Genomic DNA, 115,343 nt, shown 5'->3' with positions numbered 1-115,343 from the left:
GGGCTACGACCGTCGAGGCTTACTAAATGAAGTTCTGCAGGTTGTAAACGAGACTAAAACGAATATTTCAGCCGTTTCAGGAAAATCGGACCGAAACAAAATGGCTACGATTCATATGTCAATTTCTATTCATAACATCAGTCATCTTCATAAAGTGGTCGAGCGCATTAAGCAGCTTCGAGACATTTATTCAGTTCGCCGAATTATGCATTAAGAAAGGTCGTTATACATGAGAGTAGTCGTACAAAGAGCAAAGAATGCAAAAGTAACTGTTGCAGGGGAGACGGTCGGCGAGATTGAGCACGGATATATGCTTTTAGTCGGTATTACCCACGAGGATACTGAAGCCGATGCAGAGTATGTAGCAGACAAAATTGTAAATTTGCGAGTGTTTGAAGATGAGTCTGGCAAAATGAATTTGTCGCTTCTAGATGTAGAAGGAGAAATTTTATCGGTATCTCAATTTACGCTTTACGGAGATTGCCGAAAAGGCAGAAGACCAAACTTTATGGAAGCTGCTAGGCCAGATCATGCTGTAACGATTTACAACTATTTTAATAAAGTATTATCAGGAAAAAATATTCGAGTAGAAACCGGCGCATTTGGCGAAATGATGGACGTATCATTTACGAATGACGGACCGGTCACACTTATTGTAGAAAGCAAAGAAAAAACGCAGGCTCACAGATGAGTCTGCGTTTTTTCTTTGTTTTGAAAGTAGTGATTTAATCCTTCAGCGATAGCGGATGTAATCATTTGCTGATAACTGATGGAATTAATATACGTTTCTTCCCGTTCGTTGCTTAAAAAGCCCAGTTCAATTAATGTACTCGGACGTGTATTTTCGCGAAGAACATAATAGTTTCCAAATCGTTCTCCTTTGTCTTTCAATTTTGCATGTTCAATGAGTGACTGATGAATAGAATGTGTGAGTGGACTGTCCTGATGCTGATGATAATAATACGTCATAAGGCCAGTTAGCTGTGAGCTGTTCGTACTGTTGTAGTGAACGCTTATAAAAGCATCTGCTTTAGTCGATTGCAGCGTGCGCTGTGAAAGTAGAACGTACTCATCACGGGTGCGGGTTAAAATGACGTGTGCGCCTTCTTTTTGAAGTTTGTTTTGTAAAATCAGCGCTGTTCGGAGAGTGAGATCTTTTTCATATGTGCCCTGTGTGCCGATGGCTCCTTTGTCTTTTCCTCCATGGCCTGCATCAATAATAATGGTTTTGCCCTTTAGGTGCTGCAAGCTTTTACTCAGCGTATAAACAGGCTGGCGCTGCGCTACCTGCATGCTAGGCTGAACGCTACGGAGCGCTACGGTTTTCGTGAATTTTTTAAACACCCAGCCTTGAATACCCGAGCTTTCTACATAATACCAATCTCCTTGACGGTCTGAAACGGATAGTCTTGTATTCTTCGTCAATTTATTTGTAATTGAAAATGAACGTCCTGGACCGCTGCGTACATGAAGAGAGTCAGCTGTTACAACAATGGGTTGATGCACCGGTACATTTGGGCGCTCAAATGAGGAAGAGCACAGTAACAAAAGGATACTTGCAGCCAAAACAGATACAGACTTCATGTTAAGATGGCGAATAGATAGACCTCCTTTTTATAACAAAATAGAGTATTCGATGAAAAGAAAAAAAATCCTTTCTCTTATGTAAAAACATCTTTTTTGGGCAATGCTAATAAAAGGATAAGTAAGTGTAGGCAGGGAGGAAGAAACGATGAAGTTTAGTGAAAAAGGTGAACAATCATTTCAGCAGGTAAATCCGGTATTTGGCATTCATTTTCATGATTTTATTGATAGAGAAAGTGAAGCTTCATCCCTTGAATTGGCTTCTGAATTTGGTTTAACGCTTCGAGATATTCAGAAACTAAGAAAACAATTAGACCGCTCTTAACATGAAAGGTGCTTGACAACTGCTCATTTCATTCGTAATATAGAAAGCAATTGCTAAATTAAAATGAATGTATAACATTTTTATATTGATAAGCCAAAGATCGAGAAAAGTAGTAAAGATGACACATGGCTAGAGAGGAAATGTCTTAGGCTGAAAGCATTTCTACATGATGACTTTATGAAAGAACACTCAGGAGGCTTCACTCTGAAAAGGGAAACTTAGTAGGAGATGAACGTGTTCGTGCGTTAACGAAATGAGTGGAAACATGTCATATGTTTCAATTAGGGTGGTACCACGTGAGATTAACTCTCGTCCCTACTATGGAAAAATAGTAGAGGCGAGAGTTTTTTTGTATTGTAAATTTTAAATATAGGAGGCATATCACGTTATGTCAGTTCAAATACCTAGAGGCACACAAGATATTTTACCGGGCAAAGTAGAATATTGGCAGTTTGTTGAACAGCGAGCAAGAGAAATCTGCCGTGCGTTCAACTACCAAGAAATTCGTACACCAATGTTTGAACACACTGAATTATTTTTGCGCGGAGTGGGAGAAACAACGGATATCGTGCAAAAAGAAATGTACACATTTAAGGATCGAGGCGACCGCAGCTTAACACTTCGTCCAGAAGGAACAGCTGCAGTTGGACGATCATTTGTTTCAAATAAAATGTTTGGAAATCCAACGCAGCCAACAAAGCTGTTTTATATCGGTCCTATGTTTCGTTATGAACGACCTCAAGCGGGACGTTTCCGTCAATTCGTTCAGTTTGGCGTAGAAGCATTAGGGGTAAATGATCCAGCTATCGACGCTGAAGTTCTTGCCCTGTTAATGAGCTTTTACCAATCGCTTGGATTAAAAAAATTAAAGCTGGTTGTTAACAGTTTAGGAGATACAGAAAGTCGTCAAGCTCACCGTCAAGCACTTATCGATCACTTTGCACCTCGCATCGGAGAGTTTTGCAGCGACTGTCAAAGCCGATTGGAGAAAAATCCTCTTCGTATTTTAGATTGTAAAAAAGATCGTGACCACGAACTGATGGCTACAGCGCCGTCTATTCTTGATTATTTAAACGACTATTCAAAAGAATATTTTGAAAAAGTACAGCAGTACTTAACCGATTTAGACATTGACTATGTTGTAGATCCGACGCTAGTACGCGGGTTAGATTATTATAATCACACAGCATTTGAACTAATGAGTGAAGCAGAAGGATTTGGCGCCATTACAACTCTTTGCGGCGGAGGCCGTTATAATGGGCTGATTCAAGAAATCGGCGGACCTGAAACACCAGGTATCGGATTCGCTTTAAGCATTGAACGCTTATTATCTGCATTGGAAGCAGAAGGAATTGAGCTTCCGGTAGAAACTGGCGTAGATTGCTATGTAGTGACAATGGGCGATGAGGCGAAAGAAAAATCTGTTTCAATTGTAAATACGCTTCGACGTGCAGGTTTTGTAGCAGATAAAGATTATCAAGATAAAAAAATGAAAGCTCAGTTCAAAGCAGCCGATCGTGTACAAGCAAAATTTGTTGTTGTTCTAGGTGAAGATGAGCTAGCAAAACAAGTTGTAAACGTAAAGAATATGGAATCTGGCGAACAGCAAGAAGTATCAATTGATCAATTGGTTAGCTATTTGCAGGAACAAGTATAAGGGGGAACCATGATGACAAAACGTTCATACTACTGTGGAGATGTAACAGAACAAGCAACTGGCGAAACAGTTCTATTAAAAGGATGGGTTCAAAAGCGCCGTGATTTAGGCGGATTAATTTTTATTGATTTACGCGACCGCGGCGGAGTTGTGCAAGTTGTATTTAATCCTGAAAAATCTGCTGAAGCGCTAAAAATTGCTGAAGATGTACGTAATGAATTCGTACTGGAAGTGCAGGGAACTGTTGTAGCTCGTGAAGAGGGAACCGTTAACCCGAACTTAAAAACAGGTAAAATTGAAGTTCACGCTGAGCAAATTACGGTGTTGAATAAAGCCAAAACACCTCCTTTTGCCATTGCGGATCAAACCGAAGTATCAGAAGATGTTCGATTAAAATATCGTTATTTAGATCTTCGACGTTCTGAAATGTTTAACACGCTTAAAATGCGCAATGACATTACAAAAACAATTCGCGACTTCTTAGATCAAAATGACTTTTTAGATGTTGAAACACCTATTTTAACAAAAAGCACGCCAGAAGGTGCACGCGATTATCTTGTGCCGAGCCGCGTACACGAAGGTGAGTTTTATGCTCTTCCTCAATCACCGCAAATCTTTAAGCAGCTGTTAATGGTAAGCGGAGTTGAGCGTTATTATCAAATTGCTCGCTGCTTCCGCGATGAGGACTTGCGTGCAGATCGTCAGCCTGAATTTACTCAAATCGATATTGAAACATCATTTTTATCTCAAGAGGACATCATGACAATGACGGAAGAAATGATGTCTAAAGTAATGAAGCGCGTAAAAGATTTAGATGTAACGACGCCTTTCCCGCGCATGTCATATGATGAAGCGATGAGCCGCTATGGCTCAGATAAGCCGGATACACGTTTTGAAATGGAGCTAGTCAACTTATCAGAGCTTGTGAAAGACTGCGGGTTTAAAGTATTTAGCGCAGCAGTTGAAAACGGCGGAGAAGTAAAAGCGATTAACGTAAAAGGTGCCGCTTCTAGCTATTCACGTAAAGATATCGATGCTTTAACAGAGTTCGTGAAAATTTACGGTGCTAAAGGGTTAGCATGGCTGAAAGTTGAAGCAGACGGCTTAAAAGGACCGATTGCAAAATTCTTCAACGAAGATGAGCAAAAGCAATTTGCTGAAGCTCTTCAAACGGAAGAAGGAGATTTACTTTTATTTGTAGCTGATAAAAAGTCAGTTGTAGCAGATGCACTTGGCGCTCTTCGTCTAAAGCTTGCAAAAGAACAAGGGATTATTGATGAAACGAAATTTAACTTCCTATGGGTAACAGATTGGCCTCTTCTTGAGCATGACGAAGAAGACAACCGTTACTACGCGGCTCATCATCCATTCACAATGCCAGTTCGTGAAGATTTACCAATGTTAGAAAGCGATCCTGGACAAGTCCGTGCACAAGCATATGACTTAGTGTTGAATGGTTACGAACTTGGCGGAGGATCTTTACGTATTTATGAGCGTGATATTCAAGAAAAAATGTTTAAAACGCTTGGATTTACATTAGAAGAAGCATATGAGCAGTTCGGTTTCTTACTTGAAGCATTTGAATACGGTACTCCTCCTCACGGCGGAATTGCGTTAGGTCTTGACCGTTTGGTTATGCTTTTAGCAGGACGCACAAACTTGCGCGATACAATTGCCTTCCCTAAAACAGCAAGTGCAAGCTGTCTATTAACAAACGCACCTGGTGAAGTAAGTGAAGCGCAATTAGACGAGCTGCATTTGCAGGTAAAAAAGCAAAAAACAGAAGCGTAATCGATTAAACCATCTGTTAAATCGAGCCTGTCACTGGAGCACGACAGGCTCGATTTTTTTTGTTTTACTTATTAATTGCAAAGTGATTTTTTCTGTGATAAGATACTTTCAAGAACTAAATAGTCCTGATGTGTTCGTCCTTAATCCAGTTTTGACCGAACAATTTTTTGCTTGGGAGCTCGGAGTTTTTAACGAGCGTACATGCCTCATCTCGAGGACTTACAATGGTTAAAGCAGAGCACCCACCTGCCGAGAGCGGGTTCAAAACGAAGGCACTCGAGACGGCACGATCGGGACTAGCATACATATAAGAAATCCTCTATGTAATGATTTGCATAGAGTTTTTTTATGGAGAAATAACGAATGCTCATGTTCGTTTTGCTAAAAATATGGTATAGTCAATTTCGTTGTTTATTTGAATTAATCATACACGTTGGTGTATTTAATAGAGGAGTGTTTTAATATGTTGCATCAGTTTTCGCGTAATGAACTGGCGATAGGAAAAGAAGGGTTAGCTACTTTAAAAGGCAGCACGGTTGCTATTTTAGGGATAGGAGGAGTAGGGTCGTTTTCTGCTGAGGCTTTGGCTCGGTCAGGAGTAGGTCGTTTAATTCTTGTAGATAAAGACGATGTTGATATTACAAACGTAAATCGTCAAATTCATGCGCTGCTTTCGACGGTAGGTCAGCCCAAGACAGAATTAATGAAACAGCGTATTTTGGATATTAACCCAGACTGTGACGTCGTTTCTCTTCAAATGTTTTATACGGAAGAAACGTATGAAGAGTTCTTTAGTTACAAACCGGACTTTGTAGTGGATGCATCCGATACGATTTCGTATAAAATTCATTTAATGAAAGAATGTTTAAAACGTGATATTCCGATTATTTCAAGTATGGGTGCTGCGAATAAAATGGATCCAACACGTTTTAAAATTGCAGACATTTCAAAGACGCATACAGATCCGATTGCAAAAGTGGTTCGTACTCGTCTGCGTAAAGAAGGAATTCGCAAAGGAATTAACGTCGTTTTTTCTGATGAACGTCCAATCGTTATTCGCGAAGAAGTTCGCAAAGAAGTAGGAAACGATCAAGCGCAAATTCGAAAAGCGAAAATGCCCCCATCTTCTAATGCTTTTGTTCCATCTGTAGCGGGATTAATTATGGGCGGTCATGTTATCAATGAATTATTAAGTAATATTAAGATTCGCCGCGTAGGTGATCAATAAAAAGAAGGCTATCGCAGCCTTCTTTTTTTATGGAAATATCTGTTCTATTTATGCTTTGGATGGAATCTTCTGTTTGATATGTATAAAAAGTACTAATAAATTGAAAAATATGGCTTGATGGTGAATTTACACTGTAGTAAAAAAAGAGATTTATGTAAATTTATTTAACGCTTTATTTACATAAAATTTACGTTTTGGCTTTCTTTCTGTTGTATCTTCTACAGTAATATTCAGAAAGTCTTATATATCAAGGGTTTTGATAGAAATAAGAAAAAATAAACCCCAAATAAGTAAGTTTACAGTAACTTAAAATTCACTTCATATAAAGACAACAATCTACTCGTATAATGTGTCTTGTACCTGTTGTTCGAGTACAAAGGACTAGTACTAATTACACATATATTTATTGGAGGGTAATGTAATGAAAACAAAGGGTTTTAAAGTAACATTAGCAGCTTTTTTAATGGTAGGAGCACTAGCAGCATGTGGTAAAGACGGAGCAAGCAACGACAGTGGTTCGGGCAGCAAAGAAGAAGTGTCAGGTACGTTAACAGCGGCGGGATCTACAGCTTTACAACCACTTGCAGAAGAAGCAGCGAATGGAATTACGGAAAAATATCCAAACCTTTCAGTAACGGTACAAGGTGGAGGTAGTGGAACTGGTGTTAACCAAGTAGCATCAGGAGCAGTTGACATTGGAAACTCTGACGTTCCAGCAGCCGATAAAATCGAAGATAAATCAAAAGCAGATAAACTTGTCGATACGAAAGTAGCGGGCATTGGGTTCGCACTTGTTGTAAATAAAGATGTAAAAGTAGAATCGTTAACAAAAGAGCAAATTCAAAAGATTTTCTCTGGTGAAATTAAAAACTGGAAAGAAGTTGGCGGAAACGACGAAAAAATTAACGTAATCAACCGTCCAGCATCATCTGGTACACGTGCTACATTTGAGAAAACATTAATGGGTGACGCAAAAGTAAATGACAGCGTTGGTACAGCTCAAGATTCAAACGGAGCGGTTGAGCAATCAGTAAACTCAACTCCAGGAGCAGTAAGTTACCTTGCTATGTCGTATTTAATTGGCGATAAAAAAGAAAGTTTAAAAATGCTTAATATTGATGGTGTGGAGCCAACAACAGAAAATATTGTTTCTAAAAAATATCCGTTCTGGTCTTATGAGTACATGATTACAAACGGTGAGCCAAAAGATGGTGCAAAAGAGTACATTGATTATGTATCTGGTAAAGACTTTGCTAAGCAAGTAGAAGATATGGGCTATATCCCAATGACTGAATTCAAAAAATAAAAGTGTTTTTAAAAAGAATAGGGCTGACTAACACAGTCAGTCTTATTCTATTTGAATGTTAATAAAGTATATAGCAAATAAAAAGAAAAGCGAATATATACTGAATATGTAAGGAGACAGAGCGATGAAGGGGAAAAAATCCATTAATTATGTAAAAAGCGAATACATTGGCCGTACGCTTTCTACATTTTGCGGTATTTTAATTGTACTTGTTACGTTAGCTATTATCGTATTTATTTGTGAAAAAGGCATACAGTCATTTTTACAAAGCAATATATCAATCGGTGAAATGTTGACTTCAACAAAATGGAGCCCAAACAATAAAGAATACGGGGCACTTGTGTTTATTCTGGGTTCCATGCTTGTATCAATCGGAGCCGTTATTATAAGTGCTCCAATTGGAATTGCTATTGCCATTTTTAACAACTATATTTCGCCTAAATTTGGGTCAACGGTTTTACGACCGGTTTTAGAGCTTTTAGTCGGAGTTCCTTCAGTGGTATACGGCCTTTTAGGGGTTACCATTTTAGTGCCGCTTCTTCGCGATAACTTCGGCGGAGTGGGCTTTAGTTTGATTGCCGGAATTATTGTCTTAAGCGTCATGATTCTTCCGACAATTGCAAGTATTGCTGACGATGCAATTCGAAGCGTAGCACCTGAATATTTAGAAGCTTCTTATGGACTAGGTTCAACAAGATGGCAGGCAATTAGCCGAGTTATTATTCCATCTGCTAAAACAGGTATTTTAACAGGTATCGTGTTAGGGCTTGCCCGTGCATTCGGAGAAGCGCTAGCTGTGCAAATGGTTATCGGAAATACGGTTAAGCTTCCTGAAAGCTTATACAGCCCAACGGCAACATTAACAGGTATTTTAACAATGGATATGTCTAATACGTTAAACGGAACGGCATGGAATAACGCATTGTGGACGTTAGCCATGATTTTACTGCTTATTTCTTTCGTGTTCATTTTAATTATCCGAGCAATTGGGAAACGAGGTGCTCATCAATGAGAAACAAAAATGCACGCACAGTAAATAATATATGGACAGGTATTTTTTATGGCATTGCCGCTCTAGTTGTGGCGCTATTAGTGTATTTAGTTGTTGAAATTATCGCCAAGGGCTGGGGATTTTGGGATCCGAACTTTTTATTTGGAAAGCCAAGCAATACGATGGCAGGTGGCGGTATCGGACCGCAGCTGTTTAACTCGTTTTACATGCTTGTTTTAACGCTGATCATTTCTATTCCTCTTGGTTTAGGAGCCGGAATTTACTTAGCGGAGTACGCGAAGCAAGGTCGTTTCCTAAATTTCGTCCGCTTATGTATTGAGACAATGGCGTCATTACCGTCCATTGTAGTTGGTTTATTTGGATTATTAATTTTCGTCACATTTTCAGGCTGGGGCTATACGCTTATCGGCGGAGCACTTGTGATTACAATTTTAAATTTACCGGGTTTAACGCGCGTATGTGAAAGTGCGATTGCATCTGTTCCTGCGAGTGTAAAAGAAGCGAGTTTAGGCTTGGGTGCGACTAAATGGCAAACAATTGTCAAAGTAGTGATTCCATCAGCGATTCAACAAATTATCACGGGCGTTATTTTAACAGCGGGACGAATCTTTGGAGAGGCAGCTGCGCTGATTTATACAGCTGGCTTAACGACGCCGATGTTAAATTCAAATGCCGACTTAACGAGTCCTGTAAACCCGTTTAATATTTTTCGGCCAGCGGAGACGCTTGCCGTCCACATTTGGAAATTAAACTCTGAAGGAATTGTACCTGATGCGAGATTGATTGCAACAAAGTCAGCTGCTATTCTAATCATTATGGTTCTGTTGTTTAATATCATCGCTCGTTTAGTAGCAAAACTTTTAGACAGCTACTTTAAAGGTTCAACAAAAACGAAAAAACGAAAAGACGTTAAAAGTGCAGCTTAATAGATAAAGACAAAAAAGAAAATGGCTTTGAAACTGAGCAACAGTTTCAGCCATTTTCTTTTTTTAATGTCTCTAAACGATTGAAAACTTTTGAAAAGTATTTTTCTTGTCCATTTTGTTTAGGATGAAAATATTGTTTGTTTTTGATGCGATCCGGTAAATACTGTTGAAGGACCCATCCGTTATCAAAATCATGCGGGTATTGATATTCAACGCCTCGTCCAAGGTTCTCTGCTCCTTTGTAATGAGCATCCTTCAAATGAATGGGAACGTCGCCGGACAACCCTTTTTTAATATCACTTATCGCTTCATCTAATGCTTTGTAAGCAGCGTTGGACTTCGGTGATAGGCAAAGCTCAATAACGGCGTTTGCAAGCGGGATGCGTGCTTCTGGAAGTCCTAATCGCTCAGTTGCTTGAATAGCTGCTAGTGTCCTCATGCCGGCATCCGGATCAGCTAGTCCAATGTCTTCATAGGCAATGACTAAAAGGCGACGATTGATGCTGATCAAGTCTCCTGCTTCAATTAGCCGTCCCAAATAATGAAGAGCGGCATTTACGTCGCTGCCGCGAATCGATTTTTGAAAAGCCGATAATACATCATAGTGAGCGTCACCATTTTTATCATGTGAAAAATACTTTTGCTGCAGACATTCTTCTGCCGTTTGTAAGGTAATAACGATTTTACCATCGCTTTCACTTGTTGATAAAACAGCTAGTTCCAGAGCATTCAAAGCCGAGCGCACGTCACCGTTACAGCTGTTGGCAAAGTGGTTCATGGCGTCATCTTCTACGGCAATTTTTCTATCCCCAAATCCATTGGATGAGTCGTTGAGTGCTCTTGTTAGCGCCATTTTGATATCGTCTGGCGTAAGAGATTTTAATTCGAAGATTTGGCATCTGCTTCGAATAGCAGGATTAATCGCGTGATAAGGATTGCTTGTTGTCGCTCCGATTAGAATGATCATGCCGTTTTCTAAATAAGGAAGCAAAAAGTCTTGCTTGGCTTTGTCAAGGCGATGAACTTCATCTAGCAGAAGAATTACTTTGCCTGACATTTTGGCCTCTTCGGCGACAATTTCCATATCTTTTTTATTGTTTACAACGGCATTTAACTGACGAAACGCCGTGTTGGTTGTTTTTGCAATAGCTGTGGCAATTGTTGTTTTCCCGACGCCTGGAGGCCCATATAAAATCATCGAGCTTAAGTGATTTGCTTTTACCATTCGATAAATCATTTTATCTTTGCCAACTAAATGCTGCTGCCCGATAACGTCATCTAAATGAGTCGGACGCATTCGAAATGCGAGAGGTTTTGTAGACATGTTTTTCTCCTTTCTTTTCTTTCACTGTATCACAAGAGGTGAATAGGTGGTGGAAATTTATCTTATAGGCATAGTATGTTATAATATCAACAGTTACATTTGCAAGAAACGCGTATAGAGAAGTTCATATAGCTTAGTAAAAAACGACTCATCACAGCATTCAGTGACAACGTGAGGGTCTTATTTTTTTCATAAATAAAAAAAGTGTATTGAAGGAGTGTATCGTATGAAAATTTCAACAAAAGGACGCTACGGTTTAACGATTATGATTGAGCTTGCGAAGCGCTTTGGAGAAGGTCCTATCTCGCTTAAAACTATTGCTCAAACGCATGATTTATCTGAACATTATTTAGAGCAGCTTATTTCACCGCTGCGTAACGCTGGGCTTGTAAAAAGCGTGCGCGGAGCTTATGGAGGTTACATCTTGGCACATGAACCTGCTAACATTACTTCTGGCGATATTATTTCCGTTTTAGAAGGTCCTATTAGTCCTGTAGAAGGAATTGAAGATGAAGAGCCTGCAAAACGCGAGCTGTGGATTCGTATTCGAGATGCAGTTAAAGAAGTGCTAGATAGTACAACGCTTGAAGATTTAGCAAATCATTCTGATGATGATCAAGCGTCTTATATGTTTTATATTTAATAATGAGATAGGAGGCGTTTATTTTGGAACGTATTTATGTTGATCATGCAGCAACGTCTCCAATACACCCAGCAGTCGTTGAGAAAATGACGACTTTTATGCATGAGTACTTTGGAAATCCGTCTAGTATTCATCACTACGGGCGGGAAAGTCGACGCTATTTAGACGAAGCTCGCCAAACGATTGCAGCAAGTATTGGAGCACACGAAAATGAACTGATTTTTACAAGTGGTGGGACAGAAGCAGATAATATGGCACTGATCGGAGTCGCTCTTGCAAACCGCCATAAAGGAAATCATATTATTACCACGCAAATTGAACACCACGCTGTGCTTCATACGTGTGAATATTTAGAAACACAGGGCTTTGAAGTGACTTACCTACCAGTTAATGAGTACGGACAAGTATCTGTGGATGAAATAAAATCAGCCCTAACGGATCAAACAATTCTTGTGTCGGTGATGTTTGGAAATAATGAAGTAGGTGCTATTCAGCCAATTGGAGAAATTGGAGTTCTATTAAAAGAGCATGGAGCATATTTCCACACGGATGCAGTGCAAGCTTATGGATTAATTCCGTTAAATGTGCAACAATTAGGTGTCGATCTTTTATCCGTTTCGGCTCATAAAATTAACGGACCAAAAGGGATGGGCTTTTTATATGCAGCTGCTCACGTTTCACTGTCTCCTTTGCTATTTGGAGGAGAACAAGAGCGCAAACGACGAGCTGGAACTGAGAACATGACAAGTATCGTCGGGTTTGAAGAAGCTGTGAAAATTTCGCGACAAACGCTGCAAACACGTGCAGATGAATATAGAAGATACAAAGAAATAATGGTAGCTGTGTTGAAAGAAGAAGGTATTTCATTTGAAATTAACGGACATCTTGAAAATGCTCTGCCACATGTGTTAAATTTATCATTTCCAAAAACAAATGTTGAATCGATGCTCGTAAATTTAGACTTAGCAGGAATTGCGGCATCGAGCGGTTCAGCTTGCACAGCGGGAGCAATCGATCCTTCTCATGTGCTTGTTGCTATGTTTGGAAAAGGGTCTGAACGTTTAACAACTTCTATTCGATTTAGCTTTGGCCTAGGAAACTCTGCTGAGCAAATTGAAAAAACCGCACGTCAAACAGCAAACATCGTTAAGCGACTAACGATGTAAATAGCAGCCATCAGTAGGGTCTTCATCCCTCACTGATGGTTTGTGTCGTTTCTTTCGCTTTTTAGCGAACAATTTAATTAAAATGAAGAAAACGGAGGTGGCGAAGTTGACAAAATCACCTAAAGATACACGTGTAGTAGTCGGAATGAGCGGAGGCGTTGATTCATCTGTAGCAGCTCTTTTATTAAAACAACAAGGATACGATGTGATCGGAATCTTTATGAAAAACTGGGACGATACGGATGAAAACGGCGTTTGTACTGCGACTGAAGATTATAACGATGTTATTCGCGTATGTAATCAAATTGGTATTCCCTACTATGCAGTCAACTTTGAGAAACAATATTGGGATAAAGTATTTACCTACTTTTTAGATGAATATAAAGCAGGTCGTACACCGAATCCTGATGTAATGTGTAATAAAGAAATTAAATTCAAAGCCTTTTTGGAGCATGCAATGACGCTAGGAGCAGACTATCTAGCGACAGGACATTATGCACGCGTTGCGTATCGTGACGGGGAGTATAAAATGCTTCGAGGCGTAGATGGAAATAAAGATCAAACGTATTTCTTAAATCAATTAGGACAAGATCAGCTTTCAAAAGTAATGTTCCCAATTGGAGAAATTGAGAAATCAAAAGTGCGTGAAATTGCAAAAGAAGCAGGCCTTGCTACAGCAACGAAAAAAGACAGCACAGGTATTTGCTTTATTGGCGAACGCAACTTCAAGGAATTTTTAAGTCAGTATCTTCCTGCTCAGCCAGGTGTGATGCAAACGCTTGACGGCGAAGTGAAAGGCAAGCATGACGGCCTTATGTACTACACGATTGGTCAACGCCATGGTTTGGGTATCGGAGGCAGCGGCGAACCTTGGTTTGTAGTTGGAAAAGATTTAGAAAAAAACGTTTTATACGTCGATCAAGGCTTTCACAATGAGCTGCTTTATTCTACATCTCTTACAGCAACAAATGTCAGCTGGGTAAGCGACCGTGACTGGTCGTCACCAATGACGTGCACAGCAAAATTCCGCTATCGTCAAACCGATTCAGCAGTAACCGTTGAGAAAGTCGATGATGATACAATTAAAGTTATTTTTGCTGAACCCGTGCGGGCAATTACGCCAGGTCAAGCAGTTGTGTTTTACAAAGATGACGAATGTCTTGGCGGAGCAACTATTGACAAAGTATTTCAAGAAGAAGAGCAAATTTGGTACGTATAATTTATATAAGCAAGAACGAAAAACCTCAGCTGTATATAGCTGAGGTTTTTCTATGATATACTTTACTTATTGGGTAAACTAATAACTTACATATTCTAGATTTTCATGATGTGAAAATCTTTTAAATCATAACTAAAACAGTGGAGTGAACGAAAAAATGACAGATAAAAATCAGCTAGGAATTCAGTATATGCAGGAAGGGAAATTTGAAGAGGCTGCTAAAACATTTTCAGAAGCAATTGAAGATAATCCAAAAGATCCAATTGTGTATGTGAATTTTGGCAATTTGTTAGCGGCTGTTAGTGAGATGGATCGTGCTTTGAAATTTTATGAACGTGCGATTGAATTAGATGAAGAAACGGCAACAGCGTATTACGGAGCAGGAAATATTTATTTTAATGCAGAGCAGCTTGAGCAGGCAAAGCACTACTTTGATTTAGCAATCAAAAAAGGCTTAGATTCATCCGATGCCTACTTTATGCTTGGTTTAACGCTGTTTCATATGGAAGAAATTCGTTTTGCGATGCCTTATCTGCAGCGAGCGGTAGAACTAAACGAACATGATGTAGAAGCAAAATTTCAGTACGGTCTTTGTTTAGCACAGCTCGAAATGGTAGATGAAGCGATTGCTGAATTTCTTAAGGTAGTAAATCAAGAGCCAGAACATGCCGATGCTTTCTATAATTTGGGCGTAGCGTATGCCATGAAAGATGATAAGGACAAAGCAATTGAGATGTTAGATGAAGCTTTAAACGTGCAGCCAGATCACGTAATGGCAGCAAATGCTAAACAAGTTCTGTCTACATTAGAACATTAAGAAAGCGGGTAAAGGAAGGATAACATGAACGAAGAACTAGTGAACCCTTCACAGCCAGAACGTCATTATATAAGCGGCACGTCAATTGTAACGGTTTTTCATAACGAAGAAAACTTATATAACGTTACGCGGATACGGATCAAAAAAACAAATTTAGAGATTGAAGATAAAGAAACGGTCGTTACAGGCTATTTTCCTAAGCTTAATGAAGATGAAGTATACACATTTTACGGGGACTTCAAAGAGCATCCAAAGTTTGGTCTGCAATTTCATGTTGAGCAGTTTAAAAAAGAACTTCCGCAATCAAGGCAAGGGGTTGTTCAGTACCTATCAAGCGATTTATTTCACGGAATCGGTAAAAAAACCGCTGAAAATATTGTGGACGCCCTAGGAGAACGCGCTATTTTTCGTATTTTGCAAAATGAGTCCGTGCTAAAAGAGGTTCCGAGGCTTTCAGCCGACAAGGCAGAGGCTTTAGTAACGCAGCTTCGTGAACATCAAGGGTTAGAAGAAGTAATGGTAAAGCTGACAGACCTCGGGTTTGGACCGCAGCTTTCGATGAAGATTTTCCAAGCGTACAAACAAGAAGCGCTTGAAATTGTTCAAAATAATCCTTATCAGCTCGTAGAAGATATTCAAGGTATTGGTTTTAGCAGGGCCGATGAACTTGGAAAGAGGCTTGGTATGGCAACCAACCATCCTGATCGTTTGCGTGCAGGTATTTTATACGTCATTGAGCAAGAATGTAATCAAATGGGACATGTATACGTCACGGCAGATCAGCTGTATGGAAAAACAGCAGAGCTTCTTCGAAAAAGCAGGCATGAGAATCTGTCTGAAATGGATCTTACAAGAGAAGTGGACGCATTAAAAGCAGACAAAAAGCTTATCATTCAAGACGAAAAAATTTATTTTCCTCCCCTTTTCTATGCTGAAAAAGGGCTGGTTAAAGCTATTCAAAAAATTATGGCCCAAACGCAATACGAAGAGCAGTTTCCAGAATCAGAATTTTTACTAGCTTTAGGTGAACTAGAAGAGCGATTAGACGTGCAATATGCACCGTCTCAGCGCAAGGGCATACAAACTGCTTTAATGTCTCCAATGCTTCTTTTAACAGGTGGACCAGGTACAGGGAAAACAACGGTTATTAAAGGAATAGTCGAACTCTATGCAGAACTTCACGGATGTTCGTTAAATCCAGGGGATTATAAAAAAGATGAAGCTTTTCCTGTTTTACTTGTGGCACCTACTGGACGCGCTGCTAAACGAATGAGCGAAGCGACCGGACTTCCGGCAGTTACGATTCACAGATTATTAAAATGGAACGGACAAGAAGGATTTGACCATAATGAGGAGAATCCAATTGACGGAAAATTATTGATTGTGGATGAAGTATCGATGGTAGATTTGTGGCTTGCTCATCAGCTGTTTAAGTCTCTTCCTGCTAATTTACAGGTTATTTTAGTTGGAGACGAAGACCAGCTTCCTTCAGTAGGTCCGGGACAGGTGTTAAAAGATTTACTGAGTTCAGAAGTAGTTCCTACCGTCCGTCTGACAGATGTATACCGGCAAGCGGAAGGGTCGTCGATTATTGATTTGGCTCATGAAATAAAAAAAGGAAAGCTTCCGGAAGACTTATCGAGGCAGCAAGGAGATCGTTCCTTTATTCGCTGTCAAGGACAGCACATCACGAATGTCGTGCAACAAGTTTGCGGGAATGCGTTAAAAAAAGGCTATACGGCTAAAGATATTCAAGTTCTAGCTCCTATGTATAAAGGTCCTGCAGGGATTGATAAACTGAATGAAGTTCTTCAGGAATTATTTAACCCGGCTTCTGAGCAAAGAAGAGAGCTTAAGCACGGAGATATTACGTACCGAGTCGGAGATAAAGTGCTGCAGCTTGTAAATCAACCGGATAGCAACGTATTTAACGGAGATATGGGAGAAATCGTCTCAGTTTTCTTTGCCAAAGAAAATACGGAAAAACAGGATATGCTGGTTATTTCATATGAAGGAAACGAAGTAACTTATACAAAGCAAGACTTTAATCAAATAACTCATGCATACTGCTGTTCCATTCATAAATCGCAGGGAAGTGAATTTCCCATTGTTGTGCTTCCAATTGTCAAAAGCTATTACCGAATGCTGCGACGCAATTTACTTTATACCGCCGTTACGCGAAGTAAACAGTTTTTAATTTTATGCGGCGAAGACGAAGCGTTTCAGCTTGGAGTCAGCCGGAATGAAGACAGCATTCGACAAACGAATTTACAGCCCCTGCTTCGAGAAAGCTTGGATAACGACATAGAAGATCCCGAAATTCCATTTATGAAAGATGCAAATATTGGGATGGAAAACGTTACGCCGTATGATTTCATGTAACCTTTCGCATGCTAACAAAGAGTTAAATAAACTCCTTTGTTGCCATCCTTCTTTGCTAATTGTCAGAAAATAAAGTATGGGCGTGAAAAAAAGTGGATATAATGCGTTTATATAAGTAGAACGTATAAAGAGGTGTCGACTTTGTTTAAATGTCCAAACTGTAAAAGTATTGACGTTGGCAAAATTGGTGTAAATCAGTATTACTGCTGGAATTGTTTTATTGAAATGACTATTTCAAAAGGACAAATTAATACTCACCAAGTAGAAGAAGATGGAACATTGAGCTCGCTTGATGATTTGTTCTCAGATGACGAGCGCACAATCAATTTCTAATTCTTTTTTACCGGGAGGAAGAGCAATGGGCAGAATCATTCCGTCAGTAGTCGCTTTCGGTCTTGGAGCTTATGCATTTAAAATGGCAGATGATCGAGAGATGTTTACAAAAAGAAATATGAAAAAAATGCGTAAACGTATGATGAAAGCTATTCACTAATAAAAAAGCACTATTGCACTGAGCTGCAATAGTGCTTTTTTGCAGGCAGAAGATACAACTGCATGTATAAACTCCTTTCTTTATCAAAAAATAGAAAAGAGGAGGAGTTTACGTTGAAAGATAGTTCATTCAAATGGTTCTATAGATTCGGACTGCTGTTATTAGCACTGCTGTGCGTATTAGTCTTTTTTAAAGTCCAGTTTTTATGGCTTCCTGTTATTTACATGTTTTTAAAAGCACTGCTGCCTTTTTTTATTGCAGCATTCATTACATATTTACTTCATCCGCTTATTGAAAAAACGCATGATAAAGGCGTGCCTCGTCCTCTAGCTATTTTACTGATCTACATTATCTTTTTTGGAGGAATCGGGTTCGGAGCCTATAAGTCGTATCCTATTTTTGTGGAACAAGTAAAAGATTTAAATGAACAGCTGCCTCATTTTACGAATACATATAGACATTGGGTAGAATCGATTCATGATCGTACAACTTCACTTCCAAACGGTGTACATGAGAAAATTGAAGGCAGCATTGATGATGTAGAGGCTACGCTCAACGTGTGGCTTACAAAAGTGGCGGAAGGATTAAAATCATTGATTACCTCTTTTTTGATTTTAATCATTATTCCATTTATTGTTTTTTATATGCTGAAGGATTTTTCCTCTATTAAGAAAGCAACAGCTTATGTCACACCTAAAAAGTGGCACAAACCAGGCGAACGTTTTTTATCGGATGTGAATGAATCGCTTGGCAATTATATTAGAGGACAATTTTTTGTTTGTCTCATTATTGGTGTGATTGCCACAGCAGCACTTTGGTTCTTTCATGTACCTTATGCACTTCTTTTAGGCTTTATTATTGGCGTAACGAATATCATTCCGTATTTTGGCCCGATTATTGGTGCGGTTCCAGCAGCTATTATTGCAGCAACTATCTCGATAAAGTTGGTTATTACCATTGTCATTATTATCTTTGTGCTGCAGTTTCTAGAAGGAAATGTGCTGTCTCCGCTTATCGTAGGAAAGAGCCTTCATATTCATCCTTTGTTTATCATGCTTGCGCTCCTTTTAGGAGGAGAGTTTGGAGGAGTATTGGGTCTCATTTTGGCTGTGCCAATTTTAGCAGTCGTTAAAATATCTATTTTGCATATTCGCTCTTATACGCTCAAACATTGACAAAGAGCGGTTAATTTGTCATAATATCGCCATAAGAAAACGCTACATATTTTGAACACAATGATGGATCGAGTACGTTGCACACTGGTTTTTAGAGAAGGGCTTCCTTGGCTGAAAGAAGCGCTAAACAAAGAGCAGCTGAACGCTAGTCCAGAGTGCAGGCTAAAACCTGCCGTGTCAGCAACGTTAACGCTATGAAGGTGATAAATGCTTTTGGCATTTATAATCAGGGTGGTACCGCGAGTTCAACTCTCGTCCCTGCTACAGGGATGAGAGTTTTTTTGTGTGCAAATAACTAGCAATTACTTTTGGACACAGGGAAAATAGATGCTTTTATGTCATCATTTTTTTGTCTATAAATAAGAAGAGTATTAAAGGAGGACCAATCATGAAAAAACTGACGTCAGCACAAGTTCGTCAAATGTATTTAGATTTCTTTAAAGAAAAAGGCCATGATGTAGAACCAAGCGCATCTTTAGTTCCGCATGAAGATCCATCTTTATTATGGATTAACAGTGGAGTAGCTACATTAAAAAAATATTTTGATGGTCGTGTTATTCCTCAAAATCCGCGTATTTGTAACGCACAAAAATCTATTCGTACAAACGATATCGAAAACGTAGGTAAAACGGCTCGCCATCATACGTTTTTTGAAATGCTTGGTAACTTCTCTATCGGTGATTATTTCAAAGAAGAAGCAATCCAATGGGCATGGGAATTCTTAACGAGCGATAAATGGATTGGATTCGACGCAGATAAGCTATCTGTAACAGTTCACCCTGAAGATGAAGAAGCATTTAAGATCTGGAATGAAAAAATGGGCGTGCCTAAAGAGCGTATCATTCGTTTAGAAGGTAACTTCTGGGATATTGGAGAAGGTCCGAGTGGTCCAAATACAGAGATCTTTTATGATCGCGGAGAAGCATATGGAAATGACCTAACTGATCCCGAATTATATCCAGGTGGAGAAAATGAGCGTTATTTAGAAATTTGGAACCTTGTATTTTCTCAGTTTAATCATAATCCTGATAATACGTACACGCCGCTTCCAAAGAAAAATATTGATACAGGAATGGGCTTAGAGCGTATGGTTTCTGTTATTCAAGATGTGCAAACAAACTTTGATACAGATTTGTTTATGCCAATTATTGAAGCAACAGAAAATATTTCAGGCGCTAAATATCGTACAAATGATGAGCAAGATACGGCATTTAAAGTCATTGCTGACCACATTCGTACGGTAACATTTGCTGTAGGTGATGGTGCTCTTCCTTCAAATGAAGGCCGCGGGTATGTGCTGCGTCGTTTGTTACGCCGTGCAGTTCGCTATGCTAAAAAGTTAAACATTAATCGTCCGTTCATGTACGACCTAGTGCCGGTAGTAGGTGAAATCATGGTTGATTTCTATCCGGAAGTAAAGGAAAAAACGGATTTTATCCAGCGCGTAGTCAAAAATGAAGAAGAGCGTTTTCACGAAACGTTAAATGACGGACTAGCTATCTTGGCAACTGTTATTAAAAAAGAAAAAGCGCAAAACAGTGATACGGTACAAGGCGAAGATGTTTTCCGTCTATATGATACGTATGGCTTCCCTGTTGAATTAACGGAAGAATACGCAGAAGATGAGAACATGAAAATCGATCATGCGGGTTTTGAACGTGAAATGGAAGCACAGCGTGAGCGTGCGCGTGCTGCTCGTCAAGATTCTAGTTCTATGCAAGTTCAAGGCGGCGTACTTGGTGAAGTAACGGTTGCAAGTGAGTTTGTGGGCTATGATAAAAATGAAGTAGAAACAGTTGTTGAAGCAATTATTGTAGACGGTGAGCTTGTTGACCGTGCTGAAGCTGGAACAGAAGCGCAAGTTATTTTAAGCCACACGCCATTCTACGCAGAAAGCGGCGGTCAAATTGCGGACCAAGGTACGATCCAAAGTGCTTCAGGAAAAGCGGAAGTAAAAGACGTTCAAAAAGCGCCAAATGGTCAAAATGTCCAAACGGTATCTGTAACAAGCGGTGAGCTTGTAAAAGGTGAAACATACATGGCAACGCTTGATGAAGAAAACCGCAGTGCGATTGTGAAAAACCATACGGCAACGCATTTATTGCATCAAGCATTAAAAGATACGTTAGGAACGCATGTTAATCAAGCGGGTTCTTTAGTAACAGCGGATCGCTTGCGCTTTGACTTCTCTCACTTTGGTCAAGTGACACAAGAAGAGATTGAGAAAATTGAACAAATCGTTAATGAAAAGATTTGGGACAGCATCTCTGTACAAATTGAAAACAAAGCAATTGACGAAGCAAAAGCGATGGGTGCAATGGCGCTATTTGGTGAGAAATACGGAGATATCGTGCGCGTAGTACAAGTAGGCGACTACAGCTTAGAATTATGTGGTGGATGTCACGTACCAAATACATCTGTTATCGGTTTATTTAAAATTGTATCAGAATCTGGAATCGGTGCAGGTACTCGACGTATTGAAGCTGTAACTGGAAAAGCTGCCTATCAGTTAATGAATGATCAAGTAGGTTTACTAAAAGAAGCTGCGGCAAAAGTAAAATCCAACCCGCGCGATTTAGTAGGGCGCGTTGAAGGATTACTAGAAGAAATTCGTAATCTTCAGCGTGAAAATGATTCACTATCTACAAAGCTTGGCAATATTGAAGCTGGCAATCTTGTTGACCGCGTACAAAACATTAATGGTGTAAATGTCCTAGCAGCAAAAGTGAATGCAACGGATATGAATAACCTTCGTGCAATGGTTGATGATTTAAAACAAAAATTAGAATCTGCTGTGATCGTATTAGCTTCTCCACAAGGTGAAAAGGTAAATATTATTGCAGGTGTAACAAAAGATTTAATTGCTAAAGGCCATCATGCTGGCAAACTTGTTAAAGAAGTAGCAACGATTTGCGGCGGAGGCGGAGGCGGACGCCCTGACATGGCGCAAGCTGGAGGAAAAGACGCTAGCCAAATTGAAAAAGCACTTGGCACTGTAGAAGAATGGGTTAAATCCGTTTAATTCTCCTCTTTCTTGGTGTACAATATAAATAAGACTTAGCATAGTGCACAATGTGTTCACAAATTAAGAGAGTGAGGTGGGACCGTGAGTTCATTTGATAAAACCATGCAATTTAATTTTCAAGATGAGCCAGCTGAAACAAACGTACATGAAGTATTGTTTACGGTTTATGACGCACTGCAAGAAAAAGGCTACAACCCGATTAACCAAATCGTTGGGTATTTGTTATCAGGAGACCCTGCTTACATTCCTCGTCATAACGATGCGAGAAACACAATTCGCCAGTTAGAGCGAGACGAGCTCATTGAAGAACTTGTTAAATCTTATTTACAACAGCATCGAAAGGATTCATAAATGCGCGTATTAGGATTAGATGTAGGAACCAAAACAATTGGTGTGGCAGTTAGTGATGAAATGGGATGGACAGCGCAAGGAATTGAAACAATTAAAATTGCAGATGAGCAGATGGAGCAATCATATCCTCGTTTACAGCAGTTGATTGACGAATATTCCGTAGAGAAAATCGTAGTGGGTCTTCCTAAAAATATGAATGGTACGATTGGCCCTCGAGGCGAAGCGTGCATCGAGTTTGCTGACAGCGTCAAAGAAAAACTTAACATTGAAACGATGATGTGGGACGAGCGCTTGTCAACGATGGCAGCAGAGCGAGTACTGCTGTCTGCCGACGTAAGCCGCAAGAAACGCAAAAAAGTAATCGATAAAATGGCAGCTGTTATGATTCTTCAAGGATACTTAGACAGCAAGCAATAAGAAAAGCAGCAGGCTTTGCTTAAGCTGACAAGTTATGACTTTCCCTTTTACATATTCTTTTGTACGTAAAAGGGAAGTGAAATAACTGAACAGCTTGCTTTTCGCTGAAGAAAAAGTTAAGCTAAGAGCTTACAATATAAAATGAGGTGCAAACATGAGCGTAGAAGAAAATAAAATTACAATCGTCGATGAGAATGGAAATGAGCAGCTATGCGAAATTTTATTCACATTTGATTCTGATCAATATAACAAATCATATGTAATTTACTATCCAATCGGAGCAGACCAAGATGATGAAGAAGAAATTGAAATTCATGCATCTGCTTTCACACCAAGTGAAGACGGTCAAGACGGCGAGCTTCAACCGATTGAAACAGAAGAAGAGTGGGACATGGTTGAGGAAATGGTTAACACATTCCTTGACGAAGAAGGCGAATAATTATAGTGAAAAAGCTGATGACAATCGTTATCAGCTTTTTTTTACATAGCGGCCGTTCTTTTTAGATATAAAAAGGTTTTTCCTTGCATTCTTAGGGGAGATTGTATGATAATGACGAAAAATGAGATAAATTGTAGTATAATAATTCCTGCGTGTGAGAGTGCATTTTAATAAAAGAATTCATTGTTTGAACGGATGAAACTAGACTTTGGGCAGACAATAACATAAATCATGGAAAAAATTTAGGAGAGGCGATAGTTTAAGGAAGCGATACCATCTCACACCTATAGGAGATACGAATGAATCGCAATCTCATGTATCCTCTCTGTTCATACTTACAAAAAATCAAGAAGAAAAGAGGTGAAACTGGTTGTATCTTCTTTTACAGAAGTAGATTTAACCAGGAAGCTGCTTGTCGCAACAAACATTTTTACCACCTAATCGTTCAAGGAAAAAACGAGTTATTTTTATTACAATTATCGTACTTCTTTTACTTGTTGGCGGTGCATTTTTCTATGCTCAATCCCGCTTAACACCCGTGGATCGAAACAGCAATAAAAAAGTAAATGTGACCATTCCACAAGGTTCTTCCGTTCAATCGATTGGTACGGTATTGAAAAAAGAAGATTTAATTAAAAGTAAAAGTGCCTTTCGCTATTACGTAAAATTAACTCATGTATCTGGATTTCAAGCTGGAACGTATTTATTTTCTCCTTCCATGAGCTTAGGGGAAATGGTTGAAAAAATGGAAAAAGGCGAGGTTTCAAAACAACCTGATATTCGTGTCACCATTCCAGAAGGACGCCAGCTTGTCGAAATTGCTGATATCATTGCTAAAAATACAAAGTTTACAAAAGACGAAGTCATGAAAAAGCTAGACGATAAGGCATTCATCAATAAAATGAAAGAAAAGTATCCAGATTTAGTAACGGATGAAGTGATGCAAAAAGATATTAAGCATCCGCTAGAAGGTTATTTATATCCCGTTACGTATGATTTTTATGATAAAAATGTGTCGTTAGATGAAATATTGGATAAAATGGTAGGGAAAACAAATAATGTATTAGGTCAGTACAGTGGGCAAATGGAAAAGAAAAAATTCAGTGCACATAAATTGTTAACCATGTCTTCTCTAATTGAAGAGGAAGCGACTGCGAAAGTCGACCGAGAAAAAATTGCCAGCGTCTTTTATAATCGCCTTGAAAAAAACATGCCTCTTCAAACGGATCCAACCGTATTATATGCCTTAGGAGAGCATAAAGACCGGGTGTTCTATAAGCATTTAGAAGTGGACTCTCCTTACAATACGTATAAAGTAAAGGGGTTGCCTCCAGGACCAATTGCCAGCTCTGGATTGATGTCAATCAAAGCTGCGTTACATCCAGCCAATACAGATTATTTATACTTCTTGGCTACACCTGAAGGAAAAGTTATTTTTACCAAAACGTTAGAAGAACATAACAAAGAAAAAGCCAAGCATATTACAGGTAAAGAAAAGCAAAATACCGAAAAATAATTGGAAATTTAAAATTGGGGAATCGCGATACTTCGCATTCCCCATCTTTTATGTTAAAATATATCGGGTTTACGTAAAAACGAAAAAAACTTATAATAGACTAGTTGTCTTACTATTTTGCAGTAATGAAACGTTATGAAAACATAATGTAAAATGTACTTCTGAGAACGGAGGAAGTGTTTTGCTTTTACAAAACGTAGAGCAGTATGTGGAAAAGCTTATTCCTAAGCGCCAGGAGCTTATTGAAGAAATGGAAGCTTATGCAGAAGAACATCACGTTCCGATTATGGAATTGATTGGTGTTGAAACGCTATTGCAAATTCTTCGTCTTCATCAGCCAAAACATATATTAGAAATTGGAACAGCGATTGCATATTCGTCTATTCGAATCACCCATGCGCTTCCAGAGGCACGAGTGGTTACGGTAGAACGAAATGAAGAGCGTTACCAAAAAGCGCAAGAGTTTATTGAACGGGCGGGAAAACAAGATAAAATTGTGTCGTTGTTTGGAGATGCACTTGAGCTTAGAGATGAAATTGAACGTCATGGTCCTTATGATGCAGTCTTTATCGATGCAGCTAAAGGTCAGTATCAGCGTTTTTTCGAACATTATGAGCCGATGCTATCTTCTAAAGGAATGATTATTTCGGATAACGTACTATTTAAAGGTCACGTAGCGACCGATTTGGCGGAAGTAGAAACACGTCGACGCCGCAGCTTAATTAAAAAAATTCAGGCATACAATACGTGGCTGATGAATCATCCCGATTATTATACAACTATTCTCCCTATTGGAGACGGAATCGCGATTAGTATTAAAAGAGGTGACCAAGAATGAAAAAACCAGAACTATTAGTGACACCAACTGCAGTTTCGGAAATCGAATCATTACTACAAGCTGGAGCAACAGCTATTATGGTTGGTGAACAGCGCTACGGTTTGCGTTTAGCAGGTGAATTCAAACGTGAAGATATCGTAGAAGCTGTAAATATTGCTCATCAGCATGATGCAAAAGTCTACGTAGCGATGAACGGATTATTTCACAATGATAAAATCGCCGAATTAAATGAATATATTTTATTCTTAAAAGAAGCAAGCGTGGATGCGATTGTATTTGGAGATCCGGCTGTATTAATGGCAGTGCGTGAAACAGCTCCAGAAATGGAGATGCACTGGAGTACTGAAACAACGGGAACAAACTGGTATTCATGTAACTACTGGGGCCGCAAAGGAGCTAAGCGTGCAGTTCTTGCTCGTGAGCTAAGCATGGATAGCATCATTGATATCAAAGAAAAAGCCGAAGTAGAAATTGAAGTTCAGGTGCATGGCATGACGTGTATGTTCCAATCGAAACGTTCACTTCTTGGCAACTACTTTGAGTATCAAGGAAAAGTCATGGAAATTGAAAATCGTAAAGTAGAAAAAGATATGTTTTTACTTGATAATGAGCGAAACAATAAGTATCCAATTTTCGAAGATGAAAATGGAACGCACATTATGAGTCCAAATGATATGTGCATTATCGATGAGCTTTCCGAAATGATTGACGCTGAAGTAGATGTATTTAAAATTGACGGCGTATTAAAGTCACCGCAATATATTTTAGAAGTAACAAAAAAATATCGTCAAGCGATTGATTTATGTGTAGATGACCGTGAAGAATACGAAAACGTTAAAGACGATTTGTTAGAAGAAATTGAAAGCTTGCAGCCAATTAACCGCCCGTTAGACACAGGGTTTTTCTTTAAAGAAACGGTATATTAAAAAGCATGCAAAGAAAGATAAACAAAGGAGGTACAAACGATGGCTGTTCAAATCGATACTGTAGTAGAAGGTAAACGAGTTATTACTAAAAAGCCTGAGTTGTTAGCTCCAGCCGGTAACCTTGAAAAATTAAAAGTTGCCGTACACTATGGAGCAGATGCTGTGTTTATCGGAGGAAAAGAGTTTGGCCTTCGTTCAAATGCAGATAACTTTACATTTGAAGAAATGGCAGAAGGTGTTCAGTTTGCAAACAAATACGGCGCACGTATTTATGTTACAACAAACATTTTTGCTCACAATGAAAATATGGACGGACTTGAAGATTATTTAATGGGATTAGAGCGCGCTGGCGTTTCTGGAATCATCGTAGCTGATCCGTTAATTATCGAAACCTGTCGAGGCGTTGCACCTAAGCTTGAAGTACACTTAAGTACGCAGCAATCACTTTCAAACTGGAAAGCCGTTCAATTCTGGAAAGAAGAAGGATTAGAACGTGTTGTACTTGCTCGTGAAACGGGTGCTGAAGAAATGCGCGAAATGAAAGAAAAAGTGGATATTGAAATTGAAGCTTTTATTCACGGAGCGATGTGTATTGCTTATTCAGGCCGCTGCGTGCTAAGTAACCACATGACAGCGCGTGATTCAAACCGTGGAGGCTGCTGTCAATCATGCCGTTGGGACTATGATTTATTTAAAGTAGAAGACGGTAAAACGGAAACGCCTTTATTTGATGAGCAAGACGATCCGTTTGCAATGAGTCCAAAAGATTTAAATTTAATTCAATCTATCCCTCAAATGATTGAGCTGGGTATTGATAGCTTGAAAATTGAAGGACGTATGAAGTCGATCCACTATATTGCAACAGTGGTGAGCGTATATCGCAAAGTGATTGACGCATACTGTGCAGATCCTGAGAATTTTGTGATTCAAAAAGAATGGCTTGATGAGCTAGACAAATGTGCGAACCGCGATACGGCTCCCGCCTTTTTTGAAGGGGTTCCTGGAGTGGATGAACAAATGTTTGGCGTACACGGCAAGAAAACAAAATTTGATTTTGCTGGTTTAGTATTGAATTATGATGAAGAAACAAGCATCGTGACATTGCAACAGCGTAACTATTTTAAACCGGGAGAAGAAGTGGAATTTTTTGGTCCGGAAATTAAAAACTTTACGCAAAAAATAGATAAAATTTGGGACGAAGATGGCAATGAACTAGATGCTGCGCGTCATCCGCTGCAAATTGTGAAATTTAAAGTGGACCAACCTCTATTTTCATATAACATGATGCGAAAGGGGATTTAAATATAAAATGGGGAAAAAGCCCGTTGTAATCGGTATCGCTGGTGGATCCGGTTCTGGTAAAACAACTGTAACCAAAGCTATTTATGAGTATTTTAAAGGGCATTCTATTATGCTTCTTGAGCAAGACTATTATTATAAAGATCAAAGCGATGTACCGTTTGAACAGCGTTTGCAAACAAATTACGATCATCCTCTAGCATTTGATAATGATTTGCTGATTGAACACTTGCAAAACTTATTAAATTATGAGAGCATTGACAAACCGGTATATGATTACGCAATTCATACGCGCTCTGAGAAGGTAATTAAAGAAGAACCAAAAGATGTTATTATCTTAGAAGGTATTCTTGTACTAGAAGATCAGCGCTTGCGTAATTTAATGGATATCAAGCTATACGTAGATACAGATGCGGATCTTCGTATCATTCGTCGTATGCTTCGTGATATTAAAGAACGAGAGCGTACGCTTGAGTCAGTTGTTGATCAATACGTATCTGTCGTTCGCCCGATGCATAATCAGTTTGTTGAACCAACAAAACGCTATGCAGATATTATCATTCCTGAAGGCGGTCAAAACCACGTAGCGATTGACTTGATGGTCACTAAAATTCAAACAATTCTTGAACAAAATGCCATTTTATAATAACATAGCATAGATGCAGGAATTTTTTTGAAGACAATGCAGACATATTCTGCTAACTAAACACAAACATTATAAAGAATAGAGAAACGAGCAGCTTCTATTTTGAAGCTGTCATTTCTCTATTAACTGATTTTTCCACACAGTGGAAAATTTTTTGTACATACAGAAATCGACTGTATACACTAGAGATTTTGAGTTCAAGAAGGAGTGAAGGGATTATGGCACAAGAAAAAGTATTTCCAATGACAGAAGAAGGAAAGCTAAAGCTAGAGCAAGAGCTAGAATATTTAAAAACAGTAAAACGTAAAGAAGTTGTAGAGCGTATCAAGATCGCCCGCAGTTTTGGAGATTTATCGGAGAACTCTGAGTACGATTCTGCAAAAGACGAGCAGGCTTTCGTGGAAGGACGTATTACAACGCTTGAGAATATGATTCGCAATGCGAAAATTATTGAAGAAGATGTAGAAAATTCTTCTATCGTATCATTAGGTAAATCTGTAACATTTGTAGAGTTGCCAGATGGTGACGAAGAAACGTATACAATTGTAGGTAGTGCAGAAGCAGATCCATTTGAAGGGAAAATTTCAAATGATTCACCAATTGCTAAAAGTCTAATGGGCAAACAAATTGGAGATCAAGTAACTGTTCAAACTCCTGGTGGAGATATGTCAGTGAAAATTGTATCTGTTAAGTAAAACATATGGTTGGAAGCGTTCTACTGAATGCTCGTAAGTAAAAAAGCTGACACGCGTCAGCTTTTTTTATATGATTTAAAAAAACGGAGAGAATAGAAAAGATATGTAGGAAAGGAAAGATGAAGATGAAAGATGTCGATTTTACTAAAACAGCGCTTGTTTTAATTGATTTACAAAAAGGGATTGTTCCAATTGGAGGAGACGAAATCGTAGAAAAATCTGTTCAGCTTGTGAATCGTTTCCGCGAACAAAATGGATTTATTAGCTTTGTACGAGTAGATTTTCAAGATGGAAAAGATGCGTTGACGCCAGAAACGGATCAAAAGCCATCTGCTCCTCAAGAAAGACCTGCAGACTGGGCAGAATTCGATCCAAGACTTAATGTTCAAGAGACTGATTACATTGTGACAAAACGTCAGTGGGGAGCCTTTTTTGGGACAGATTTAGACCTTCAGCTTCGCCGAAGAGGAATTGATACAATTGTCCTTTGCGGAATTGCAACAAATATTGGTGTGGAAAGCACAGCTCGTGAAGCATTTCAGTATGGATATAACCAAATTTTTATCACGGATGCCATGGCGACATTTACAAAAGAAGAGCATGAAGCCACTCTTTCTTACATCTTTCCGAAAATAGGAAAGCTACGAACAACTCAACAATTTTTAACGGAAAATGAATAATAAAAACTTGCTGAATCAGCAAGTTTTTTTATGGAATGAAAAAAAGAATGAATATTTCTTAAGATAATGGTTTTAAAAGTAATGGCAACGTCGACACTTGTAAAGAGTGAGGTGTAGTCATGAAAATAATTCACAAGCGAATTTATATTACTCTTATTTTTATTTTATTATTAATTAGTGGACTGGGAGCACGGCTTGTTCAACTCCAGCTTGTCAGCACAGAATCTTTTACTGATAAAAATATTAACTTAATTGAAGGAAGCGTAAAACAGCGTACGCAGGAAATGGTGGTAGACGACGGACGAGGGAAATTCGAAGATAAAAATGGACAGTCTTTAACATCTATCACGCATAATCGCTTAGTCCTGTTTCCATTTTTAGAAAAAATGAAGTGGCCCGTTCAGCAAGTAAGCGAAATTGTGGGAATGCAACCACAGGAATTAACGAACAGACTAGCGAATGCTAAAACACCGGTTGTTATTACAAAAGAATTATCCCATGCACAAGTCGAAAAAATAAATGCATTAAAGGTACCTGGCGTGTTTGGAATTCCTCTAAAAGATGAGCGTCCAGTTCCTCTTGCTGAACATTTAATCGGACTAGAAGCACAAAGCAAACAAATAATTGAAGAGAAGTACAGTGATAAATTGAAAAATGGAGCTATTAAATCAACTACGCCTGTAGGTATCTCAGGGATGCAGAGGGCTTTTGACGAGTTTTTGCTGCCTGAACAAGAGTCTAAGCTCCTTTATCATGTTGATCGACTAGGTGGGCCTATGTTTGGCATCGATGTAAAATATACGGGCACAGCTAACCCTTATTATCCAGTCAGTGTGCGTACGACGCTTGATTTGTCTGCTCAGGAGCTAGTGGAGAATACATTGAATCATTATAAGTTAAAAGACGGAGGAGCCGTCTTAATTGATATAAAAAACAATAAAGTAATTGCGATGGCCAGCAGGCCTTCAATTAATAAGAAAGATCCATTTAAAAAGCAAAACGGTTCAGACAGCGTAGAAAATCGTTTGCTGACGCCGCAAACTCCTGGATCTATATTTAAAACCGTAACAGCAGCTGCAGCGCTTGAACAAAATAAAATTCAGCCTTCTTTTACCTATAACTGCGATAAAAGTATTTATGGCAATAATGTAGAAGAAGATCATCAAAAAGGGCAGCTGACGTTTGAAGAAAGCTTTGCGCAAAGTTGTAATGCAACGTTTGCCCAGCTAGCAAAAGAAATGATAATATCTAATCCGGATATCATTGAACAATATGCTGATAAGTTAGGGCTTCTTCAGCCTGTAGGATGGACGGGTGATGTGTTTCACTTTGAACATTTTAAGCAGTTTTTAGGAGAAAAATCGGGAAGAGTTTGGACAAATGATAGAGAAAAAAAAGTACCAAATGCTGTAGCGCAAACAGCAATTGGACAGCTTGACGTAAAAGTGACTCCGCTTGCAGTAGCAAATATGATGGCGACAATTGCACGCGGAGGAGAAAAGAAGCAGGTAAAAGGGGTAGATGCGCTGGACTATAAAAACAACACGTCACTGTATACGTTTAAAGAGCATGAGCTAAAAGGAGATACGATTAATGAAGCCACAGCTGCTTCTATGCAGCAGCTTTTAAAAGGCGTTGTACAGAGCGAAAAAGGAACAGGAAGAAGATTTCAAACGCTTCCTTATGAAGTGGCAGGAAAATCAGGAACTGCTGAAATCAATGTGAAAGCCGATATCGTCAATAAATGGTTCGCCGGTTACTTTCCTGCAGATGATCCAAAATATGCAATGGTAGTGGTGGATTTAAATACAAAAAGTGCGATATCTCCCACAAACAGCGTATTTTATGATATTGTTAAAGGGATGTATGACTTAAATACACGTTAAAACAAGAAGAATTTGTAAAAAATATTACAAATATACTTCAAATAAATTTTGATGCTTCATGTATAAGAAAACACATGTTAGAATAAAGCATTATAAAAGTTGGAGGAAATTGTAGCAATGAATAACAATCGTTCTTCAAGACACGAAAACAAAGAAAAAAAAGTAAACCGATTATATAATCTGTTAATTGCTGTCGTAGCAGTTTTAATTGTATTTGTCGGTGGTACGATGATTCTTGGAAACAAGGATAAATCGGATAACCAAGCGGAAACAACTCAAAACAATCCGCAAACAAATGACCAAAAAACGGACAAGACGGCTAAAAAAGACGATGATTCTTCGAAAGATGATCAAGCAACAGATGATCAAGCAACGGACGATCAAAGTTCTGAAGATGACCAAAGCTCTGAAGATGATCAAGCAACAGATGAAGAATCAAATGACTCAGATTCACAGGCTGAAGTAGAGAAAAATCCAGAGCCTGGCGTGGCAGAACGCAAGGTAGATCCTTCATGGGATTCAGTAGGTACGTCACAAGATGCACCTGCAGCAACTTATAAAAAAGGATCAACGGATTGGAACGAAATGCTAAAAGCTGTAGGCGAAGGATCAGGCATTAGCCCAAGCAATATGACCGTATGGCGTTTAGGGAATAACGGTGGCGTAGGTAAAGCCGTAGCTACGGTTAGTCCTAAAGGCAACTCATCAACAAAATACCGCGTTCAAATTGAATGGGTAGATGGAGAAGGCTGGAAGCCCGCAGTAGTGGATAAGCTTCAATAAGAAAAGCAGCGCGCTAGCGCTGCTTTTTTAATTTGAAATGAACAACTGCAGAGTACAGTTTTTTACCTTGTTCATAGTCCACAGACATTTGATGAGATACGCTGTGCACCTCAAGCAAAATCGCTTTATTTTGATCAATTTTTTCCGCAATTTGTTTCTCAAGCATTTTAACATCAGGCGCTTCAAAAAATTCTATTTTATCTTCAATCATTTCAAATTCAAAATTCATCTTACGACCTCCTTACCTCATTACTATAGTATAGCAAATAGAAAGTTAAAAGCTTAAAATATTTGTAAATGAAGAACAAACGATAGCTAAAAACATACTATATCCATAAGAATTATTAGTTATAAGGAGGCGTTTTTTATGGGTCTAGAGTTTTTAGATATCTTTGAAAAGTGGGCGAATGAGTATGATGCATCGGTAAGCGGGAAAGATGAACAGTATAAAGAAGTGTTTCGCAATTATAATGAAATCTTAGAGTATGTAGCAAATCGTTCAATAGGGCATGTGATCGAATTTGGAACAGGGACTGGAAACTTAACAAAAAAACTTTTAGAAAAAGAACTTACGGTAGTAGGAATTGAGCCGTCAGTGCCAATGAGACAATTGGCACACCAGAAATTAGGAGCAGATGTTTTAGTCACACCGGGAGACTTTTTACAGTTTGATACATCGTTGTTTCCAGCAGAGAGCTTAGTTAGTACGTATGCATTTCATCATTTAACAGATAAAGAAAAAGAAGAAGCTGTGATAAACTATGGAAAGTTACTTCAAACCGGTGGTAAAATAGTGTTTGCCGATACAATGTTTGAAACAGCGGATTCATTTGCTGATACCATTGTTCAGGCAAAACAAAAAGGGTATACGCAACTAGCAGAAGATCTAGAGAGGGAATACTATACAACGATCCCTGTCTTAAAGCAAATCTTTGAAAGCAATGGTTTTCACATAACCTTTACACAATTTAATCACTTTGTGTGGGTATTGGAGGCAACGAAACAATAGTAGAAAGAGGTTTTAAAATGAAAGTAGCAATCATTGGAGCAATGGAAGAAGAAGTGACGATTTTACGCGATAAAATTGAGAATCGTCAAGAAACAGTAATCGCAGGATGTGAATACTCAACAGGAACAATCAGCGGCGTGGAGGTTGTATTATTAAAATCAGGTATTGGAAAAGTAAATGCGGCGTTATCTACAGCCATCTTACTAGAGAAGTTCAAACCTGATTACGTTATTAACACAGGATCAGCAGGCGGTTTCCATCCAGAGTTAAACGTAGGGGATGCGGTTATTTCAACAGAAGTTCGTCATCATGATGTAGATGTAACGGTATTCAACTATGAATACGGTCAAGTGCCAAACTTGCCTGCAGCTTTTAAAGCAGATGAAAAACTAGTTCGTCTTGCTGAAGAAAGCGCTCTTGAAGTAACGGATATGAAAATTGTAAAAGGATTAATTGCTACAGGAGATTCGTTCATGAACGATCCTGTGCGCGTAGAGTTTGTTCGCTCTAAGTTTCCAGACCTTTATGCAGCTGAAATGGAAGCAGCGGCTGTTGCTCAAGTATGCTATCAATTTGGCGTACCGTTTGTTATTCTTCGTGCTCTTTCTGACATCGCCGGCAAAGAATCAAATGTTTCTTTTGAGCAATTTTTAGAAAAAGCAGCTGTTAATTCAACAAAATTAGTATTGAATTTTATTACAAAATTAAAATAAGCTGTTCATAAAATATAGAGTTTGTTTTCGTCTACACTCTGCATCGTTTGTCATAACATGGGGTGTAGACTATATTTTCATCTTAATTCCTACTTTATTTATAGGTTAAGTTATATTATTTCGATAGGGAGGTGTTCAAGATTATGAAGGTAGTCAAAAACGTTCATGAATTGATTGGAAACACACCTATGATTGAGATTACACAATTTGATTTACCTAGGGAAATCAGGATATTTGCCAAGCTGGAATATGTTAATCCAGGAGGAAGTGTAAAAGATCGTTTAGGAAAAGAACTGCTGCAAGAAGCTCTTGGCTCTGGAAGACTGAAGCGAGGCGGAACGCTGGTTGAGCCTACTGCTGGGAATACGGGGATCGGGCTGGCTTTAGCTGCTCTTCAGTACGAAATAAACGTCATACTATGTGTTCCAGAAAAATTCAGTATTGAAAAACAGCAGCTTATGAAGGCTTTGGGGGCAACGGTGGTTCAAACGCCTACTGAAGCAGGTATGAAAGGTGCTATAAACAAAGCTCAAGAGCTGCTGCGTGAAATCCCTGGTTCTTATTGTCCTCAACAGTTTGCTAATCCGGCCAACCCTATGACTTATTATAAAACCTTAGGGCCAGAAATATATGAACAGCTTGATGGAAAAGTTGACGTGTTTGTAGCTGGAGCAGGTACAGGGGGGACATTTATGGGTACAGCGAAATTTTTGAAAGAAAAAAATCCTTCTCTAAAAACAGTCATCGTGGAGCCAGAAGGTTCAATTTTAAACGGGGGGAAATCCGGTCCTCACTTAACTGAAGGAATTGGAATGGAGTTCATCCCTGATTATATGGAGCGATCTTATTTTAATGCTATTCATACTGTTGAAGATGTTTATGCTTTTCAAAGAGTGAAAGAGCTGGCTTTAAAAGAGGGGTTACTAGTAGGTAGCTCTTCAGGAGCAGCCTTTGAAGCAGCCCTGATCGAAGCAAAAAATGCAGAAAAAGGGGCTCATATCGTCACGATTTTTCCGGATAGCAGTGAACGGTACTTAAGTAAAAATATTTACAGTGGAGGAAGATAAGATGAAACGTAAAACACAGTTGATTCATGGTGGAATTGTTGGCGATGAACAGACGGGTGCTGTCTCTGTTCCTATTTATCAAGTGAGTACTTATAAACAAGAGGGAGCGGGAAAACATACGGGATATGAGTATTCGAGAACCGGTAACCCTACACGTCATGCCCTAGAAGAACTTATCAAAGAAATTGAAGGAGGATATGCTGGGTTTGCGTTTGGATCTGGTATGGCCGCTACTACTGCCGTGTTCATGCTGTTTAACAGCGGAGATCATGTGTTAATTACAGATGACGTATACGGAGGAACGTATCGAGTGATCACAAAGGTACTAAGCCGTATCGGCATTGAGGCTACTTTTATTGATACAAGCGATATCCAAAATATCGAGAAAGAAATTCGCCCTAACACAAAAGCCATTTTTATTGAAACTCCAACGAATCCTCTTCTAAAAATTACTGACTTGCAGCATGCTTCTTCAGTAGCTAAACAACACCATTTACTTACCATCGTTGACAACACATTCAGTACGCCGTATTGGCAAAATCCTATCGAAAAAGGCGCAGATATTGTTCTGCACAGTGCAACTAAGTATTTAGGGGGACACAGTGACGTTGTAGCAGGGCTAGCAGTGGTGAATTCGCCTAAATTAGCTGAAGACCTTCATTTTATTCAAAATGCGACTGGAGGCATTTTAGGACCTCAGGATTCTTGGCTTTTAATGAGAGGGATTAAAACATTAGGAATACGAATGGAAGAACATGAATTCAACACGGGGAAAATAGTAGAATTTTTACTTGCCCATCCTGCTGTGGCAAAAGTATATTATCCAGGATTAAAAACCCACCCAAACCACCTCATTGCTAAAAAGCAAGCAAGAGGTTTTGGGGGAATGGTTTCGTTTGATGTGGGAAGCGAAGAGAAAGCGGAAGAAGTACTGAGCAAAGTGAAGTATTTTACATTAGCAGAAAGTTTAGGAGCCATCGAAAGCCTCATTTCCATTCCTTCTAAAATGACTCATGCTTCTATACCGAGCGACCGACGTAAAGAGCTAGGAATTACAGATGGATTAATTCGTATTTCTGTAGGTCTTGAAGATGTAGAAGATTTAATTGAAGACTTAGAAAGAGCATTGGAATAAAGGTGGTAAAAATAGGATTTTTATAGACCTATAGATCTATGATAGAGTAGAGTTATAACATTCTACTGAGAAGGTGATTGTATGAAAGCTCAACACATCAAAGCAAAAATTGAAGATTACAGCCGCTTTATTTACGTCCTTCTAGCCGTAAGTACATTCTTGTATATTGGTGTTATGATTGGCCAAGGTGAAAAAAGTGATATGCAGCTTGGAATAATGGAAGCGATCGTTATTCTTTTTACCGCCCTTGCTTTTTATTTTAGTTATCAAACTAAAAAACTAAAAAAAGAATTAATGAAAGAAAAAGAATAATAGATACAAAAAGGCGATGATCCATCGTCTTTTTTTTATGAGGGTTAAAAAAATAAAAAAATTCCCTATTTTTCAAAAAAACAGTTTACTTTTTATAAGTTCGTGGATATAATTACCATTGTAAGGAAAATACTTTATTAAAAGGAGGTCGAGTCATATGTTAAGACGTTTATCAGGTATGGATCATTCAGTTTGGGCTATGTTCAAAAATCGTCTATATATGTATACTATTCGGCCGTGTTCCTGTATCAAGTAACTTTCTTACCTTGATCGTTAAAACACGTTAATTCACCACAGGTGCGAATAGTAGCCCTGTGGTTTTTATTGTCTTTCAGCCACAGGATGCTTATGCATAACTGTGGTTTTTTTTGTATAAGGAGGTGATTGGAATGACACTGAATATTTTCTTTTTAACTATTACCATAAAGTCCCGTCAATACTCAGAGGAAGAAATTAAGCATGAACAGTATGTAAGACAATTAGAAGAAGAAATAAAAGACCGCAAGTATGAATTTTATCGTCATTTCTAATTTGAATAGTGGAAAGGAGTGTATGAATGATGATTAATCAAAAAGGATATATCGTTGTATGGCTGCTTGTGGAGAAAGATTCCACCTAAATGACTAGTAGGGGGAGTAATGATGTGTTTGCTGCGGATTATCATTTGGAAATTATTTTAAAAAAAGAGCGGAAAGAAGGATTAATTCTCCTTCTTTCCGCTCTTTTTTTTCTCTTTTTCGGCTCTGTAAAATTCGTGAAACATTTTCATCAGCGCTCGCTTTTCAATTCGCGAAACATAACTTCTTGAAATATTTAATTCCTTTGCAATTTCTCGCTGGGTTTTTTCATCCTGCAAATCCAAACCGAAGCGGCCAACAATTACTTCTTTTTCTCGATCATCGAGGATATCGATATATTCTTTTATTTTTTCTAATTCCATATTTAGTTGAATCATATCAATTACATCGTCTGATTCTGATTTTAATACATCAATCAAACTGATTTCATTTCCTTCTTTATCCTGGCCAATTGGATCATGCAGCGACACATCTTTTTTTGTTTTTTTGAGCGCTCGCAAGTGCATCAATATTTCATTTTCAATACAGCGTGCGGCATAAGTAGCTAATTTTGTTCCTTTTCCTTGCGAATAACTTTCGATTGCTTTAATTAAACCGATTGTCCCAATTGAAATTAAATCTTCCGCATCCTCTCCCGTGTTTTCAAACTTTTTAACAATATGCGCAACGAGTCGGAGATTGTGTTCAATAAGAAGGTTTCGCGCTTCTTGATCTCCTTGTTCCATTAAAGATAAATATCTCTTTTCTTCAGCAGCAGACAAGGGTTGAGGAAACGCATTGTTTTTTACGTAGGAAACAAGGAAAACCAATTCTTTAAAGAAATAGCCTAGTGCGGTAAATAATGCAGACATCTCTTCACCTCCATAAGGGGATATCAACCTGTGAGAGACTAACATTACACTATATGTAAAAAGAAGGATGTCTTTGCCTGTACGTTTAAAATTCCCCCCAGGGACAAGAGAGTTTGAAAAAGTCCACAGATTTTTCTTTAGAGATAGTTACCAGCCTATACAGAGAAAAAGTATGTACATACGCTAGTAGTAGTTCATAGTGTAAGGAGGGAGAGTATGTACGGTTACGGAGGCTGCTGTTATCCTAATTATCCAGCTTACCCATGCGGAGGAGGGTTCGGCTGGGGACTTGGATTGTTGATTGTTCTATTTGTTCTGTTATTAATTTTCGGAAGCTTCTATTGGTTTTTTAGCTGCTGGTGTTAAAAAAAACTCATGCATGTGCATGAGTTTTTTTAGATGACATATCCTACCGAATAGAACCATTCATTTTTAAGAATTCTTAAGGAATTTTCGCTTTGTTTCTTAAAGAAGATGATTTATTCTATAATTAAGAAAAGAAGCAAGATGATAATATTCCTTTGTAAAAGTAAATGGAGCTCTATACTTTTTTTAGCTTGAACGTACTAATCATCAAGCAAGCGAGTACGATAATTAAAAACATATAAAAGTGTGAAGGCAAATAAGGGACGCCCAAGTAGCTAAGAGTTAATAAACAACCTGCTGCGGTAATAGGGAGCCCTGTAAAATACCCAGTATTTTCTGTGATGTTAAAGCGGGCAAGACGAAGTGCTCCGCAAGCAATGTAACAGATGGTAACAATTGAACCTGCAGCACCAAAGTGAGATAAAATACTTTGATAAAGTAGTAGAGCTGGAGCGATGCCAAATGATATAATATCGCACATGGAGTCCAGTTGTTTTCCAAGTTCAGATTCAATTTGCAGCTTTCTGGCTACCATGCCGTCGAATCGGTCTGCTAACGCTGCTAAAAAAATTAGTAATAAACTTAAGTTCAATTCATTTTTCATGACAAATAAAATAGCAAAGCTTCCTAAACTTAAATTAACAATCGTTAAGGAGTTTGCCGCTTGGGATCTCAGCTTTTTAATTGTATGATCTAGATAGTCTAATAAAAACAATTTCCTCACTCCTTTAAAGGATGGAATGAACTAAAGGTAAAAATAATGGTAATTTCATTGTAGACGCAAACCTTATTCTAGTAAAGAACTATTCAGTATGTGGAGGTAAAATTATTGTTGCAGCACCTGTATCGAACGTTTATTGAGCTTACGAATCACCAGGGATCATCGAAGCTCATTCGAAAATTCACTTTCTCTAAATGGAGTCGGTTTATTATACCCTCCTATACAAAAGTTTTTAAAGTAAATAAAGAAGAAATGGACAAGCCTCTGCATCATTATCAAAACTTACACGAGCTATTTATTCGTCGTTTGAAGCCTTCTGCCCGTCCGGTCGATCAGCAGAAAGACAGCGTTGTCAGTCCTGTAGATGCAAAGATAGAAGCATATGGAGTCATTACGCCTCAAAAAGAAATGATTGTAAAAAACAAACCTTATTCTATACAGGAAATGGTTTCAAATGATCTCATTCTTGAAAAATATATAGAAGGACAGTTTATCATCCTCTATCTTAGTCCAAAAGACTATCATCGCATTCACAGTCCTCTTAAAGCACAAGTAGGGAATACGTGGACCGTTGGACAAAAGTCTTATCCAGTAAATTCATTAGGAATCAAGTATGGGAAAGAACCGCTTGTGAAAAATTTCCGGAAGCTCACGGAGTTAACATTTGAAAATGGTCACATGCTGATGGTAAAAGTAGGAGCCATGTTTATAAACAGCATTGAAGCGGTTTCTAAAAAAGAAGTAGTCGAAAAAGGGGAAGAAATGGCTTACTTCACGTTTGGCTCGACTGTCATTTTATTATTTGAGAAGAACTCAATCACTTTTGATTCTAACGTCCACTCAGGTTCTTACGTAAAATGTGGAGAACCAATTGCTCATTTGAAAAAATAGAGCCTATATAATAAAAGAGTAGATAGATAAATGAAGATGCAGCTTTCTTTTATTAAGAAGGCTCTTTTATTCGTTAAGAAGGAATTTGTATGCTAATCTTTAATGATCTTCTTTCAATTTCCTCTTCAATTAATTTTATAAAATCAGGGCTTAATTGCAGTTCGGTTGCTTTGCTGTATGACTCAATAAGCAGCTCATCTGATAATTTTCTCATAAGATTGCCGCCACCTCCTACTAAAATAAATATCCTAAAAAGTTATATTTAAATGCTAATAAATTCCTTATTTATAATCTAACATGAATCAAATAAAGGAACAATCGTTCTGTTATCCACAGCTTTCGGTGGATAAAATGTGGGTATGTTGTTTATAATTACCATTAATTGCTGAACTATAACAGAGGATAATGTGTATAACCTTATCCACATAGTTGGGGTTATCATTTTTTGTCGAAAACTTTTAACAGAATTTGTTTACCACTTACCCTATTTGATAAGTAATAAACGTTTTCTGCACTATTTTTTATTTTAAGTTTGCAGTGGGTAAATATATCGTAAGCTCACGAACAAATGGAGGTTTACTGCCTTTTGTCAATAACTTTCTGTATAAAGTTAAAGCATTCACAAGGCATATCCTTTATACTAAGAAAAGACCTGTTTTTGAAGAGAATAAAATTTTAGGTTGGAAAATAACAAGAAGTCGTTATAATGATAGACGGCGTTAATTTTAGTATGTAACTATATATTCGAGGTGCATGATACGTGTTGAAACTTTTTTTACCAAATGAACATGTGAAAAACGTGTTTCAAATTAAGCCAGACGATTTGAAAGAGCGCGGGATAAAAGGAATTATTACCGACTTAGATAACACGTTGGTGGAATGGGATCGCCCTGATGCCACTCCGGAATTAATTGAGTGGTTTCAGTTAATGAAAGATAGTGGAATTAAAATTACGATTGTATCGAATAATGTGGAGAAACGAGTCAAGCTGTTTTCAGATCCAGTTGGACTTCCATTTGTATATAAAGCACGCAAACCGATGCGTAAAGCATTTAGAAGAGCTCTTCGTGATATGGAGCTGCAAAAAGATGAGGTTGTGGTCATTGGCGACCAGCTTTTAACGGATGTATTAGGAGGAAATCGCCTAGGCGTATATACGGTTTTGGTTGTACCAGTTGCGCAAACAGATGGATTTGTAACGAAATTTAACCGTAAAATGGAACGAAGAATTTTAGGTTGGATGAAACGAAAAGGTATGATTAACTGGGAGGATTAAAACGTGAGTGAAGAAAAAATACAGTGCGTAGGATGCGGAGTGGAGATTCAAACAGAACGACCGAATGAACTTGGCTACGCTCCAAAATCAGCATTAGAAAAAGAAGCTATTATTTGCCAGCGATGCTTTCGCTTGAAGCATTATAATGAAGTACAAGATGTTTCCTTAACAGACGATGATTTTTTAAAAATCTTAAATGGAATTGGTCAAACGGACGGTTTGGTTGTAAAAGTTGTAGATATCTTTGACTTTAACGGCAGCTGGTTACCTGGTTTGCATCGATTTGTTGGAAATAATAAGGTTCTTTTAGTGGGAAATAAAGCAGATTTATTGCCGAAGTCTATAAAGAAAAATAAACTAATTCATTGGATGAAGCGAGAAGCGAAAGAGCTTGGCCTAAAATCAGTGGATGTGTTCCTCATGAGCGCGCAAAAAGGACAAGGAATTCGAGAAATTGCCGAAGCCATTGAACATTATCGCGAAGGTAAAGATGTATATGTTGTTGGATGTACAAACGTTGGTAAATCGACATTTATTAATGCCATTATTAAAGAAGTAACGGGAGAAAAAGATATTATTACTACGTCTCAATATCCGGGCACAACGCTTGATATGATTGATATCCCGCTTGATAACGGCGCGTCTTTATATGATACGCCTGGCATTATTAATCATCATCAAATGGCTCACTATGTAGATAAACGAGACTTAAAGTTAATTTCTCCTAAAAAAGAAATAAAGCCGAAGGTTTATCAGCTAAACGAAGGGCAAACGTTATACTTTGGAGGACTGGCGCGCTTAGATTATGTACAGGGAGGCCGCAAGTCGTTAACATGTTATGTATCGAATGATTTGCATATCCATCGTACAAAGCTTGAAAAAGCAGATGAGTTGTATGAAAAGCAAGCAGGTGAACTGCTTCAGCCGCCGCGCCCAGAGCAAATGAGTGAGTTTCCTGAACTTGTTGCACATGAATTTACAATCAAAAATGAAAAGACGGATATTGTTTTTTCAGGGCTTGGCTGGGTGACGGTTAATGAGTCAGGTTCAAAAGTTGTGGCGCATGCACCAAAAGGAGTCGGCGTATTTGTGCGCGATTCTTTAATTTAAACAAAAAGGGGAAAAAATCTTGAGTACATTATATGGGCTAGTTGGTTATCCGCTTGGGCATTCACTATCGCCATTGATGCAAAATGATGCCTTTAAACGTCTGAACATGGATGCGCATTATGAGGCTTTTCCAATTGAACCTGTTCATTTTGAGTCAGCTATTGGAGAGCTAAAAGATAAAAACATTCAAGGATTTAATGTCACGATTCCGTATAAAGTTGATATTATGAATCATTTGGATGAAGTCGATTCATTAGCAAAGGCAATTGGCGCTGTAAATACAGTTGTTAATCAAGATGGCCGTTATATTGGATACAATACCGACGGAGAGGGGTATGTGACTTCTTTACTCAAAGCAGTAGAAGGCGGCTTATCCCAAAAAAGAATTTTAATTATTGGAGCTGGAGGAGCTGCGAAAGCTATTTTTTATACAATTGCAGCTCAGCACGCTCCCGATGTAATTGCGATATGCAATCGTACCGTCGAAAAAGCAGCTGTACTAGCTAACGAGCTGCCTTTTTCGACGAAAACGGCGGCGATGTCTATTTCTGATGCGGAAAAACAACTAGATACATTCGATATTATTATTAATACCACTTCGGTGGGGATGTATCCTAACGTTGATGAGCTGCCTTTAGCACTTACTTTATTGCAAAAAGAAGCGATAGTCAGCGATATTATTTACAACCCTTTAAAAACAAAGCTTTTGAAAGAGGCTGAAGCAAAAGGGGCAGGCACTCATAACGGTGTCGGTATGTTTGTACTGCAAGGTGCACTTGCATTTGAAAAATGGACGAAGGTCCGTCCTGACGAAGAGGCAATGGAACACATTGTTCTTTCAACACTAACTAAGAGATAAGATACAACGGAGGTTTTTATGTTAACAGGTAAACAAAAACGTTTTTTACGTTCAAAAGCACATCATTTAAATCCAATTTTCCAAGTAGGAAAAGGTGGAGTCAATGAAAATATGATTGGTCAAATTGCTGATGCATTAGAAGCAAGAGAATTATTAAAAGTAAGCATTCTGCAAAACTGTGACGAAGATCGTGACACGGTTGCTGCTCGATTAACAAAAGGAACAAAAGCAGAGCTTGTACAAGTGATTGGAAATACAATTGTGTTATATAAAGAATCACGTGAAAATAAGCAGTTAATGCTTCCAAAAGTGAAATGAAATAGAGCGGGGAAACCCGCTCTATTTAAAAATGAAGTAAATTAAAGGAGTCGGGGATTGTTGAAGAGTATTGGAATTTTAGGTGGAACGTTCAATCCGCCTCATTTGGGGCATTTAATGATGGCAAATGAGGTTTTGCATGCCTTGAAATTAGATGAGATATGGTTCATGCCGTCATATATTCCACCTCATAAAACAATCAAAGAGCCTATTGAGCCATATCATCGTTTACAAATGCTAAAGCTAGCTATTGAAGAACATGATCAATTCACCCTGCAGCCGATTGAATTTGAGCGCAAAGAGCCTTCATATACATATGATACGATGAGAATACTAACAGAGAAATATCCAACGTATCAGTTTCATTTCATCATTGGTGCTGATATGGTAGAATATTTGCCGAAGTGGTATGAAATTGATGAATTAGTCAATTTGGTTACATTTGTAGGTGTAAAGCGCCCGGGGTATACCATTACGTCCCTTTACCCGATAAAAGAAGTAGAAGTTCCGCAGTTTGATGTCTCCTCTTCCTTTATTCGCGAACGAGTAGTAAAGAAAGAAACCATTCGTTATTTTATACCTGCTGGTGTTAAACAATATATCGAGGAGAATCAATTATATGAATCGAACTGAGGCATTAGAAATCGTAAAGAAACAGTTAACAGAACGTCGTTATATTCATACTGTCGGGGTAATGGAAACAGCAATTGAATTAGCTAAACGTTTTGAAGCAGACGAAAAAAAAGCAGAACTGGCTGCTATTTTTCATGACTATGCCAAGTTTCGTCCAAAGGAAGAGATGAAGCAAATTATTATTGATCAAAACATGAACCCTTCTTTATTGGAATACAATACCGAATTATGGCATGCTCCAGTAGGCGCGTTTTTAGTGAGAAATGAAGTAGGGATTACGGATAAGGAAGTATTGGATGCAATTGCTTACCATACATCCGGAAGACCTGGCATGACGTTACTTGAAAAAATTGTGTACGTTGCTGATTATATTGAACCTGGAAGGAGATTTCCAGGTGTTGATGAAGTGCGGGAGTTAGCTAAAACCGACTTAAATGCAGCACTTATTCAATCATTAAAGAATACTATTTCTTTTTTAATGACCAAACATCAGGCCGTTTATCCCGATACGATGATGACATATAATGATTTAATCTTAGGAGGTCAAACACATGACTGAACGTGAATTGCTATCTCTTGTTGTAGAAGCAGCCGATGATAAAAAAGCAATCGATATCGTAGCGTTAAATATGGAAGGAATCTCACTTGTGGCAGATTATTTTGTTATTTGTCACGGTAACTCAGATAAACAAGTGCAGGCAATTGCTCGTGAAATTAAAGAAAAAGCACACGAACAAGGCATTTCTGTGAAGCGTTTAGAAGGGTTTGAGCAGGCTAAGTGGGTGCTTGTTGATCTTGGAGATGTTGTGGTTCACATTTTCCATAAAGATGAGCGCGGATATTATAACTTAGAACGCTTATGGGGAGATGCACCATTTGTAAGTTCAGAAGAGCTACAGCTATGAGCAGGTACGGAGAATTTGCCTACGTATATGATCAGCTAATGGCAGACGTTCCGTATGACGATTGGGCTGAATTTTTTAATCAGCAGGTGGCAAAAGCAAAAACAAAGCCTAACAGTATATTAGACCTTGCCTGCGGCACGGGAGAACTCTCCGTTCGATTTGCAAAAGAAGGTTTCTCCGTAGTCGGCGTTGATTTGTCTGATGATATGCTTATGGTAGCTCAAGAGAAGGCAGCAGAAGCAGGGGTAACGCTATCTCTTTTTCAGCAAAACATGGCGGAACTTGAGTTATTGAAAGAGTTTGATTGTGTAGTAATCTTTTGTGATTCTTTGAACTATTTGCAAAGTGATAAAGAAGTTCAAGAAACCATTCAACGTGTATATAAACACTTAAAACCAGGTGGGCTCTTTATATTTGATGTTCATTCAGTGCATAAGATGAAGGACGTATTTGGAAATCAATCTTTTTCTTATGTAGATGAAGACGTGTCATATATTTGGAACTGCACCTATGACGATACAGACATGCGTGTAGAGCATGATATTACGTTTTTTGCTTATGATGCAGAAATCGATGCATATCATCGTTTTGATGAGGTGCATGCTCAGCGCACTTGGTCGATTGACCATTATCAATCATGGCTGAGCCAAGCTGGTTTTATAAATATAGAAGTAAGTGCAGATTTCAAAATGAGTAAGCCTACTTCAAACAGTGAGCGCATCTTTTTCTCTGCGCAAAAAAAAGAAGCCGAGTAGAGGCTTCTTTTTTGTTTCAAAGCAGGATTTCTACAGAAATTATGGAATAAGACTATCAAACTGATTGTGAACAAGCTCAATGTCTTCGTCAAATTTTTCGTGTGTTTTTTGAAATACGTGCACAAACATCTCTCCGAGTTCAGCTTCTAAAACTTTAATACCTTCTCCGGTTACACCGCCTTTTACGCATACTTTATCCTGCAAGGTAGGAAGCGTAAATATTTCTTTTTCCAACAGTTTTCCCATTCCAATAATCATATCGCTGGCCATGACGGTAGCTTCTTCTGCAGAAATATTTGTTTCTTGGACTGCTGCATCAATAAAGCGTTGAAGCAAAAAGCTGAAGAATGCAGGACCGCAGCTTACAATATCGGATGATACGCGGGTAATTGTTTGATCAATAGCCACAGGCTTTGACATAGATGAAAATAATTCATGTAAATAATTTTGGTAAAAAGGCGTACATCTTTCTCCAAACGTGAAAAGAGAAACACCTGCTAATGCCCGATTCGTAATGCTAGGGATAATTCTAGCTGCTTGACTCGGAATGAGGCGTTCGATTTGTTCTACGCTAATTGGACTGGTAATGGATACAATGCAGTGATCTTTTGTCAGCAGTGGTTCTAATTGTATTAAAAGGGGGTGAATATCCAATGGCTTAACACAAATAAAAATGACTTTGGATGCGTGAACAACTTCTTCAGCTGTATCAGCAACATGAATTTTTTTATGCTGCTGTTGAATCTCTTTGGCCCTTTTTTTTGTACGATTCATAATAGTAATTTTAGAAGGACGTACGGCTTTTGATTCAATAAACGCATCAATTAATATTTTCCCCATGTTCCCTGTTCCGATAAACCCTATGTTCACTGATTCATTCCCTCCTTCAAAAGCCTTTTCTTCTAAACACTATGAAGACGTAATGGAATTTATGACGTTACTTCAAAATTCAAAGGAGTGTACAAGTTGACTTTTTCAAAAAAACAATGGCTAATTGGGTGTATTTGCTTAGCAGTTGGATTGGCTTTTTATATCTATCGAACAGGAGGAGAGAAACCGGAAAGTTCTCTTCAAACCTCAGATATAATCAAGGCAGAATCTTCTGCTACAAAAAAAGAAGGAGAGTCGTCTAATCAAGTAATTTCAAGCCAAGATTCCCCGTTTGTGATGGTGGATATTAAAGGAGCTGTTCAGAAGCCTGGTGTATACCAGCTTCCGAAAGATGCAAGGGTAAAAGATGCTCTAGCACAAGCCGGAGGCGCTACGAAAGAAGCGGACTTAAGACAGCTCAATTTAGCTAGCAAGCTACAAGATGAAATGGCTGTGTATATTCCAGCTGCTGGAGAAGAAATCCCCCCTTCATCTCCAGTTTCTTCAATTTCTTCCTCAGGAACTTCAAATGATCAGCCCCTTGTTAATATCAATACAGCGAACACTGATGAACTACAAACGTTAAATGGCATTGGACCTTCAAAAGCCAGTGCCATCGTTTCATATCGAGAGGAAAATGGCTTGTTTCAAACAGTAGAGGATTTGGGAAAAGTATCAGGTATTGGCGAGAAGTCGCTAGAAAAAATCAAAACTCAAATTACGGTACAGTAGAGACTTATTGACGAAAAAGGAAAAAAAACGCTACACTATGAAAGAGAAAAGTATCATTATTCAGTTTTAAATAAAAAGGCAGGGAATGAGATGAACCGGATTTCATGGGATCAATATTTTATGGCACAAAGCCATTTGCTAGCTTTAAGAAGCACTTGTGAACGTCTGGCTGTTGGAGCTACAGTGGTGCGTGATAAACGTATTATAGCTGGAGGATACAACGGTTCGATCAGCGGAGGCGTGCATTGTGCTGACGAAGGCTGCTATGTAATTGATGGCCACTGCGTAAGAACTGTCCATGCAGAAGTGAATGCACTCTTGCAGTGTGCTAAGTTTGGTGTGAAGACAGAAGATGCGGAAGTATACGTCACGCATTTTCCTTGTTTAAACTGCTGTAAAGCTCTTATTCAAGCGGGAATTAAAACAGTATATTATGCTAATGATTACAAAAATCATCCGTATGCTGTTGAGTTATTTGAACAGGCGGGAGTGAAAACAGCAAAAGTTGAACTTGATGAAGCAATCATTGACTTAAAAAGTAAAGAGAAGCTTCAATTTGTAACGGATGTTCTCGCTCGTTTAGAAAAAAGCGGAGCTGACGAAGCAGAAGTGATGAATTTACAGCGTGAAGCTCTCGCTTTGTTTACGGCAAATTAAAGGTAAAAGAGGTTTTTTACTTGGTAACAGTAAGAAGCCTCTTTCTTTTAAGAAGAAAGGAGCTAAAAGTGAAAGGATATTATATTTACTGTGCTTTTAGCATGATGCTAGCCTTATATGTATATGATAATTATTCCGCTGTAAGCCTGTTTTTGCTAATCGTGCTTTTCATTTTTCAATGGCTACAATGTCCGAGGAAAGTGGTTATTGCTTCTGCACTGTTGAGCGTTTTGTGCGTCTACCTATTAGCTGAGGCAAATAACCATAACAAAACGGTTCTTTTAGCTGAATCTTCTACTTTTACAGGCGAAATTTCATCTGTTCCGCATAGTGACGGCGACAAGCTTACTTTTAAGTTTACGGTTCAAAATGAAGAAGTCATGGCTTTTTATAAACTAAAAACGCTGGAAGAGAAACAGCAGCTCGAAAAGCTAACGATTCATCAAGTTTGTCAACTAGCAGGGCAATTAACTTCTCCTTCATCTGCTCGCAACCTTCATGCATTTGATTATCAGCAATATTTATACCATCAGTCTATTCATTGGCAGCTTAACGTCAAGAGACTTGATTTGGCAAAATGCCAGCTCCCCACCTTAACTCCACTTACGTACCTTACCTTTATTCGTCAAAAAGGAATTAATTATATTCAACAAAACATGTCGGATCCAGGCGCTGGATTTATGCAGGCACTAATTTACGGCGAGCGTACTGGGATCGAAGAAGAGAGTATCAAGCGCTATCAGCAATTTGGTTTAATACACTTGCTTGCCATATCAGGTCTTCATGTTGGACTGCTGACAGCGATGTGTTTTTATTTGCTCATTCGGATTGGAATAACGCGCGAGCGAGCCATTACGCTTTTACTTTTGCTTCTTCCTGTATACATGGTTTTGGCCGGTGGCAGCGCTTCAGTTGTCCGAGCTGTTTTTATGAGTATGCTGATGCTTATATCGATAAAAATACAAAGAAAAATTCTTTTGGTTGATAGCATCAGCCTTGCTTTTATGAGCATGCTGCTTTTCAAACCGTACTATTTATTTGATGTAGGATTTCAGCTTTCTTTTGCCGTTAGTTTTGCCTTGATTTTATCGAGTCAGACAATTTTACCTCGTTTTCATTCTTCTTTCAGCCAGCTCATGGCTGTTTCAGCGATTGCACAAGTCAGTTCACTTCCTTTATTGTTGTACTATTTTTATGGAGTATCTCTCCTCAGTTTGCCATTAAATATGGTTTTTGTACCGTTGTTTTCTCTTGTTGTATTACCTCTTTGTTTGCTCATTCTTTTTGTTCGTATCATCTTGCCGGGAGTGAGTGAATTGCTGGAGCAAATTCTTCATGTTCTTTTACTTGCTTGTGAAAAATTGCTTGATTTTTTTGAGTGGATTCCCGCTGATTTCGTAACGGGAAAACCCCATATTTTGCTGTTTTTGGGCATGTACCTATGCATTTATGCTTTATTTGTGGCGGTCGAAGAAGGGGAATTTTTCGTTCGCTATATGTTTCTTCTCGCGGCATTGTTAGCCGCACAATGTATGTATCCTTATTTGAATCCAAAAGGAACGGTCACAATGGTCGATGTAGGACAAGGAGACTGCCTTATCATTGAGCTTCCTTATCGAAAAGGCGTGTATATGATCGATACCGGAGGAACCGTTTCATTTCCAAAAGAACCATGGCAAAAACGCCGTTCTTCTTTTGACGTGGGAGAAGACGTACTTGTTCCCTTTTTGCATTCAAAAGGAATGACAAAGGTAGATAAAATGATTATTACACACGGCGATTATGATCACGCAGGGGCGGCACAGCATTTATTTTCACAAGTGGCTGTCGGAGAGCTGGTGCTTGGGAAAAAAGCCGAATTAAATGACGTAGAGACTGGCTTGGTGATCGCTGCTCAAAAACAAAGCGTGCCTGTTCAAATTGTTCAACAAGGAGATAGCTGGCAAGAAGGAGGTGTCTTATTTCAGGTTATTTCTCCGACAGGTTTCGAAGAAACGAGCAACAACGGCTCAATTGTAATAGACGCTAAGTTAGGAAATTTAAGATGGCTATTCACCGGAGATTTAGAAAAGGAAGGAGAACAAAAAATATTGAAAGACTTTCCCAACCTTAAAGCAGATGTATTAAAAGTGGGTCATCATGGCAGTAAAACCTCAACTTCAGAAGAGTTTGTTCAACATTTAAACCCTAAAGTAGCGCTTGTTTCAGCGGGGCAAAAAAACCGTTATGGTCATCCTCATCAAGAAATATTAGAGCTTCTGAAAAGCTACGGGGTGTATATTTACCGAACGGATGAAGATGGTGGGGTAATGTATGAATTTACAAAAAAGTCAGGAACGTTTTCGCAGCAACTTCCATAGTCTATAGTAAGAAAAACGAACTGAAAAAGACTGCTAAGAAGCAGCCTTGAAGCAATTTTACGAACCCAAGTAGTGAATCACAGTTGCAATAACAAATAAGGCAGTGAAAAAGCCAAATGAAACACCAAATCCTACGGCAGAATCGACAGCGTCGTTGCGTTTACTTTGGACACTTTCTTCAAATTGGTTCATTAACACCCCTCCTGTTTACAGTATAATCTAACTTTTTTTAAAAATCTAGACAATTTAAAAGCGTTTTCACAAACTGACAACAGTTAACAACTATACTTTATGAGCATGAGGAGAAAATAGAGATAAGGGTTTAATCATTAACAAATAAGTAACCTAGGGCTTATATTGTTGATGTTTATCATAAACTGAGGAATTGTCGTTTTAAGACAATTCCTTTTGTATTGTTGCCAAAAACTCATAACACCTTTACGATAGAAATTGTATTTTGTTTATCAGTAACTATACATAATCAATATAGATGAATAAAAAAAGAGGAGCGTATATACGTTGGCAGTTGATAGCTTAAAAAGTATTACCAAAAATAATATCGCCCCCGTTTATTTAATACACGGGGTTAATGCATTTATGAGTAAAAAAATTAGAGATAAAATCGTCGACTATACGTTGAATGAAGAAGATAAAGAATTTAACTTGTCCCTATACGATTTAGAAGAGACATCGATTGATCAAGTTCTAGAAGATGCTGAAACGCTTCCTTTTTTAGGAGACAAGCGTGTAGTGGTTGCGAAAAATGCAGCATTTTTAACGGCTGAAAAATCAAAAGATAAAGTTGAGCATGATCTGGCAAAACTTCAGCAATATGTCGAACAGCCCCCGTCTTTTTCAACGTTAATTCTTCTAGCCCCTTATGAAAAGCTGGATGAAAGAAAAAAAATAACAAAATTATTAAAAAAACAAGCAGCTTACATCGAAGCGAACGAATTTGGTGAAAAAGAAATGAAGCAGTGGATTCATAATTTGCTTTCAAAAGATGGAGTGAATATGGATGAAGATGCTGAAACGCTGCTTATTCAGCTTGTGGGGCTTAATGTAACGCTTGTGACAAACGAAATTGAAAAAATGGTGTTATACGTTGGACAAGGAGGAGTCATTACAAAAGAAGTGGTGCTTAAGCTTGTGGCGAAAACGCTTGAACAAAACGTATTTACGCTTATTGACGCTGTTATTCAGCGAAAGGTTTCTATCGCTTTAAATATGTATCAGGATTTGCTGCGTAACAACGAAGAGCCTATTAAAATTTTATCTTTGTTAGCGACGCAGTTTCGTTTAATTTATCATACGAAGCAGCTGTCTAGCCAAGGGTACGGTCAGCAGCAAATTGCTCAAACGATTAAAGTTCATCCGTTTCGTGTGAAAATTGCTTTGCAGCAGAGCCGAAGTTTTGAGGAACAGCAGCTTAAAGAAATTTTAAAGGATTTAGCAGAGGCGGATTATGAAATGAAGACGGGGAGAATGGATAAAGCGCTTATTTTACAGCTGTTTTTATTAAAAAGAGCGCAATAAAAAAACGATCCTAATGGGATCGTTTTTGTCTCAATTATGCAGATAAACCGTTAAGTTTTACTGCTAAGCGAGATTTTTGACGAGCTGCAGCATTTTTGTGGATAAGACCAGATTGTGCGGCTTTGTCTAATTTTTTAGAAGCAACAGCAAATGCTGCTTTTGCGTTATCTACATCGTTGTTTTCAACTAAAGCTTCAAAGTTTTTGATTGCAGTACGCATAGCTGATTTAGCTTGAATGTTATGAGCACGGCGAGCTTCAGTAGTTTTTACACGTTTGATAGCTGATTTAATGTTTGGCATCCGTTTCACCTCCCGAAATGATAACAATCGAGATTATATAGAACTCGACATTCTTCACAATAAGAACAAAAGATATTTTATCAAACACAAGGACAGAATGCAATAGCCTTGACAAGGAATTTTATATGACAGACCTCTCTTTAAAAGCTTGTAGCTGATATTGCGCCCTTCCTTCTACTTTTCGTTTCTTAAATGCATGAATCTGCCAGTCCTCGGTGACAATAATTTCAACAAAGATTGTCTAGGAGGTTAAGAAATGGAAAAAGAACTTGATTTAAGTCAATATAGCGTGCGCACGGATCTAGCTGTCGAAGCAAAAGACATAGCGTTAGAAAATCAGCCTAAACCGAATAACCAGTCAGAAATCAACGGCGTAATTGTAAAAGAAAAAGAAGAACAAGGTGTCAAAATTTCAATGGTAGAAATTACGGAAGAGGGGGCAGAAGCAATCGGTAAGAAAAAAGGCCGATATGTAACCCTTGAATCGGTAGGCATTCGCGAGCAGGATACTGAAAAGCAAGAGGCTATGGAAGAAGTATTTGCTAAAGAGCTGAATTTTTTTATTAAAAGCCTCAACATTCCAGATGATGCTAGCTGTCTTGTAGTGGGTCTTGGAAACTTAAGTGTGACACCAGATGCGCTTGGACCAAAGGCAGTAGATAATTTGTTGATTACAAGACATTTGTTTGAGTTACAGCCTGAAAGCGTGCAAGATGGCTTTAGACCCGTTAGCGCCATTGTTCCGGGAGTAATGGGAATGACGGGTATTGAGACAAGTGATATTATCTTTGGCGTTGTAAAGAAAGTGAATCCGGATTTTATTATTGCAATCGATGCGCTGGCCGCTCGTTCGATTGAACGGGTAAATGCTACCATTCAAATTTCAGATTCAGGTATTCATCCTGGGTCTGGGGTTGGAAACAAGCGCAAAGAAATCAGTTATGAAACACTTGGCATTCCAGTTATTGCAATAGGTATTCCAACGGTGGTGGATGCTGTGTCCATTACAAGCGATACAATTGACTTTATCTTAAAACATTTCGGCCGAGAAATGAAAGAGCAGGGAAAGCCGTCTAAGTCGCTGCTTCCGTCCGGTATGACGTTTGGAGAAAAAAAGAAGCTCACGGAGGATGATTTACCCAATGAAGAGCAGCGTCAAACGTACCTCGGTATGATTGGCACTCTTCCCGATGAAGAAAAAAGACGTCTTATTCATGAAGTGCTTGCACCTTTAGGTCATAATTTGATGGTTACACCAAAAGAAGTGGATATGTTTATTGAAGATATGGCTAATGTAGTTGCAGGAGGACTTAACGCTGCTTTGCATCATGAAGTGGACCAAGAGAACTTTGGGGCATATACTCATTAATACGCTTTTAGATGAATGAGTTCTTCAGAATATAGTCATAATGGTTAGTACTACAGAAGATAAAGAAGTAAGGGGCCTAATAATATGATTAAATTTACTTTAAAATCAGTAGTGCTAACTATTTTTTTACTGTTCGTCGTATTTTTAGGAATGCAGACGGCTCAGCAAGGGCTGATTAAAATGAAGGGATATAATGATCCTTCGATTGAACATGTTATTAATGTGTCTAAAACGTCAGATGGTCAGGTGGAAGCTGCTGTTTTAGGTTCAAAAAAAGTTGTGAACATTGATGAAAAACAGCAGCTTTTAGAAAAACGAAAGGCTTTTAACTTTTTCTCCTCGCTAGGTCAAAGTCTAGCGGAAGGCGTGAAAAGTACAATAGGGAAAGCTTTTAAGGCTATCCATCATCTTCTTAATTAAAAGCAGAATCTCTTTCTGCTTTTTTGTATGGAAAAATCCCCAATGGAATGCTTATTGAATGTTGACGAATGTGTTGTTATAATTTAGTTTAGTGTATTTTGCCGATTTTCAGTAGGAGTGAAAAAAATATGGATAGAGAAGCAAGATTGAAACGACAATCGAAAATCAGAAATTTTTCGATTATTGCTCATATAGACCACGGTAAGTCAACATTAGCAGACCGTATTTTAGAAAAAACAAATGCGTTAACACAGCGAGAAATGAAAGCTCAGCTTTTAGATTCGATGGATTTAGAACGTGAACGTGGAATTACCATTAAATTAAATGCTGTGCAGCTTCAATACAAAGCAAAAGATGGAGAAGAGTATACTTTTCATCTAATTGACACACCGGGACACGTCGATTTTACATATGAAGTGTCGCGAAGTTTAGCCGCGTGTGAAGGTGCTATTCTAGTAGTAGATGCAGCTCAAGGTATTGAAGCTCAAACACTAGCAAACGTATATTTAGCGCTTGATAACAACCTTGAAATTTTACCTGTCATTAATAAGATTGACCTGCCGAGCGCAGAGCCAGAGCGAGTGCGCCAAGAGGTTGAAGACGTAATTGGATTAGATGCGTCGGAAGCTGTATTAGCTTCAGCTAAAGCAGGAATTGGAATCGAAGAAATTTTAGAACAAATTGTTGAAAAAGTTCCTGCTCCTGAAGGGGATCCAGATGCACCGCTTCAAGCGCTAATCTTTGATTCATTTTATGATGCATACCGAGGTGTAGTTGCATCTATTCGTATCGTACAGGGACGAGTAAAAGTAGGCGACAAAATTAAAATGATGGCAACAGGAAAAGAGTTTGAGGTAACGGAGCTAGGTGTGTTAACGCCAAAAGCCGTTGCTAAAGATGAACTTTCTGTTGGCGACGTAGGGTTTTTAACAGCAGCTATTAAAAATGTTGGAGATACGCGAGTAGGGGACACGATTACTCTTGCCAAAAACGGAGCAAGTGAACCTCTTCCTGGCTATCGTCGTCTGAATCCAATGGTATACTGCGGACTGTATCCGATTGATACAGCGAAGTATAACGATCTTCGTGAAGCACTAGAAAAGTTAGAGCTAAATGACTCTGCACTTCAGTTTGAGCCAGAGACGTCTCAGGCCTTAGGGTTTGGTTTCCGATGTGGATTCTTAGGACTGCTTCACATGGAGATTATCCAAGAGCGTATTGAGCGTGAATTTAAAATTGATTTAATTACAACAGCTCCAAGCGTTATTTATGACGTATATTTAACAGACGAGACTCATCTGTCTGTAGATAACCCTTCTAATATGCCGGACCCACAAAAGATTGAACGCGTGGAAGAACCGTATGTGAAGGCCACAATGATGGTACCAAATGATTATGTTGGTGCTGTGATGGAGCTTTGTCAGAAGAAGCGAGGCAACTTTATTGATATGCAGTACTTGGATGCTAATCGCGTGAGTATTGTGTACGAAATTCCGCTGGCTGAAATTGTATATGATTTCTTTGATCAACTAAAATCAAATACAAAAGGCTACGCGTCGTTTGACTACGAGCTTATCGGATATCAGCCTTCGAAGCTTGTGAAGATGGATATTCTCTTAAACGGTGAAACGGTCGATGCGCTGTCCTTTATCGTTCACAGAGATTCAGCTTACGATCGTGGTAAAGTCATTGTAGAAAAGCTTAAAGAGCTTATTCCACGTCAACAGTTCGAAGTGCCGATTCAAGCCGCAATCGGTCAAAAAATTGTGGCGCGTTCAACAATTAAAGCTATTCGCAAAAACGTTTTAGCAAAATGTTACGGAGGAGATATCTCTCGTAAACGTAAACTTCTTGAAAAACAAAAAGAAGGTAAAAAACGTATGAAGCAGGTCGGTTCTGTTGAAGTACCGCAGGAAGCATTCATGGCTGTGCTTCGCATGGACGAAGATTAATAGCTGAAATTCTATTATTTAACATGTCAAATTAGTTTTGAAAATGAAGCGAATCTGATACGATAGTAAAGAGTTTTGAGCGCTGTAAATAAGTGTGAACGAACATAGATAAAAATACCGCAGAGAGACTCTGCGGTATTTTTATCATTTATAAATGTGATTGAGGTGAAAGTCCATGGTGAAGGCAGCATATCTGCATATCCCGTTTTGTCATCATATTTGTCACTATTGTGACTTTAATAAAGTGTTTTTCAAAAATCAGCCCGTTATGCCGTATTTGGAAAACATGCGAGAAGAAATGAAACAAACAGTCGAACGTTATCCAACGACCAATTTGAACACGATATTCGTTGGGGGTGGAACGCCCACAGCCTTAGATGAACAGCAGCTGGAGTATTTTTTAGAATCCATTCGTATGTATCTTCCTTATGATGAGAAAGGTGAGTTTACATTTGAAGCGAATCCGAATGAATTGACAAAAGAAAAGCTTCAGCTTCTCCATGACTATGGCGTGAATCGTTTAAGTATTGGTGTACAAACGTTTAATGAAAGGTTATTGGAGAAAATTGGACGTGTGCATTCAAATAGGCAGGTATTTGATTGTATTGAGCAAGCGAGAAAGATTGGAATGTCGAATATAAGCTTAGACTTAATTTATAGCTTGCCGGAACAAACGGTAGCTGATTTTTCTTCTACGCTTCAAACCGCTTTTTCATTAGAGGTAGAGCATATGTCTGCCTATTCGTTAATTATTGAACCTAAAACGGTATTTTATAATTTAATGAATAAAGGGAAGCTGCCGCTGCCTGCTCAAGAAGAAGAAGCAGCTATGTATGAGCTGCTTATGAAAGAAATGGACAAACAAGGTTTTCATCAATATGAAATCAGTAATTTCGCAAAGTCAGGCTACGAGAGTATTCATAATCTAACATATTGGAACAACGACGATTATTACGGAATTGGTGCAGGCGCACATAGCTATATTGACGGAATAAGACGAGCAAATATTGGACCATTAAAAAAGTACATTGATTCAGTCGAGCAAAAAGGAAATGCATATCTTAATGAAGTGAGCGTGACCGAGGCTGAAAAAATGGAAGAAGAAATGTTTTTGGGCCTTCGTAAAACGAAAGGAGTCTCAAAAGAGGAGTTTAAGCAAAAATTCAATCGAGAATTAAAAGATGTATTTGGAGAACCTATTCAAGAATACAAAGAGAAAGGACTTTTGGGTGAAGACAATAGTTCTGTCTTTTTAACACACAATGGTCGATTTTTGGGGAATGAAGTTTTTCAAGCCTTTATTGGGATAATCTAATACCAAATCGTTGACATCGCTATAGTGATTTGGTAATTTATTATTAGATTTAGCACTCAGAGTTTTAGAGTGCTAACAGAGGTGATGAAGCGTGCTTACTGATCGACAGTTATTAATTTTACAAGTCATTATTGATGATTTCATTCGATCTGCGCAGCCTGTAGGCTCTCGAACATTATCTAAGAAAGAAGAGTTTAATTTTAGTTCGGCTACGATTCGTAATGAGATGTCAGACCTAGAAGAACTTGGATTTATTGAAAAAACTCATACTTCTTCAGGGCGCGTTCCGTCTGAGAAAGGCTATCGTTATTATGTTGATCACCTAGTGTCCCCGCAGCACTTGAAAGCAAGCGATGTTTCTACAGTACGTTCGGTATTTGCTGAGCGCATTGTAGAACTGGAGCAGCTCGTTCAAAAATCAGCGCAAATTTTATCTGATTTAACGAGTTTAACGTCCATTGTGCTAGGGCCAAAAGCGGTCAGCCATAAGTTAAAACAGCTGCAGATTTTACCTTTAACGGCTCAGTCAGCTGTTGCCATTATTGTGACTGATACAGGACACGTTGAAAGTCGGACGATTACGTTACCGAGCAGTATTCAACCTTCCGATATTGAAAAGATGGTTAACATTTTGAACGAAAAGCTCATCGGCGTTCGCATTACTGATTTACATGATAAAATGTACAAAGAAGTAGCGACGCTCTTAAAAAGCCACATTCAAGGGTATGAGCAGACGATGGATATACTCAATGATGCATTAAAGCTCAACATGAATGGCAAATTAGTAGTTGGCGGCAAAACGAATATGTTTGCTCAGCCGGAATTTCATGATCTTAATAAAATTCGCGGGCTGTTCAACATTATTGAACATGAACAGCAGTTTTATAAGCTGCTAAGCCCAAATGAGGCTGGCATACACGTGAAAATTGGTCATGAAAATAAGTTGAATGAAATGGTAGGCTGCAGCTTAATTACAGCTAGTTATTCTTTTGGTCACGAACAGCTCGGCACAATTGCTATACTGGGACCGACCCGCATGGAATATGCGCGTGTGATTAGTTTGCTTACACTGCTATCATCAGATATGTCTCAAGTGTTAACAAACTTGTATAAAGAATAAAGGAATCGGGTGGAATATATTACTTCCATCCTTTCCCTGTGATAAAATAAAAATCGTTGTTTAAAATGTGAAAATGTGTGTAAACATTTAAGGGAGGTGAATGAATTGTCAAACGAAAAGCAAGTAGAAGAACAAAACGAAGAAGTGGTTGAAGAAGTTCAAACAGAAGCTGCTGAAGCAACTGAAGCTGAAGCGTCTGAGGAAGTAAACCCTCTTCAACAAGAAAATGATCAATTAAAGCAACAGCTTGAAGAAGAAGAGAATCGCTACTTACGTCTACAAGCTGATTTCGATAATTTCCGTCGTCGTTCACGTCTCGATGCAGAAGCTGCTCAAAAATACCGTGCTCAATCATTGGTTGCGGATATTTTACCAGCACTTGATAACTTTGAACGTGCATTACAAGTTAACACAGCGGACGAACAAACCAAATCTGTGCTACAAGGTGTAGAAATGGTATACCGTCAATTGGTAGAGGCACTTCAAAAAGAAGGTGTTGAAGCAATTGAGTCAGTTGGGAAAACATTTGATCCATACGAGCATCAGGCAGTGATGCAAGTAGAAGACGATGAATACGAACCGAACACGGTAGTAGAAGAGCTTCAAAAAGGTTACAAATTAAAAGATAAAATCATCCGCCCTGCGATGGTTAAAGTGAATCAATAACACTACATATTATGAAGGAGGTCATTGTCAATGAGTAAGATCATTGGTATCGATTTAGGTACAACTAACTCTTGTGTCGCTGTATTAGAAGGCGGCGAACCAAAAGTAATTCCAAATCCAGAAGGAAACCGTACAACGCCATCAGTTGTGGCATTCAAAAACGGTGAGCGTCAAGTTGGGGAAGTAGCGAAACGTCAAGCTATTACAAACCCTAACACAATTATTTCAGTTAAACGTCATATGGGTACAGACCATAAGGTGGAAGCTGAAGGCAAGCAATACACGCCTCAAGAAATGTCAGCTATCATTCTTCAACATTTAAAAGGTTATGCTGAAGAGTATTTAGGTGAGCCTGTAACAAAAGCTGTTATCACAGTTCCTGCTTACTTTAATGATGCTGAGCGTCAAGCAACAAAAGATGCTGGTAAAATTGCTGGTTTAGAAGTAGAGCGTATTATTAACGAGCCTACTGCAGCAGCGCTTGCATACGGATTAGAAAAAACAGATGAAGATCAAACAGTTTTAGTTTATGACCTTGGTGGCGGTACGTTTGACGTATCTATTCTAGAACTTGGCGACGGCGTGTTTGAAGTTCGCGCAACTGCAGGTGACAACCGCCTTGGTGGTGACGACTTTGACCAAGTAATCATCGACTATTTAGTAGCTGAATTCAAAAAAGAAAACGGCGTTGATTTAAGCAAAGATAAAATGGCGCTTCAACGTTTAAAAGATGCGGCTGAAAAAGCGAAAAAAGATTTATCAGGCGTAACATCTACACAAATTTCTTTACCATTTATCACTGCTGGAGAAGCTGGTCCTCTTCACTTAGAAGTATCTTTATCACGTGCTAAATTTGACGAGTTATCAGCAGGTCTTGTTGAACGTACAATGGCCCCTGTGCGTCAAGCTTTAAAAGATGCAGGTCTTTCTGCAAGCGAACTTGATAAAGTAATCTTAGTTGGTGGTTCAACTCGTATCCCAGCGGTACAAGATGCAATCAAAAAAGAAACTGGTCAAGATCCTCATAAAGGTGTAAACCCTGATGAAGTAGTTGCACTTGGTGCAGCAATTCAAGGTGGCGTATTAACTGGTGATGTAAAAGACGTTGTATTACTAGACGTAACGCCTTTATCATTAGGTATCGAAACAATGGGTGGCGTATTTACAAAGCTAATTGAGCGTAATACGACAATTCCAACAAGCAAATCACAAGTATTCTCAACGGCTGCAGATAGCCAAACGGCTGTAGATATTCACGTTCTTCAAGGTGAGCGTCCAATGTCTGCAGACAATAAAACGCTAGGACGTTTCCAATTAACAGACATTCCTCCTGCACCACGCGGAGTACCTCAAATCGAAGTATCATTCGATATTGATAAGAACGGTATCGTAAACGTTCGTGCAAAAGATTTAGGTACAAACAAAGAGCAGGCTATTACAATTAAATCTTCAACTGGTTTATCAGATGACGAAATCGAACGTATGGTAAAAGAGGCGGAAGAAAACGCAGATGCTGATAAGCAACGTAAAGAAGAAGTGGAACTACGCAACGAAGCAGATCAACTAGTGTTTACAACTGAAAAAACATTAAAAGATCTTGAAGGAAAAGTAGAAGAAGCTGAAGTAACAAAAGCTAACGAAGCAAAAGATGCTTTAAAAGCTGCGATTGAAAAGAATGACCTTGAAGAAATCAAAGCGAAAAAAGATGAACTTCAAGAAATCGTTCAAGCGTTAACTGTAAAATTGTATGAGCAAGCTCAACAAGCTCAGCAAGCAGGTGAACAAGGCGCTCAAAATGATGATGTTGTAGATGCAGAGTTTGAAGAAGTAAACGACGACAAAAAATAATGCATCTTGACGACTAACGTGAATGACGCCATGGTGCGATTCACATCTTTTTAAAAAGTCAAAGTCAAGCTTATTTCTTGGCTTTGACTTTTTTAACGTGGAAAAGCGAAAGGGGAAGTTTTTCTCTTGGCTCTCTGCGTGCACGTGAGCAATAGAAAGTAACTTTTATGTTGCTATGGAATTATTAATAATGATACAATTACGTTTATGTGAAACGATTCGGGAGTGAGTATTGATGAGTAAGCGAGATTACTATGAAGTACTCGGTATCAGTAAGAGCGCTACAAAAGATGAAATAAAAAAAGCATACCGCAAGCTTTCTAAACAATATCATCCAGATATTAATAAAGCGGAAGATGCTGCTGACAAATTTAAAGAAGTAAAAGAAGCATATGAAGTATTGAGTGATGACCAAAAAAAAGCACAATACGATCAATTTGGTCATACTGATCCAAATCAAGGCTTTGGCGGCTTTGGTGGAGGCGGCTCAGACTTTGGCGGCTTCGGCTTTGAAGATATTTTCAGCTCGATCTTTGGTGGTGGTGGTCGCAGACGTGACCCTAATGCTCCGAGACAAGGTGCCGATTTACAATACACGATGACACTTTCTTTTGAAGAAGCTGTTTTCGGAAAAGAAACAACAATTGAAATTCCACGTGAAGAAACGTGTGAAACATGTCACGGTTCAGGTGCAAAACCTGGAACAAAAGTTGATACATGTTCGCACTGTAATGGTTCAGGTCAGTTAAACGTTGAACAAAATACGCCGTTTGGTCGCGTGGTAAATCGACGTGCGTGTCATCATTGTAATGGTACGGGAAAAATCATTAAAGACAAATGTGCAACGTGCCACGGTGACGGTAAAGTAACAAAACGACGTAAAATTAATGTTAAAATCCCAGCTGGTGTAGATGATGGTCAACAGCTGCGCGTTAGTGCTCAAGGAGAACCAGGGGTAAATGGTGGTCCTCCGGGAGATTTATACGTAGTGTTCCACGTGCGCACTCATGAATTCTTTGAACGTGATGGAGACGATATCTACTGCGAAATGCCTTTAACGTTTGCTCAGGCAGCACTAGGTGATGAAGTAGAAGTACCAACTCTACACGGCAAGGTGAAGCTGAAGATTCCTGCTGGTACACAAACGGGGACGAAATTCCGTTTAAAAGGAAAAGGTGTGGCAAACGTACGAGGGTATGGTCAAGGAGATCAGCATATTCACGTTCGCGTTGTAACGCCAACGAAAATATCAGAAAAACAAAAACAATTATTGCGTGAGTTCGCTGAACTGAGCGGTCAAGAAGCCGTTGATGAGCAGCATGATTCCTTTTTTGCAAAAGTAAAACGAGCAATTAAAGGAGAATAATTGTCTTTCATAATAAACAGAGACAGGTTGGTAAAGGTACTTTGCCAACCTGTCATCTGTCATGTTCATATTTAAAATCCTATATTACTGAAGGCAGAAAGGATGAAGTTGGTAGCAATGAAATGGTCTGAAATTTGTATTCATACAGCGCAAGAAGCAATTGAACCCATCTCACATATTTTACATGAATCAGGAGCTAGCGGGGTAGTCATTGAAGATCCTGCTGATTTAGTGAAGGACAGAGATACAACTTTTGGTGAAATCTATGATTTAAACGTAGAAGACTACCCAGAGGAAGGTGTAGTGATTAAAGCATACCTTCCAGTTAACAGCTTTTTAGCAGAAACTGTGGATGGTATCAAAAAAGAAATTAATGGACTGCTTGTTTACGACTTTGATTTAGGAGCTAACAAAGTTACGATCAGTGAAGTGAACGAGGAAGAGTGGGCCACTGCTTGGAAAAAATATTACCACCCTGTGAAAATTTCAGAGCGTTTTACGATTGTACCAACTTGGGAAAACTATGAGAAAGTAAGCACAGATGAATTGATTATCGAGCTTGATCCCGGAATGGCTTTTGGTACAGGTACGCATCCAACGACGGTTATGTCTCTTCAAGCATTGGAAAGAACAGTGAAAGCAGGAGATACCGTTATTGACGTGGGTACAGGCTCAGGAGTGCTAAGTATTGGCGCAGCCCTGTTAGGAGCAAGTAATGTACAAGCTCTAGATCTTGATGAAGTAGCCGTACGTTCTGCCCGCGAAAATATTGAACTGAATCAAGTTGGAAATATCGTAACAGTAGGTCAAAACAACTTATTGCAAGGCATAGAAGGACCGGTTGACATTGTTGTGGCGAATATTCTAGCTGAGGTAATCGTTCGTTTTGTAGACGATGCTGCAAAGGTATTAAAGCCAGGAGGCATGTTCATTACATCAGGTATTATTAGTGCGAAAAAAGAAGATGTCAAAAAAGCGTTAACGGGAGCGGGCTTTGTTATTCAAGAAGTAACGCTTATGGAAGATTGGGTAGCAATTATTGCGCAAAAACAAGCTTAACAAGTGAGAAGGTGTCAAGATGCAACGTTATTTTCTGCCAAATGATCAATTTCAAGAGCAAAGTGTCATAGTGATACAAGATGATGCCCATCATATCTCACGCGTCATGAGAATGAATGAAGGATCACAGTTTATTGCCTGTAATGAACAGGGGCAAGCTGCTTTGTGTGAAATTGAAAATATTTCCGCTAACGAAGTGAAAGCATCTATTATAGAATGGATAAGCGAAGAAAAAGAGCTTCCAGTCCATGTTACAATTGTGAACGGTCTGCCTAAAGGGGATAAGCTCGAGCTTATTATCCAAAAAGGGACAGAACTTGGAGCGTATAGGTTTATCCCTTTTATTGCGGCTCGTTCAGTTGTTAAATGGGATGATAAAAAGAGTCAAAAAAAAGTAGATCGCTGGAACAAGATTGCTAAAGAGGCTGCAGAACAATCTCATCGTACGATTGTACCAGCAGTAGAAGCCCCAATTTCTTTTAAGAAACTAGTAGAAATTAGCGGTGACTATACTCATAAAGTTGTAGCCTATGAAGAAAGAGCAAAGCAAGGAGAAACATCTCATCTGCACGCTGTTCTTTCAGCTTTAAAACCCGGCAATTCCGTGCTTGTGGTTGTAGGCCCCGAGGGTGGTTTGACCGAGCAGGAAGTAGAAATATTAGAAGAAAATGAATTTACAATAAGCGGATTTGGTCCGCGGATTTTACGAGCAGAAACAGCTCCATTATATGCGCTGTCTGCTATATCTTATCAAACTGAGTTAATGAGGTGACGATTATGTCAACAGTTGCTTTTCACACGCTAGGGTGTAAAGTAAATCACTATGAAACAGAAGCAATTTGGCAATTGTTCAAAGGCCAAGGCTATGAGCGTGTTGAATATGAACAAACTGCCGATGTATATGTAATTAATACATGTACGGTAACAAATACAGGAGATAAAAAGAGCCGTCAAGTTATTCGCAGAGCTGTGCGAAAAAATCCAGATGCGGTTATTTGTGTAACTGGATGTTATGCTCAAACTTCGCCAGCTGAAATTATGGCCATTCCTGGTGTTGATATCGTAGTAGGTACACAAGATCGTGTTAAGATGCTTGATTATATTGAACAATTTAAAAAAGAGCGTCAGCCGATTAACGGTGTAGGAAACATTATGAAAACACGCGTATATGAAGAGCTAGATGTACCGGCATTTACAGACCGTACGCGTGCTTCGTTAAAAATTCAAGAAGGCTGTAACAACTTCTGTACATTCTGTATTATTCCATGGGCACGCGGTTTAATGCGATCTCGTGATCCTAAAGAAGTAGTAGCACAAGCACAGCAGCTAGTGGATGCAGGCTATAAAGAAATCGTGTTAACAGGTATTCACACTGGCGGATACGGAGAAGACATGAAAGATTACAATCTTGCCCAGCTTCTTCGTGATTTAGAGTCTCAAGTAAAAGGATTAAAACGCATTCGTATTTCGTCAATTGAAGCAAGTCAAATTACGGACGAAGTGATAGAGGTACTAGATCAGTCAGAAATGGTTGTACGTCATTTGCATATCCCTCTTCAATCAGGTTCAAATACGGTATTGAAGCGCATGCGTCGTAAGTATACAATGGAGTTCTTTGGCGAGCGCTTAAACCGTCTGAAAGAAGCTCTTCCTGGATTAGCGATTACATCAGATGTGATTGTCGGGTTCCCAGGTGAGACAGAAGAAGAGTTTATGGAGACGTATAACTTTATTAAAGAGCACGGTTTTTCAGAGCTTCACGTATTCCCGTATTCTAAACGTACAGGTACGCCAGCAGCTCGTATGACCGACCAGATTGATGAAGAAGTAAAAAATCAACGTGTGCACCGTTTAATCGAACTTTCAAACCAATTGGCAAAAGAATATGCTTCAACGTTTGAAGGAGAAGTACTAGAAGTAATTCCGGAAGAAAAATATAAAGAAGATCCTGAAAGTGGTTTATATGTAGGATATACTGATAACTACTTAAAGGTTGTGTTTAAAGCTTCAGAAGAAATGGTTGGAAAGCTTGTAAAAGTGAAAATTTCAAAAGCTGGATATCCTTATAATGAAGGTGAGTTTGTTCGCGTGCTAGATGAGGTTCATCTTCAAGATCAGGTGAAAATGAGCTCATAACACTTATTGGAAAGCTGCGTGTTTGCGCAGCTTTTTTCATACGTATAAAACAGCTGAGCGAGTAATGTTTTATCAAGAAAGTTCATAAAATAAAGGGGGAATAACTGCATTACTTTATGTAAAGCGGTTGACCTTAAGGAATCATTATATTATAATTGCAAAAGACATGTCTAACATGTCATTTCATTATGATGTTAGTGGTTTTGTTCGGAGGGAGGGAATTAGAATGTCAAGAACAGTTGTTCGTAAAAACGAATCGCTTGAAGATGCTCTTCGTCGCTTCAAACGTTCAGTTTCAAAAACTGGTACGTTACAAGAAGCAAGAAAGCGCGAATTCTATGAAAAGCCTAGCGTAAAGCGTAAGAAGAAATCTGAAGCTGCTAGAAAACGCAAGTTCTAATAAGAGGGTGGATTTATGAGTCTTCTCGAGCGTTTAAATAGTGATATGAAACAAGCGATGAAAAACAAAGAGAAAGAGAAGCTTGGGGTCATTCGTATGGTCAAAGCATCTCTTCAAAACGAAGCCATTAAGTTAGGCACTGACCTAACTGAAGCAGACGAGTTGACGGTTATTTCTCGCGAATTCAAACAACGTAAAGACTCCCTCCATGAATTTGAGAAAGCAGGTCGTCAAGATCTTGTTGATAAAATTCATTCTGAATTAGCGGTTTTAGAAGTTTACGCTCCTAAACAGCTAACTGAAGAAGAGTTATCTGAAATTATTAAAACGACGATTGAAGAAACGCAGTCTTCCTCTAAAGCTGATATGGGGAAAGTTATGGGAGCGCTTATGCCGAAAGTAAAAGGCAAAGCGGATGGCTCTCTTGTTAATAAGCTTGTCCTTCAACACTTATCATAAAAAACACCTTACCTTGTGTAAGGTGTTTTTTATATAGATAATATCCGAACGTATGTTTTGTTTCTCTAGTGCAAAGAATAAAATAGATAAATTTTAAAAAATTTGAAACTATTGTTAAAGTTATTCGTATATACAGATACATACTCATACTATCTATGGAAGGAGGGAAGTGTATTCGGTGAAAACCTTATTTTCTTTCGTGTGCTTTCTTATTTTAGCCACTGGGTTATTCCCCACTATTAGCACCGCTGACGTGAAGCGTGTACACGTTATTCCTGTCAATAAAACGGTAGAAAATGGACTGCTTTCTTTTTTAAACAGATCCATTGAAGATGCGGAAAATGACGGTGCAGATTTGATTATATTGGACATAGATACTCCTGGAGGAGCTGTAGATGCAGCTTCTGAAATAGCTAAAAGCTTAACCTCAACACCTATTCCTACCGCTGCTTTTGTCGACAAAAAAGCATTATCGGCCGGAGCGTATATTGCACTTAACGCCGATCAAATTTATATGACACCCGGTTCTACAATGGGATCGGCAGCTGTGATTGACCAACAGGGAAATGCAGCAGGAAAAAAAGCTCAGTCCTACTGGTTATCGGCTATGAAGAGCGCAGCAGAACAAAATAACCGAAACCCTAAATATGCAGAAGCGATGGCAAACACAAAGATGGTCATACCTGAGCTCAACTTAAAAGGAAACGAATTGTTGACGCTAACTCCGAAGCAAGCCGAGCAAGTTGGTTATTCAGAAGGAACTGTAAAAAATTTAGACGATCTCCTGAGCGTGCTTGGCTATGAAGATGCTAAACTGACGTATGCAAAAATGAGTGTAAGTGAACAAATTGCTCGTTTTCTTACCCATCCGCTTGTTGTTCCCATTTTATTATCTATTGGTGCTTTAGGAATTGTAATTGAATTGTTTACGCCTTCATTTGGTATTGCGGGCTCCATTGGAGTAGCTTCACTTCTTTTATTTTTCTATGGTCATATGGTAGCAGGATTAGCAGGAATGGAAGCCCTCGTTTTATTTATAGCAGGAATTATACTGCTTCTATTAGAGATTGTAGTGCCAGGCGGCGTTTTAGGGCTGCTAGGGCTTGGAGCTATCATTTTAAGTTTTTTTATGTCAACAGATAATAATGTCGAAATGGGAATTTCTCTTGTAATTGCGATAGTGGTGGCACTGGGAGGTGCGTTTGTGATGATGAAATTTTTTAAAAGAAAGCTTACACCTTTCAAAAAAATGGTGCTTAATGATTCACTTAATACCGAATCTGGTTATGTATCGAATCAAAATCGGTATGAATTAATAGGAAAACAAGGTAAAACAACAACGCCGCTGCGTCCTTCAGGCACCGTGCTCATCGATGAAGAGTATGTGGATGTAGTCACTGAAGGCGGATATTTAGACAAAGATGTGTTAGTAAATATTATAAAAGTAGAGGGATCAAGGGTTGTGGTGCGGAAGCTCACAGAGCCTTTGAAAAAGGAGGACCTTAATTAATGGAAGCAGGTAGCGTATTGTTTTTTGTAGTTATTGGCCTAGCAATTATTGCTTTAGCTGTTTTTTTCACTTTTGTACCGATTATGTTATGGATCTCAGCATTAGCAGCAGGCGTTCGTATTAGTATTTTCACACTGGTCGGAATGAGACTTCGTCGAGTGATACCATCTCGCGTTGTGAACCCGTTAATTAAAGCAAGTAAAGCCGGTTTAGGTATTACCATTAATCAATTAGAAAGCCACTATTTAGCAGGCGGTAACGTGGACCGCGTGGTAAATGCGTTGATTGCAGCGCACCGAGCAAATATTGAGTTAACATTTGAGCGCGGAGCAGCTATCGACTTAGCGGGCCGTGATGTGCTAGAAGCTGTACAAATGAGCGTTAATCCAAAAGTTATTGAAACACCTTTTATTGCAGGGGTGGCTATGGATGGAATCGAAGTCAAAGCAAAAGCCCGAATTACCGTTCGTGCAAACATTGATCGACTAGTAGGGGGAGCTGGAGAAGAAACGATTATTGCCCGTGTTGGCGAGGGGATTGTTTCTACAATCGGTTCACAAAAAGATCACAAAAAAGTATTGGAAAACCCTGATATGATCTCTCAAACGGTTTTAGGAAAAGGGTTGGATTCCGGAACAGCGTTTGAAATCTTATCCATTGATATTGCTGATATCGACATTGGTAAAAATATTGGGGCAGTTCTTCAAACAGACCAAGCAGAAGCAGATAAAAATATTGCCCAAGCAAAAGCCGAAGAACGTCGTGCTATGGCCGTTGCTCAAGAACAAGAAATGCGTGCAAAAGTAGAAGAAATGCGTGCAAAAGTAGTAGAAGCAGAAGCAGAAGTACCATTAGCGATGGCAGAAGCACTGCGCTCTGGCAATATTGGCGTCATGGATTATATGAATATTCAAAACTTGACTGCTGATACGGATATGCGTGATTCAATTGGAAAAATGTCTAAAGAAGACGATGAGAAATAATGAATCAGTTTAACAAGGAGGTTTTCTCCTAATGAATATCGTTGAAACGCTTATTAAACTAATTATTAATAATGCTTTCATTTTTGTCATCATTGGAGGGATTATTTTTAACGTTGTGCAGCGTTTTATGGCTCAGTCAAAAGAGGAAGAACAGCAGCGTTCTAAAAGAGCTCCTATGCCTCCTGTAAACAATCCTTCAAGGCGGGAAAGACCTAGATATCGCCCTGTCAAAGAAGAGCCAAAAACAGCTCGTATGGAGCCAGAAACTGTTCCTTCAGCGGAAACAAATCCTTTGCAAGAAAAACTGGAAGAGCTAAAAAACCGTTCGTATCATGAACCTTCTATTCAAAAGAAAATCGCAGTTGAAAAACCAAAAACAACTGATGAGAAAAACGTTTTTAAGCCCATTTCTCGTAAAGAAGCTGTTCAAGGAGTGATATGGTCCGAAATTCTAGGGCCGCCAAAATCGAAACAACGTAAATATAAACGATAAATAGATGTGATACATTAACCCCCTTTCTCATAAACATGAGATGAAAGGGGGTTCTTTTTATGAGCAAAAAGTGGAGACACCAAATGAAAAGATGGATGACAAAAACAATGGAACTACCCGCTGATGTATTAATGGATCTTCCCCGTATTACGTTAGTTGGACAAATACACATTTATATTGAAAATCATAAAGGTTTATTAGCCTTTTCTGATACTGAAATACGCGTGTTACTAAAACAGGGACAAATGTTAATTCGAGGTGAAGGACTGGTCATTAAAGTAATACTGCCAGAAGAACTGGTTTTAGAAGGTAAAATCAATCAAGTTCTTTATTTAGAACAATAACACAAGGAGGAAAAAAATGAAGAATGGATGGACAAACTTTGTTATTGGTACCGTACGTATTCGAATTGTTGGAAAAGGAATTGAACGTTTCTTAAATAATTGTGTGAGACAACAGATTATGATCTCGAATGTCCATAAAGTTGACGGTCAGCTAGCGACAGCAACGATATTATTGAAAGATGTAAAGAAAATTCGTATACTAATTCGCAACGCAGACTGTAAAATTTATTTTATAAGAGGCCGAGGTTTTCCTTTTTTAACAAAACGAGTGATTAAAAATAGTGGATTTGCTTTAGGTTTTCTTTCTTTTTTTATTATTCTTGGTTTGCTTTCCAACATGGTGTGGAAAGTGGAAATTAGCGGTGCAGAACCACAAACAGAACATCAAATGACGAAGCAGCTGGCCAAAATAGGTGTAAAAAGAGGAGAGTTTCAATTTCTGTTAGAGAGTCCTGAAAAAATTCAGCGCTATTTAACGGATAATATGAACAATATTACCTGGGTGGGAGTAGAAGTGCGCGGCACTTCTTATCACTTCCAAGTGGTTGAAAAAAATGAGCCCAAGCCTCAGCAAAAAACACCTTACCAACATTTAATTGCTAAAAAGAAAGCTATTATTACGAATTTGTTTGTCGAAAAAGGACAACCTTTAGTCAAGGTTAATGATTTTGTCAACGAAGGCGAGGTCTTAGTTTCCGGTATTATTGGAAACGAAAAAAATAAAAAAGTAGTAGCTGCTAAAGGAAAAGTCTACGGTGAAACATGGTATAAGTCTGAGGTGGAAGTGCCTTTGAAAACTGATTTTCAAGTATTAACGGGTAATGGATATACGAAGCACTATTTAGATTTTCAAGCTTTTAAAATGCCTCTTTGGGCTTTTAACAAAGAGAAATACGGCTCAAAGGTGACAGAAAAAGTGGAGCATCCACTCTATTTTTTTAAATGGAAATTACCTCTGTCGTATGAGAAAGTTGCTGTACGAGAAGAACAGAATTCGCAGCGCGTCTATTCTAAACAAGAGGCGGTGGAAAAAGCTTTGGAAATCGGTCGAAAAAAATTACTATCAACTTTAGGTGAGGATGCTAAAATAAAAGGTGAAAAAGTTTTGCACCAAGAACAGGACAATGGTAAAGTTAGATTATCAATACATTACCAAGTTATAGAAAATATTGCGAACACTCAACCAATTATTCAAGGAGATTGATGAATGTCAGAACAGCTAGTAACAATTAACGTACAACTTGATGATTCAAACGAAGCCATTTCATTATTTGGCGTACAAGATGCGAATTTAAAGCGAATTGAAGAAGAAATGCAGGTCTCGATCATTTCAAGAGGTGAGACTGTTGTAGTCTCCGGAAGTACAGAAAATGTTCAGCTAGTGGAAGAAATGCTTAAAAAGTTACTGAACATTATCCGCAAAAATATTTCCATATCTGAACGAGATGTTGTGTATGCGATTCAATTAGCTAAGAAAAATTCTCTCGAGTTTTTTGAAGATGTATATGAAGAAGAGATTGGTAAAAACGTAAAAGGTAAGACTATTCGTGTTAAGACATTAGGACAAAGTCACTACATTTCTGCTATTAAGAAAAATGATTTGGTATTTGGAATTGGGCCTGCTGGTACGGGTAAAACGTATTTAGCCGTTGTCATGGCCGTTAATGCTCTTAAAAATGGTCACGTACAGCGTATTATTTTAACACGTCCTGCTGTTGAAGCAGGTGAAAGTCTTGGCTTCTTGCCAGGAGATTTGAAAGAAAAAGTAGATCCGTACTTGCGGCCTCTGTACGATGCATTACATGATGTATTAGGAACAGAACATACGCAACGCCTAATCGAACGCGGAGTTATTGAAATAGCACCCCTTGCTTATATGCGAGGTCGTACACTAGATGATGCGTTTGTTATCTTAGACGAAGCACAAAACACCACGATGGCGCAAATGAAGATGTTTTTAACACGACTAGGATTTGGGTCTAAAATGGTGATTACAGGAGATATTTCACAAATTGATTTACCAAAAGGAGCTCAGTCTGGTCTAGCGGCTGTCTCGAAAATCCTGACCAATGTTAAAGGTATTTCGTTTGTTCATCTAGAACAGTCAGATGTTGTGCGCCATCCACTTGTGGGACGTATCATTCAAGCGTACGAACACGCTGACCAAAAGACCCTTTCTTAATAGGGTCTATTTTTTGTAAAAGGGGGTACGTTTGTGTCAACGTTTCGGATAATCAAGCAAACAATGGCACAGATCGAGCGATTACGGTTAATTCAAATTGGGTTATATGCCCTGTTAGGTATAATGATGTTTGCGTCTATGTATAGCAATGTAAAGCCGCAGGAATTAGATCTTAGACTACTGTCTATTTCCCCGCAAACCATTTACTCACCCGTTACCATTGAAGATAAAGAGAGCACAGAGAAAAAACGGGCAGAGGCAGAACAAGCCGTTGAAGATGTGTATACACAAAAAACAGAATACGCACAGAACCAAGTCGATCTTGTTGCATCTATTTTTGATGCGATGATGGAAGTTAATACAGAATATGAAAAAGAAGATCATGAAGATGACAGTATCGATGCCGTATTAAAAACCAAACAAAAAATGCTAGAGGACAAGCTTCCTGAAGACATTCAAAAAAACTTGCCAAAGGATACCATCAAGCAGCTGCTTCAGTCTTCTAACAGTGATTTATCGATTGCGAAAGACGCTGTAGTTACAGCCGTTCATCATGTGATGAAAGATCAAGTGAAGATTAGCGATGTAGAAGAGAAAAAAGACCAGGTAGAAGGTCAGCTTGTTTACACCAATGTCAGCAACTCCCTAAAGGATTCAATGAATGCAATTGCTAAATTCGCTATCATTCCAAATGTGATTTATGACCCCAAAAAAACAGCTGAAAACCGTCAAGCAGCTGTGGAAAAAGTGGAGCCTGTTCGAATTAAACAAGGTCAGATTATTGTAGAAGAAAATCAGCTTATTAATCCTGATATATATCGTCAGCTCCAGCTCGCGGGATTGTTGAATAATAAAGGATCTATTCAGCCTTTTGCGGGATTAGCTTTGCTGATTGTGATGATGATAGCCGGCCTCATTTACTATTTGCGTGAATTTCACACCAAGACATATCAGCCCTTGTTGTTGTATGTATTGGTAGCAACCATTACGATTGGCCTCATGAAAATCTTAAGCTTGTTTCAACAAATTGATTTATCGGAAATTGGTTTCTTAGCTCCTGTTGCGGTGGGAGGTTTGCTGATTCGAATTTTAATGGATGAACGCATTGCTATTTTATCAAGTATTGTATTTGCTATTTGTGGAAGCATTATTTTTAATGGTGAATTGACAACCTCGTTTAATATGAACATTGGGATTTACTTTTTAATTAGCAATATTGCTGCTATTTTATTTTTAAGCAGGCAGCACAGGCGTTCACGGATTTTGCAGGCAGGTCTATTTGTGGCTATGGTAAACGTAATTATTAGCTTTGCTATTATTTTTATTAAAAATGGCCAAATTGGTACTGTAGAGCTTGGCTATTACAGCATGATGTCAATTGCATCTGGTGTTATTGCTTCCGTTTTAGCTATAGGTTTGCTTCCGTTTTTTGAAAGTGGATTTGGCATTTTATCTACGATGAAGCTGATTGAATTATCGAGTCCTAATCATCCGCTATTACGTAAAATCTTAACCGAAACACCGGGAACGTATCATCACAGTGTAATGGTGGCAAACTTATCTGAAGCGGCGTGCGAAACGATAGGAGCTAACGGTTTATTAGCGAGAGTGGGGGCTTATTACCACGATATTGGTAAAACGAAGCGACCGCAGTATTTTATTGAAAATCAAATGAATATTACCAATCCGCATGATAAACTAAGTCCGAAGACTAGTAAAAATATTATAATCGCACATGCTACAGATGGAGCGACCATTTTGCGAAATCACAAGTTTCCAAAAGAGATTGTAGATATTGCAGAGCAGCATCACGGAACGACCCTGCTTAAGTTTTTCTATCATAAGGCACTTGAACAAACAGAAGAAAAAATTGATGAAAAAGAATATCGCTATCCTGGACCAAAGCCTCAGTCAAAAGAAGCAGCGGTTATTTGCATAGCTGATAGTGTAGAAGCAGCCGTAAGGTCAATGTCCAATCCAACTCCGGAAAAGATTGAGAACTTGGTGCGAAATATTATTAAAGATCGCTTGCAGGATGAGCAGCTTAGCGAGTGTAACGTAACGCTCAAAGAGCTAGAGTTAATTCGCCAAGCACTATGTGAAACTTTAAATGGGATTTTTCATTCCCGAATTGAATATCCAGAGATAAAAAAAGAGAAGGTGAAGGTATGAGTTTAGTTATTGATTTTATTGATGAAACAAACGAAGTGAGTAAAGAGCAGCAAAAAGAGCTTGAGAAGCTGCTTGAAGCCGCTGCTATATATGAAAATCTTCAAGAGGATGCAGAAGTATCCGTTACATTTGTGGATAATGATCGAATTCAAGAAATCAATCATCAATACCGCCATAAAAATCAGCCAACGGATGTAATATCGTTTGCGCTAGAAGAAATGGGCGAAGATGAAATGCAAATTATCGGAGATGAGATGCCAAGAGTCCTGGGGGATATTGTCATTTCGATTCCAAAAGCTCATGAGCAAGCAGAAGAATACAATCACTCGTTTATGAGGGAGCTAGGATTCTTAACGGTTCACGGTTTCTTGCACTTGCTTGGGTATGACCATGAAACATCAGAAGATGAAAAAGAGATGTTTACACGTCAAAAAGATATTTTAGAACAATATGGACTCTCGCGGTAAAAAAGGGATAGCTAAAGTTGTCAGTAGCTTTGGTTATGCAATAGAGGGGTTTCTCTATGTTTGTAAAACACAGAGAAATATGCAAATTCACGTAGCAGCTTCTTTCATCGTCCTTCTCTTAGGAGCCGTGCTGTCAATTACAGCTGGTGAATGGACGGTTGTGCTGCTTCTGATTGCAGGCATGTTCAGCTTAGAGTTAATGAATACAGCGGTTGAAAAAGTTGTTGATTTAGTTTCTCCTGAATATCACATACTAGCAAAACACGCAAAAGATGCAGCCGCAGCCGCGGTGTTGGTCTATGCGTGTTTTGCTGTCCTTATAGGAGGAATTATTTTCTTAAAGTATTTGTTTTAAAAAGGATTCTTTTTGGTTCTTTACACCCCCGTGGTATAATAAAAAAGGACAAGTTAAAAGACATGTAGAAGCGCAAAAGGAGAGCGGATAAATGGATAAGACCGGACTGATTGATGAGGCGAAAAAAGCTCGTGAAATGGCTTATGTACCGTATTCAAAATTTAAAGTTGGTGCAGCTTTATTGACGAAAGATGGAAAGGTTTATCGCGGCTGCAATATTGAAAATGCAGCTTATAGCATGTGCAATTGTGCTGAGCGTACGGCTTTATTTAAAGCCTATTCAGAAGGAGATAAAGAGTATAAAGCACTTGTTGTAGTAGCTGATACTGATCGTCCTGTTTCTCCGTGTGGAGCATGCAGACAAGTAATCTCTGAGCTTTGTCCAAAAGAAATGAAAGTTATATTAACCAATTTAAAAAATGACATACAAGAACTAACTGTGGAAGAATTACTTCCAGGAGCATTTTCATCGGAGGATTTACATGAGTAATAATGAATTTAAGTCAGGTTTTGTTTCAATTATTGGAAGACCAAACGTAGGGAAATCAACTTTTTTGAACCGAGTGATTGGTCAAAAGATTGCGATTATGAGTGACAAACCGCAAACAACTAGAAATAAAATTCAGGGTGTGTACACGGAAGATCAGGCGCAAATTGTGTTTATAGATACACCAGGAATTCACAAACCAAAGCATAAATTAGGCGACTTTATGATGAAGGTAGCACAAAATACGCTTAAAGAAGTAGATTTAATTTTATTTATGATTAACGCAACAGAAGGCTTAGGTCGAGGCGATGAATTTATTATCGAGCGTTTAAAAGATACAAAAACGCCTGTTTTCCTTGTGATTAATAAAATTGATGAAATTCATCCAGACGAATTGTTTTCAATTATCACGAATTATAAAGACTTATATCCTTTTGCTGAAATTGTGCCAATTTCAGCTTTACAAGGAAATAACGTGGAGCGTTTGCTTGATCAAATCAAGCAGCGATTGCCGGAAGGTCCGCAATATTACCCGGCAGATCAGGTAACAGATCACCCAGAGCGCTTTATTATTACGGAATTAATTCGTGAAAAAGTGCTGCATGCAACGAGGGAAGAAATACCTCATTCTATTGCCGTTGTGATGGATTCTATGCAAAGACGAGATAATGGCGCTGTTTACGTCGGGGCTACAATTATCGTCGAAAGAGATTCACAAAAAGGCATCGTAATTGGAAAGCAAGGAAAGATGTTAAAAGAGGTAGGAAGAAAAGCAAGAGCAGACATTGAAGCCCTTTTAGGTTCAAAAGTATTTTTAGAACTATGGGTAAAAGTACAAAAAGATTGGCGAAACCGAGCGTCGCATCTCCGTGACTTTGGATTTAGAGAAGACGAATATTAATCATTTGAGTTCTTGTTTGCGTCGATTTATATCCCTTCATAAAAGAAGGTGATTTGTAAAAAATTGTGTTACATGATTTTACGTCGGAAGGCTATTCTAAACATAAGGAATTGAAATATGTATCTGATCTTTATGGTTAGAAAGGTGGGAGTTCTATGTTGAATTTTACTTGGAACATTTTTTCACAAACAGGTAGCATTGATACTTATCTCATTTTTAAGGAACTTGAAAATGAAGTGAAAGAAAGACCCGAAACATATGAGGACAACAGCGAAAGTCTCAATTCTCCCTTGTCTTAGCCTTCTGTAAGATGGCGGTGATGATGATTGTTTAAAAAGTGTGAAGGAATTGTCATTCGAACGAATGATTACGGTGAATCAAATAAAATTGTCACCATTTATTCACGTGAACTCGGAAAAGTGGGTCTCATGGCAAGAGGGGCAAAAAAGCCCAGTAGTCGCTTAGCTTCCGTCACACAATTATTTACGTATGGATACTTTTTTATACAAGCAGGTTCAGGAATGGGTACTCTCCATCAAGGAGAAGTTATCTCATCTATGAGAAGCATACGCGAAGATATCTTCACAACAGCGTATGCTTCTTATATTCTTGAATTAACAGATAAAGCTACTGAGAACAATAAACCAAATCCATTTCTATTTGAACTGCTGCATCAAACCATTCATTATATGAACGAAGAGTATGATGCAGAAATCTTAACATTTATTTATGAAATGAAAATGTTAAACGTTCTAGGTCTTCATCCTACATTAAATGAATGTGCAGTCTGCCATCAAGGTGAAGGAACCTTTCATTTTTCCATTCGAGAAGGCGGGTTTATTTGTCATCGATGCTTAGAAAAAGATCCTTATCATTTGAAAATTAGTCCGATGACGGTTAAACTATTAAGGCTATTTTATTACATTGATTTAAAGCGGTTAGGTTCTATTTCTGTTAAACCCGAAACAAAAAAACAATTAAAGTTTGTAATTGATCAATATTATGAAGAATATTCAGGATTGTTTTTAAAAACAAAGCGGTTTTTGAATCAGATGGAGTCTTTAAAACAATCGCTCTCTGATGAGAAATAGAAAAGATAATCAGTGATATGCAAGGAATTGCTGTCGCTAGGGTGCCTCGTAGTGTGTAGAGGACACCCTTTTTACTGTGGAGCGAAGGGGTAGTTTCGCTTATTGTAAGCGTAATGTCTGCTTTTTTTGAGAAGCCATGGTAAAATAAACGGCATTCTAAAAAGATAAAATGCTAAAATTAATAAGTTATAGCTTTTACTTTTGCTTAAAAAGTATATAATGTTTTATAAATAGTATGTCACATTTAATGATTAGGTGGTGAGTACAATCGAACTGAACAAACGACAAGAACAAATTTTACAAATTGTCAAAGACGAAGGCCCTATTACAGGCGAGCATATTGCAGATCAGCTTAGCCTTACGCGGGCCACGCTAAGACCGGACCTTGCTATTTTAACAATGGCTGGTTATCTAGAAGCGCGACCGCGCGTAGGTTACTTTTACACAGGTAAAACAGGAGCACAGCTTCTTACAGATAAAATAAAAAAAATACAGGTGCAAGAGTATCAGTCTATCCCTGTAGTCGTGAACGAAAATGTGTCGGTATATGATGCTATTTGTACAATGTTTCTAGAAGACGTGGGGACCCTTTTTGTAGTGGATGAGAAATCACAGCTAGTGGGAGTACTGTCGCGTAAAGATTTATTGCGCGCGAGTATCGGAAAGCAAGAGCTCACATCTATTCCTGTTCATATTATCATGACGAGAATGCCCAACATTACATATTGCTATCGCGAAGATTTGTTAATTGATATTGCTAAGATCTTAATTGAAAAACAGATTGATGCTATGCCCGTTATTAAAGAGGGAGACGGCAATTTTGAAGTGGTGGGACGCATTACCAAAACAAATATTACAAAATTACTAGTAGCATTAGCAAATGATGAAGTATTATAAGTGAAAAAGGATTAAAAAGGGGATGCACAAAATATGAACAACCCATGTCTTTATGTCATTTCGGATTCTGTAGGTGAGACAGCTGAACTAGTTGTAAAGGCTGCCTCTAGTCAGTTCAATATGACAGACTTTGTAATTAAAAGAGTACCTTATGTAGAGGACATCGCAACACTTTCAGAAGTGGTTTCAGTAGCAAAGTTGAACAACGCTATTATTGGCTTTACGTTAGTAAAGCCCGAAATGAGAGAATTTTTAATTCAAGAAGCGTCCAAGAACGGGGTAGAGGTATTTGATATTATTGGACCTTTAATTGATAAAATTCAATCTTCTTATCAACTTTCTCCTCGCTATGAGCCTGGTATGGCTAGAAAATTAGACGAAGATTATTTTAAGAAAGTAGAAGCGATTGAATTTGCAGTGAAATATGATGATGGGCGTGATCCGAGAGGAATTCTTAGAGCGGATATCGTATTAATCGGTGTATCAAGAACGTCTAAAACGCCTCTTTCTCAATTTTTAGCACACAAGCGTTTGAAAGTAGCCAATGTTCCGATTGTACCTGAAGTAGATCCACCAGAAGAGCTGTTTCACGTATCACCTGAGAAGTGTATAGGGCTTACTATTAGTCCCGAAAAATTAAACGATATTCGTAAAGAGCGTTTAAAGTCTCTTGGTCTAAACGATAAAGCAATTTATGCTAATATTGGTCGTATTAAAGAAGAACTTGAATTTTTTCAAGGGATTGTAGATAAGATTGGCTGTGAAGTGGTTGACGTATCCAACAGGGCCGTAGAAGAAACAGCCGGTATCATTCTCAATACCATCAAAAAGAAATAAACGATGGATCTCCTCCGTGCGTAATATAAAGGAGATTGCTTTCTTATGTTTGTATGCTGTAAGCCTAAGAAAATATACCAAAGATGAATATGACAGAACTTTTAAAAACAAGTGACTTTGGTATAGAAAATATAGGTTGTTTATATTATAATAAAAAATTGTGATAAAAAAGAATAGTTTTAGGTTTAGACTTTGTTAAGAACGAATAAACTATTTATATAAAAGTCAAGTCAAAATCGAAAAAAGTATTCGACAAATGCCATCTACAGGAAATAACAATTTGTTAGAAGGAATCTCTGGAGGGATGTAGAATACAGAGTTATAGCAAAAGAAAAAGTAAAGTTTTTGTCGATGCTGATGCATGCCCTGTCAAAGCAGAAATCGTTGAACTTACACATACATATGACATCGAGCTTGTGTTTGTTGCTTCCTATGCTCACATGCAAACAAATCCTACACCAGGAAAATGGGTCTATGTGGATGCAGAAAAGGAAGCCGCAGATTTATATATTTTAAATCACGCAGCCAAGCAGGATATTGTCGTAACTCAAGATACTGGCTTGGCAAGCATGTTAGTAAGTCGAGGGGTTTATGCACTGTCTCCTCGTGGAAAGTACTATAATGACGACGAAATGAATACGGTGCTTTTCTTTCGCTATGTTTCTGCAAAAGAGCGACGATCAGGGCGTCATACTAAAGGCCCGAAGGCATTTAGTGAAGAAGATCGCCAGCATTTCATTCAAGCTTTTGAAAAAATGTTGTCGAAACTTGCAGGAATTTAGCACTTAGTGAAGAATATTATATGAAATACGGAGCTGTTACTATGGCAAATCGAATTCCTGATGAAGTAATCGACCGTATTCGGCATTCAGTAGATATTGTCGACGTCATAAGCGATTATGTACAACTAAAAAAACAAGGGCGCAATTATTTTGGACTCTGTCCGTTTCATGGGGAAAGCACACCATCTTTTTCAGTATCGCCTGATAAACAAATTTATCATTGCTTTGGATGCGGTGCAGGAGGGAATTCATTTTCATTCATAATGGAATTAGAAGGACTGTCCTTCACGGAAGCAGCTCAGCAGCTCGCTGAAAAAGGAGATATTCCTTTCGAACATGAGATACATCCTCATGAAGAAGATAATCAAAAGCCTAGCAATAAAATGATTGAAGCACACGAGCTTTTAAAGAAATTTTACCATCATTTATTGGTAAATACAAAAGAAGGCCAAGATGCTTATGATTATTTAATAAATCGAGGGTTTTCACGAGAAATTATCGATGAATTTGAGATAGGTTTTGCTTTAGATTCGTGGGAATTTGTAAGTAAGTTCTTAACAAAACGTGGGTTTAATCCGCAAGAGATGGAACATGCAGGTTTAATCATTAAACGCAACCAAGATGAAACGTACTTTGATCGTTTTCGCGATCGAATTATGTTTCCTATTGCTGACTTGCAAGGCAAAACAATTGCATTTTCAGGGCGCCTGCTAAAAGAGATAAAAGGGCAGCCTAAATATTTAAACAGTCCCGAAACTTCTATTTTTAACAAAAGTCGCACACTCTACAACTTTCACCGCGCTAAAAAACATATACGCAAAAATCAGCAGGTTATTTTATTTGAAGGATTTGCAGATGTTATTTCAGCTGTTAAAGCGGGGTGCCCAAACGCAATTGCAACAATGGGAACTGCCTTAACAGAAGAACAAGCCAAAATTATTCGCCGAAATGTAGAGTCCGTTATCATTTGCTATGATGCAGATTCTGCTGGAATTGAAGCAGCGCACAAAGCAACTGCTATCTTAACAAATGTGGGTTGTACCGTTAAGATTGCTGTGATGCCGGATGGTTATGACCCGGATGATTATATTAAAGAATACGGGGCAGAGAAGTTTCAAAATGATGTTATTAATAGCAGCTTGACCTTTATGGCATTTCAAATGAGGTATCTCCGCCGAAAGCGAAATCTACAAAATGAATCTGAACGTATGCAATACATTGAAGACGTTTTGAAAGAAATAAGCCTCCTTACAAAAGCTGTAGAGCGAGATCATTATTTACGCCAATTGGCACAAGAGTTTTCCATTTCATTAGATGCGCTTAAAGAACAGCAGTATCAAGTGTATCGAACGGAAAAAAAGAAAAAGGATAATGATTCTCCAAATCGAAATAATATAAATAGACAACCAGTCGTAAAGAGAAGCTTATTACCGGCTTATCAAAATGCAGAACGTTTTTTGATTGCTCATATGTTGAAAGATAAGGATGTAGCATTTAGAATTCAAGACCGACTTCAAGGTCAGTTCAATGTCGAAGAACATCGTGCGCTTGTTCTATATTTGTATGCCTATTACGAGGAAGGACACGAGCCTAATCCGAGCGGATTTATTGAGCGGTTGCCCGAATCTTCGTTGTCTAGTCTAGCTTCAGAATTGGCGATGATGTCAATCAATGATGAATTGTCGGAGCAAGCTTTGAATGATTATATCCAAACGATATTGATTTATCCACAAAGGGTAGCGATAGAAAAAAAAGAAGCAGAAAAGCAAGAAGCAGAGCGTCAAAAAGATTATTTAAAAGCTGCGACAATAGCAATGGAAATTTTACAGTTGAAAAAAACGTTAAAATAAACGATGTTGCGTATTAGTCCCACTTTTAGAAGGTTTTCCTTAAAATTTTGGAAGGAGGGGATCTGATGGCTGAAAAATCAGCTCAATCAAAACAACTTGATTCAGATTTAACAATTGAACAAGTAAAAGATCAATTGACCGAAATCGGAAAAAAACGTGGTGTGCTAACATACGAAGAAATTGCAGAGCGTATGGCGAACTTCGAAATTGAATCCGATCAAATGGATGAATATTATGAATACCTTGGAGAACAAGGTGTTGAAGTAATGAGTGAATCTGAAGCAAATGATGACGATGCCGATCCCGATATTCAAGAACTGTCAAAAGAAGAAGAGTTTGATTTAAATGATTTAAGTGTACCTCCTGGTGTGAAAATTAATGATCCAGTTCGTATGTACTTAAAAGAAATCGGACGCGTTGACTTATTGTCGGCAGAGGAAGAAATCAATTTAGCAAAACGTATTGAAGAAGGCGATGAAGAAGCGAAACGTCGTCTTGCTGAAGCAAACTTACGTCTTGTTGTAAGTATAGCTAAACGCTATGTTGGACGCGGTATGCTGTTTCTTGATTTAATTCAAGAAGGAAACATGGGTCTTATTAAAGCGGTAGAAAAATTTGATTATCGCAAAGGTTATAAATTCAGTACGTATGCGACATGGTGGATTCGTCAAGCTATTACTCGTGCGATTGCTGACCAAGCAAGAACGATTCGTATCCCTGTTCATATGGTTGAAACGATTAACAAACTAATTCGTGTTCAACGTCAGCTTCTACAAGATTTAGGTCGCGAACCATCTCCTGAAGAAATTGCAGAAGATATGGACTTAACACCAGAAAAAGTTCGTGAAATCTTAAAAATTGCCCAAGAGCCGGTTTCTCTTGAAACGCCAATTGGTGAGGAAGATGATTCTCATTTAGGTGACTTCATTGAAGACCAGGATGCAACATCACCTTCTGAACATGCTGCATATGAATTATTAAAAGAGCAGTTAGAAGACGTCCTTGATACGTTAACAGATCGCGAAGAAAATGTTCTTAGACTCCGCTTTGGTCTGGACGATGGGCGTACGCGTACGCTTGAAGAAGTAGGAAAAGTATTTGGCGTAACGCGTGAGCGTATTCGTCAAATTGAAGCTAAAGCGCTTCGCAAGCTTCGTCACCCTAGCCGAAGCAAACGTTTAAAAGATTTCTTAGAATAGATAAAAGCGTAAATAGCGCTTATGAGATAGCTTCTTTCCCTGCGGAAAGAGGCTATCTGTTTTTTATGGAATAAATTTCATGAAAACGCATTTTAAAGAAGTATATTGATTTTTTTACCAACTTTTCTTCTTTCATATATTTTACTGAATTGTCCTTCGTTTTGCAAATGCTCCTTTATATTCTTTTGTTATAGAAGCGTAAGATGTTCAAATTTCATTTAAACATCCGAAAAAAAATGGAATCGCTCTCATTTTATTCTTGCATTGATGAATACTCCTCTATTATAACATGAAAAAATTAAAACGTTTTAAAAGTTGAGAAAATTTACAAAAATGAATTATAATTAGATAATGTAAGCGTATACATTTTTAGGGGGAATAAAAATGAATTATGAATTAACCAATGAACAAAAGATGATTCAACGGACGCTGAGAGAATTTTCAGAAGCTGAGGTAGCACCAAATGCACTAGAGCGCGATCGAAGTAAGCAATTTCCGCTTGATGTTTTTAAAAAGTTAAGTGAGCTTGGTGTAATGGGCCTTCCTTTTCCTGAAGAGTATGGTGGCGGAGGCGCAGATACGGTTAGTTTTGCTATTGTCGTAGAGGAGTTAAGTAAAGCTTGTGGCTCTACAGGAATTACATACTCAGCTCATGTTTCGCTCGGGGGGGCACCTATTTATTTATTCGGAACAAAGGAGCAAAAAGAACAGTACCTACCTGCTTTATGCTCCGGGGAATCTTTTGGAGCGTTTGGTTTAACCGAACCGAACGCAGGAAGTGACGCGGGGGGAACGGAGACCGAAGCAGTGTTGAAGGATGGAACATTTAGGATTAATGGAAGTAAATGCTATATTACGAATGCCAGCTATGCAAAGTTTTTAGCTTTAACAGCTGTTACAAACCGTACAGAAGGTAAAAAAGAAATTTCAGCTATTATCGTGCCTACAGAAGCTCGAGGTTTTACTGTAATAGACAATTACGAGAAAATGGGTCTACATGCTTCAAATACAACTGAACTCGTTTTAGAGGATGTTGAAGTGCCTGAAGAGAATTTACTCGGTGTAAGAGGAGAAGGATTCAAACAATTTCTAATGACGCTTGACGGGGGAAGAATTGGAATTGGGGCAATGGCCGTTGGAATCGCTCAAGCGGCTTATGAAAAAGCACTGTCATATGCGCAGGAAAGAAAGCAGTTTGGGAAAGCTATTTCATCGTTTCAAGCGATTCAGTTTAAATTAGCTGATATGGCCATGAAAATTGAGTTAGCAAGAAATATGGTGTATAAAGCAGCGTGGTTAAAAGACCAAGGAAAGCCATTTACGAAAGAAGCAGCTATGTGTAAACTGTATGCTTCTGAAATTTGTATGGAAGTAGCCAGTCAAGCTGTGCAGATTCATGGAGGATACGGCTACATGAAAGAGTATCACGTGGAGCGGTATTTACGGGATGCCAAGCTTTTAGAAATTGGAGAAGGAACTTCGGAAATTCAGCGCTCTGTTATTGCAAGGCAAATTGGCTGTTAAGATAAGTAATAAGAAATTAGTTAATTATGTAAATAAAACCCTTTCACTTATGAGCATTTTCAAGTAAAATAAAAGTGCTTATACTATTTTGTTATTTCTAGGGATGGGAATACATAAAGGGGGTATAGTGAGTGAAGCGAAATCCGCTAATACCATTTTTATTAATTGCGGTAATCGGGATTGCTTTAATGTTAACGCTTTCGTTCAACGGATTGAACAATGCAAAAGAAATCGCGGCTGAAAAAGAAGGCGGTGGCGCGGAACAGCAGGCTTCAGCTAAACCAGAAGAAATTTATCAAAAAACTTGTATTGGTTGTCACGGTGATCAGTATCAAGGTGGAGTAGGTCCTTCGTTAAAAGGAATTGGGAAAAAAGTTTCTCAAGACGAAATTGCAAATATTGTTGTAAACGGTAAAGGAAACATGCCGGCCGGGCTGGTTCCACCGGAAAAAGCGAAGGAAATGGCTAAATGGGTATCCGAAATTAAATAGAGTTCAGAAACATGATTTTCTGGAAAGCCGCTCATTTATAAAGCAGGCTTTTTTTTTATGATTTTTTTATACGCATTCAGCTAGAAGGAAAACATGAAGAGAAATAGGAATCATGCAACTATCTATGTTAAAATAATGAACAGTAATCACATAGAGAATAGGTGACAAAATGAATGAATTAAACTTATCAACAAGACTTGAAGAAGTAGTAAAGTCGATTCCTTTGGGAGCAAAGATAGCAGACATTGGCTCAGATCATGCGTATTTGCCATGTTTTGCTTATTTAAATGGATATATTAGCGGCGCTGTAGCAGGTGAAATTACAGAAGGTCCCCTGCAATCGGCTATTCAGCAGGTGAAAAAAACAAGCTTAACGGATGTTATTGATGTTCGAAAAGGAAACGGCCTAGAAGTAATATCACCGAATGAAGTAGACTGTATTACAATCTGCGGAATGGGCGGAACGCTTATTACGATGATTTTAGAAGAAGGAAAGGCAAAATTAGAAGGAGTAAAAAGACTTGTGCTTCAGCCGAATATTGGTTCACATCATATTCGCAGCTGGCTGATTCAACACAACTGGGAAATCATTGATGAAAAAATCATCGAAGAAGACGGTCGTATGTATGAAGTCATCGTCGCTGAACCTGGAAACCCTTTAGCTCCGTATAACGGGGAAGTGGAAGCCGGTGTGTTAATGGGCCCTATTTTAAAAGAAAAGCGCTCTTCTGCTTTTATGACAAAGTGGACGCATGAACTAAATCATCTTAAACAAATTGTCAGTCAAATGGAACAGGCTCAGTCAGAGGAAAGCAAAGCAAAACTTCAAAAACTTACCCAAGACATCTCATTAATTGAGGAGGCGTTAAAATGAGTAAAATCCCTAACGGATTTCAAGTAATTGAGGCATTTGAATCATTTTCTCCCAAGCATTTAGCGGTTGAAGGAGATAAAATTGGTTTACAGATTGGAACGTTAAACAAGCCTGTAAAAAAAGTAATGGTAACGTTAGATGTTCTTGAAACGGTCGTAGACGAAGCAATTGAAAAACAAGTGGATTTAATTATTGCTCACCATCCTCCTATTTTTAGACCACTAAAACAAGTGGTTACAGATCGTCCTGAAGGGCGTATTTTAGAGAAATGCATTAAGCATGATATTGCCGTATATGCTGCTCATACAAACTTAGATATAGCTAAAGGCGGAGTAAATGACTTGTTAGCCGAAGCGTTGGGGCTACAAGAGACAAAAGTGCTGGTTCCAACAACGTCGATTCAATTGAAAAAGCTAGCTGTATTTGTTCCTTTAAATGACGCTGAAGCAGTGCGCACAGCTATTTGTGATGCGGGAGCTGGACATGTTGGCCTTTACAGCGACTGTACGTTTTCAACAGAAGGCGAAGGCACATTTAAACCTTCTTCAGAAGCCAATCCATACATTGGCTCAAAAGGAGAGCTAGAACGTGTCAATGAAACAAAAGTTGAAACTATTTTTGAAGCGGGTCAACAAAATAAAATTATTCGTGCCATGCTCAGTGCTCATCCTTACGAAGAAGTAGCCTATGACATTTATCCAGTGGAACAAACGGGCGAAACGCTTGGACTTGGACGAGTTGGTAAGTTAAAAGAAGAGATGACGTTAAAACAGTTTGCCGATCACGTTAAACAAGCATTGGATGTAGATGGTGTCAGAGTAGTAGGGTCTATGGATGCCACTGTGAAAAAAGTAGCTGTTCTTGGCGGAGACGGAAACAAATATATTACAAACGCAAAATTTAGCGGAGCAGATGCCTATGTAACAGGTGATTTGTATTTCCACGTTGCGCATGATGCAATGGCAATGGGATTAAACGTTGTAGATCCTGGTCATCATGTTGAAAAAGTCATGAGACAAGGTGTAACACGCGTATTAAACAGTCTTTTTGAAGCGAAAAACTTTGAGTGTGAAGTATTTGATTCAAAAGTAGACACAAACCCATTTACGTTTAGGTAACAAAGAAGGTGTTGACGAATGTCAACACCTTCTTTTGCGTCTATTAAGACGATTTTTTTGTTCGAACTTTTGGTAAAATTTTCGAAAGAGGCACACTTTTTTCACGTGTCCATGTTGTTTCATCTTCCGGATCGAACTGATCTAGAAAATTGATGACCTCTTTTGTGATTGGAGTAGGGGTAGATGCGCCTGCCGTAACAGCTACGGTTTTCGCGTTCATCAACCATTCGATCTGAAGCTCTGAGATGTCACCGATGCGATATGCCTCAGTGCCGGCAATCTCCATTGATACTTGAGCTAAACGGTTTGAATTGTTACTTTTAGGATCTCCTACTACGATTGTAACATCTGCTTCACCTGCTTGCTCAGCTACAGCTTCTTGGCGAACTTGTGTAGCTAAACAAATTTCCTTGTGAACTTCAGCGTGCGGATATTTTTCTTTTACTTTTTCCATTACATCTGCAACGTCCCACTGACTCATTGTTGTCTGATTGGTTACAATGACTTTTTCACGTTGAATATTTAAATGGGCTACGTCTTCTGCTTTCTCAATTAAATGAACGATATCTGGTGCGATGCCAAGTGCACCTTCTGGCTCAGGATGATTTCTTTTTCCGATATAAATAACGTCATAACCTTCTTTTTCTTTTTGGCGAATAAGGTCGTGGGTTTTTGTAACATCCGGACATGTAGCATCGATTGTTGTTAAACCTTTTTCTTTTGCTCGTTCTTTTACTTCTGGAGATACTCCGTGCGCCGTAAAAATAACGGTTCCTTCATTTATTTGGTCTAAGATTTCTAGGCGATTAGCACCGTCCAGTGTGATAATGCCGTCCTCTTCAAACGCATCTGTAACGTGTTTATTATGAACAATCATTCCTAAGATATAGATTGGTCGAGGCAATGATTTATCTAAAGCGGCGTTTCGTGCAATGACCATTGCGTCTACTACACCATAACAATAGCCGCGCGGTGCGATTTTAATAACTTTCATTTCAATTTCCTCCTCATCATAATCCTGACGAGCAATTCAACTCGCTTCTATTATATAAAAGAGGAAGGAAGAATACAAAGATATTCTTTTTTTACTTACTGTCTTTGCTTACGGAACTAGCAGATTTATCAAATATAAAGTTTTGGTTTAGACACTCGATCTCTAGAGGAAAGTTCAATTTCTTCTTCGAAGAAATCCAGCTCATCATCAGATGAATCCGTGCTTTCTGCGCCTGTTGACAAAACCTTACTGTCTTTGCTTTCATCAGTTTCAGCAACCTCTGTTCCTTCTGCTTCGAGTACTTCATCTGTATCATCACTTGAGCGCAGGGCCTGATAGATTTTCCATAGAGAAGGAGCATTTTTGACAAGAGGTCCGTATTGTTGAATCATAGGTCCCATCGTTTCCGCAGCTTTTAATACTCGTTGAACATTTCCCATCATGGAGCTTAAGTTAGCAGGGTTCGTTAAACCTTGCAAACCTCCAAGCAGGGAAGAAGAGTTGGTCGCTCCTGCAGCACCTTGGGCTCCTGAAAGGCCTGAAAACAAAGAACCTTGAGGAGCAGCAGCTGCTGCTTGTTGAAAGGGGATGTTTCTATTCCCGCCTCTTCGGAATAGGCGAGTTAAGAAGTTACCTCCTCCACGGTTCAGGCCTTGCTGATTCGGGTAAAATGATTGTTGAGCATTTGTTTGCTGGGCAAAGTTACGAAACTGCTGTAATGGATTAAATTGGCCAAAGTTACCAGGTTGTTGCCCAAAACCGTTTTGCGGTGGCATTCCTGGCATCATTCTTCTTTGCATACCGGGTGGAAATGGTGGTCTTCGCTGTAGCAAAGGACGCACCTCCTTTAGTAAAGTAGATTTTCTTTTACTATCGTATGCAACTCGCGATAAAATGTTTTTGAAACAGGTAATAAGTTTTAGTAATATGAATGAGAAGTAGTCACAGAAGGAAAAATCGATTATAATCATATATTGTGCCTTAAAAGATGAACGTGAATGTAAAAAAGGAGACTATTATGGAAAAAACAAACTTTGAACGTTTTGAGTTTCAACCATTTTTAATAGAAGCAATTAAACAATTAGGTTTTTATCAGCCTACAGAGATTCAAGAGCGCTTAATTCCTTCCGTTTTAAAAGGGGAAAGTGTAATTGGTCAGTCACAAACAGGGACGGGCAAAACACACGCTTATTTATTGCCTTTACTTGAAAAGGTAGATCATAAAAAAGAAGAAGTACAAGTTGTAATTACCGCTCCAACTCGTGAGCTTGCTTCTCAAATTTATCAAGAAGTCTTAAAGCTAACAAAACACAGTGCTGAAGGAGAAGAAATTTCAGCAAAATGTTTTATCGGCGGTACAGATAAGCAGCGTACAATCGACAAATTAAAGAAACAGCCTCAAGTGGTTGTAGGAACACCGGCTCGTTTGTTTGATTTAGTAAATGAAAAAGCGTTAGTTGTGTATACAACTAAGGCGTTAGTAGTAGACGAAGCTGATTTAATGCTTGATATGGGATTTTTAGAAGATGTGGACCGTTTGGCAAGCAACATGCCTGAAAAATTACAGATGCTTGTTTTTTCAGCAACGATTCCTGAAAAATTAAAGCCATTCTTAAAAAAATACATGGAAAATCCAAAATTTACGCATGTTTCGCCGAAGCAAGCAGCAGCGGCTAAATTAGAGCATGTATTAGTTCCACTACGTCATCGTAACAAGTTTAAGCTGCTGCACGATATGCTTATTTCGTATAATCCTTATTTAGCTATCGTCTTTACAAATACAAAGAAAATGGCGGACGAAGTAGCAGATGACCTACTGTCTAAAGGCTTAAAAGTAGGAAGAATTCACGGAGACTTATCTCCTCGTGACCGTAAGAAAATGATGAAGCAAATTAATAATTTAGAATTTCAATACGTAGTAGCGACAGATTTAGCAGCTCGCGGTATTGATATTGAAGGGATTTCACACGTTATTAACTTTGAGCTTCCTTCAGATCTAGATTTCTACATTCACCGCGTAGGCCGTACAGCTCGTGCTGGTCATTCTGGAATTGCTGCTACAATCTTCGATGTGGAAGATGAAGATGCAGTAAATAAGCTAGAGAAAATGGGAATCGAGTTTGTAAACAAAGATCTTCAAAAGCAAGAATGGGTTTCTATTGATGACCGTAACCGCCGTAAAAAGCGTGTGAAGAAAGCGGATGAAGTGGGAGAAGAGGCACATCGCTTTATTCAAAAGCCTAAGAAAGTAAAGCCTGGCTATAAGAAAAAACGTGCTCGTGAAATTACAAAGTACGTGCAAAAGAAAAAGCGTAGTGAAAGACGCAACAATCGTTAATCGCAATAGGTTAGAGGTGTAAAAAAGAATGTTGAAAATTGGTTCTCACGTATCGATGAGCGGCAAAAAGATGCTTTTAGGAGCAAGTGAAGAGGCAGCTTCTTATGGAGCAAATACGTTTATGATCTATACAGGCGCTCCACAAAATACTCGTCGCAAAAAGATTGAAGAGCTTAATATTGAAGCTGGTCTTTTGCATATGAAAGAGCATGGAATGAAAGATATTGTTGTACATGCTCCTTATATCATTAATTTAGGGAATACAACAAAGCCCGAAACATTTGAGCTTGGAGTAGATTTCTTAACGTCTGAAATTCAGCGCACCCATGCTCTTGGCGCAAAGCAAATTGTTCTTCATCCAGGGGCTCATGTGGGGGCCGGAGCAGATGCTGGTATTCAGCAAATTATCAACGGTCTAAACGAAGTGTTGACAGCTGATCAAGAAGTTCAAATTGCGCTTGAGACAATGGCTGGAAAAGGAACAGAGTGTGGAAGAAGCTTTGAAGAAATCGCCCAAATTATTGATGGTGTGACGCACAATGAAAAGCTCTCTGTTTGTTTTGACACATGTCACGTACATGATGCTGGTTACGATATCGTTCAAGACTTTGACGGTGTATTAAATGAATTTGACAAAACCGTAGGAATACAGCGAATTAAAGTGCTTCACATCAATGATAGTAAAAATGTATGCGGTGCTCGAAAAGACCGTCATGAAAACATTGGGTTTGGTGAAATCGGATTTGGTGCACTGAATTATATTGTTCATCACCCAGCGTTTAAAGAAGTTCCTAAAATTCTAGAAACTCCTTATGTAGGAGAAGATAAGAAAAATAAAAAAGCGCCATATCAATTGGAAATTGATATGATTCGTGCACAAAGCTTTGATTCAGAATTAAAACAAAAGCTTATGTAATTTCATATGTGATTGAAAGAGGTCATGTCTACAGACATGACCTCTTCTTTTACATTAACTGCTGAAATAATTCGTTCACGCGTCTGGCAGTTTCACGATCTGTTACTTGAGCAATTTGTTTGATTAAATTTCGGCGCTCTTCAAGGTTATAAATATTTACGGGCTGCTGTCTAATGACAGATACAAGGGTGTGTGCCTGCTGATCTGTAATGGGGATGTTGTATTGTTTGCTATACTTTAAAAGCTCTTTCGGGGTAATATTGTTTACTTTCTTATTGACAATCTGCTGTACAATTTTCATATGATTACCTCCTCGTCATATACAGTTTATGAATAAAAAAGAAAGATGTGACTATATTGTGTAATAAAACAACATTTTGAGTCGGATGAACCTACGGGGGTAAGAAAGCGAAAGAGTGAAACGGCTTAGTTTACAAATAAAAGACAATCCTGTATACTACATTAATGACTAAATCGTAATGATTCTGAGAAAGTAAATGGGTAACGGAGTATACGATAGAAACCGTGCCCTCTTTTGTATGGAGAAATATAAAAAAAGAATGGTGAGGCGCATATGAATACACCTGATATCATTGAAATTGATCATTTATCATTTCAATATGATGGAGTGAATGTATTAGAAGATATAAGTTTTTCAATTCCAAAAGGAGCTTTTTTGGGGCTCGTTGGTCCAAATGGTTCTGGGAAATCAACGCTAATCAAATGTTTGCTTGGTTTGCAAAAACCATCTCAAGGTTCAATTCGTTTATTTGGAAAAGATCAGAGAAGGTTTAAAGAACGAAGTAAAATTGGATATGTATCGCAAAAAGCGAATAGTTTCAACAGCGGCTTTCCTGCTACCGTTTTTGAAGTGGTTTCCACGGGCCTTACTTCAAAACTAGGTTTGTTTCGCTTTATGAATGCTTCTCATAAACAAAAGGTAAAAGAAGCGGTAGAAGCAGTGGGGATGAGCGAATTTTTAAATCGAAACATAGGAGAGCTATCCGGTGGTCAGCAGCAGCGAATTTTTATTGCACGCGCGCTTGTAAGTGAGCCCGAGCTGTTAATTTTAGATGAGCCTACGGTCGGAGTGGATGCACAAAATGTATACACTTTTTATGAGCTTCTTGAAAAGTTAAATAAAGAAAAAGGAATTACGCTTGTGCTTGTTACTCACGATATTGGAACTGTCTCGGAAAAAGTAACCCACGTTGCTTGTTTAAATAAATTTTTACACTTTCATGGGAATGCCAAAGAATTCGAACAGCTTTGTGAACATGACGTATCTATGTTTTATGGTCATAATGTTCATGTGTTAACCCATGATCATCATCATGGAGGGCAGCACGTATGATAAGCAGTTTATTTCAATTTGAGTTTTTGCGAAATGCATTTTTAACAGGTATGATTATTGGCGTCTTAGCTCCTTTATTGGGCACGTTCATCGTAGTAAGACGTCTTTCTTTAATTGCAGACGCGTTAAGTCACGTGACGCTAGCCGGAATTTCTGCGAGCTTGCTTCTTAGTCAGAAAATAGGGTTTATGCAAGGAGTGAACCCCGTCTATTTAGGAATGGTGTCTTCCGTTACAGGGGCTCTTTTTATCGAGAAGCTTCGAGGGGTCTACAAGCACTATCAAGAGCTGGCCATTCCGATTATTTTATCGGGCGGAATTGGTATTAGTGCAATTTGTATCTCGCTGGCAGACGGTTTTAATAATGATTTAATGAATTATTTGTTTGGAAGCGTGAGTGCAGTTAGTCGTTCGGATCTTTGGACAGTTGTTGTCATAGCCGTATTTGTAATAGCTATTGTCTTTTTCTTATATAAAGAATTATTTATTTTATCTTTTGACGAGGAGCATGCTTCTGCTTCTGGAATTAAATCGAAGTGGATGCACTTTTTATTTATCGTGATGGTTGCTCTTGTCATTGCTGTATCGATGCGTATCGTCGGTATTCTATTGGTGTCATCGCTTATGACTCTTCCTGTAGCAGCAAGCATTCGCTTAGCTAGAGGCTTTAAACAAACGATTCTGCTTTCGGTGATTTTTGGTGAAATATCTGTTTTAGGCGGATTATTTTCAGCGTACTACTTGGATTTAGCACCAGGCGGTACAATTGTTGTCATTGCTGTTGTTATTTTAATCATATCTATTATGATTAATAAAGGACGGAAGGGGAAACAAAAATGAATTTAACTGAAGCCATTCATTTATTAAAAGATCAAGGATATAAACATACAGGAAAACGTGAAGAAATGCTTGCCTTGTTTTCAAAATCAAATAAGTACTTAACGGCAAAAGATGTATTAGAATATATGAAGCCTGATTATCCTGGTCTAAGTTTTGATACAATCTACCGTAATTTATCATTATTTGTGGAGTTAGGCGTACTTGAAATGACGGAGCTTTCGAGCGAAAAGCACTTTCGATTTAAATGTGCAACTGCTCATCATCATCACCACTTCATTTGTTTAGATTGTGGAAAAACAAAAGAAATTGAAGCTTGTCCGATGGAGTATGTAGACGAGGATTTGCGAGGGTATAATATTACAGGCCATAAATTCGAAATTTACGGTCAATGTATAGAATGTAATCAATAAAAAAGAGAGGGTGCTATGCACCTCTCTTTTTTATTTTTGCTGTTCTTTTAACCAGTCGGCTACCCACTGATCTGCTTCTAGCCAGTTATATACGCGAACCACTCCTTTTGGAACAGGTAAGCGATTATAAGGAGTATCAAATAAGATAACGGGAATATTGCATTCTTCACTGATTTCACAAGCATTATCATGTTTGTCTTCAAAAAAGATATCAACATCGTATCGTTTTGCTGTCTCAACTTTAAAATGTGAGCCGACTAACTCAATGTGATGAAACGATAGCTCATTTTTTTGAAACCATTCTTCCGTGACGTCCAATAGCTGATCGTGCCTTGCACTAATAAAGAATAATTCGTGCTTTTGATGCCACTTTTGCAAAACCGCTTTTGCATCGTCTGCAAGTGGAGAGGTTTCGTAAATAGAGCGTTCATTTGCTTTAAACCATTTCCCGAGTTCTGCAGGTGATACATTTACAAAAGGGCTGAAATCATATTCTGTAATATCTTCAAGTGTTAAATTTAAGTTAAAGGCTTTATTTAAATGAGGAACAAAAGTTTCAGGAGAGGTAACAGTTCCATCAATGTCAATTCCAAACTTTTTTGTCAACTACGTGCACTCCTTTAATACGTTTATTCTACTTAGGTGCTTGATTATTCTTGTCTAGTGTAACATAAAGCCTAAAGAGAAACAGTAATACTTTTTATACTCCTTAAGAAAAAAGATAAGGATGATTATACGGTGTGGAAATCGTGCAGGTATCTATTTTTGCAAGAAAATGAGCAGCTGTATAAGATTAACACTTATAATTTTTTCTCGCATTCAGATACTATAAATGCTCCTTATTTACGAAAGCGAGGGATTAAGCATGGAGAATGAAGAACAAAGGCGTAGAAAAGATGTATATGAAGCTGATTTCATGGAAGAAACTGCAGCTGAAGTGGGCGTTCCTTACCGAGTAGGAGAGCCACATGCAGAGCGTGAAGTTATAGATATTGACCGCAATCGCAATCATGAAGTCGCTGGACGAGGAGAAGGAACGGGATACGGTCGTTTCGCACTCGTGCTTTCGATTCTTTCACTATTCTTTTTACCAATTATTCTTGGTGCCGCTGGGATTATTCTAGGGTTTATCGCACGCAGAAAAGGAGCACTTACGCTAGGAGCATGGGCAATAGGGATCGGAGTTGTATCGATTATTGTCGGTACGTTTATATTACCGTTCTTTTCATAAAAAAAGCGAGGCGCATATGCGCCTCGCTTTTTTTGGTTATGATTTAGCTGCAGCTTTTTCAGCTTCTTGCTTTGCGTGATATTCAGCAGCAATTTTATCAATTTCTTTTTTTAGTTCCTCAACCATTGTTTCTTCCGGAACTTTGCGTACGATTTCACCTTTGCGGAATAGAAGACCTTCACCGCGTGCTCCTGCAATCCCGATATCAGCTTCACGAGCTTCGCCAGGACCGTTCACAGCGCAGCCAAGTACCGCTACTTTAATCGGTGCTTTTACAGTTGAAATATACTCTTCAACTTCATTAGCAATGCTAATTAAATCAATTTCAATACGTCCGCAAGTTGGGCAAGAAATAAGCGTTGCAGCATTGGAAGCTAAACCGAATGATTTTAGCAACTCGCGTGCAACTTTTACTTCTTCTACAGGATCCGCACTTAAAGAAATACGTAATGTATTTCCGATTCCTTTAGACAAAATAGCGCCAAGACCTGCTGCACTTTTTACAGTTCCCGCAAATAATGTACCCGATTCTGTAATTCCTAAGTGAAGAGGGTAGTCAAAAGCTTGAGCAGCTTTTTCATATGCTTCAATTGCCAAGTTAACATCGGATGCTTTCATTGAAACGATGATGTCATGGAAATCAAGGTCTTCTAAAATTTTAATGTGATGAAGTGCACTTTCTACCATGCCATCTGCTGTCGGATAGCCGTATTTATCTAAAATACGTTTTTCCAGTGAACCGGCGTTAACTCCAATACGAATTGGAATATTTTTAGCTTTTGCAGCATTTACAACAGCTTCCACTTTTTCACGGCGTCCAATATTACCTGGGTTGATACGGATTTTATCCGCTCCGCCTTCAATTGCTTTTAACGCTAAGCGATAGTCAAAATGAATATCTACAACTAATGGAATGTTAATGCGTTTTTTAATTTCAGGGATTGCATCTGCTGCGCGCTCATCTGGACAAGCAACACGAACAACTTGGCATCCTGCTTCTTCTAAACGTTTAATTTCTGCAACCGTTGCTTCAACATCATGTGTTTTAGTGGTTGTCATACTTTGAATAACTAATTCGTTACTGCCCCCAATTGTTAAATCTCCAACTTTAACGGGGCGTGTTTTTGTACGATGTATAATTTCACTCACGTGATAATCTCTCCTTCAAAATGAAATCAAGAATTTGAATTCATTAATAGAATAACTCTTTATGAACAAAATAACTAGTAGAAAGTACTACCTTAGCTATTTTAACAATGACTATCCCATCTTGACAAGAAGAATGCTGTCATTACTTGTAAATAGGGAACTTATACGTTTTTCCAATTTGAATATCTTCAGGCGCTGTACCGTTATTTAACTTCTTAAAGTCTTTAATCATTTGGTTCATAGAAACCGGTATCGATTTTTTTGTAAGCTCTTCAATGACGGACAAAACTGTATCGCCTGGCTTAATTTTTATTTTTGTATAGGTGGAAGAAGAGCTGGCGGCTTTTGTTTCTGCAGGCTGCGCTTTGCTGACTTGAACTGCTTCAGTCGCAGTAGGAATGGTCCCGTATTTAATGTCGTAGTGACAAATATATCCGATAAAAGCGAAAGCGGCTAATGCACATAGCTTTTTCATTATGCTCCTCCTTCATTCTTTTGCTTATGTGTAAAGCCTATGCTTGTCTTACTTAAATATGATTGGAGAACGAAAATTGAAAGAAAAATTAATGATTGTTTCATTAGGCTTATTGCCTTTAATCATGGTGCTGGGAAATTCCATGCTCATTCCTCTGCTGCCAAGCATTCAAAAGTCACTTCACTTAAGTGGAGTCCAAACCAGTTTGATACTGAGTGTATTTTCGATTCCGGCTGCATTGTGTATTCCTGGGGTAGGAATTTTATCAGATCGATATGGACGTAAAAAATTAATTATGTATTCCCTCATCGTGATGATAATCGGTAGCCTTGTCGCTGCTAGTAGCGCTTTGGTCTCTTCTGGAAGCTTTGCTGTGTTGATGGCTGGAAGAGTGATTCAAGGGATTGGCGCTGCTGGTACTACAACGTTGGCAATGGCATTAACTGGAGATGTATTTACAGGGGAAAAAAGAGCAAAAGTCCTTGGGATTTTAGAAGTATATAATGGAGCTGGAAAAGTGGTTGCACCTATAATTGGAGCAACGGCGGCACTCGTTGTATGGTATGCCGCATTTTTTGTGTATCCTTTAGCTGCAGGTGCTGCTTTAGTAGGTATAGCTATGTATGTGAGAGAAGCGAAAACAGGTTCAGATTCAGTATCTGTTGGAGAGTATTTAAAGAGAGCCATTGGGATCGTCTATGATAAAAGAAAATCGCTTTTTCCTTTATTTTTTGTGGGGGGACTGGGGTTGTTTTTATTATTTGGCATTTTATATTACTTATCTTTTTTAATAGAGGAAACGTATCATATAGACGGTTTTTTCAAAGGAACCGCTTTTTTATTTCCTCTTGGCGCGATGACGCTCGTTTCTTATTGGACCGGTCAGCGAATCAAAACAGATGTAGTGCTCATGAAAAAATTGATGATAGTAGGAATGATTCTTTTATTCGTAATGTTTGGAGTATTAACGGTGATTTATACGCTTCCTGTGCTGATGTTTTGTTTGACAGTCGCCTTTGGCGGCTTAGGATTTGTTCTTCCTTGTATTAATATGATGATTACTTCAGCGGCTTCAGACGAAGAAAGAGGATTTATTGTATCCATTTATGGAACGGTGAGATTTTTAGGAGTAGCGTTGGGACCCGTTGTTTTTGAAGTGTGGATGCATACTGAAAGGCTGATGTTTATTTATAGCTTTAGTTTGCTCGCAGCAGGAGGTTTGTGGGTTTTGTATCAGTTGAAAATTTTTTCTTCTGCAATGGGGAGAAGAAAAGTTGTACAGAAATAAAGAGGCTGGGACAAAAGTATGTTAGTTGAAGAAGCTCCCAACAAATTTGATTCTTGATCAAGAATTAAATTCGTTCGGAGCTTTTCATTGGCAGGGTAAACATAGATTTTATGTATGTAGGTGCTTCTAGCGGTTGATTGGATTCATTTCGTTATGTTTCAATCGCTTTATTAGGTTTTACCTTTTTTCTCATAGGAACCCTTGTGACGAGCAATAAGTAAATGAAGAACGTTCCTATCCAGTAAAGAGAGCTATGTGTTGCTAGAGACAAAGAAAAAGCTTCAAAAAGCGTATAAAGCAGCGTGAAGGCTACCGTACTATAAGCGCTCAGTGCCCATAGCTGTTTGAAAGGAAGCTGCTTCTTAGTGATGAGTCCAATCAGTTTTCCAAGATAAGCAAGGCAGGTAATAGAAAGGAAGTTTAGTCCAGATGTTAATACGTACAGTAAAAGCATAGCGATAGGGACAAGTATGTATAAAGAAAATTTTTGTTCGTGCAGCAAGTTTAACAGTTCATTTTTATCTTTATGATGCCAGTTTAGCAACTCATATGAATACGTTTGTGTTTGTGAATTAGTCGTGATGTAAATTCCATCCTTTAAAAAACCAATTGCATGAGCAGGGGAATGAGACCGTTCAATAGACTGTGAGGGGTCTAAGATAAAAGCGGTACCGTTTACTTTTTTTGTGAAAGGTTGGCTTGACGTAAGCTGTGAATTTGAAATAGAAAAAGAAGAAACAGATTTCGGGAGATCTGTAGTCGCGGTATGATAGCCGTTTACAATCGTCAAAGCCATAAAGAAAAATGTAGGCAGCAAAGAAATGAATGTTAAAAACAATATGAAGCCAATGGTTTTGTTTGTATGCTCAAAGCGAAGAGACCTCATTTTTTGAAAAGAAGTAAGACTCCATCCCATCTTTTTTAACATGATTATTGTAAACCCTCCTTTTATTAAAAAATTCTAACTATAATTTATTCTATAGCGGAAATTTAAGGTTTACAATAGATTCTAGAAATCGTTTCCAATTACAATGTAAATATACTGTTAAGTTATTGTAAACATTAGCGTAAAAACGTTTACAGTGCTTTTAAGATTCGTTAATAATAGTGGGGACTTCTCTATGTCGTTAGAAAAAAATCAAGGAGTTGAGGTGTTTGGAACTAGATGTTCAAAAAATGATTTTTGAATTTATCGGTGGACTCGGAATCTTTTTATTCGGGATTAAGTTCATGGGAGATGGGTTGCAAAAATCAGCAGGAGATAGATTGCGCGATATTTTAGACAGATTCACAACTAATCCGTTTATGGGAGTTCTAGCAGGTATTCTGGTTACCGTTCTTATTCAGAGCAGCTCAGGAACCACTGTTATTACGGTAGGCTTAGTAAGTGCCGGTTTTATGACTTTGCGCCAAGCTATAGGGGTTATTATGGGCGCAAATATCGGTACGACAGTTACAGCTTTTATAATCGGAATTGACATTTCGAGCTACGCTCTTCCTATTCTCGCAGTGGGAGCGATTTTACTCTTTTTCTTTAAAAGTAAACCTGTTCAAAATTTTGGTCAAATCGCTTTTGGGTTTGGAATGTTATTCTTTGGTCTAGAGCTTATGGGAAGCGGGATGAAGCCGCTTCGCTCACTTCAACAGTTTCATGATTTAACTGTAAGCATGAGTGATAATCCGATTTTAGGAGTTGTAATTGGCACTTTATTTACGGTGATTGTGCAAAGCTCTAGCGCTACTATCGGAATTCTACAAGAACTTTTTGGACAGGGCGCTATTGATATACATGCCGCGCTGCCTGTATTGTTTGGAGACAACATTGGTACGACTATTACCGCTATTTTAGCTTCAATCGGGGCAAGTGTGGCAGCAAGAAGGGCTGCTTTAACGCACGTAATGTTCAACTTAATTGGTACAACTATCTTTTTAATTATCTTGCCGTTATTTACTCGTCTTGTGGAGTACTTGAGAGAGACGATGGGCTTAAACCCAGAAATGACGATTGCATTTGCTCATGGTCTCTTTAACACAACCAATACAATTATTCAGTTCCCTCTTATCGGTCTGCTTGCGTTAATTGTTACAAAGCTGATTCCTGGTGAAGATGCTGTTATAGACTTTAAACCTAAACATCTTGATCCTATTTTTATTGAACAGTCTTCTTCAATTGCTCTTGGGCAGGCAAAAGCAGAGCTTATTCGTATGGGAGAATTCGCGACGATTGGGTTAGAAGAAGCCAATAGTTATTTGAAGACGCGCCATCCTAAACATTCTGATGCTACTATGCAAATTGAAAATGCCATTAACAATTTAGATAAAAAAATCACGAATTATTTAGTGTTGTTATCCCGCTCTTCCATGTCAGAAGCTGAAAGCGAAGAGCATTCTGTGCTTCTAGATACTGCGCGAGATATTGAGCGTATTGGCGATCATTTTGAAAATATCATTGAACTTGTTGATTATCAAATTACAAATAAGGTGAGAATGACAAAAGAAGCTAATACCGACTTAGCTGATATGTTCGAATTGACTATTGTAACAGTTAAAGAAGCTGTTTTTGCTTTAGAAAAAGTAGATAGAGAAAAAGCAGTCCAGGTCATTCAAAAAGAAGAGCAGATTGATGCAATGGAGCGTCTGCTTCGTAAGAAGCACATTTTACGTCTAAATGAAAATGTATGTACAGGTTCTGCTGCTATTGTTTTTGTCGATATCATTAGCAATTTAGAACGAATTGGAGATCATGCTGTTAATATTGCGGAAGCGGTACTCGGAGATCGCTATCTAAAGACATATTCAAAGGTAAAATAAAGAAAGGCCTTGCTCATGCAAGGCCTTTCTTTATAAGAGTGGTTATTGTATGATAAATAGTAATAATAAAAAGGATAGGTGCGGGCATGGCTATTTTATGTTGGGCATTAGTTATCATTAGCTTTGTTGTATCGTTTGTTGGGTTGGTTTATCCCATCATCCCAAGCGTGCTATTTGTAGCGCTAGGATTTGTTATATACGGTTTATTTTATGATTTTAGCTCCTATAGCTGGTTATTTTGGGTGATACAAGGATTGTTAGTTGTCGCACTTTTTTTAGCAGACTATATCGCTAATATTATTGGTGTGAAAAAATTCGGAGGCACTAAAGCAGGCGTTTGGGGAAGTACAGTTGGATTGCTTGTGGGTCCGTTTGTTATTCCGGGATTTGGAATTATTTTAGGGCCGTTTATCGGAGCGATTGTAGGAGAACTGATTGTTCATCGGACCACAATTAGCAACGCAGTAAAAATTGGAGTAGGTTCGGTTATTGGCTTTTTTAGTGGCGCTATCTCGAAAGGATTTATTCAACTGTTGATGATTGCCTATTTTTTATACGCTGTTTTAAAATAATATATTGACTTTATGCCAGAAACATGTTAAATTTTTAATGTCGCTAGTAAATGTTATATTGTTCCACAGTAGCTCAGTGGTAGAGCTATCGGCTGTTAACCGATCGGTCGTAGGTTCGAGTCCTACCTGTGGAGCCATGGCGGTGTAGCTCAGCTGGCTAGAGCGTACGGTTCATACCCGTGAGGTCGGGGGTTCGATCCCCTCCGCCGCTATTTTCCAATTTACGTTTGTGACATACATAATTCATATTGTTCCACAGTAGCTCAGTGGTAGAGCTATCGGCTGTTAACCGATCGGTCGTAGGTTCGAGTCCTACCTGTGGAGCCACGTGGACCCTTAGCTCAGCTGGTTAGAGCAGACGGCTCATAACCGTCCGGTCGCAGGTTCGAGTCCTGCAGGGTCCACCATTTATAGGGTTGGAGGAATACCCAAGTCCGGCTGAAGGGATCGGTCTTGAAAACCGACAGGGGTGTTAAAGCCCGCGGGGGTTCGAATCCCTCTTCCTCCGCCATACTATTGTCTATTCAAAGCTTCTTTTGAGAAAAAGAAGCTTTTTTTATGTTTAAAAGAATAGCGAATGGGAATTAGGTAAATATAAATCATGGATTAGGTACTTTTTATTTGAAAGAGTAGGGTAAATTTGCTAATCTAAACGTATATGGTGCTTTTGCGCCAAAATGCTTACATATTTTGAAGGAGGAATTATTCATGGCTTACAAATTACCAGAACTACCTTATGCATACGATGCACTGGAACCACATATCGACAAAGAAACAATGAATATTCACCACACAAAACATCACAACACATATGTTACAAACCTAAACGCTGCTGTTGAAGGCAAAGCGGATTTAGAAAGCAAAAGTATTGAAGAGTTAATTTCAAACTTAGATGCTGTTCCTGAAGATATCCGTACAGCAGTACGCAATAACGGTGGCGGTCATGCGAACCACTCATTATTTTGGACAATCCTTTGCCCTAACGGCGGCGGTGCTCCAACTGGTGAATTAGCAGACGCTATCGCTAGCAAATTCGGCAGCTTTGATCAATTCAAAGAAGAATTTGCAAATGCAGCTAAAACTCGCTTCGGTTCTGGCTGGGCTTGGTTAGTTGTAAACAACGGCCAATTAGAAGTAACAAGCACACCAAACCAAGATAGCCCATTAATGGAAGGCAAAACGCCAATTCTTGGTCTAGACGTTTGGGAGCACGCTTACTACTTAAATTATCAAAACCGCCGTCCAGATTACATTTCAGCATTCTTTAATGTTGTAAAATGGGACGAAGTTGCTAAGCGTTACGACGCTGCAAAATAAGCTGAAGGCGTATTTAAGAGCCAGTAAAGTAATTATTACCTTTACTGGCTTTTTTGTTTTCCAATTCTTTTACATATCTCCTTTTCTTTTTCACACACTAGGTGTAGAAGAGAAAAGGAGTTTTTTGATATGCCTTTATTAAAAAAAGTAGTTGGAGATATAGAAGTTAGTAAAGATTTACTTTTGCTTTTAATTATAGGCGGTCTTTATGCCTTGGCTATTTCAATTTCCAATTCGTTTGTTAACATTTATCTGTGGAAACAATCAGGCGAATTTTCGGATCTCGCTATTTATAATTTAGCGGTAGTGGTGCTTCAGCCGCTTACGTTTATTTTAGCAGGTAAATGGGCCAAACGAATTGACCGGGTTGTGGTTTTAAGGTTAGGCGTATCTTTTTTAGCTGTTTTTTATATCGCTGTATTGGTCAGTGGAGCTAACGCAGCCGAGTATTTAGTATTGCTTGGTGGACTGCTGGGTATAGGATATGGCTTTTATTGGCTAGCTTTTAATGTGCTAACTTTTGAAATTACAGAACCTGATACAAGAGACTTTTTTAACGGATTTTTAGGGATCTTAAACTCTTTTGCAGGGATGATTGGTCCTTTAGGAGCGGGCTTTGTTATTTCCGCTTTGTATGAATCACTTGGGTATAAAATTGTGTTTGGTGTATCTCTGCTATTGTTTGTCGGTGCCGTTGTGCTTAGTTTTTTTATTACAAGACGCGCAGCTGAAGGAGTATACAAATTTAAAGAAGTGTGGGCTGAACGAAAAGTCAACAAAGACTGGAATCGAATATTACAGGCTCATTTCTTTCAAGGATTGCGTGAAGGTACGTTCATTTTTGTCGTATCCGTCATGGTATTTATTACGACGGGAAGTGAATTAGCTTTAGGAACTTATGGACTGGTGAATTCAGCGGTGGCGTTTGTAGGATACTATGTAGCCTCAAGATTTATTAAGCAAAAAAATCGCCTTCGATTTATTTTCACCGGGGGCCTCCTTCTCTATGGAGCAGTCTTTTTGCTTATCTTTAACTTATCGTATCCAAAGTTAATTATATATGCTGTTTGTATTGCTATTGCCTATCCTATTTTGTTGGTTCCATTCATTTCTCTAACGTACGATGTGATTGGACGAGCAAAGGACGTTGTTTCAAAAAGAATCGAATACATTGTTGTCAGAGAAGTATTTCTGAATATTGGGCGCGTCGTTTCCATATCTTTATTTTTAATAGCCGTACTATTTTTTGATGAAGCAAAAAGTATTCCCATTTTATTAGCTATTGTTGGAGCAGGGCATACGATCATTTATTTTTGTGTAAGACATATCTCACAGCCTCTGCACAAAAAAGAAACGACTGTTACTCCTCCAGTATTAAATGAAGGAGACGGAGAGTCTCCAGCTTAGAGTATTATTAGCTCCTTCATTTGTACTATGGAAAATGCCTCGCTTTTCTTTTAGAATAAATACGTTGTGTAAATAGGCACCTGCCAGGTGTCTATTTATTTGCTAAATGTCTGATTTTATGGTGTTATGGTATATATGTTTTATAAAGTGTAGGTGTTGGTATGAAAAAGAAAAAAAGAAGAAAAAGTCACGTGCCTTTTCGTGTGAACTTACTTTTCTTGACCGTATTTGCCCTATTTTCCGTATTAATTTTGCGGTTGGGACTTGTTCAAATTGTGTACGGTGAGAATTACGAACGAGAAGTCGAAAAAACACAGGACGTTACAGTCAGTACGCCTGTTCCTCGAGGGAAAATGTACGATCGGTATAACCGCGTAATTGTAGATAATACCTCTTTAAATACGATTACATATACTCGTTTTCAAGGAAATACAGCTGAAGAAAGGCTGCGCATCGCTAAAAAGTTAGCCACTATGATCGATGTTCCTTACACCACAAATGTGATTGATATTCCAGAAAATAGAAAGAATAAAGATGCTAAAAACGTGGTAAAAATTACAGAACGCGACATGAAGGATTATTGGATTATGCTTCACCCTAAAGAAGCGGAGCAGAAAATTACGAAAGCTGATCGCAAAAAAGTTCAAGATGGTGAAATGACTGATGACGAACTGTATCAACGTCAGTTAGACCGCATTTCTAAAAAAGATTTAGAAAGTTTAAAGAGTGATTTAGAAGTTCTAGCTATTAAGCGCCAAATGGAGGCAGGTTATTCTAACACCCCGCAAATTGTTAAAAGCGGTGTGACAAATGAAGAGTATGCCGTTGTAAGTGAGCATTTAGATGAACTTCCGGGTGTTGATACAACAACGTATTGGGATCGCTCATACCCAGAAAACAGCACTCTCCGTACTTTGCTTGGAAATGTATCCTCTGCCAACGAGGGTCTGCCCAAAGATAAAGTACAGTATTACTTATCAAGAGGCTATAGTCGAAATGACCAAGTTGGGACGAGCTATTTAGAGAAGCAATACGAAGCTCAGCTCAGCGGTCAAAAAGAAAAAGTCCAGTATGTAACAGATGATAAAGGAAATCTCCTTGATACAATTCAAGTGTCGAAAGGCGAACGCGGCAGTGATTTAGTTTTAACTATTGATATGGAGCTTCAAAAAGCGGTAGAAAAACAAATTACGGACCAGCTTTTAGCCAAAAAGAAAATGAAAGGAACGCAGTTTTTAGACCGTGCTTTTGTGATTATGATGGATCCTCACACAGGAGAAATCTTAACAATGGCAGGTAAAAAATACACCATTGATAAGAAGACTGGGGTACCTAAAATAGAAGATTTTGCATTAGGGAATATTTCAACATCTTATACAATGGGCTCTGTTGTAAAAGGGGCAACGGTTCTAGCTGGCTTAGATTCAGGAGCTATTAAGCCAAACACAGTGTTCGTTGATGAACCGTTAAAAATTAAAGGAACACCAATTAAGAAATCAGCTGAGGCTGAGGGGTTAGGACCCTTAACGTATTCATCCGCGTTAAAATATTCATCCAACGTATTTATGTTTAAAACGGTAATGGCGATGGCTGGATTACAGTACCACAAGAACATGACTTTACCGATTAAACCTGACACATTCAGCGAACTGCGTTCGTACTACAGTCAGTTCGGCTTAGGCGTATCAACAGGCATAAACCTCGATAACGAATCAACAGGTGTCCAAGGCGGAAGCAATGTTCCAGGTACAGCGCTTGATTTAGGAATTGGCCAGTATGATACGTACACGCCGCTGCAGCTTGTTCAATATACTTCTGCAATAGCTAATGGAGGGTATCGCATCAAGCCGCAGCTAGTAAAAGAAATCCGAAAGCCAACGATAAAAACCGATGAAATTGGCGGTACGCAGCATTCATTTGAACCTGATGTGTTAAATCGTATCACGATGAAAGAAGAATACATTAAAGATGTTCAAAATGGCTTTAAACGGGTTACGCAGGAACAAGGCGGTACAGGGTACGCAGCTTTCCATACAGCGAACTATAATCCTGCTGGTAAATCTGGAACGGCACAAGCCTATGAGAAAAACCCAAGCGGAGGGGATCCAATTAAAGTTAATAATTCAAACTTTGTGGCCTTTGCTCCGGCAAATGATCCTGAAATTGCAGTAGCTGTCGTGGTACCATCGGCATTTGTGCCAAGTGCACCAAATACCATTACAAAAGAGCTTGCTCGTTCTGCGCTCGATACGTATTTTGATTTAAAGAAAAAAGGTGAACAAGAAGTAAAAGATCAAGAAGAGAATCAACAGGCTGTCATTGCAAACGACGCCAATTAAAGAGGCTGGGAAAAAGCATATTAGTTGAAGTAAGATCCGAACGACGTTGATTAAGAATCAACGCTGTTCGGATTTTTTTATTGAGAGGGTGAACGTAGATTTCATGTAAGTAGGTGCTTTAAGCGGTTGATTGGAGGGCAGGGCGAAGACTTCTGCCGGAAAAGCGGAAGAAGTGAGACCCCGCAGGAGCGGAAGCGACAACGAGGCTCACCGGCCGCCTGCTTGCACGGAAATCAACAGTGGTGTCAGAAGTGATTCGTACTGGCTTATTTATCTAATTTACTTATCTTTATATCAAATTAATTTAGTTATGTCTCAACCTCTTCTTTTTTTGTTAGAAATCTTTACATATATGGTTTTTTATTGAATTTAAGGGTCGTAAGAACTAGTTTTTTACCTAAAAAACACGCAGATAGGCCTTCGTTTACAAAAGCTTTACATTGAGTTAAAACACAATTAATAGTCGGCTATTATTCTGTAAGTGTAAGGATTAATAGAAATGATCAAAATAAGGGGAAGCGTTCGGCTTCTCGTATGTATTTACACTAATAGTAAACAATAGATATTAAATAGACATAGAGAGACTTTTATTGTGCTCAAAACGGTTAAAGACGATGAAGGAGGATTATCCAATGGCAATAACAATGGAATTGACTAACAAAGAAAAAGTAAATACTCCGCAAACAAAAGAAATTGTATATAAAACAAAAGGTTTGAATTTATGGTATGGCAACACACATGCCTTAAAAAATATTGATTTAGACATTCATGCTAACGAAGTTACCGCGATCATCGGTCCATCAGGCTGCGGAAAATCAACATATATTAAAACGTTAAATCGTATGGTAGAAATGACGCCAATTGTCCGTACATCAGGTGAAATTGAGTATAGAGGAAAAAATATTTTTGATAAATCGTACCATGTGGAAGAGCTGCGCACGCAAGTAGGAATGGTTTTCCAAAAGCCAAATCCGTTCCCAAAATCTATTTATGATAATATCGCGTACGGTCCAAGAATTCATGGCGTTCGCAACAAGAAAAAACTAGATGAAATTGTTGAAAAAAGTTTACGAGGAGCAGCTATTTGGGACGAAGTTAAAGATCGTTTGAATCAAAATGCGAATGGGTTGTCAGGTGGACAACAGCAGCGTATCTGTATTGCGCGCTGTTTGGCTATTGAACCCGACGTTATTTTAATGGATGAGCCTACTTCTGCACTCGATCCAATTTCGACATTAAAAGTAGAAGAGTTAGTACAAGAATTAAAGAAAGACTTCAGCATTATTATTGTTACACATAATATGCAGCAAGCGGCACGTATTTCAGATAAAACAGCATTTTTCTTAAATGGAGAAGTGGTAGAGTACGCAGAAACAGATAAAATCTTCTCAATGCCATCTGATAAACGCACAGAAGATTATATTACAGGTCGTTTCGGTTAAGACATACAAGGAGATGGGATGAGTGGTTGTACGCGAAAAGTTTCATGGTGATTTAAAGATATTACGTGAAAAATTATTAGAAATAGGGCGTTTAACGCATGAGGCGTTATCAAAATCAATTGAAGCGTTGCAAACAAGTAACGTTGAGCTGGCGCTAGAAATTATCGACGGTGATTCATACGTGGATGACTTAGAAGAAGAAATTAATGACCTAGCTATCCTACTGATTGCAAAGCAGCAGCCCGTGGCTATTGATTTAAGACGTATTATTGTGGCAATTAAAATTGCTTCGGATGTTGAGCGTATGGCAGATTTTGCCGTTAATGTAGCAAAATCAGCTATACGAATTGGAAACGAAGAATTAATTAAGCCGTTAGAACATGTAAAGAAAATGCACGATATTTCGATTGAAATGCTGAGCCTTTCGTTAAAAGCTTATCACGAAGAAGATCTTGTGTTGGCTAAAAAAGTAGCGGAAATGGACGATCAAGTGGATGAGCTTTACGGAATAACAATTAAAGAACTTTTAAGTCTTGCTAAAGAAAAGCAGGAGGCTATGAACCAAATTACACAGCTTTTATTTGTAGCCCGTTATTTAGAGCGTATGGCTGATCATACCACTAACGTAGCAGAAAGCGTATTTTACCTTGTAAAAGGCAAACGCTACGATTTAAATGAATAGTGGAAAAAGAGGCTGGGACAAAAGTGTTTTAGTTGAAGGAAGATCCGAACGATGAATCGTTCGGATTTTTTTCATTGTATCGAGAAACGTAGGTTTAATGTAGCTGCTTCTAGCTGTTAATGAGAGGGAAGGGCAAAGACTCCTGCAGGAAAAGCGGAAGCGACGAGGAGGCTCATCGCCGCCCTCGGAAAGCGACATTTTGCACGGAAATCAACAGCGGTGTAACAAACGATTCATACGGGCTCATGCATCCAATTTGCTGGGCTGGATTTTTTAACACAAATCGACAAATTGCGTTTATTGTGGCAACTTTTTCTGAATGGTAAGATGTTAATAAGTTTATACGGCATTTATATGTAGAAAAAACAATCTAAGAAACGAAGTGATAAAACAGTGGCTCCTAATCTTATTCAAAACTTAAATGTGTGTATAGCTACTCAGCTTGACTCATCTCGTATTTATGTTCACTGGTCGTTTTCAGAGCATATTCGAGAAATGGTAGAAAGTATGTTTTCGACACGATGGGAAGAATTGAATCTAGCTATGTGTACGTATGATATAACAGGCCTTCATTTTAACGGCCATGAATCAAACCGCTATTATATGAAGGGTCTTACTCCTAAGCAAGACTTCATATTTATGAATAGCTTGGAAAGTGAGCGCACGTATGTAATAGATATTGGTATTCAAGATAAAGAAGGAAGTTTTTTTTCCCTTCTTCGTTCGAATCCGGTTTATTTGATGAAAGAACAGCATGAACAAGTGAATGTAACGTCGTTGAGCTGGATGTACGAACCTGTAAAAGTTCACCAGGGTGTTCAAAATGAATTTAGCACATATTCCTTATATTCAAATGACTTGGAGCAGGTGAAGAAGCAATATGAATAGTGATGACTGTATTCTTTTAACTTATATGCATTATCCGTTGCTACATGTACTTCAAGCAGAGAGTGAGTATCCGCTGTTTGAACAAGTAACGAACGAATTCATCCCTTTTTTAGATCAAATTGAGTCTGAAAAATTGATAGGTGCAACAGCTGTGATGTCTTGTGTATTTTTGAACGTATTAAACGACGAGGAGTTTAATACTCGTTACGCTCAGTATTTACACCAGTTTTCAAGCCGGCAGCATCAGAGAGCACTCACTTTTTTAAAAAAGTGGGACGGGAGCTTGTTCTCAGCCTGCAAATATTTCTTTCAGCATGACATGCTGGAATGTATTCCTACTACCGTAACGAACGCGTTCGTTTCCATCCTTAAAACAGAACAAACATTAAATCTCCAAATTACAGAAGCAATACGTGTTTTTCAACAGTTTTTTGAAAAAAAGCCCGTCGGTTTTTTTATACAGCAAGGAGAGTATACTCATCAAGTAGATATGCTCCTGAAATCTCATGAAATGCGCTACACCTTTGTGAAGTCATCAACAGATGAACTAAAAAAGTCCCCTGCTGGTATTATCTTGTTTCCATATCCTAAGCAAGGAAAACAAGTTGAGGAAGGAACAATGAATAAAGCGAGCGCTGTTTTGGATTTGAAAGCGAAGGACACGCTTGGCTTTCAGCGAATGCAAGCAGCAAGCGGTACATTTCAATATCCTTTAGATTACGCGAGGGATATACAGTTTCATCAAAATGAAACTCTTGCACTCTACGGTGCAACAAAAAGCGCCGAATTTGTCAGTGAGAACAATCAATTGTTTATTTCAACCGTACAGAAGTCAGAGGCGATGCTAGGTGTGATCGATTTTAAACATCCTAGCGTGGTGAATGCTATCTACCGACAGTGGCTCCTTTTAAGTAGCAGCGATTGGCTTTATACTTTTGAAAAAGTCAGAGGTGAATACGAAAGGCAAATAAAGCTGTTTGATTTTCTCTGTCACGAAGAGAATCCAAGGATGGATAGTGAAAACAGTTTTCTTTCAGGAAGTTCTTTTTTATACCCTGTAAAAGAGATAGAGCCGTCGGCTTTATCAGTAAATCAATATAAAGGCGGTCTCTCCATTTTAATGCTTGCATGGGAATTCCCTCCTCTAGTTATCGGAGGACTTGCACGACATGTATTTGATTTATCCAGAGCGTTAGCTAGAGCGGGCCATCACGTTAGTGTATTAACGACCTATGTAGAGGGGCTGCCGGAATATGAACGTTTATACGGTGTTCACGTTTACAGAGTTAAAAGCCTGCAGCCTCATCATCCGGATTTTTTGACATGGGTAAACAGTTTGAACGTGGCTATGGCTCTTAGAGGACTGCAGTTAGGCTACAAGCTGTCTTTTGACGTTATTCATGCTCATGACTGGCTTGTTGCATCCGCAGCAAAATGTTTAGCAGATAAAACGGATAGGCCGCTAATTACGACCATTCATGCGACAGAACATGGGCGCAATAATGGTATTCATAATGACATGCAGCAGAAAATTCACTTGCAAGAAGAGGAGCTGATTCGACAATCAAGCTCAATCATTGTCTGCAGCGACTATATGAAGAAAGAATTAATCACTTTATTTCACGTAGAACAGGATAAAATTGCTATATTTCCAAATGGAATTGACAAGCAGCTGGTAGTCGACGCAGTAAATGAGCGGTTAAAAGAAAGTTTACAAAAGAAATATAATTTTAGAAAGGCCCCTATTATTTTTTCAATTGGACGAATTGTATATGAAAAAGGATTTCAGCTATTTATTGAAGCAGCGGAACTATTTAAGAAAAAACAAATAGATGTTCAATTTGTTGTGGCGGGAAAAGGGCCTTTACTTCATGAGTTTCGAACACAGGTAAGTGAAAAGCAATTAGACAAATACGTGTATTTTATTGGATACATTACCGATAACGAACGAAATCAGCTTCTTCAAGCTTGTAAAATGGTTGTTTTTCCAAGTCTATATGAACCTTTTGGAATTGTGGCTTTAGAGGGGATGGTAGCCAAGAAGCCAACCATCGTTGCGGATACAGGAGGTCTAAGCGATATTGTTTCACATTTCGACACGGGCCTGACGTTTGCCAGAGGAGATACGCTCGAATTAATCAACTGTATTGAATTTTTGTTAAAAAATGAAAAAATAGCTGCGAAAATCAGCGAAAATGGGTATAGAAAAGCAACAACGATGTTTAGCTGGGAGAAAATCGCTATTGATACAAGTAAGCTGTTTCAACATCACATTTGCCAGGATAAAAAAAGGAGGGAGGCAAAAAATTGAAAGCCATTATACTTGCTGGCGGTAAAGGAACAAGACTGCAGCCCTTGACCTATACGATTCCAAAGCCTATGCTGCCGCTTTACGATAAACCTGTGATGGAATATAGCATTGAACTGCTTAAGAAACATGGAATTACAGAGATTGGGATTACGCTGCAGTATAGGCATGAACAAATTATTGAATACTTTGGGGATGGCTCTCAGTGGGGAGTGACGCTTACTTATTTTATCGAAAAAGAGCCTCTTGGAACAGCGGGCGGAATTAAGCGAGCAGAGGCCTTTATTGAGGAAGACTGTATTATTATTAGTGGAGATGCCTTAACAGAAATTAATCTTCAAGACGTTATTCATTTTCATTATGAACAAAAAAGCGAAATGACCATTGTTACAAAAGAAGTAAACGACGTGCGGGGTTATGGAGTGGTGACGATAGATGAAGGGAATCGAGTCACGGGATTTGTAGAGAAACCGACCTACGAACAGGCCAATAGCCGATTGATTAATACGGGAGTGTATGTGATCAAAAAATCCGTTCTTGATTACGTGAATTCTTATGGTCCTACAGATTTTAGCTTTGACATTATCCCGCTTCTTTTGGAATATAATCATACTGTGTGCAGTTTTGTAACAGAGGATTATTGGATTGATATTGGGCAAATCCACCATTATCGTCAAGCACACTATGATCTGTGGAGCAAGTGGTTTGGCGATAGACAGGAAAGTATTGTCTCAGATGCCGCGCTTATAGAAGAAGGGGTGACTGTTTACGATCCGGTTTACGTAGGAGAAAATGTGGTGATTAGAAAAGGTGCTTCAATTGGTCCTTACACGATTATCGGAACCAATAGTATCATAGAAGCACATGCTGCAATCGATAAAACGATTTTGCTTCAAAACGTAACGGTGGGGGCAGAATCGTTTTTATACAACGCTACGATAGGTCCGTATGTAAATGTTCAAGCGATGACTACGTATGTCCAAGATACAGTAGCTGAAAATCAAGTGCTACCTCACCTTTCTGTAAAACCAGATGTTTCTATCTTCAAAAACGGTCGCCTGTATGTACATTCATCTGTTGATCGAGAAAGACTATACAATGCGTTATTACTTGTATGCAAACATCAAGGATCGTTCTGTCTAGCAAGCGATGATGAAGGAGAAGCCACTCAACTTCGCAAAGAATGCTTTTCTTTTTTACGGAGTAATCATTCAGCTGTGTATGATATTAAAAAAGAAGCTCTTCCGGTATTTCGATATTACATGATGACTTCACAAGCGAGCATTGGTATTTATATTGGTGTGGATAGCAAAAACAGCGGTCTATTTTTAGAAATATATGATAATAAAGGACAATTAGTTAATCAGCTTATTGAAAAAAAGATTGAGCGGATGTATCTTCAAGCTAAAAAAGCAAACATAACGACTTCTGTTTCACTTAAAGAAACAAGCATAGGAAATATCAGGGAAGAATATTGTGATGCTTTAGTAAAATCAATTAATCAGCATATTTTATTAGAAGACAGTACGCGGATTGGTGTGATTTGTTCACCGTTTATACAGGAAGTTGTCGAATTATTATGTAAGCGTCTTCGTATCCATGTGTTATTTTTAAACAAGTGGGAGAAAACAGAAGAAACCAAACGAATAATTAAACGAAATAAGCTGTCTTTTTGTATTCAGATTAAAGAAGATGGAGAAACATTTGCTCTATATGATGAAAAAGGCTGCAGCGTAAATGACTCAGAAATTATGTCGCTTTATATTTATAGCGTATACATGACAAAAAAAGTAGCATTCGTTCCTATTCCTATACACTATTCATCCACATTAGAAACATTTGCTCAATCTCTCAATCAATCATTTATGAGGACAAAAGCAAAAAAACGTGATTTGCTTAGTCTTTTGGGGCCTGTTCAATTTCAGTTAGATGCCATGTACGCTTTATGTCAGCTGATCGAATTAATTATGGTGCAGCAGCGGAAAATTTCTGAAATGATTCAATATGTCCCCCACGCTTATATGAACTGGCGCTATATTTCATGTCCGCTAGAAATTCAAGAACAAGTGATGAAGAAGTTATTAGAAGAAGCAATCGGTAAACAAGTGTATGTCATTGATGGTTTAAAAATTTACCATGATCCTCATGAATGGACGCTTATTTTGCCCGATGGTCACTTGCCTGTATTAAATATTTATTCAGAGGCGTTAAACACTCAGACTGCCAAGAAGCTGTCGGCATATTTTGTAGAAAAAATACAAGAATATCAAAGAGTGTAAATAATGGATTTTATTTAAAAGAAAGGAAGTACGCCTCTCATAAAAAGAGTTCCGCCTATTTTAAGAAACTTCATCTATATATAAGGCGTAGCAGAGAAGGAGCTCAGGACTCTAAGAGGAAAGAAAAAGTGAAGAAATGAAATTAAATGACTTTCTTCAAAAAAACAGACTGGCATTTCCTTTCGAAAAATGATATTATATTAAAGTCTGATTTATGTTTATAATGTTTGGAGGGAAAATAGATGCGCGTAAACGTTACATTAGCTTGCACTGAAACTGGTGACCGTAATTACATTACAACTAAAAACAAGCGTAATAACCCAGATCGTCTTGAGTTAAAAAAATACAGCCCAAGACTTAAAAAAGTTACACTTCATCGTGAAACAAAGTAAGCAGTAGGAGTACAATCCTGCTGTTTTTTTTATAGGGGGGAATTAAAATGAAATCTCATCTGCGCAAAGAGATGAAGCGCGTTCTTAATTTAATTTCTGAAGAGCAGCACGAGGCACATTCAACGAGCATAGCAAATGCACTGTATGAAACTTGTTTATGGAAAGAGGCTAGAGTCATTGCAGCTACGGTTTCAAGAAATAAAGAAGTTAATACGAAAGCCATCATTGAACGGGCTTGGAAAGATGGAAAGAAAGTAGCTGTTCCAAAATGCAACCCCACAACATCTCAAATGGTTTTCTACGAGATTACGAATTTTTCACAGCTTGAAACAGTGTACTACGGGTTAGCCGAACCAATTGTTGAAGAAACGGTTCCCGTTTCAAAATCTTCAATTGATTTACTCCTTGTGCCTGGCGTGGTATATAGCAAGAATGGATATCGTATCGGCTATGGAGGCGGCTATTACGATCGTTATTTAACAGATTATACCGGACAGAAGCTAAGCCTTGCGTTTGATTGTCAAGTCGTTTCAGAGGTTCCATATGAATCTCATGATATTCCCGTTGAATATATTTTGACAGAGAAGGAGCTTATTTGCTGTGAATCCGTTTGATGCTGTCATGATAATCGTGATATTACTCATGGCAGGAGCGGGCTACATAGCAAAAGCACTGACAGTATCGGGAGCCTGCATGTCTTTCATCGTAGGAGCGAGCGTTTATATCGGTTTTTCGCTTCAA

123 protein-coding genes, 5 tRNA genes, 1 other RNA gene and 1 other annotated feature (2 of these 130 only partly in view) are annotated in these 115,343 nt (G+C 38.5%); of the genes, 113 read left to right on the top strand and 16 right to left on the bottom strand.

Going from position 1 to position 115,343, the window contains the following annotated elements; genetic code table 11:
• Nucleotides 1-214, top strand: partial view of a RelA/SpoT family protein gene (locus tag LJY09_RS22910; protein WP_013059308.1) — the final stretch only. The gene continues 1,985 nt to the left of window position 1, outside the view; only the last 214 of its 2,199 coding nucleotides appear in the window; the start codon falls outside the window, past its left edge; its stop codon occupies nt 212-214.
• A 15-nt stretch (nt 215-229) separates the two neighbouring features.
• Complete coding sequence (gene dtd, locus LJY09_RS22905) at nt 230-691, top strand: D-aminoacyl-tRNA deacylase (RefSeq protein WP_028411689.1); 462 nt, start codon at nt 230-232, stop codon at nt 689-691.
• Here dtd and LJY09_RS22900 read toward each other — a convergent pair.
• Nucleotides 682-1,566, bottom strand: a complete 885-nt coding sequence (locus LJY09_RS22900; protein ID WP_223546263.1) for an N-acetylmuramoyl-L-alanine amidase family protein — start codon at nt 1,564-1,566, stop codon at nt 682-684. The two genes, dtd and LJY09_RS22900, sit on opposite strands and share 10 nt — an antisense overlap.
• 166 nt (nt 1,567-1,732) lie before the next feature.
• On the opposite strand from LJY09_RS22900, the gene LJY09_RS22895 reads away from it, so the two are divergent.
• The 8 genes from LJY09_RS22895 to pstA all read left to right on the top strand — a co-directional run bounded on the left by LJY09_RS22895 (nt 1,733) and on the right by pstA (nt 9,829).
• A complete protein-coding gene (locus LJY09_RS22895; protein WP_013059305.1) occupies nt 1,733-1,909 on the top strand; it encodes a hypothetical protein in 177 nt (58 codons plus the stop codon).
• Between the two features lie 87 nt (nt 1,910-1,996).
• Nucleotides 1,997-2,229: a binding site (T-box leader), on the top strand.
• A 68-nt stretch (nt 2,230-2,297) separates the two neighbouring features.
• Nucleotides 2,298-3,566, top strand: a complete 1,269-nt coding sequence (gene hisS / locus LJY09_RS22890) for a histidine--tRNA ligase (protein ID WP_028410586.1) — start codon at nt 2,298-2,300, stop codon at nt 3,564-3,566.
• A gap of 12 nt (nt 3,567-3,578) precedes the next feature.
• Nucleotides 3,579-5,357: an aspartate--tRNA ligase gene (aspS, locus tag LJY09_RS22885; protein WP_013059303.1), complete on the top strand. Its 1,779-nt coding sequence runs from the start codon at nt 3,579-3,581 to the stop codon at nt 5,355-5,357.
• 119 nt (nt 5,358-5,476) lie between these two features.
• Nucleotides 5,477-5,658, top strand: a non-coding RNA gene (gene ssrS, locus LJY09_RS22880) — 6S RNA.
• 162 nt (nt 5,659-5,820) lie between these two features.
• Complete coding sequence (locus LJY09_RS22875; protein ID WP_028411687.1) at nt 5,821-6,585, top strand: tRNA threonylcarbamoyladenosine dehydratase; 765 nt, start codon at nt 5,821-5,823, stop codon at nt 6,583-6,585.
• A 421-nt stretch (nt 6,586-7,006) separates the two neighbouring features.
• Nucleotides 7,007-7,891 carry a phosphate ABC transporter substrate-binding protein PstS family protein gene (locus tag LJY09_RS22870; protein ID WP_033579664.1) on the top strand — a complete coding sequence of 295 codons (885 nt, stop codon included), beginning with the start codon at nt 7,007-7,009 and terminating at the stop codon, nt 7,889-7,891.
• A 124-nt stretch (nt 7,892-8,015) separates the two neighbouring features.
• Nucleotides 8,016-8,903 (top strand): phosphate ABC transporter permease subunit PstC, encoded by an 888-nt coding sequence (gene pstC, locus LJY09_RS22865; RefSeq protein ID WP_013059300.1) that lies wholly within the window; start codon nt 8,016-8,018, stop codon nt 8,901-8,903.
• Complete coding sequence (pstA, locus tag LJY09_RS22860; protein WP_025750576.1) at nt 8,900-9,829, top strand: phosphate ABC transporter permease PstA; 930 nt, start codon at nt 8,900-8,902, stop codon at nt 9,827-9,829. The genes pstC and pstA overlap by 4 nt, the downstream gene beginning before the upstream one ends.
• A gap of 46 nt (nt 9,830-9,875) precedes the next feature.
• Here the strand turns inward: pstA and LJY09_RS22855 are convergent, their stop codons facing one another.
• Entirely contained in the window at nt 9,876-11,153 is a 1,278-nt protein-coding gene (locus LJY09_RS22855; protein ID WP_028411685.1) for a replication-associated recombination protein A, read from the bottom strand.
• A gap of 226 nt (nt 11,154-11,379) precedes the next feature.
• On the opposite strand from LJY09_RS22855, the gene cymR reads away from it, so the two are divergent.
• The 21 genes from cymR to LJY09_RS22750 all read left to right on the top strand — a co-directional run bounded on the left by cymR (nt 11,380) and on the right by LJY09_RS22750 (nt 32,549).
• Nucleotides 11,380-11,796, top strand: a complete 417-nt coding sequence (cymR, locus tag LJY09_RS22850; RefSeq protein ID WP_013059297.1) for a cysteine metabolism transcriptional regulator CymR — start codon at nt 11,380-11,382, stop codon at nt 11,794-11,796.
• 23 nt (nt 11,797-11,819) lie between these two features.
• Complete coding sequence (locus tag LJY09_RS22845; RefSeq protein ID WP_155010557.1) at nt 11,820-12,962, top strand: cysteine desulfurase family protein; 1,143 nt, start codon at nt 11,820-11,822, stop codon at nt 12,960-12,962.
• Between the two features lie 106 nt (nt 12,963-13,068).
• Nucleotides 13,069-14,181, top strand: coding sequence for a tRNA 2-thiouridine(34) synthase MnmA (gene mnmA / locus LJY09_RS22840; protein WP_028411683.1), 1,113 nt, complete (start codon nt 13,069-13,071; stop codon nt 14,179-14,181).
• 157 nt (nt 14,182-14,338) lie between these two features.
• Nucleotides 14,339-14,998, top strand: coding sequence for a tetratricopeptide repeat protein (locus LJY09_RS22835; RefSeq protein WP_013085089.1), 660 nt, complete (start codon nt 14,339-14,341; stop codon nt 14,996-14,998).
• Nucleotides 14,999-15,022: 24 nt separating this feature from the next.
• The gene (locus tag LJY09_RS22830) at nt 15,023-17,380 is read left to right on the top strand and encodes an SF1B family DNA helicase RecD2 (RefSeq protein WP_168761310.1); all 2,358 of its coding nucleotides are present in this window, start codon (nt 15,023-15,025) and stop codon (nt 17,378-17,380) included.
• A 141-nt stretch (nt 17,381-17,521) separates the two neighbouring features.
• Nucleotides 17,522-17,713 (top strand): hypothetical protein, encoded by a 192-nt coding sequence (locus tag LJY09_RS22825; RefSeq protein WP_013059292.1) that lies wholly within the window; start codon nt 17,522-17,524, stop codon nt 17,711-17,713.
• A 25-nt stretch (nt 17,714-17,738) separates the two neighbouring features.
• The gene (locus LJY09_RS22820; RefSeq protein WP_013059291.1) at nt 17,739-17,873 is read left to right on the top strand and encodes a YrzQ family protein; all 135 of its coding nucleotides are present in this window, start codon (nt 17,739-17,741) and stop codon (nt 17,871-17,873) included.
• A 113-nt stretch (nt 17,874-17,986) separates the two neighbouring features.
• Entirely contained in the window at nt 17,987-19,048 is a 1,062-nt protein-coding gene (locus tag LJY09_RS22815; protein ID WP_028411681.1) for an AI-2E family transporter, read from the top strand.
• Between the two features lie 388 nt (nt 19,049-19,436).
• Entirely contained in the window at nt 19,437-22,070 is a 2,634-nt protein-coding gene (gene alaS, locus LJY09_RS22810) for an alanine--tRNA ligase (protein WP_033579667.1), read from the top strand.
• Nucleotides 22,071-22,154: 84 nt separating this feature from the next.
• On the top strand, nt 22,155-22,424 hold the full coding sequence (locus LJY09_RS22805) for an IreB family regulatory phosphoprotein (RefSeq protein WP_013059287.1): 270 nt from the start codon (nt 22,155-22,157) through the stop codon (nt 22,422-22,424).
• Nucleotides 22,425-22,841, top strand: coding sequence for a Holliday junction resolvase RuvX (gene ruvX, locus LJY09_RS22800; protein WP_182028481.1), 417 nt, complete (start codon nt 22,425-22,427; stop codon nt 22,839-22,841).
• Nucleotides 22,842-22,995: 154 nt separating this feature from the next.
• On the top strand, nt 22,996-23,280 hold the full coding sequence (locus tag LJY09_RS22795) for a DUF1292 domain-containing protein (RefSeq protein WP_013059285.1): 285 nt from the start codon (nt 22,996-22,998) through the stop codon (nt 23,278-23,280).
• Nucleotides 23,281-23,692: 412 nt separating this feature from the next.
• On the top strand, nt 23,693-24,796 hold the full coding sequence (gene mltG, locus LJY09_RS22790; RefSeq protein ID WP_028411679.1) for an endolytic transglycosylase MltG: 1,104 nt from the start codon (nt 23,693-23,695) through the stop codon (nt 24,794-24,796).
• A gap of 181 nt (nt 24,797-24,977) precedes the next feature.
• Entirely contained in the window at nt 24,978-25,634 is a 657-nt protein-coding gene (locus tag LJY09_RS22785; protein WP_028411678.1) for an O-methyltransferase, read from the top strand.
• A complete protein-coding gene (locus LJY09_RS22780) occupies nt 25,631-26,560 on the top strand; it encodes a peptidase U32 family protein (protein ID WP_228307440.1) in 930 nt (309 codons plus the stop codon). Before LJY09_RS22785 ends, LJY09_RS22780 begins: the two co-directional genes overlap by 4 nt.
• A gap of 39 nt (nt 26,561-26,599) precedes the next feature.
• Nucleotides 26,600-27,862 carry a peptidase U32 family protein gene (locus LJY09_RS22775; protein WP_228307439.1) on the top strand — a complete coding sequence of 421 codons (1,263 nt, stop codon included), beginning with the start codon at nt 26,600-26,602 and terminating at the stop codon, nt 27,860-27,862.
• Between the two features lie 7 nt (nt 27,863-27,869).
• Nucleotides 27,870-28,505, top strand: coding sequence for a uridine kinase (gene udk, locus LJY09_RS22770; RefSeq protein ID WP_028411675.1), 636 nt, complete (start codon nt 27,870-27,872; stop codon nt 28,503-28,505).
• 218 nt (nt 28,506-28,723) lie between these two features.
• Nucleotides 28,724-29,200 carry a transcription elongation factor GreA gene (gene greA / locus LJY09_RS22765; protein WP_013059279.1) on the top strand — a complete coding sequence of 159 codons (477 nt, stop codon included), beginning with the start codon at nt 28,724-28,726 and terminating at the stop codon, nt 29,198-29,200.
• Between the two features lie 119 nt (nt 29,201-29,319).
• A complete protein-coding gene (locus LJY09_RS22760) occupies nt 29,320-29,880 on the top strand; it encodes an isochorismatase family protein (protein WP_372497466.1) in 561 nt (186 codons plus the stop codon).
• A gap of 119 nt (nt 29,881-29,999) precedes the next feature.
• Nucleotides 30,000-31,766, top strand: coding sequence for a peptidoglycan D,D-transpeptidase FtsI family protein (locus tag LJY09_RS22755; protein ID WP_099331300.1), 1,767 nt, complete (start codon nt 30,000-30,002; stop codon nt 31,764-31,766).
• Between the two features lie 117 nt (nt 31,767-31,883).
• Nucleotides 31,884-32,549, top strand: coding sequence for a YrrS family protein (locus tag LJY09_RS22750; protein WP_013059276.1), 666 nt, complete (start codon nt 31,884-31,886; stop codon nt 32,547-32,549).
• A 13-nt stretch (nt 32,550-32,562) separates the two neighbouring features.
• Here the strand turns inward: LJY09_RS22750 and LJY09_RS22745 are convergent, their stop codons facing one another.
• The gene (locus tag LJY09_RS22745; RefSeq protein WP_013085082.1) at nt 32,563-32,778 is read right to left on the bottom strand and encodes a DUF2536 family protein; all 216 of its coding nucleotides are present in this window, start codon (nt 32,776-32,778) and stop codon (nt 32,563-32,565) included.
• A gap of 138 nt (nt 32,779-32,916) precedes the next feature.
• Here LJY09_RS22745 and LJY09_RS22740 point away from each other — a divergent pair, with 138 nt between their 5' ends.
• From LJY09_RS22740 to LJY09_RS22715, 6 genes are all read left to right on the top strand, one after another.
• Nucleotides 32,917-33,558, top strand: coding sequence for a class I SAM-dependent methyltransferase (locus LJY09_RS22740; RefSeq protein WP_028411672.1), 642 nt, complete (start codon nt 32,917-32,919; stop codon nt 33,556-33,558).
• Nucleotides 33,559-33,575: 17 nt separating this feature from the next.
• Nucleotides 33,576-34,271, top strand: a complete 696-nt coding sequence (gene mtnN / locus LJY09_RS22735; RefSeq protein WP_028411671.1) for a 5'-methylthioadenosine/S-adenosylhomocysteine nucleosidase — start codon at nt 33,576-33,578, stop codon at nt 34,269-34,271.
• Between the two features lie 143 nt (nt 34,272-34,414).
• Nucleotides 34,415-35,338: a PLP-dependent cysteine synthase family protein gene (locus LJY09_RS22730; protein ID WP_028411670.1), complete on the top strand. Its 924-nt coding sequence runs from the start codon at nt 34,415-34,417 to the stop codon at nt 35,336-35,338.
• A 1-nt stretch (nt 35,339) separates the two neighbouring features.
• Nucleotides 35,340-36,473, top strand: coding sequence for a bifunctional cystathionine gamma-lyase/homocysteine desulfhydrase (locus LJY09_RS22725; protein ID WP_028411669.1), 1,134 nt, complete (start codon nt 35,340-35,342; stop codon nt 36,471-36,473).
• Between the two features lie 81 nt (nt 36,474-36,554).
• Nucleotides 36,555-36,785, top strand: coding sequence for a YrhC family protein (locus LJY09_RS22720; protein ID WP_028411668.1), 231 nt, complete (start codon nt 36,555-36,557; stop codon nt 36,783-36,785).
• A gap of 389 nt (nt 36,786-37,174) precedes the next feature.
• On the top strand, nt 37,175-37,315 hold the full coding sequence (locus LJY09_RS22715; RefSeq protein WP_014458165.1) for a YrzI family small protein: 141 nt from the start codon (nt 37,175-37,177) through the stop codon (nt 37,313-37,315).
• Between the two features lie 170 nt (nt 37,316-37,485).
• On the opposite strand, the gene sigK is transcribed toward LJY09_RS22715, so the two are convergent.
• Complete coding sequence (gene sigK, locus LJY09_RS22710; protein ID WP_013059268.1) at nt 37,486-38,214, bottom strand: RNA polymerase sporulation sigma factor SigK; 729 nt, start codon at nt 38,212-38,214, stop codon at nt 37,486-37,488.
• A 216-nt stretch (nt 38,215-38,430) separates the two neighbouring features.
• Between sigK and LJY09_RS22705 the strand changes: the two genes are divergently transcribed.
• Complete coding sequence (locus LJY09_RS22705) at nt 38,431-38,580, top strand: hypothetical protein (protein ID WP_014458166.1); 150 nt, start codon at nt 38,431-38,433, stop codon at nt 38,578-38,580.
• Between the two features lie 175 nt (nt 38,581-38,755).
• Here the strand turns inward: LJY09_RS22705 and pssA are convergent, their stop codons facing one another.
• On the bottom strand, nt 38,756-39,295 hold the full coding sequence (pssA, locus tag LJY09_RS22700) for a CDP-diacylglycerol--serine O-phosphatidyltransferase (protein WP_013059266.1): 540 nt from the start codon (nt 39,293-39,295) through the stop codon (nt 38,756-38,758).
• Nucleotides 39,296-39,409: 114 nt separating this feature from the next.
• Between pssA and LJY09_RS22695 the strand changes: the two genes are divergently transcribed.
• Complete coding sequence (locus LJY09_RS22695; RefSeq protein ID WP_028411667.1) at nt 39,410-40,192, top strand: phosphatidylserine decarboxylase; 783 nt, start codon at nt 39,410-39,412, stop codon at nt 40,190-40,192.
• A 73-nt stretch (nt 40,193-40,265) separates the two neighbouring features.
• On the opposite strand, the gene LJY09_RS22690 is transcribed toward LJY09_RS22695, so the two are convergent.
• Nucleotides 40,266-40,406, bottom strand: coding sequence for a sporulation histidine kinase inhibitor Sda (locus LJY09_RS22690; protein ID WP_013059264.1), 141 nt, complete (start codon nt 40,404-40,406; stop codon nt 40,266-40,268).
• Nucleotides 40,407-40,955: 549 nt separating this feature from the next.
• Between LJY09_RS22690 and LJY09_RS22685 the strand changes: the two genes are divergently transcribed.
• The 8 genes from LJY09_RS22685 to LJY09_RS22650 are packed head-to-tail and all read left to right on the top strand — an operon-like array spanning nt 40,956 to nt 46,048.
• Complete coding sequence (locus LJY09_RS22685; protein ID WP_013059263.1) at nt 40,956-41,468, top strand: YqeG family HAD IIIA-type phosphatase; 513 nt, start codon at nt 40,956-40,958, stop codon at nt 41,466-41,468.
• A gap of 3 nt (nt 41,469-41,471) precedes the next feature.
• The gene (gene yqeH / locus LJY09_RS22680) at nt 41,472-42,578 is read left to right on the top strand and encodes a ribosome biogenesis GTPase YqeH (RefSeq protein ID WP_028411666.1); all 1,107 of its coding nucleotides are present in this window, start codon (nt 41,472-41,474) and stop codon (nt 42,576-42,578) included.
• 19 nt (nt 42,579-42,597) lie between these two features.
• Entirely contained in the window at nt 42,598-43,437 is an 840-nt protein-coding gene (gene aroE / locus LJY09_RS22675; protein ID WP_228307438.1) for a shikimate dehydrogenase, read from the top strand.
• Between the two features lie 18 nt (nt 43,438-43,455).
• Nucleotides 43,456-43,755: a ribosome assembly RNA-binding protein YhbY gene (gene yhbY / locus LJY09_RS22670; protein WP_013059260.1), complete on the top strand. Its 300-nt coding sequence runs from the start codon at nt 43,456-43,458 to the stop codon at nt 43,753-43,755.
• 60 nt (nt 43,756-43,815) lie between these two features.
• Nucleotides 43,816-44,388, top strand: coding sequence for a nicotinate-nucleotide adenylyltransferase (locus LJY09_RS22665; RefSeq protein ID WP_228307797.1), 573 nt, complete (start codon nt 43,816-43,818; stop codon nt 44,386-44,388).
• Nucleotides 44,375-44,947 carry a bis(5'-nucleosyl)-tetraphosphatase (symmetrical) YqeK gene (gene yqeK / locus LJY09_RS22660; RefSeq protein ID WP_028411664.1) on the top strand — a complete coding sequence of 191 codons (573 nt, stop codon included), beginning with the start codon at nt 44,375-44,377 and terminating at the stop codon, nt 44,945-44,947. The genes LJY09_RS22665 and yqeK overlap by 14 nt, the downstream gene beginning before the upstream one ends.
• Entirely contained in the window at nt 44,940-45,293 is a 354-nt protein-coding gene (gene rsfS / locus LJY09_RS22655) for a ribosome silencing factor (RefSeq protein ID WP_013085071.1), read from the top strand. Before yqeK ends, rsfS begins: the two co-directional genes overlap by 8 nt.
• The gene (locus tag LJY09_RS22650) at nt 45,290-46,048 is read left to right on the top strand and encodes a class I SAM-dependent DNA methyltransferase (RefSeq protein WP_099331297.1); all 759 of its coding nucleotides are present in this window, start codon (nt 45,290-45,292) and stop codon (nt 46,046-46,048) included. The genes rsfS and LJY09_RS22650 overlap by 4 nt, the downstream gene beginning before the upstream one ends.
• A gap of 39 nt (nt 46,049-46,087) precedes the next feature.
• Here the strand turns inward: LJY09_RS22650 and comER are convergent, their stop codons facing one another.
• On the bottom strand, nt 46,088-46,918 hold the full coding sequence (comER, locus tag LJY09_RS22645; RefSeq protein WP_099000499.1) for a late competence protein ComER: 831 nt from the start codon (nt 46,916-46,918) through the stop codon (nt 46,088-46,090).
• A 96-nt stretch (nt 46,919-47,014) separates the two neighbouring features.
• Here comER and LJY09_RS22640 point away from each other — a divergent pair, with 96 nt between their 5' ends.
• The 3 genes from LJY09_RS22640 to LJY09_RS22630 all read left to right on the top strand — a co-directional run bounded on the left by LJY09_RS22640 (nt 47,015) and on the right by LJY09_RS22630 (nt 50,667).
• The gene (locus tag LJY09_RS22640; protein WP_416339292.1) at nt 47,015-47,650 is read left to right on the top strand and encodes a helix-hairpin-helix domain-containing protein; all 636 of its coding nucleotides are present in this window, start codon (nt 47,015-47,017) and stop codon (nt 47,648-47,650) included.
• A gap of 90 nt (nt 47,651-47,740) precedes the next feature.
• Nucleotides 47,741-48,307: a ComE operon protein 2 gene (locus LJY09_RS22635; protein WP_028411661.1), complete on the top strand. Its 567-nt coding sequence runs from the start codon at nt 47,741-47,743 to the stop codon at nt 48,305-48,307.
• Nucleotides 48,308-48,375: 68 nt separating this feature from the next.
• Nucleotides 48,376-50,667, top strand: a complete 2,292-nt coding sequence (locus tag LJY09_RS22630; protein WP_228307436.1) for a DNA internalization-related competence protein ComEC/Rec2 — start codon at nt 48,376-48,378, stop codon at nt 50,665-50,667.
• Between the two features lie 57 nt (nt 50,668-50,724).
• Here the strand turns inward: LJY09_RS22630 and LJY09_RS22625 are convergent, their stop codons facing one another.
• Nucleotides 50,725-50,859 (bottom strand): YqzM family protein, encoded by a 135-nt coding sequence (locus LJY09_RS22625; protein ID WP_013059251.1) that lies wholly within the window; start codon nt 50,857-50,859, stop codon nt 50,725-50,727.
• A 327-nt stretch (nt 50,860-51,186) separates the two neighbouring features.
• Between LJY09_RS22625 and holA the strand changes: the two genes are divergently transcribed.
• Complete coding sequence (gene holA / locus LJY09_RS22620) at nt 51,187-52,203, top strand: DNA polymerase III subunit delta (protein WP_228307435.1); 1,017 nt, start codon at nt 51,187-51,189, stop codon at nt 52,201-52,203.
• A gap of 34 nt (nt 52,204-52,237) precedes the next feature.
• Here holA and rpsT read toward each other — a convergent pair whose 3' ends face one another.
• Nucleotides 52,238-52,504 (bottom strand): 30S ribosomal protein S20, encoded by a 267-nt coding sequence (gene rpsT, locus LJY09_RS22615; protein WP_013085065.1) that lies wholly within the window; start codon nt 52,502-52,504, stop codon nt 52,238-52,240.
• A gap of 256 nt (nt 52,505-52,760) precedes the next feature.
• On the opposite strand from rpsT, the gene gpr reads away from it, so the two are divergent.
• The 35 genes from gpr to LJY09_RS22440 all read left to right on the top strand — a co-directional run bounded on the left by gpr (nt 52,761) and on the right by LJY09_RS22440 (nt 87,171).
• Complete coding sequence (gene gpr / locus LJY09_RS22610; protein ID WP_028411658.1) at nt 52,761-53,873, top strand: GPR endopeptidase; 1,113 nt, start codon at nt 52,761-52,763, stop codon at nt 53,871-53,873.
• A gap of 84 nt (nt 53,874-53,957) precedes the next feature.
• Entirely contained in the window at nt 53,958-54,293 is a 336-nt protein-coding gene (locus tag LJY09_RS22605; RefSeq protein WP_028411657.1) for a YqxA family protein, read from the top strand.
• A 128-nt stretch (nt 54,294-54,421) separates the two neighbouring features.
• Nucleotides 54,422-56,245, top strand: a complete 1,824-nt coding sequence (gene lepA / locus LJY09_RS22600; RefSeq protein ID WP_013059246.1) for a translation elongation factor 4 — start codon at nt 54,422-54,424, stop codon at nt 56,243-56,245.
• A gap of 175 nt (nt 56,246-56,420) precedes the next feature.
• Nucleotides 56,421-57,560, top strand: a complete 1,140-nt coding sequence (hemW, locus tag LJY09_RS22595; RefSeq protein WP_228307434.1) for a radical SAM family heme chaperone HemW — start codon at nt 56,421-56,423, stop codon at nt 57,558-57,560.
• Nucleotides 57,561-57,651: 91 nt separating this feature from the next.
• Complete coding sequence (gene hrcA / locus LJY09_RS22590) at nt 57,652-58,680, top strand: heat-inducible transcriptional repressor HrcA (protein ID WP_013059244.1); 1,029 nt, start codon at nt 57,652-57,654, stop codon at nt 58,678-58,680.
• 105 nt (nt 58,681-58,785) lie between these two features.
• Nucleotides 58,786-59,346 (top strand): nucleotide exchange factor GrpE, encoded by a 561-nt coding sequence (gene grpE, locus LJY09_RS22585; RefSeq protein WP_028411655.1) that lies wholly within the window; start codon nt 58,786-58,788, stop codon nt 59,344-59,346.
• Between the two features lie 30 nt (nt 59,347-59,376).
• The gene (gene dnaK / locus LJY09_RS22580; RefSeq protein WP_014458181.1) at nt 59,377-61,194 is read left to right on the top strand and encodes a molecular chaperone DnaK; all 1,818 of its coding nucleotides are present in this window, start codon (nt 59,377-59,379) and stop codon (nt 61,192-61,194) included.
• A gap of 235 nt (nt 61,195-61,429) precedes the next feature.
• Nucleotides 61,430-62,560: a molecular chaperone DnaJ gene (gene dnaJ, locus LJY09_RS22575; protein WP_013059241.1), complete on the top strand. Its 1,131-nt coding sequence runs from the start codon at nt 61,430-61,432 to the stop codon at nt 62,558-62,560.
• A gap of 117 nt (nt 62,561-62,677) precedes the next feature.
• Nucleotides 62,678-63,619 carry a 50S ribosomal protein L11 methyltransferase gene (gene prmA, locus LJY09_RS22570; RefSeq protein ID WP_028411654.1) on the top strand — a complete coding sequence of 314 codons (942 nt, stop codon included), beginning with the start codon at nt 62,678-62,680 and terminating at the stop codon, nt 63,617-63,619.
• A 19-nt stretch (nt 63,620-63,638) separates the two neighbouring features.
• Complete coding sequence (locus tag LJY09_RS22565) at nt 63,639-64,391, top strand: 16S rRNA (uracil(1498)-N(3))-methyltransferase (protein ID WP_228307433.1); 753 nt, start codon at nt 63,639-63,641, stop codon at nt 64,389-64,391.
• A 5-nt stretch (nt 64,392-64,396) separates the two neighbouring features.
• Nucleotides 64,397-65,755, top strand: coding sequence for a tRNA (N(6)-L-threonylcarbamoyladenosine(37)-C(2))-methylthiotransferase MtaB (gene mtaB, locus LJY09_RS22560; protein ID WP_025750549.1), 1,359 nt, complete (start codon nt 64,397-64,399; stop codon nt 65,753-65,755).
• A 226-nt stretch (nt 65,756-65,981) separates the two neighbouring features.
• Nucleotides 65,982-66,155 carry a 30S ribosomal protein S21 gene (gene rpsU, locus LJY09_RS22555; RefSeq protein WP_013059237.1) on the top strand — a complete coding sequence of 58 codons (174 nt, stop codon included), beginning with the start codon at nt 65,982-65,984 and terminating at the stop codon, nt 66,153-66,155.
• 15 nt (nt 66,156-66,170) lie between these two features.
• Nucleotides 66,171-66,614, top strand: a complete 444-nt coding sequence (locus LJY09_RS22550) for a GatB/YqeY domain-containing protein (RefSeq protein ID WP_013059236.1) — start codon at nt 66,171-66,173, stop codon at nt 66,612-66,614.
• A gap of 178 nt (nt 66,615-66,792) precedes the next feature.
• Nucleotides 66,793-68,124: an NfeD family protein gene (locus tag LJY09_RS22545; RefSeq protein WP_228307432.1), complete on the top strand. Its 1,332-nt coding sequence runs from the start codon at nt 66,793-66,795 to the stop codon at nt 68,122-68,124.
• Nucleotides 68,124-69,107: a flotillin-like protein FloA gene (gene floA / locus LJY09_RS22540; protein WP_028411651.1), complete on the top strand. Its 984-nt coding sequence runs from the start codon at nt 68,124-68,126 to the stop codon at nt 69,105-69,107. Before LJY09_RS22545 ends, floA begins: the two co-directional genes overlap by 1 nt.
• 31 nt (nt 69,108-69,138) lie before the next feature.
• Complete coding sequence (locus tag LJY09_RS22535) at nt 69,139-69,600, top strand: hypothetical protein (RefSeq protein WP_048019738.1); 462 nt, start codon at nt 69,139-69,141, stop codon at nt 69,598-69,600.
• 59 nt (nt 69,601-69,659) lie between these two features.
• Nucleotides 69,660-69,944, top strand: coding sequence for a sporulation protein YqfC (gene yqfC, locus LJY09_RS22530; protein WP_013059232.1), 285 nt, complete (start codon nt 69,660-69,662; stop codon nt 69,942-69,944).
• 16 nt (nt 69,945-69,960) lie between these two features.
• Entirely contained in the window at nt 69,961-71,148 is a 1,188-nt protein-coding gene (yqfD, locus tag LJY09_RS22525; RefSeq protein ID WP_028411649.1) for a sporulation protein YqfD, read from the top strand.
• A 3-nt stretch (nt 71,149-71,151) separates the two neighbouring features.
• Nucleotides 71,152-72,126 carry a PhoH family protein gene (locus LJY09_RS22520; RefSeq protein ID WP_028411648.1) on the top strand — a complete coding sequence of 325 codons (975 nt, stop codon included), beginning with the start codon at nt 71,152-71,154 and terminating at the stop codon, nt 72,124-72,126.
• 63 nt (nt 72,127-72,189) lie between these two features.
• Complete coding sequence (locus LJY09_RS22515; RefSeq protein WP_071276952.1) at nt 72,190-74,298, top strand: HD family phosphohydrolase; 2,109 nt, start codon at nt 72,190-72,192, stop codon at nt 74,296-74,298.
• The gene (gene ybeY, locus LJY09_RS22510) at nt 74,295-74,765 is read left to right on the top strand and encodes an rRNA maturation RNase YbeY (RefSeq protein WP_028411646.1); all 471 of its coding nucleotides are present in this window, start codon (nt 74,295-74,297) and stop codon (nt 74,763-74,765) included. The genes LJY09_RS22515 and ybeY overlap by 4 nt, the downstream gene beginning before the upstream one ends.
• Entirely contained in the window at nt 74,749-75,120 is a 372-nt protein-coding gene (locus LJY09_RS22505; protein WP_028411645.1) for a diacylglycerol kinase family protein, read from the top strand. Before ybeY ends, LJY09_RS22505 begins: the two co-directional genes overlap by 17 nt.
• A 91-nt stretch (nt 75,121-75,211) precedes the next feature.
• Nucleotides 75,212-75,610 carry a cytidine deaminase gene (locus LJY09_RS22500; RefSeq protein ID WP_028411644.1) on the top strand — a complete coding sequence of 133 codons (399 nt, stop codon included), beginning with the start codon at nt 75,212-75,214 and terminating at the stop codon, nt 75,608-75,610.
• A complete protein-coding gene (era, locus tag LJY09_RS22495; protein WP_013059225.1) occupies nt 75,603-76,508 on the top strand; it encodes a GTPase Era in 906 nt (301 codons plus the stop codon). Before LJY09_RS22500 ends, era begins: the two co-directional genes overlap by 8 nt.
• Before the next feature lie 155 nt (nt 76,509-76,663).
• Nucleotides 76,664-76,807: a YqzL family protein gene (locus tag LJY09_RS22490; protein ID WP_014458193.1), complete on the top strand. Its 144-nt coding sequence runs from the start codon at nt 76,664-76,666 to the stop codon at nt 76,805-76,807.
• Nucleotides 76,808-76,834: 27 nt separating this feature from the next.
• A complete protein-coding gene (gene recO / locus LJY09_RS22485) occupies nt 76,835-77,599 on the top strand; it encodes a DNA repair protein RecO (RefSeq protein ID WP_013059224.1) in 765 nt (254 codons plus the stop codon).
• 258 nt (nt 77,600-77,857) lie between these two features.
• A complete protein-coding gene (locus LJY09_RS22480; RefSeq protein ID WP_025750542.1) occupies nt 77,858-78,496 on the top strand; it encodes a transcriptional regulator CcpN in 639 nt (212 codons plus the stop codon).
• 33 nt (nt 78,497-78,529) lie between these two features.
• Complete coding sequence (locus LJY09_RS22475; RefSeq protein ID WP_014458195.1) at nt 78,530-79,333, top strand: pyruvate, water dikinase regulatory protein; 804 nt, start codon at nt 78,530-78,532, stop codon at nt 79,331-79,333.
• Nucleotides 79,334-79,644: 311 nt separating this feature from the next.
• Nucleotides 79,645-80,115 carry a YaiI/YqxD family protein gene (locus LJY09_RS22470; RefSeq protein ID WP_028411643.1) on the top strand — a complete coding sequence of 157 codons (471 nt, stop codon included), beginning with the start codon at nt 79,645-79,647 and terminating at the stop codon, nt 80,113-80,115.
• Between the two features lie 41 nt (nt 80,116-80,156).
• Nucleotides 80,157-81,965: a DNA primase gene (gene dnaG / locus LJY09_RS22465; protein WP_016765586.1), complete on the top strand. Its 1,809-nt coding sequence runs from the start codon at nt 80,157-80,159 to the stop codon at nt 81,963-81,965.
• A 65-nt stretch (nt 81,966-82,030) separates the two neighbouring features.
• Nucleotides 82,031-83,164, top strand: a complete 1,134-nt coding sequence (rpoD, locus tag LJY09_RS22460) for an RNA polymerase sigma factor RpoD (RefSeq protein ID WP_013059219.1) — start codon at nt 82,031-82,033, stop codon at nt 83,162-83,164.
• Between the two features lie 384 nt (nt 83,165-83,548).
• Complete coding sequence (locus LJY09_RS22455) at nt 83,549-84,688, top strand: acyl-CoA dehydrogenase family protein (protein WP_028411642.1); 1,140 nt, start codon at nt 83,549-83,551, stop codon at nt 84,686-84,688.
• A 131-nt stretch (nt 84,689-84,819) separates the two neighbouring features.
• Nucleotides 84,820-85,179 carry a cytochrome c550 gene (gene cccA / locus LJY09_RS22450; protein WP_028411641.1) on the top strand — a complete coding sequence of 120 codons (360 nt, stop codon included), beginning with the start codon at nt 84,820-84,822 and terminating at the stop codon, nt 85,177-85,179.
• A gap of 169 nt (nt 85,180-85,348) precedes the next feature.
• Nucleotides 85,349-86,053, top strand: coding sequence for a tRNA (adenine(22)-N(1))-methyltransferase (locus tag LJY09_RS22445; RefSeq protein WP_028411640.1), 705 nt, complete (start codon nt 85,349-85,351; stop codon nt 86,051-86,053).
• Complete coding sequence (locus LJY09_RS22440) at nt 86,050-87,171, top strand: Nif3-like dinuclear metal center hexameric protein (protein WP_028411639.1); 1,122 nt, start codon at nt 86,050-86,052, stop codon at nt 87,169-87,171. The genes LJY09_RS22445 and LJY09_RS22440 overlap by 4 nt, the downstream gene beginning before the upstream one ends.
• A gap of 43 nt (nt 87,172-87,214) precedes the next feature.
• Here LJY09_RS22440 and LJY09_RS22435 read toward each other — a convergent pair whose 3' ends face one another.
• Both LJY09_RS22435 and LJY09_RS22430 read right to left on the bottom strand, forming a co-directional pair.
• Nucleotides 87,215-88,165 (bottom strand): 4-hydroxy-3-methylbut-2-enyl diphosphate reductase, encoded by a 951-nt coding sequence (locus LJY09_RS22435; RefSeq protein ID WP_028411638.1) that lies wholly within the window; start codon nt 88,163-88,165, stop codon nt 87,215-87,217.
• A 128-nt stretch (nt 88,166-88,293) separates the two neighbouring features.
• Nucleotides 88,294-89,007 (bottom strand): YqfQ family protein, encoded by a 714-nt coding sequence (locus LJY09_RS22430; RefSeq protein ID WP_228307431.1) that lies wholly within the window; start codon nt 89,005-89,007, stop codon nt 88,294-88,296.
• Nucleotides 89,008-89,183: 176 nt separating this feature from the next.
• Here LJY09_RS22430 and LJY09_RS22425 point away from each other — a divergent pair, with 176 nt between their 5' ends.
• Nucleotides 89,184-90,503: a DEAD/DEAH box helicase gene (locus LJY09_RS22425; protein ID WP_028411636.1), complete on the top strand. Its 1,320-nt coding sequence runs from the start codon at nt 89,184-89,186 to the stop codon at nt 90,501-90,503.
• A 28-nt stretch (nt 90,504-90,531) separates the two neighbouring features.
• Nucleotides 90,532-91,419, top strand: a complete 888-nt coding sequence (locus LJY09_RS22420) for a deoxyribonuclease IV (protein ID WP_028411635.1) — start codon at nt 90,532-90,534, stop codon at nt 91,417-91,419.
• Nucleotides 91,420-91,468: 49 nt separating this feature from the next.
• Here LJY09_RS22420 and LJY09_RS22415 read toward each other — a convergent pair whose 3' ends face one another.
• Nucleotides 91,469-91,720, bottom strand: coding sequence for a DUF2624 domain-containing protein (locus LJY09_RS22415; RefSeq protein WP_013059210.1), 252 nt, complete (start codon nt 91,718-91,720; stop codon nt 91,469-91,471).
• 273 nt (nt 91,721-91,993) lie between these two features.
• Between LJY09_RS22415 and LJY09_RS22410 the strand changes: the two genes are divergently transcribed.
• From LJY09_RS22410 to LJY09_RS22400, 3 genes are read left to right on the top strand one after another with little or no spacing between them, the layout of a single operon-like run.
• Nucleotides 91,994-92,773 carry a metal ABC transporter ATP-binding protein gene (locus tag LJY09_RS22410; RefSeq protein ID WP_028411634.1) on the top strand — a complete coding sequence of 260 codons (780 nt, stop codon included), beginning with the start codon at nt 91,994-91,996 and terminating at the stop codon, nt 92,771-92,773.
• Entirely contained in the window at nt 92,770-93,612 is an 843-nt protein-coding gene (locus LJY09_RS22405) for a metal ABC transporter permease (RefSeq protein WP_028411633.1), read from the top strand. The genes LJY09_RS22410 and LJY09_RS22405 overlap by 4 nt, the downstream gene beginning before the upstream one ends.
• Nucleotides 93,609-94,022, top strand: coding sequence for a Fur family transcriptional regulator (locus LJY09_RS22400; protein WP_013059207.1), 414 nt, complete (start codon nt 93,609-93,611; stop codon nt 94,020-94,022). Before LJY09_RS22405 ends, LJY09_RS22400 begins: the two co-directional genes overlap by 4 nt.
• Nucleotides 94,023-94,052: 30 nt before the next feature.
• Here the strand turns inward: LJY09_RS22400 and LJY09_RS22395 are convergent, their stop codons facing one another.
• On the bottom strand, nt 94,053-94,628 hold the full coding sequence (locus LJY09_RS22395; protein ID WP_034271152.1) for a 5' nucleotidase, NT5C type: 576 nt from the start codon (nt 94,626-94,628) through the stop codon (nt 94,053-94,055).
• A 259-nt stretch (nt 94,629-94,887) separates the two neighbouring features.
• Between LJY09_RS22395 and LJY09_RS22390 the strand changes: the two genes are divergently transcribed.
• Complete coding sequence (locus LJY09_RS22390; RefSeq protein ID WP_013059205.1) at nt 94,888-95,253, top strand: G protein-coupled receptor family protein; 366 nt, start codon at nt 94,888-94,890, stop codon at nt 95,251-95,253.
• 36 nt (nt 95,254-95,289) lie between these two features.
• On the opposite strand, the gene ispG is transcribed toward LJY09_RS22390, so the two are convergent.
• A complete protein-coding gene (ispG, locus tag LJY09_RS22385; RefSeq protein WP_201763664.1) occupies nt 95,290-96,393 on the bottom strand; it encodes a flavodoxin-dependent (E)-4-hydroxy-3-methylbut-2-enyl-diphosphate synthase in 1,104 nt (367 codons plus the stop codon).
• A 151-nt stretch (nt 96,394-96,544) separates the two neighbouring features.
• Nucleotides 96,545-96,877, bottom strand: coding sequence for a hypothetical protein (locus tag LJY09_RS22380; protein WP_028411630.1), 333 nt, complete (start codon nt 96,875-96,877; stop codon nt 96,545-96,547).
• 76 nt (nt 96,878-96,953) lie between these two features.
• Here LJY09_RS22380 and LJY09_RS22375 point away from each other — a divergent pair, with 76 nt between their 5' ends.
• Complete coding sequence (locus tag LJY09_RS22375) at nt 96,954-98,165, top strand: MFS transporter (RefSeq protein ID WP_228307430.1); 1,212 nt, start codon at nt 96,954-96,956, stop codon at nt 98,163-98,165.
• 151 nt (nt 98,166-98,316) lie between these two features.
• Here LJY09_RS22375 and LJY09_RS22370 read toward each other — a convergent pair whose 3' ends face one another.
• Nucleotides 98,317-99,093, bottom strand: a complete 777-nt coding sequence (locus LJY09_RS22370; protein WP_228307429.1) for a DUF1189 domain-containing protein — start codon at nt 99,091-99,093, stop codon at nt 98,317-98,319.
• A 227-nt stretch (nt 99,094-99,320) separates the two neighbouring features.
• Between LJY09_RS22370 and LJY09_RS22365 the strand changes: the two genes are divergently transcribed.
• From LJY09_RS22365 to LJY09_RS22275, 20 genes are all read left to right on the top strand, one after another.
• Complete coding sequence (locus LJY09_RS22365; RefSeq protein ID WP_028411627.1) at nt 99,321-100,976, top strand: Na/Pi cotransporter family protein; 1,656 nt, start codon at nt 99,321-99,323, stop codon at nt 100,974-100,976.
• A gap of 86 nt (nt 100,977-101,062) precedes the next feature.
• The gene (locus tag LJY09_RS22360) at nt 101,063-101,548 is read left to right on the top strand and encodes a DUF456 domain-containing protein (protein WP_028411626.1); all 486 of its coding nucleotides are present in this window, start codon (nt 101,063-101,065) and stop codon (nt 101,546-101,548) included.
• Between the two features lie 62 nt (nt 101,549-101,610).
• Nucleotides 101,611-101,685, top strand: a tRNA-Asn gene (locus LJY09_RS22355).
• Nucleotide 101,686: 1 nt separating this feature from the next.
• Nucleotides 101,687-101,760, top strand: a tRNA-Met gene (locus LJY09_RS22350).
• Between the two features lie 40 nt (nt 101,761-101,800).
• A tRNA-Asn gene (locus LJY09_RS22345) sits at nt 101,801-101,875 on the top strand.
• Between the two features lie 3 nt (nt 101,876-101,878).
• Nucleotides 101,879-101,955 (top strand) — tRNA-Ile (locus tag LJY09_RS22340).
• 11 nt (nt 101,956-101,966) lie between these two features.
• A tRNA-Ser gene (locus LJY09_RS22335) sits at nt 101,967-102,059 on the top strand.
• Between the two features lie 197 nt (nt 102,060-102,256).
• Nucleotides 102,257-102,865: a superoxide dismutase SodA gene (gene sodA / locus LJY09_RS22330; protein WP_014458213.1), complete on the top strand. Its 609-nt coding sequence runs from the start codon at nt 102,257-102,259 to the stop codon at nt 102,863-102,865.
• Between the two features lie 129 nt (nt 102,866-102,994).
• Nucleotides 102,995-104,272: an MFS transporter gene (locus tag LJY09_RS22325; protein ID WP_028411625.1), complete on the top strand. Its 1,278-nt coding sequence runs from the start codon at nt 102,995-102,997 to the stop codon at nt 104,270-104,272.
• A 161-nt stretch (nt 104,273-104,433) separates the two neighbouring features.
• Entirely contained in the window at nt 104,434-106,611 is a 2,178-nt protein-coding gene (locus LJY09_RS22320; protein ID WP_033579690.1) for a peptidoglycan D,D-transpeptidase FtsI family protein, read from the top strand.
• A gap of 126 nt (nt 106,612-106,737) precedes the next feature.
• Complete coding sequence (locus tag LJY09_RS27755; protein WP_255256887.1) at nt 106,738-106,866, top strand: hypothetical protein; 129 nt, start codon at nt 106,738-106,740, stop codon at nt 106,864-106,866.
• 389 nt (nt 106,867-107,255) lie between these two features.
• Complete coding sequence (gene pstB / locus LJY09_RS22315) at nt 107,256-108,053, top strand: phosphate ABC transporter ATP-binding protein PstB (RefSeq protein ID WP_370506071.1); 798 nt, start codon at nt 107,256-107,258, stop codon at nt 108,051-108,053.
• A gap of 22 nt (nt 108,054-108,075) precedes the next feature.
• Entirely contained in the window at nt 108,076-108,735 is a 660-nt protein-coding gene (phoU, locus tag LJY09_RS22310) for a phosphate signaling complex protein PhoU (protein ID WP_013059193.1), read from the top strand.
• A gap of 119 nt (nt 108,736-108,854) precedes the next feature.
• Entirely contained in the window at nt 108,855-109,061 is a 207-nt protein-coding gene (locus LJY09_RS22305; RefSeq protein ID WP_141483538.1) for a hypothetical protein, read from the top strand.
• Between the two features lie 67 nt (nt 109,062-109,128).
• Nucleotides 109,129-109,623 carry a DUF4912 domain-containing protein gene (locus tag LJY09_RS22300; RefSeq protein WP_034271122.1) on the top strand — a complete coding sequence of 165 codons (495 nt, stop codon included), beginning with the start codon at nt 109,129-109,131 and terminating at the stop codon, nt 109,621-109,623.
• Nucleotides 109,616-111,934 (top strand): glycosyltransferase, encoded by a 2,319-nt coding sequence (locus LJY09_RS22295; protein WP_098626964.1) that lies wholly within the window; start codon nt 109,616-109,618, stop codon nt 111,932-111,934. The genes LJY09_RS22300 and LJY09_RS22295 overlap by 8 nt, the downstream gene beginning before the upstream one ends.
• On the top strand, nt 111,931-114,210 hold the full coding sequence (locus tag LJY09_RS22290) for a sugar phosphate nucleotidyltransferase (RefSeq protein ID WP_154973100.1): 2,280 nt from the start codon (nt 111,931-111,933) through the stop codon (nt 114,208-114,210). The genes LJY09_RS22295 and LJY09_RS22290 overlap by 4 nt, the downstream gene beginning before the upstream one ends.
• 242 nt (nt 114,211-114,452) lie before the next feature.
• Nucleotides 114,453-114,602 carry a 50S ribosomal protein L33 gene (rpmG, locus tag LJY09_RS22285; protein ID WP_013059189.1) on the top strand — a complete coding sequence of 50 codons (150 nt, stop codon included), beginning with the start codon at nt 114,453-114,455 and terminating at the stop codon, nt 114,600-114,602.
• A 47-nt stretch (nt 114,603-114,649) separates the two neighbouring features.
• Nucleotides 114,650-115,216, top strand: a complete 567-nt coding sequence (locus LJY09_RS22280; protein WP_028411620.1) for a 5-formyltetrahydrofolate cyclo-ligase — start codon at nt 114,650-114,652, stop codon at nt 115,214-115,216.
• A protein-coding gene (locus LJY09_RS22275) for a DUF92 domain-containing protein (protein ID WP_028411619.1) crosses the window boundary here: on the top strand, nt 115,203-115,343 show its 5' portion. 657 nt of this gene lie beyond the right edge of the window; only the first 141 of its 798 coding nucleotides appear in the window; the start codon lies at nt 115,203-115,205; its stop codon lies off the right edge, out of view. The genes LJY09_RS22280 and LJY09_RS22275 overlap by 14 nt, the downstream gene beginning before the upstream one ends.

The sequence above is a fragment of the Priestia sp. J2 genome (assembly GCF_020790095.1).
GTDB classification, from domain to species: Bacteria; Bacillota; Bacilli; order Bacillales; family Bacillaceae_H; genus Priestia; species Priestia zanthoxyli.
This window is presented reverse-complemented; position numbering and strand designations above follow the sequence as displayed.

Bases quoted from the DNA above. Each gene is read 5' to 3' on its own strand.
- dtd (WP_028411689.1), top strand. From the start codon at position 230: ATGAGAGTAGTCGTACAAAGAGCAAAGAATGCAAAAGTAACTGTTGCA.
- LJY09_RS22895 (WP_013059305.1), top strand. From the start codon at position 1,733: ATGAAGTTTAGTGAAAAAGGTGAACAATCATTTCAGCAGGTAAATCCG.
- hisS (WP_028410586.1), top strand. From the start codon at position 2,298: ATGTCAGTTCAAATACCTAGAGGCACACAAGATATTTTACCGGGCAAA.
- aspS (WP_013059303.1), top strand. From the start codon at position 3,579: ATGACAAAACGTTCATACTACTGTGGAGATGTAACAGAACAAGCAACT.
- LJY09_RS22875 (WP_028411687.1), top strand. From the start codon at position 5,821: ATGTTGCATCAGTTTTCGCGTAATGAACTGGCGATAGGAAAAGAAGGG.
- LJY09_RS22870 (WP_033579664.1), top strand. From the start codon at position 7,007: ATGAAAACAAAGGGTTTTAAAGTAACATTAGCAGCTTTTTTAATGGTA.
- pstC (WP_013059300.1), top strand. From the start codon at position 8,016: ATGAAGGGGAAAAAATCCATTAATTATGTAAAAAGCGAATACATTGGC.
- pstA (WP_025750576.1), top strand. From the start codon at position 8,900: ATGAGAAACAAAAATGCACGCACAGTAAATAATATATGGACAGGTATT.
- LJY09_RS22855 (WP_028411685.1), bottom strand. From the start codon at position 11,153: ATGTCTACAAAACCTCTCGCATTTCGAATGCGTCCGACTCATTTAGAT.
- cymR (WP_013059297.1), top strand. From the start codon at position 11,380: ATGAAAATTTCAACAAAAGGACGCTACGGTTTAACGATTATGATTGAG.
- LJY09_RS22835 (WP_013085089.1), top strand. From the start codon at position 14,339: ATGACAGATAAAAATCAGCTAGGAATTCAGTATATGCAGGAAGGGAAA.
- LJY09_RS22830 (WP_168761310.1), top strand. From the start codon at position 15,023: ATGAACGAAGAACTAGTGAACCCTTCACAGCCAGAACGTCATTATATA.
- LJY09_RS22820 (WP_013059291.1), top strand. From the start codon at position 17,739: ATGGGCAGAATCATTCCGTCAGTAGTCGCTTTCGGTCTTGGAGCTTAT.
- alaS (WP_033579667.1), top strand. From the start codon at position 19,437: ATGAAAAAACTGACGTCAGCACAAGTTCGTCAAATGTATTTAGATTTC.
- ruvX (WP_182028481.1), top strand. From the start codon at position 22,425: ATGCGCGTATTAGGATTAGATGTAGGAACCAAAACAATTGGTGTGGCA.
- LJY09_RS22795 (WP_013059285.1), top strand. From the start codon at position 22,996: ATGAGCGTAGAAGAAAATAAAATTACAATCGTCGATGAGAATGGAAAT.
- LJY09_RS22780 (WP_228307440.1), top strand. From the start codon at position 25,631: ATGAAAAAACCAGAACTATTAGTGACACCAACTGCAGTTTCGGAAATC.
- LJY09_RS22775 (WP_228307439.1), top strand. From the start codon at position 26,600: ATGGCTGTTCAAATCGATACTGTAGTAGAAGGTAAACGAGTTATTACT.
- udk (WP_028411675.1), top strand. From the start codon at position 27,870: ATGGGGAAAAAGCCCGTTGTAATCGGTATCGCTGGTGGATCCGGTTCT.
- greA (WP_013059279.1), top strand. From the start codon at position 28,724: ATGGCACAAGAAAAAGTATTTCCAATGACAGAAGAAGGAAAGCTAAAG.
- LJY09_RS22760 (WP_372497466.1), top strand. From the start codon at position 29,320: ATGAAGATGAAAGATGTCGATTTTACTAAAACAGCGCTTGTTTTAATT.
- LJY09_RS22755 (WP_099331300.1), top strand. From the start codon at position 30,000: ATGAAAATAATTCACAAGCGAATTTATATTACTCTTATTTTTATTTTA.
- LJY09_RS22750 (WP_013059276.1), top strand. From the start codon at position 31,884: ATGAATAACAATCGTTCTTCAAGACACGAAAACAAAGAAAAAAAAGTA.
- LJY09_RS22745 (WP_013085082.1), bottom strand. From the start codon at position 32,778: ATGAATTTTGAATTTGAAATGATTGAAGATAAAATAGAATTTTTTGAA.
- LJY09_RS22740 (WP_028411672.1), top strand. From the start codon at position 32,917: ATGGGTCTAGAGTTTTTAGATATCTTTGAAAAGTGGGCGAATGAGTAT.
- mtnN (WP_028411671.1), top strand. From the start codon at position 33,576: ATGAAAGTAGCAATCATTGGAGCAATGGAAGAAGAAGTGACGATTTTA.
- LJY09_RS22730 (WP_028411670.1), top strand. From the start codon at position 34,415: ATGAAGGTAGTCAAAAACGTTCATGAATTGATTGGAAACACACCTATG.
- LJY09_RS22725 (WP_028411669.1), top strand. From the start codon at position 35,340: ATGAAACGTAAAACACAGTTGATTCATGGTGGAATTGTTGGCGATGAA.
- LJY09_RS22720 (WP_028411668.1), top strand. From the start codon at position 36,555: ATGAAAGCTCAACACATCAAAGCAAAAATTGAAGATTACAGCCGCTTT.
- LJY09_RS22715 (WP_014458165.1), top strand. From the start codon at position 37,175: ATGACACTGAATATTTTCTTTTTAACTATTACCATAAAGTCCCGTCAA.
- sigK (WP_013059268.1), bottom strand. From the start codon at position 38,214: ATGTCTGCATTATTTACCGCACTAGGCTATTTCTTTAAAGAATTGGTT.
- LJY09_RS22705 (WP_014458166.1), top strand. From the start codon at position 38,431: ATGTACGGTTACGGAGGCTGCTGTTATCCTAATTATCCAGCTTACCCA.
- LJY09_RS22690 (WP_013059264.1), bottom strand. From the start codon at position 40,406: ATGAGAAAATTATCAGATGAGCTGCTTATTGAGTCATACAGCAAAGCA.
- yhbY (WP_013059260.1), top strand. From the start codon at position 43,456: ATGTTAACAGGTAAACAAAAACGTTTTTTACGTTCAAAAGCACATCAT.
- yqeK (WP_028411664.1), top strand. From the start codon at position 44,375: ATGAATCGAACTGAGGCATTAGAAATCGTAAAGAAACAGTTAACAGAA.
- rsfS (WP_013085071.1), top strand. From the start codon at position 44,940: ATGACTGAACGTGAATTGCTATCTCTTGTTGTAGAAGCAGCCGATGAT.
- LJY09_RS22650 (WP_099331297.1), top strand. From the start codon at position 45,290: ATGAGCAGGTACGGAGAATTTGCCTACGTATATGATCAGCTAATGGCA.
- LJY09_RS22635 (WP_028411661.1), top strand. From the start codon at position 47,741: ATGAACCGGATTTCATGGGATCAATATTTTATGGCACAAAGCCATTTG.
- LJY09_RS22625 (WP_013059251.1), bottom strand. From the start codon at position 50,859: ATGAACCAATTTGAAGAAAGTGTCCAAAGTAAACGCAACGACGCTGTC.
- rpsT (WP_013085065.1), bottom strand. From the start codon at position 52,504: ATGCCAAACATTAAATCAGCTATCAAACGTGTAAAAACTACTGAAGCT.
- gpr (WP_028411658.1), top strand. From the start codon at position 52,761: ATGGAAAAAGAACTTGATTTAAGTCAATATAGCGTGCGCACGGATCTA.
- LJY09_RS22605 (WP_028411657.1), top strand. From the start codon at position 53,958: ATGATTAAATTTACTTTAAAATCAGTAGTGCTAACTATTTTTTTACTG.
- lepA (WP_013059246.1), top strand. From the start codon at position 54,422: ATGGATAGAGAAGCAAGATTGAAACGACAATCGAAAATCAGAAATTTT.
- hemW (WP_228307434.1), top strand. From the start codon at position 56,421: ATGGTGAAGGCAGCATATCTGCATATCCCGTTTTGTCATCATATTTGT.
- dnaK (WP_014458181.1), top strand. From the start codon at position 59,377: ATGAGTAAGATCATTGGTATCGATTTAGGTACAACTAACTCTTGTGTC.
- dnaJ (WP_013059241.1), top strand. From the start codon at position 61,430: ATGAGTAAGCGAGATTACTATGAAGTACTCGGTATCAGTAAGAGCGCT.
- prmA (WP_028411654.1), top strand. From the start codon at position 62,678: ATGAAATGGTCTGAAATTTGTATTCATACAGCGCAAGAAGCAATTGAA.
- LJY09_RS22565 (WP_228307433.1), top strand. From the start codon at position 63,639: ATGCAACGTTATTTTCTGCCAAATGATCAATTTCAAGAGCAAAGTGTC.
- mtaB (WP_025750549.1), top strand. From the start codon at position 64,397: ATGTCAACAGTTGCTTTTCACACGCTAGGGTGTAAAGTAAATCACTAT.
- rpsU (WP_013059237.1), top strand. From the start codon at position 65,982: ATGTCAAGAACAGTTGTTCGTAAAAACGAATCGCTTGAAGATGCTCTT.
- LJY09_RS22550 (WP_013059236.1), top strand. From the start codon at position 66,171: ATGAGTCTTCTCGAGCGTTTAAATAGTGATATGAAACAAGCGATGAAA.
- floA (WP_028411651.1), top strand. From the start codon at position 68,124: ATGGAAGCAGGTAGCGTATTGTTTTTTGTAGTTATTGGCCTAGCAATT.
- LJY09_RS22535 (WP_048019738.1), top strand. From the start codon at position 69,139: ATGAATATCGTTGAAACGCTTATTAAACTAATTATTAATAATGCTTTC.
- yqfC (WP_013059232.1), top strand. From the start codon at position 69,660: ATGAGCAAAAAGTGGAGACACCAAATGAAAAGATGGATGACAAAAACA.
- yqfD (WP_028411649.1), top strand. From the start codon at position 69,961: ATGAAGAATGGATGGACAAACTTTGTTATTGGTACCGTACGTATTCGA.
- LJY09_RS22520 (WP_028411648.1), top strand. From the start codon at position 71,152: ATGTCAGAACAGCTAGTAACAATTAACGTACAACTTGATGATTCAAAC.
- LJY09_RS22515 (WP_071276952.1), top strand. From the start codon at position 72,190: ATGGCACAGATCGAGCGATTACGGTTAATTCAAATTGGGTTATATGCC.
- ybeY (WP_028411646.1), top strand. From the start codon at position 74,295: ATGAGTTTAGTTATTGATTTTATTGATGAAACAAACGAAGTGAGTAAA.
- LJY09_RS22505 (WP_028411645.1), top strand. From the start codon at position 74,749: ATGGACTCTCGCGGTAAAAAAGGGATAGCTAAAGTTGTCAGTAGCTTT.
- LJY09_RS22500 (WP_028411644.1), top strand. From the start codon at position 75,212: ATGGATAAGACCGGACTGATTGATGAGGCGAAAAAAGCTCGTGAAATG.
- era (WP_013059225.1), top strand. From the start codon at position 75,603: ATGAGTAATAATGAATTTAAGTCAGGTTTTGTTTCAATTATTGGAAGA.
- LJY09_RS22490 (WP_014458193.1), top strand. From the start codon at position 76,664: ATGTTGAATTTTACTTGGAACATTTTTTCACAAACAGGTAGCATTGAT.
- LJY09_RS22475 (WP_014458195.1), top strand. From the start codon at position 78,530: ATGAACAACCCATGTCTTTATGTCATTTCGGATTCTGTAGGTGAGACA.
- dnaG (WP_016765586.1), top strand. From the start codon at position 80,157: ATGGCAAATCGAATTCCTGATGAAGTAATCGACCGTATTCGGCATTCA.
- rpoD (WP_013059219.1), top strand. From the start codon at position 82,031: ATGGCTGAAAAATCAGCTCAATCAAAACAACTTGATTCAGATTTAACA.
- LJY09_RS22455 (WP_028411642.1), top strand. From the start codon at position 83,549: ATGAATTATGAATTAACCAATGAACAAAAGATGATTCAACGGACGCTG.
- LJY09_RS22445 (WP_028411640.1), top strand. From the start codon at position 85,349: ATGAATGAATTAAACTTATCAACAAGACTTGAAGAAGTAGTAAAGTCG.
- LJY09_RS22440 (WP_028411639.1), top strand. From the start codon at position 86,050: ATGAGTAAAATCCCTAACGGATTTCAAGTAATTGAGGCATTTGAATCA.
- LJY09_RS22435 (WP_028411638.1), bottom strand. From the start codon at position 88,165: ATGAAAGTTATTAAAATCGCACCGCGCGGCTATTGTTATGGTGTAGTA.
- LJY09_RS22425 (WP_028411636.1), top strand. From the start codon at position 89,184: ATGGAAAAAACAAACTTTGAACGTTTTGAGTTTCAACCATTTTTAATA.
- LJY09_RS22420 (WP_028411635.1), top strand. From the start codon at position 90,532: ATGTTGAAAATTGGTTCTCACGTATCGATGAGCGGCAAAAAGATGCTT.
- LJY09_RS22415 (WP_013059210.1), bottom strand. From the start codon at position 91,720: ATGAAAATTGTACAGCAGATTGTCAATAAGAAAGTAAACAATATTACC.
- LJY09_RS22410 (WP_028411634.1), top strand. From the start codon at position 91,994: ATGAATACACCTGATATCATTGAAATTGATCATTTATCATTTCAATAT.
- LJY09_RS22405 (WP_028411633.1), top strand. From the start codon at position 92,770: ATGATAAGCAGTTTATTTCAATTTGAGTTTTTGCGAAATGCATTTTTA.
- LJY09_RS22400 (WP_013059207.1), top strand. From the start codon at position 93,609: ATGAATTTAACTGAAGCCATTCATTTATTAAAAGATCAAGGATATAAA.
- LJY09_RS22390 (WP_013059205.1), top strand. From the start codon at position 94,888: ATGGAGAATGAAGAACAAAGGCGTAGAAAAGATGTATATGAAGCTGAT.
- LJY09_RS22380 (WP_028411630.1), bottom strand. From the start codon at position 96,877: ATGAAAAAGCTATGTGCATTAGCCGCTTTCGCTTTTATCGGATATATT.
- LJY09_RS22370 (WP_228307429.1), bottom strand. From the start codon at position 99,093: ATGTTAAAAAAGATGGGATGGAGTCTTACTTCTTTTCAAAAAATGAGG.
- LJY09_RS22360 (WP_028411626.1), top strand. From the start codon at position 101,063: ATGGCTATTTTATGTTGGGCATTAGTTATCATTAGCTTTGTTGTATCG.
- sodA (WP_014458213.1), top strand. From the start codon at position 102,257: ATGGCTTACAAATTACCAGAACTACCTTATGCATACGATGCACTGGAA.
- LJY09_RS22325 (WP_028411625.1), top strand. From the start codon at position 102,995: ATGCCTTTATTAAAAAAAGTAGTTGGAGATATAGAAGTTAGTAAAGAT.
- LJY09_RS22320 (WP_033579690.1), top strand. From the start codon at position 104,434: ATGAAAAAGAAAAAAAGAAGAAAAAGTCACGTGCCTTTTCGTGTGAAC.
- pstB (WP_370506071.1), top strand. From the start codon at position 107,256: ATGGAATTGACTAACAAAGAAAAAGTAAATACTCCGCAAACAAAAGAA.
- LJY09_RS22305 (WP_141483538.1), top strand. From the start codon at position 108,855: ATGAGAGGGAAGGGCAAAGACTCCTGCAGGAAAAGCGGAAGCGACGAG.
- LJY09_RS22295 (WP_098626964.1), top strand. From the start codon at position 109,616: ATGAATAGTGATGACTGTATTCTTTTAACTTATATGCATTATCCGTTG.
- rpmG (WP_013059189.1), top strand. From the start codon at position 114,453: ATGCGCGTAAACGTTACATTAGCTTGCACTGAAACTGGTGACCGTAAT.
- LJY09_RS22280 (WP_028411620.1), top strand. From the start codon at position 114,650: ATGAAATCTCATCTGCGCAAAGAGATGAAGCGCGTTCTTAATTTAATT.